The organism is Clostridium gasigenes (assembly GCF_017348895.1).
Taxonomy (GTDB): domain Bacteria; phylum Bacillota; class Clostridia; order Clostridiales; family Clostridiaceae; genus Clostridium; species Clostridium gasigenes.
Genome location: NZ_CP071376.1, coordinates 1 through 115,343 on the forward strand (window position 1 = coordinate 1; position 115,343 = coordinate 115,343).

At 29.3% G+C, this 115,343-nt stretch carries 106 protein-coding genes, 1 other RNA gene, 3 riboswitches and 2 other annotated features (1 of these 112 running past the window's edge); of the genes, 29 read left to right on the forward strand and 78 right to left on the reverse strand.

The genetic code is table 11. The features are described 5' to 3' along the window. The first annotated feature begins 1,136 nt into the window (after positions 1 to 1,136). Positions 1,137 to 1,421 carry a hypothetical protein gene (locus J1C67_RS00010; RefSeq protein ID WP_167866350.1) on the forward strand — a complete coding sequence of 95 codons (285 nt, stop codon included), beginning with the start codon at positions 1,137 to 1,139 and terminating at the stop codon, positions 1,419 to 1,421. A 670-nt stretch (positions 1,422 to 2,091) separates the two neighbouring features. Here J1C67_RS00010 and J1C67_RS00015 read toward each other — a convergent pair. From J1C67_RS00015 to J1C67_RS00045, 7 genes are all read right to left on the reverse strand, one after another. Continuing rightward, entirely contained in the window at positions 2,092 to 2,304 is a 213-nt protein-coding gene (locus J1C67_RS00015; protein WP_167866349.1) for a hypothetical protein, read from the reverse strand. A gap of 333 nt (positions 2,305 to 2,637) precedes the next feature. After that, entirely contained in the window at positions 2,638 to 3,435 is a 798-nt protein-coding gene (locus J1C67_RS00020) for an endonuclease/exonuclease/phosphatase family protein (protein ID WP_167866348.1), read from the reverse strand. Positions 3,436 to 3,692: 257 nt separating this feature from the next. Beyond that, complete coding sequence (locus tag J1C67_RS00025; protein WP_167866347.1) at positions 3,693 to 4,136, reverse strand: DNA gyrase subunit A; 444 nt, start codon at positions 4,134 to 4,136, stop codon at positions 3,693 to 3,695. A gap of 138 nt (positions 4,137 to 4,274) precedes the next feature. Beyond that, entirely contained in the window at positions 4,275 to 4,904 is a 630-nt protein-coding gene (locus J1C67_RS00030) for a DarT1-associated NADAR antitoxin family protein (RefSeq protein WP_167866346.1), read from the reverse strand. After that, on the reverse strand, positions 4,894 to 5,745 hold the full coding sequence (locus J1C67_RS00035) for a hypothetical protein (protein ID WP_167866345.1): 852 nt from the start codon (positions 5,743 to 5,745) through the stop codon (positions 4,894 to 4,896). Before J1C67_RS00035 ends, J1C67_RS00030 begins: the two co-directional genes overlap by 11 nt. Next, a complete protein-coding gene (locus J1C67_RS00040) occupies positions 5,738 to 9,688 on the reverse strand; it encodes a DUF262 domain-containing protein (RefSeq protein WP_167866344.1) in 3,951 nt (1,316 codons plus the stop codon). Before J1C67_RS00040 ends, J1C67_RS00035 begins: the two co-directional genes overlap by 8 nt. Continuing rightward, the gene (locus tag J1C67_RS00045; RefSeq protein WP_167866343.1) at positions 9,685 to 11,733 is read right to left on the reverse strand and encodes a hypothetical protein; all 2,049 of its coding nucleotides are present in this window, start codon (positions 11,731 to 11,733) and stop codon (positions 9,685 to 9,687) included. The genes J1C67_RS00040 and J1C67_RS00045 overlap by 4 nt, the downstream gene beginning before the upstream one ends. A 397-nt stretch (positions 11,734 to 12,130) precedes the next feature. Between J1C67_RS00045 and tnpA the strand changes: the two genes are divergently transcribed. The 4 genes from tnpA to tnpC all read left to right on the forward strand — a co-directional run bounded on the left by tnpA (position 12,131) and on the right by tnpC (position 14,529). Continuing rightward, positions 12,131 to 12,463, forward strand: a complete 333-nt coding sequence (tnpA, locus tag J1C67_RS00050; protein WP_207713885.1) for an IS66 family insertion sequence element accessory protein TnpA — start codon at positions 12,131 to 12,133, stop codon at positions 12,461 to 12,463. Beyond that, positions 12,457 to 12,807 carry an IS66 family insertion sequence element accessory protein TnpB gene (gene tnpB / locus J1C67_RS00055; protein WP_167866342.1) on the forward strand — a complete coding sequence of 117 codons (351 nt, stop codon included), beginning with the start codon at positions 12,457 to 12,459 and terminating at the stop codon, positions 12,805 to 12,807. Before tnpA ends, tnpB begins: the two co-directional genes overlap by 7 nt. A gap of 111 nt (positions 12,808 to 12,918) precedes the next feature. Next, complete coding sequence (locus J1C67_RS00060; protein ID WP_167866341.1) at positions 12,919 to 13,374, forward strand: IS66 family transposase; 456 nt, start codon at positions 12,919 to 12,921, stop codon at positions 13,372 to 13,374. A gap of 6 nt (positions 13,375 to 13,380) precedes the next feature. Further along, on the forward strand, positions 13,381 to 14,529 hold the full coding sequence (gene tnpC / locus J1C67_RS00065) for an IS66 family transposase (RefSeq protein WP_167866364.1): 1,149 nt from the start codon (positions 13,381 to 13,383) through the stop codon (positions 14,527 to 14,529). A gap of 327 nt (positions 14,530 to 14,856) precedes the next feature. Here tnpC and J1C67_RS00070 read toward each other — a convergent pair whose 3' ends face one another. The 11 genes from J1C67_RS00070 to J1C67_RS00120 all read right to left on the reverse strand — a co-directional run bounded on the left by J1C67_RS00070 (position 14,857) and on the right by J1C67_RS00120 (position 30,893). Continuing rightward, positions 14,857 to 15,657 carry an FRG domain-containing protein gene (locus tag J1C67_RS00070; protein ID WP_167866340.1) on the reverse strand — a complete coding sequence of 267 codons (801 nt, stop codon included), beginning with the start codon at positions 15,655 to 15,657 and terminating at the stop codon, positions 14,857 to 14,859. A 352-nt stretch (positions 15,658 to 16,009) separates the two neighbouring features. Next, complete coding sequence (locus tag J1C67_RS00075; RefSeq protein WP_167866339.1) at positions 16,010 to 17,833, reverse strand: ATP-binding protein; 1,824 nt, start codon at positions 17,831 to 17,833, stop codon at positions 16,010 to 16,012. Further along, a complete protein-coding gene (locus tag J1C67_RS00080; RefSeq protein WP_167866338.1) occupies positions 17,833 to 19,092 on the reverse strand; it encodes an SIR2 family protein in 1,260 nt (419 codons plus the stop codon). Before J1C67_RS00080 ends, J1C67_RS00075 begins: the two co-directional genes overlap by 1 nt. Before the next feature lie 436 nt (positions 19,093 to 19,528). Further along, entirely contained in the window at positions 19,529 to 20,776 is a 1,248-nt protein-coding gene (gene purD / locus J1C67_RS00085) for a phosphoribosylamine--glycine ligase (protein WP_167866337.1), read from the reverse strand. Between the two features lie 366 nt (positions 20,777 to 21,142). Further along, positions 21,143 to 22,645, reverse strand: coding sequence for a bifunctional phosphoribosylaminoimidazolecarboxamide formyltransferase/IMP cyclohydrolase (purH, locus tag J1C67_RS00090; protein ID WP_167866336.1), 1,503 nt, complete (start codon positions 22,643 to 22,645; stop codon positions 21,143 to 21,145). A gap of 54 nt (positions 22,646 to 22,699) precedes the next feature. Continuing rightward, positions 22,700 to 23,311 carry a phosphoribosylglycinamide formyltransferase gene (gene purN / locus J1C67_RS00095; RefSeq protein ID WP_167866335.1) on the reverse strand — a complete coding sequence of 204 codons (612 nt, stop codon included), beginning with the start codon at positions 23,309 to 23,311 and terminating at the stop codon, positions 22,700 to 22,702. Next, entirely contained in the window at positions 23,299 to 24,300 is a 1,002-nt protein-coding gene (gene purM / locus J1C67_RS00100; protein ID WP_167866334.1) for a phosphoribosylformylglycinamidine cyclo-ligase, read from the reverse strand. The genes purN and purM overlap by 13 nt, the downstream gene beginning before the upstream one ends. An 11-nt stretch (positions 24,301 to 24,311) precedes the next feature. Continuing rightward, positions 24,312 to 25,742 (reverse strand): amidophosphoribosyltransferase, encoded by a 1,431-nt coding sequence (gene purF / locus J1C67_RS00105; RefSeq protein WP_167866333.1) that lies wholly within the window; start codon positions 25,740 to 25,742, stop codon positions 24,312 to 24,314. Positions 25,743 to 25,855: 113 nt separating this feature from the next. Then, complete coding sequence (purC, locus tag J1C67_RS00110; protein WP_167866332.1) at positions 25,856 to 26,563, reverse strand: phosphoribosylaminoimidazolesuccinocarboxamide synthase; 708 nt, start codon at positions 26,561 to 26,563, stop codon at positions 25,856 to 25,858. Next, complete coding sequence (gene purE / locus J1C67_RS00115; RefSeq protein WP_167866331.1) at positions 26,563 to 27,042, reverse strand: 5-(carboxyamino)imidazole ribonucleotide mutase; 480 nt, start codon at positions 27,040 to 27,042, stop codon at positions 26,563 to 26,565. Before purE ends, purC begins: the two co-directional genes overlap by 1 nt. Positions 27,043 to 27,146: 104 nt before the next feature. After that, positions 27,147 to 30,893: a phosphoribosylformylglycinamidine synthase gene (locus J1C67_RS00120; RefSeq protein WP_167866330.1), complete on the reverse strand. Its 3,747-nt coding sequence runs from the start codon at positions 30,891 to 30,893 to the stop codon at positions 27,147 to 27,149. Between the two features lie 624 nt (positions 30,894 to 31,517). On the opposite strand from J1C67_RS00120, the gene J1C67_RS00125 reads away from it, so the two are divergent. After that, positions 31,518 to 31,832 carry a PadR family transcriptional regulator gene (locus tag J1C67_RS00125; protein WP_167866329.1) on the forward strand — a complete coding sequence of 105 codons (315 nt, stop codon included), beginning with the start codon at positions 31,518 to 31,520 and terminating at the stop codon, positions 31,830 to 31,832. Next, positions 31,825 to 32,340 (forward strand): DUF2812 domain-containing protein, encoded by a 516-nt coding sequence (locus tag J1C67_RS00130; RefSeq protein WP_167866328.1) that lies wholly within the window; start codon positions 31,825 to 31,827, stop codon positions 32,338 to 32,340. The genes J1C67_RS00125 and J1C67_RS00130 overlap by 8 nt, the downstream gene beginning before the upstream one ends. A 93-nt stretch (positions 32,341 to 32,433) precedes the next feature. On the opposite strand, the gene J1C67_RS00135 is transcribed toward J1C67_RS00130, so the two are convergent. From J1C67_RS00135 to J1C67_RS00165, 7 genes are all read right to left on the reverse strand, one after another. Next, entirely contained in the window at positions 32,434 to 32,799 is a 366-nt protein-coding gene (locus J1C67_RS00135; protein WP_243176734.1) for a PadR family transcriptional regulator, read from the reverse strand. A 52-nt stretch (positions 32,800 to 32,851) separates the two neighbouring features. After that, positions 32,852 to 33,007 (reverse strand): zinc-ribbon domain-containing protein, encoded by a 156-nt coding sequence (locus J1C67_RS00140; protein ID WP_167866327.1) that lies wholly within the window; start codon positions 33,005 to 33,007, stop codon positions 32,852 to 32,854. A 214-nt stretch (positions 33,008 to 33,221) separates the two neighbouring features. Next, a complete protein-coding gene (locus J1C67_RS00145) occupies positions 33,222 to 33,791 on the reverse strand; it encodes a Uma2 family endonuclease (protein WP_167866326.1) in 570 nt (189 codons plus the stop codon). A gap of 137 nt (positions 33,792 to 33,928) precedes the next feature. Next, a complete protein-coding gene (locus J1C67_RS00150; protein WP_089972580.1) occupies positions 33,929 to 34,084 on the reverse strand; it encodes a zinc-ribbon domain-containing protein in 156 nt (51 codons plus the stop codon). A 348-nt stretch (positions 34,085 to 34,432) separates the two neighbouring features. Further along, positions 34,433 to 34,588: a zinc-ribbon domain-containing protein gene (locus J1C67_RS00155; protein WP_089972580.1), complete on the reverse strand. Its 156-nt coding sequence runs from the start codon at positions 34,586 to 34,588 to the stop codon at positions 34,433 to 34,435. Between the two features lie 292 nt (positions 34,589 to 34,880). Further along, positions 34,881 to 35,201 carry a rhodanese-like domain-containing protein gene (locus J1C67_RS00160; protein WP_167866325.1) on the reverse strand — a complete coding sequence of 107 codons (321 nt, stop codon included), beginning with the start codon at positions 35,199 to 35,201 and terminating at the stop codon, positions 34,881 to 34,883. 72 nt (positions 35,202 to 35,273) lie between these two features. Beyond that, the gene (locus J1C67_RS00165; protein WP_167866324.1) at positions 35,274 to 35,975 is read right to left on the reverse strand and encodes a Crp/Fnr family transcriptional regulator; all 702 of its coding nucleotides are present in this window, start codon (positions 35,973 to 35,975) and stop codon (positions 35,274 to 35,276) included. A 232-nt stretch (positions 35,976 to 36,207) separates the two neighbouring features. On the opposite strand from J1C67_RS00165, the gene J1C67_RS00170 reads away from it, so the two are divergent. Then, positions 36,208 to 36,408 (forward strand): 4Fe-4S binding protein, encoded by a 201-nt coding sequence (locus J1C67_RS00170; protein WP_167866323.1) that lies wholly within the window; start codon positions 36,208 to 36,210, stop codon positions 36,406 to 36,408. Positions 36,409 to 36,433: 25 nt separating this feature from the next. Then, positions 36,434 to 37,015 (forward strand): 4Fe-4S binding protein, encoded by a 582-nt coding sequence (locus J1C67_RS00175; protein ID WP_089972565.1) that lies wholly within the window; start codon positions 36,434 to 36,436, stop codon positions 37,013 to 37,015. Between the two features lie 134 nt (positions 37,016 to 37,149). On the opposite strand, the gene J1C67_RS00180 is transcribed toward J1C67_RS00175, so the two are convergent. Together J1C67_RS00180 and J1C67_RS00185 are read right to left on the reverse strand one after the other, a co-directional pair. Next, positions 37,150 to 38,091: an SPFH domain-containing protein gene (locus tag J1C67_RS00180; protein WP_089972561.1), complete on the reverse strand. Its 942-nt coding sequence runs from the start codon at positions 38,089 to 38,091 to the stop codon at positions 37,150 to 37,152. Between the two features lie 3 nt (positions 38,092 to 38,094). Further along, a complete protein-coding gene (locus J1C67_RS00185; protein ID WP_089972557.1) occupies positions 38,095 to 38,523 on the reverse strand; it encodes an NfeD family protein in 429 nt (142 codons plus the stop codon). Positions 38,524 to 38,815: 292 nt separating this feature from the next. Here J1C67_RS00185 and J1C67_RS00190 point away from each other — a divergent pair, with 292 nt between their 5' ends. After that, entirely contained in the window at positions 38,816 to 40,720 is a 1,905-nt protein-coding gene (locus J1C67_RS00190; RefSeq protein ID WP_167866322.1) for an NAD(+) synthase, read from the forward strand. Positions 40,721 to 40,908: 188 nt separating this feature from the next. Here the strand turns inward: J1C67_RS00190 and J1C67_RS00195 are convergent, their stop codons facing one another. The 5 genes from J1C67_RS00195 to J1C67_RS00215 all read right to left on the reverse strand — a co-directional run bounded on the left by J1C67_RS00195 (position 40,909) and on the right by J1C67_RS00215 (position 45,680). Continuing rightward, positions 40,909 to 41,838 carry an alpha/beta hydrolase gene (locus J1C67_RS00195; protein ID WP_167866321.1) on the reverse strand — a complete coding sequence of 310 codons (930 nt, stop codon included), beginning with the start codon at positions 41,836 to 41,838 and terminating at the stop codon, positions 40,909 to 40,911. A gap of 178 nt (positions 41,839 to 42,016) precedes the next feature. Continuing rightward, positions 42,017 to 42,877 carry an NAD(P)/FAD-dependent oxidoreductase gene (locus J1C67_RS00200; RefSeq protein WP_167866320.1) on the reverse strand — a complete coding sequence of 287 codons (861 nt, stop codon included), beginning with the start codon at positions 42,875 to 42,877 and terminating at the stop codon, positions 42,017 to 42,019. An 18-nt stretch (positions 42,878 to 42,895) separates the two neighbouring features. Then, positions 42,896 to 43,210, reverse strand: coding sequence for a thioredoxin (trxA, locus tag J1C67_RS00205; RefSeq protein WP_167866319.1), 315 nt, complete (start codon positions 43,208 to 43,210; stop codon positions 42,896 to 42,898). A 179-nt stretch (positions 43,211 to 43,389) separates the two neighbouring features. Next, the gene (locus J1C67_RS00210; RefSeq protein WP_167866318.1) at positions 43,390 to 45,117 is read right to left on the reverse strand and encodes an ABC transporter ATP-binding protein; all 1,728 of its coding nucleotides are present in this window, start codon (positions 45,115 to 45,117) and stop codon (positions 43,390 to 43,392) included. Between the two features lie 140 nt (positions 45,118 to 45,257). Further along, complete coding sequence (locus J1C67_RS00215; protein ID WP_089972526.1) at positions 45,258 to 45,680, reverse strand: YaaR family protein; 423 nt, start codon at positions 45,678 to 45,680, stop codon at positions 45,258 to 45,260. Between the two features lie 283 nt (positions 45,681 to 45,963). Here J1C67_RS00215 and J1C67_RS00220 point away from each other — a divergent pair, with 283 nt between their 5' ends. Continuing rightward, a complete protein-coding gene (locus J1C67_RS00220) occupies positions 45,964 to 48,582 on the forward strand; it encodes a calcium-translocating P-type ATPase, PMCA-type (RefSeq protein ID WP_167866317.1) in 2,619 nt (872 codons plus the stop codon). Positions 48,583 to 48,756: 174 nt separating this feature from the next. On the opposite strand, the gene brnQ is transcribed toward J1C67_RS00220, so the two are convergent. The 7 genes from brnQ to J1C67_RS00255 form a co-directional block, all read right to left on the reverse strand. Then, positions 48,757 to 50,031, reverse strand: a complete 1,275-nt coding sequence (gene brnQ, locus J1C67_RS00225) for a branched-chain amino acid transport system II carrier protein (RefSeq protein ID WP_280526564.1) — start codon at positions 50,029 to 50,031, stop codon at positions 48,757 to 48,759. Positions 50,032 to 50,199: 168 nt separating this feature from the next. Then, positions 50,200 to 50,889: an amino acid ABC transporter ATP-binding protein gene (locus tag J1C67_RS00230; RefSeq protein ID WP_167866315.1), complete on the reverse strand. Its 690-nt coding sequence runs from the start codon at positions 50,887 to 50,889 to the stop codon at positions 50,200 to 50,202. Between the two features lie 12 nt (positions 50,890 to 50,901). Beyond that, on the reverse strand, positions 50,902 to 51,543 hold the full coding sequence (locus J1C67_RS00235; protein WP_089972516.1) for an amino acid ABC transporter permease: 642 nt from the start codon (positions 51,541 to 51,543) through the stop codon (positions 50,902 to 50,904). 13 nt (positions 51,544 to 51,556) lie between these two features. Then, positions 51,557 to 52,342, reverse strand: a complete 786-nt coding sequence (locus J1C67_RS00240; RefSeq protein WP_167866314.1) for an amino acid ABC transporter substrate-binding protein — start codon at positions 52,340 to 52,342, stop codon at positions 51,557 to 51,559. A gap of 291 nt (positions 52,343 to 52,633) precedes the next feature. Further along, entirely contained in the window at positions 52,634 to 53,248 is a 615-nt protein-coding gene (locus J1C67_RS00245) for a PH domain-containing protein (protein ID WP_167866313.1), read from the reverse strand. 185 nt (positions 53,249 to 53,433) lie between these two features. Further along, positions 53,434 to 54,282 carry a CvfB family protein gene (locus tag J1C67_RS00250; protein ID WP_089972505.1) on the reverse strand — a complete coding sequence of 283 codons (849 nt, stop codon included), beginning with the start codon at positions 54,280 to 54,282 and terminating at the stop codon, positions 53,434 to 53,436. 48 nt (positions 54,283 to 54,330) lie between these two features. Then, a complete protein-coding gene (locus tag J1C67_RS00255) occupies positions 54,331 to 54,831 on the reverse strand; it encodes a gamma carbonic anhydrase family protein (RefSeq protein ID WP_167866312.1) in 501 nt (166 codons plus the stop codon). Between the two features lie 145 nt (positions 54,832 to 54,976). Between J1C67_RS00255 and J1C67_RS00260 the strand changes: the two genes are divergently transcribed. Beyond that, positions 54,977 to 55,996: a CehA/McbA family metallohydrolase gene (locus J1C67_RS00260; protein ID WP_167866311.1), complete on the forward strand. Its 1,020-nt coding sequence runs from the start codon at positions 54,977 to 54,979 to the stop codon at positions 55,994 to 55,996. Between the two features lie 104 nt (positions 55,997 to 56,100). Here the strand turns inward: J1C67_RS00260 and J1C67_RS00265 are convergent, their stop codons facing one another. Beyond that, positions 56,101 to 56,415, reverse strand: a complete 315-nt coding sequence (locus tag J1C67_RS00265; RefSeq protein ID WP_167866310.1) for a hypothetical protein — start codon at positions 56,413 to 56,415, stop codon at positions 56,101 to 56,103. A 240-nt stretch (positions 56,416 to 56,655) separates the two neighbouring features. On the opposite strand from J1C67_RS00265, the gene J1C67_RS00270 reads away from it, so the two are divergent. Beyond that, positions 56,656 to 57,123 (forward strand): Lrp/AsnC ligand binding domain-containing protein, encoded by a 468-nt coding sequence (locus J1C67_RS00270; RefSeq protein WP_089972493.1) that lies wholly within the window; start codon positions 56,656 to 56,658, stop codon positions 57,121 to 57,123. Between the two features lie 74 nt (positions 57,124 to 57,197). Continuing rightward, complete coding sequence (locus tag J1C67_RS00275; RefSeq protein ID WP_089972491.1) at positions 57,198 to 57,404, forward strand: DUF378 domain-containing protein; 207 nt, start codon at positions 57,198 to 57,200, stop codon at positions 57,402 to 57,404. Positions 57,405 to 57,440: 36 nt separating this feature from the next. On the opposite strand, the gene J1C67_RS00280 is transcribed toward J1C67_RS00275, so the two are convergent. After that, positions 57,441 to 59,186 (reverse strand): phosphoenolpyruvate carboxykinase (ATP), encoded by a 1,746-nt coding sequence (locus tag J1C67_RS00280; protein ID WP_089972487.1) that lies wholly within the window; start codon positions 59,184 to 59,186, stop codon positions 57,441 to 57,443. Between the two features lie 261 nt (positions 59,187 to 59,447). Beyond that, positions 59,448 to 60,167 (reverse strand): lysophospholipid acyltransferase family protein, encoded by a 720-nt coding sequence (locus tag J1C67_RS00285; protein ID WP_089972484.1) that lies wholly within the window; start codon positions 60,165 to 60,167, stop codon positions 59,448 to 59,450. A gap of 176 nt (positions 60,168 to 60,343) precedes the next feature. Between J1C67_RS00285 and J1C67_RS00290 the strand changes: the two genes are divergently transcribed. Further along, positions 60,344 to 61,210 (forward strand): ComEC/Rec2 family competence protein, encoded by an 867-nt coding sequence (locus J1C67_RS00290; protein WP_167866309.1) that lies wholly within the window; start codon positions 60,344 to 60,346, stop codon positions 61,208 to 61,210. Between the two features lie 141 nt (positions 61,211 to 61,351). On the opposite strand, the gene J1C67_RS00295 is transcribed toward J1C67_RS00290, so the two are convergent. Continuing rightward, the gene (locus J1C67_RS00295; RefSeq protein WP_167866308.1) at positions 61,352 to 62,164 is read right to left on the reverse strand and encodes a ribonuclease H-like domain-containing protein; all 813 of its coding nucleotides are present in this window, start codon (positions 62,162 to 62,164) and stop codon (positions 61,352 to 61,354) included. 322 nt (positions 62,165 to 62,486) lie between these two features. Between J1C67_RS00295 and J1C67_RS00300 the strand changes: the two genes are divergently transcribed. The 3 genes from J1C67_RS00300 to J1C67_RS00310 all read left to right on the forward strand — a co-directional run bounded on the left by J1C67_RS00300 (position 62,487) and on the right by J1C67_RS00310 (position 64,699). Beyond that, positions 62,487 to 62,708 carry a FeoA family protein gene (locus J1C67_RS00300; RefSeq protein WP_089972473.1) on the forward strand — a complete coding sequence of 74 codons (222 nt, stop codon included), beginning with the start codon at positions 62,487 to 62,489 and terminating at the stop codon, positions 62,706 to 62,708. A 12-nt stretch (positions 62,709 to 62,720) separates the two neighbouring features. Beyond that, positions 62,721 to 64,481, forward strand: a complete 1,761-nt coding sequence (gene feoB, locus J1C67_RS00305; RefSeq protein ID WP_167866307.1) for a ferrous iron transport protein B — start codon at positions 62,721 to 62,723, stop codon at positions 64,479 to 64,481. A gap of 71 nt (positions 64,482 to 64,552) precedes the next feature. Next, positions 64,553 to 64,699 (forward strand): FeoB-associated Cys-rich membrane protein, encoded by a 147-nt coding sequence (locus J1C67_RS00310; RefSeq protein WP_089972467.1) that lies wholly within the window; start codon positions 64,553 to 64,555, stop codon positions 64,697 to 64,699. A 58-nt stretch (positions 64,700 to 64,757) separates the two neighbouring features. Here the strand turns inward: J1C67_RS00310 and argS are convergent, their stop codons facing one another. Further along, a complete protein-coding gene (gene argS / locus J1C67_RS00315) occupies positions 64,758 to 66,449 on the reverse strand; it encodes an arginine--tRNA ligase (RefSeq protein ID WP_167866306.1) in 1,692 nt (563 codons plus the stop codon). Between the two features lie 72 nt (positions 66,450 to 66,521). Then, positions 66,522 to 66,728, reverse strand: a binding site (T-box leader). Between the two features lie 207 nt (positions 66,729 to 66,935). Here argS and J1C67_RS00320 point away from each other — a divergent pair. Then, a complete protein-coding gene (locus tag J1C67_RS00320) occupies positions 66,936 to 68,447 on the forward strand; it encodes a Ppx/GppA phosphatase family protein (protein WP_089972460.1) in 1,512 nt (503 codons plus the stop codon). A 114-nt stretch (positions 68,448 to 68,561) separates the two neighbouring features. Here the strand turns inward: J1C67_RS00320 and trmB are convergent, their stop codons facing one another. The 3 genes from trmB to J1C67_RS00335 all read right to left on the reverse strand — a co-directional run bounded on the left by trmB (position 68,562) and on the right by J1C67_RS00335 (position 71,485). Further along, a complete protein-coding gene (gene trmB / locus J1C67_RS00325; protein ID WP_089970831.1) occupies positions 68,562 to 69,197 on the reverse strand; it encodes a tRNA (guanosine(46)-N7)-methyltransferase TrmB in 636 nt (211 codons plus the stop codon). Positions 69,198 to 69,315: 118 nt separating this feature from the next. Further along, a complete protein-coding gene (locus J1C67_RS00330) occupies positions 69,316 to 69,960 on the reverse strand; it encodes a site-2 protease family protein (protein ID WP_089970829.1) in 645 nt (214 codons plus the stop codon). 163 nt (positions 69,961 to 70,123) lie between these two features. Further along, positions 70,124 to 71,485 (reverse strand): LCP family protein, encoded by a 1,362-nt coding sequence (locus J1C67_RS00335; RefSeq protein WP_207253541.1) that lies wholly within the window; start codon positions 71,483 to 71,485, stop codon positions 70,124 to 70,126. 355 nt (positions 71,486 to 71,840) lie between these two features. On the opposite strand from J1C67_RS00335, the gene J1C67_RS00340 reads away from it, so the two are divergent. After that, positions 71,841 to 72,812, forward strand: a complete 972-nt coding sequence (locus tag J1C67_RS00340) for a biotin--[acetyl-CoA-carboxylase] ligase (RefSeq protein ID WP_167866305.1) — start codon at positions 71,841 to 71,843, stop codon at positions 72,810 to 72,812. A 42-nt stretch (positions 72,813 to 72,854) separates the two neighbouring features. On the opposite strand, the gene asnA is transcribed toward J1C67_RS00340, so the two are convergent. Further along, positions 72,855 to 73,868, reverse strand: a complete 1,014-nt coding sequence (gene asnA / locus J1C67_RS00345) for an aspartate--ammonia ligase (RefSeq protein ID WP_167866304.1) — start codon at positions 73,866 to 73,868, stop codon at positions 72,855 to 72,857. Positions 73,869 to 74,181: 313 nt separating this feature from the next. Between asnA and rocF the strand changes: the two genes are divergently transcribed. After that, complete coding sequence (rocF, locus tag J1C67_RS00350; RefSeq protein ID WP_167866303.1) at positions 74,182 to 75,090, forward strand: arginase; 909 nt, start codon at positions 74,182 to 74,184, stop codon at positions 75,088 to 75,090. Positions 75,091 to 75,155: 65 nt separating this feature from the next. Then, positions 75,156 to 75,794: a 3'-5' exonuclease gene (locus J1C67_RS00355; protein WP_089970816.1), complete on the forward strand. Its 639-nt coding sequence runs from the start codon at positions 75,156 to 75,158 to the stop codon at positions 75,792 to 75,794. Positions 75,795 to 75,864: 70 nt separating this feature from the next. Here J1C67_RS00355 and J1C67_RS00360 read toward each other — a convergent pair whose 3' ends face one another. The 4 genes from J1C67_RS00360 to J1C67_RS00375 form a co-directional block, all read right to left on the reverse strand. Continuing rightward, positions 75,865 to 76,416 carry a hypothetical protein gene (locus tag J1C67_RS00360; protein WP_167866302.1) on the reverse strand — a complete coding sequence of 184 codons (552 nt, stop codon included), beginning with the start codon at positions 76,414 to 76,416 and terminating at the stop codon, positions 75,865 to 75,867. 160 nt (positions 76,417 to 76,576) lie between these two features. Further along, on the reverse strand, positions 76,577 to 77,281 hold the full coding sequence (gene pflA, locus J1C67_RS00365) for a pyruvate formate-lyase-activating protein (protein WP_167866301.1): 705 nt from the start codon (positions 77,279 to 77,281) through the stop codon (positions 76,577 to 76,579). Positions 77,282 to 77,410: 129 nt separating this feature from the next. Continuing rightward, positions 77,411 to 79,639: a formate C-acetyltransferase gene (gene pflB, locus J1C67_RS00370; RefSeq protein WP_167866300.1), complete on the reverse strand. Its 2,229-nt coding sequence runs from the start codon at positions 79,637 to 79,639 to the stop codon at positions 77,411 to 77,413. Between the two features lie 180 nt (positions 79,640 to 79,819). Then, a complete protein-coding gene (locus J1C67_RS00375) occupies positions 79,820 to 80,920 on the reverse strand; it encodes a GNAT family N-acetyltransferase (protein WP_167866299.1) in 1,101 nt (366 codons plus the stop codon). A 475-nt stretch (positions 80,921 to 81,395) separates the two neighbouring features. Between J1C67_RS00375 and J1C67_RS00380 the strand changes: the two genes are divergently transcribed. The 5 genes from J1C67_RS00380 to J1C67_RS00400 all read left to right on the forward strand — a co-directional run bounded on the left by J1C67_RS00380 (position 81,396) and on the right by J1C67_RS00400 (position 85,788). Continuing rightward, a complete protein-coding gene (locus J1C67_RS00380; protein WP_089970801.1) occupies positions 81,396 to 81,935 on the forward strand; it encodes a helix-turn-helix domain-containing protein in 540 nt (179 codons plus the stop codon). A gap of 31 nt (positions 81,936 to 81,966) precedes the next feature. Continuing rightward, positions 81,967 to 83,016, forward strand: a complete 1,050-nt coding sequence (gene potA / locus J1C67_RS00385; protein WP_167866298.1) for a spermidine/putrescine ABC transporter ATP-binding protein — start codon at positions 81,967 to 81,969, stop codon at positions 83,014 to 83,016. Further along, a complete protein-coding gene (locus J1C67_RS00390) occupies positions 83,009 to 83,860 on the forward strand; it encodes an ABC transporter permease (RefSeq protein WP_167866297.1) in 852 nt (283 codons plus the stop codon). Before potA ends, J1C67_RS00390 begins: the two co-directional genes overlap by 8 nt. After that, positions 83,854 to 84,657, forward strand: coding sequence for an ABC transporter permease (locus J1C67_RS00395; RefSeq protein WP_167866296.1), 804 nt, complete (start codon positions 83,854 to 83,856; stop codon positions 84,655 to 84,657). Before J1C67_RS00390 ends, J1C67_RS00395 begins: the two co-directional genes overlap by 7 nt. Before the next feature lie 63 nt (positions 84,658 to 84,720). Further along, on the forward strand, positions 84,721 to 85,788 hold the full coding sequence (locus J1C67_RS00400; protein WP_167866295.1) for an ABC transporter substrate-binding protein: 1,068 nt from the start codon (positions 84,721 to 84,723) through the stop codon (positions 85,786 to 85,788). Between the two features lie 68 nt (positions 85,789 to 85,856). Here J1C67_RS00400 and ndk read toward each other — a convergent pair whose 3' ends face one another. The 4 genes from ndk to J1C67_RS00420 all read right to left on the reverse strand — a co-directional run bounded on the left by ndk (position 85,857) and on the right by J1C67_RS00420 (position 91,288). Beyond that, on the reverse strand, positions 85,857 to 86,264 hold the full coding sequence (gene ndk, locus J1C67_RS00405; RefSeq protein WP_207713882.1) for a nucleoside-diphosphate kinase: 408 nt from the start codon (positions 86,262 to 86,264) through the stop codon (positions 85,857 to 85,859). Between the two features lie 152 nt (positions 86,265 to 86,416). Beyond that, positions 86,417 to 87,400: a glycoside hydrolase family 73 protein gene (locus J1C67_RS00410; RefSeq protein WP_167866294.1), complete on the reverse strand. Its 984-nt coding sequence runs from the start codon at positions 87,398 to 87,400 to the stop codon at positions 86,417 to 86,419. 306 nt (positions 87,401 to 87,706) lie between these two features. Beyond that, positions 87,707 to 89,089: an alanine/glycine:cation symporter family protein gene (locus J1C67_RS00415; protein WP_423231036.1), complete on the reverse strand. Its 1,383-nt coding sequence runs from the start codon at positions 89,087 to 89,089 to the stop codon at positions 87,707 to 87,709. Between the two features lie 107 nt (positions 89,090 to 89,196). Continuing rightward, positions 89,197 to 89,300, reverse strand: a riboswitch (glycine riboswitch). A gap of 2 nt (positions 89,301 to 89,302) precedes the next feature. Next, positions 89,303 to 89,379, reverse strand: a riboswitch (glycine riboswitch). A gap of 409 nt (positions 89,380 to 89,788) precedes the next feature. Continuing rightward, positions 89,789 to 91,288: a 2-isopropylmalate synthase gene (locus J1C67_RS00420; RefSeq protein ID WP_167866293.1), complete on the reverse strand. Its 1,500-nt coding sequence runs from the start codon at positions 91,286 to 91,288 to the stop codon at positions 89,789 to 89,791. A gap of 170 nt (positions 91,289 to 91,458) precedes the next feature. After that, positions 91,459 to 91,659 (reverse strand) — a binding site (T-box leader). Between the two features lie 117 nt (positions 91,660 to 91,776). Here J1C67_RS00420 and J1C67_RS00425 point away from each other — a divergent pair. Beyond that, positions 91,777 to 92,577, forward strand: a complete 801-nt coding sequence (locus J1C67_RS00425; protein ID WP_167866292.1) for an HAD family hydrolase — start codon at positions 91,777 to 91,779, stop codon at positions 92,575 to 92,577. A gap of 168 nt (positions 92,578 to 92,745) precedes the next feature. Here the strand turns inward: J1C67_RS00425 and J1C67_RS00430 are convergent, their stop codons facing one another. The 13 genes from J1C67_RS00430 to J1C67_RS00490 form a co-directional block, all read right to left on the reverse strand. Then, complete coding sequence (locus J1C67_RS00430) at positions 92,746 to 93,327, reverse strand: GNAT family N-acetyltransferase (RefSeq protein ID WP_167866291.1); 582 nt, start codon at positions 93,325 to 93,327, stop codon at positions 92,746 to 92,748. Positions 93,328 to 93,420: 93 nt separating this feature from the next. Continuing rightward, positions 93,421 to 94,380, reverse strand: a complete 960-nt coding sequence (locus J1C67_RS00435; protein ID WP_167866290.1) for a D-2-hydroxyacid dehydrogenase — start codon at positions 94,378 to 94,380, stop codon at positions 93,421 to 93,423. A gap of 108 nt (positions 94,381 to 94,488) precedes the next feature. Then, positions 94,489 to 95,256, reverse strand: coding sequence for a potassium channel family protein (locus J1C67_RS00440; protein ID WP_167866289.1), 768 nt, complete (start codon positions 95,254 to 95,256; stop codon positions 94,489 to 94,491). A 173-nt stretch (positions 95,257 to 95,429) separates the two neighbouring features. Further along, positions 95,430 to 95,774: RNase P RNA component class A (gene rnpB / locus J1C67_RS00445), an RNA gene on the reverse strand. Between the two features lie 54 nt (positions 95,775 to 95,828). Next, the gene (locus J1C67_RS00450) at positions 95,829 to 96,074 is read right to left on the reverse strand and encodes a hypothetical protein (protein WP_089970763.1); all 246 of its coding nucleotides are present in this window, start codon (positions 96,072 to 96,074) and stop codon (positions 95,829 to 95,831) included. 104 nt (positions 96,075 to 96,178) lie between these two features. After that, entirely contained in the window at positions 96,179 to 96,868 is a 690-nt protein-coding gene (locus tag J1C67_RS00455; RefSeq protein WP_167866288.1) for a radical SAM protein, read from the reverse strand. Continuing rightward, complete coding sequence (locus J1C67_RS00460) at positions 96,855 to 97,442, reverse strand: ECF transporter S component (protein ID WP_167866287.1); 588 nt, start codon at positions 97,440 to 97,442, stop codon at positions 96,855 to 96,857. Before J1C67_RS00460 ends, J1C67_RS00455 begins: the two co-directional genes overlap by 14 nt. A gap of 56 nt (positions 97,443 to 97,498) precedes the next feature. Then, positions 97,499 to 98,470: a nucleoside hydrolase gene (locus J1C67_RS00465; RefSeq protein ID WP_167866286.1), complete on the reverse strand. Its 972-nt coding sequence runs from the start codon at positions 98,468 to 98,470 to the stop codon at positions 97,499 to 97,501. Positions 98,471 to 98,723: 253 nt separating this feature from the next. Then, a riboswitch (PreQ1 riboswitch) is annotated at positions 98,724 to 98,768 on the reverse strand. A 108-nt stretch (positions 98,769 to 98,876) separates the two neighbouring features. Beyond that, positions 98,877 to 99,668, reverse strand: a complete 792-nt coding sequence (locus J1C67_RS00470) for a Nif3-like dinuclear metal center hexameric protein (protein ID WP_089970751.1) — start codon at positions 99,666 to 99,668, stop codon at positions 98,877 to 98,879. Positions 99,669 to 99,678: 10 nt separating this feature from the next. After that, on the reverse strand, positions 99,679 to 100,377 hold the full coding sequence (locus J1C67_RS00475) for a tRNA (adenine(22)-N(1))-methyltransferase (protein WP_167866285.1): 699 nt from the start codon (positions 100,375 to 100,377) through the stop codon (positions 99,679 to 99,681). Between the two features lie 296 nt (positions 100,378 to 100,673). After that, entirely contained in the window at positions 100,674 to 101,813 is a 1,140-nt protein-coding gene (gene rpoD, locus J1C67_RS00480) for an RNA polymerase sigma factor RpoD (protein ID WP_089970854.1), read from the reverse strand. Between the two features lie 26 nt (positions 101,814 to 101,839). After that, positions 101,840 to 103,621: a DNA primase gene (dnaG, locus tag J1C67_RS00485; protein ID WP_089970745.1), complete on the reverse strand. Its 1,782-nt coding sequence runs from the start codon at positions 103,619 to 103,621 to the stop codon at positions 101,840 to 101,842. Positions 103,622 to 103,803: 182 nt separating this feature from the next. Continuing rightward, positions 103,804 to 104,832: a deoxyguanosinetriphosphate triphosphohydrolase gene (locus J1C67_RS00490; RefSeq protein ID WP_089970743.1), complete on the reverse strand. Its 1,029-nt coding sequence runs from the start codon at positions 104,830 to 104,832 to the stop codon at positions 103,804 to 103,806. A 148-nt stretch (positions 104,833 to 104,980) separates the two neighbouring features. Between J1C67_RS00490 and J1C67_RS00495 the strand changes: the two genes are divergently transcribed. Beyond that, on the forward strand, positions 104,981 to 106,045 hold the full coding sequence (locus tag J1C67_RS00495; protein WP_167866284.1) for a CotS family spore coat protein: 1,065 nt from the start codon (positions 104,981 to 104,983) through the stop codon (positions 106,043 to 106,045). A 33-nt stretch (positions 106,046 to 106,078) separates the two neighbouring features. Here the strand turns inward: J1C67_RS00495 and ppdK are convergent, their stop codons facing one another. From ppdK to J1C67_RS00540, 9 genes are all read right to left on the reverse strand, one after another. Then, positions 106,079 to 108,709 carry a pyruvate, phosphate dikinase gene (ppdK, locus tag J1C67_RS00500; RefSeq protein ID WP_167866283.1) on the reverse strand — a complete coding sequence of 877 codons (2,631 nt, stop codon included), beginning with the start codon at positions 108,707 to 108,709 and terminating at the stop codon, positions 106,079 to 106,081. Between the two features lie 205 nt (positions 108,710 to 108,914). Next, a complete protein-coding gene (gene ccpN, locus J1C67_RS00505) occupies positions 108,915 to 109,553 on the reverse strand; it encodes a transcriptional regulator CcpN (protein WP_089970737.1) in 639 nt (212 codons plus the stop codon). 192 nt (positions 109,554 to 109,745) lie between these two features. Further along, positions 109,746 to 110,375, reverse strand: coding sequence for a DUF4342 domain-containing protein (locus tag J1C67_RS00510; protein WP_089970734.1), 630 nt, complete (start codon positions 110,373 to 110,375; stop codon positions 109,746 to 109,748). Positions 110,376 to 110,381: 6 nt separating this feature from the next. After that, positions 110,382 to 111,131 carry a DNA repair protein RecO gene (gene recO, locus J1C67_RS00515; RefSeq protein ID WP_089970732.1) on the reverse strand — a complete coding sequence of 250 codons (750 nt, stop codon included), beginning with the start codon at positions 111,129 to 111,131 and terminating at the stop codon, positions 110,382 to 110,384. Positions 111,132 to 111,134: 3 nt separating this feature from the next. After that, the gene (gene era, locus J1C67_RS00520) at positions 111,135 to 112,025 is read right to left on the reverse strand and encodes a GTPase Era (RefSeq protein ID WP_167866282.1); all 891 of its coding nucleotides are present in this window, start codon (positions 112,023 to 112,025) and stop codon (positions 111,135 to 111,137) included. Positions 112,026 to 112,033: 8 nt separating this feature from the next. Then, complete coding sequence (locus tag J1C67_RS00525; protein ID WP_089970728.1) at positions 112,034 to 112,435, reverse strand: cytidine deaminase; 402 nt, start codon at positions 112,433 to 112,435, stop codon at positions 112,034 to 112,036. A gap of 93 nt (positions 112,436 to 112,528) precedes the next feature. Further along, entirely contained in the window at positions 112,529 to 113,230 is a 702-nt protein-coding gene (locus J1C67_RS00530; protein ID WP_089970725.1) for a diacylglycerol kinase, read from the reverse strand. A 67-nt stretch (positions 113,231 to 113,297) separates the two neighbouring features. Continuing rightward, the gene (gene ybeY, locus J1C67_RS00535) at positions 113,298 to 113,798 is read right to left on the reverse strand and encodes an rRNA maturation RNase YbeY (RefSeq protein WP_089970724.1); all 501 of its coding nucleotides are present in this window, start codon (positions 113,796 to 113,798) and stop codon (positions 113,298 to 113,300) included. A 120-nt stretch (positions 113,799 to 113,918) separates the two neighbouring features. Beyond that, positions 113,919 to 115,343, reverse strand: partial view of an HD family phosphohydrolase gene (locus J1C67_RS00540; RefSeq protein ID WP_167866281.1) — the 3' portion only. Its footprint extends 633 nt past the window's final position; the window shows 1,425 of its 2,058 coding nt (coding positions 634-2,058); its start codon lies off the right edge, out of view; it ends in the stop codon at positions 113,919 to 113,921.

Consider the following 115,343-nt stretch of genomic DNA (forward strand, 5'->3'; position numbering starts at 1 on the left):
ATTTTTTTATTCAAATCCTATTTTAACTCCTAGACAGGAATCTCTGAGGTGTTTGATGTGAATGAAATGAACATCTTGCTACTGATAAAAATGGTACAATTGTTTTTCTATCTGTTATTGATAATATGGATGCTTCCTCACCTTCTAAAAATTCTTCAATAACAACTTTAGCTTAAACAAAAAACTACAATAAAGTTTTTATCTCTATTGCAGTTAAATTTATTGATTTTTCACTAGTGCATGTACCTGGAAATAGTCCCCTCCCCCGCGGGTCATATCCCTGTGAAGCTTGTCTGAAACAGGGTTTGCTATTAACAAAAAAGAAACTGTAATAAAGTTTTATATCTATTACAGATTCATAGCTCAAATTATCTTATTTTAAACACTACTTGTCCCTGGAAAATCTTGATTCCCCCATGGGAACTTTTGAGTCGTCAGCTTGTCTGACTCTAAATTCCTACCCTATTAGGTTTAGTCATTGTTTCACCTCACTATATAAATAACTTTCTCTTAATTATTTCCTTAATCTTATTTTATTTCCTTAATCTTATTTTATTTCCTTAATCTTATTTTTATAAACAAAAAACTGTAATAAAGTTTTAGCTCTATTACAGTTTCATAATTCAAATCCTCTTATTTTATTCACTACTTGTACCTGTAAAATCCTGTTTCCCCCGGGAGTGCTTCCAAAAGAGGCTTGCCGACTGAGGTTTCTAAATAATGCTATAGTTTTGTTTTAAAAGTTTTAATTCGAATTCAAATACAATCACTACCTCCCCCTAGGGAACTTTTGAGTCATCAGCTTATCTGACACTAAATCGCTACCCTCTTAGGTGTAGTCATTGTTTCACCTCACTATATAAATAACTTTCTCTTAATTATTTCCTTAATCTTATTTTTATAAACAAAAAACTGTAATAAAGTTTTAGCTCTATTACAGTTTCATAATTCAAATCCTCTTATTTTATTCACTACTTGTACCTGTCAAATCCTGTTTCCCCCGGGGGTATTTTTGAGTCGTCAGCTTGTCTGACACGAAATTGCTAAGAATACTCTAGCAAATCAAAGATTATTAAACTTATACGAGAGAGGTGCTTATTCTGGAAACTCTGTTTTTAGAATAAGCTAATCTATGGATGATGCCAATTAATTTTCCGTTTGGGCAAAAATCTACAGATGAAATATATGCAAATGAGAAGGCAAAGTATACAAAGAGTCTAGAAAAAATCTTTTGTTATAACTATTATCAAGATGAATCTTATGATGTATTAATGTTTAAAATAAAGTATCTAAAACATAAAAACAGTATGTTTTTACCATCAAAATTATTTTTTAGTGAGAAACCTGAATATATCGAATATGAAATAAAATCTAAGCATTATCCTGATATTATAAAAGATAAATACGAAATGAAAAAATAAAACATTACACATAATAGGACAATCTGTTAATTTACTGAATAGATTAATGAATGGCTGTTATTTTTATAGTATGGTAATAAGTTTATGAAATACAACTTTATTTCCGTATAGAAAGGTGAAGTAGTGGAGTCGAGTAAAGCAATATGGTTAATTCTATATTGCTTTTATTTTTTACTACACTGTAGATATTACATAAAATCAGAAATTTAGCAAGTACTTGCCCCTGGCAATCACTACCTCCCCCGGGGGTATTTTTGAGTCGTCAGCTTGTCTGACACGAAATTGCTAACAGTTCACTTAATCAATTTTTTTATTCTCAACACTACTTGTACTTGGTAAAAATTGGACCTCAGAGGTCCTTATTCTGGAAACTCTGTTTTCAGAATTTGCTACCAATAAAGAGTTTGTCTTAGCAATAGCTTGCTAGATATTTTGCGCCCTTACTTTGTATGCCCTCAGTTAGTTTCACAACCTTAGTATCCTTTGCTAGATACATAGATATACTAGGGTATATCGTTTTGGTATCCCCTTAAAAACTGCACATATTCCAAGTGTAATCTACGTATTTATAATATAGGTGAGATAATACTTACCCACTCGATTTTTTGCACATATTCCTAAACAAAAAACTGCAATAAAGTTTTTAGCTCTATTCAGTTCACTTACTTCACTATTTTAAATAATACTTGTACCTGGTAAAAAACTGTTCCTCTGAGGTCCTTATTCTGGAAACTCTGTTTTCAGAATTTGCTAATAACTTTTGTAGTATTTCAGTTAAACCTACAGGAGTATAATTGTCATTATCTAAGCTTACATTAACCATTCCTTCAATTTGGCATTCTGTTATTGGAGATATTGCTATTAAGGGTGATTGTACCAACATCCGGTATAATAAGGATGTCATTGTAGTAAAAATAATCAAAGCCGCCTTTTGAAATGCAATCATCTAACTTCCTAAAAATATTCGATTCAGTTTATAATTCAATGCTTAAAAATCTTTTTTCACCGTTCTTATTCAAGAGTAGTCCTGCGTGAAGGGGATGATTAAATACGATGTTAGACATTTTTTATCTCCTCTATATAAAAACTCATTGTTACAGCATATACCAAGCTTTCCACTGTCGGAAATTCTTTATAAATTGAGATTAATTTTTCACTACTAATACCATGTTTATATATTTCCGTTGACAGGTATGTTTCAAGTTTAAACTGACAGTTAATTAAACTCTTTAATCTCAGCAATTACTATGCCATGATCTGGATACGAATTTGGTATATTTTTAGTATATTCTCTTTCATAATAAATATTTTTATCTCGCTCAACAAAATTCCAATAGTAAGGAACCATTGTGACTTCCATAGAGTTTGAAGCAAATAAGTGGTCTGGGCATCCTGCAAATACACCCTTATCCAATTGATGGCTGCATCCGTCAGGAGTATATAATTTAATATCCAACGGAACTAATTCTGCTTCTAATACGCCCATAGACCAATCTTCATTTGAATTTTCTCTACGTGCAGTATTAAAATCTCCCGCGCCTATAATTAGATTGCCTTTTTCCTGGAGATTCTTTATCCTATCCAATATTTTCTTGTTCTGCTCATTTCGATGCTTCATTTCTTTTGTTACTTCCCGAGGGTTATATTTATATTTATCTACTAGAATCCTTGCTCCAACTATGGTTATGATTTTTTGCTTATATTTTATACTTACGTCGAGGTAATCGGGCATATTGTTGTCGTAATTTGAACCCCACGAATATTCGCTGTCTTCAACAATTGTATACTCCTTTTTGATTGCAATTAGCACCTCATTATTACTATTTTTTGTAACAAATATATTGTATGAAGCCAAATCGATCACAAACTCTTCCCAATCACTTACTTTATAAAATTCTGTTATTATGACTATATCAGCTTTTAATTCATTTATTTGTTGTGCTACCCAAGGCGGAATATTATCAACTCCCCCATGATTAGACCTTTGGTTAATGTTCCATTCAATAATCTTCAATTTATTCAGCTCCTAATCGATATTAAAATCACTTTTTTTCTATTTTCAACACAGGAATACAATTAGAAATATTAACATCTCCATCTATACAATATTAATTTATCTTTTCCATCCATCATTGGTCGCAAATTGCCTGACTGATTAAATCACTTATATATTTCTCTGTAAAAACCATGAATATCGCTCATTGCATATATAAAAGACATTCTTGTACACTCCTAATTACGCTCTTTTAATAACATAATATTCGTTGTCCTCTAATTATCTTCTTCCTGTGCCTGCTTATTTTTAGTGACATGTTCTATATACTCATCTCTTCTGTCTTTAAGCTTGTTTACATCATTTTTCGTAAACATAGCTAGTCTAAGTCTCATAATCTTATTCACCTTATGAGCTGGCAGTTCATATTTTTGCATAAGGGCTTCTCGTGCATCATCCACATTATTGCTGTCTTTAATTACTGTAAGAATATCCACAGCATTCTCTGCATAGAAAATAATATCTTCCAAATCCTTTATAGCTTCTTTAAAATAATTACTTAATTTATTTCTCTTACCTAACATCCTACTATAGAATGAACCATCCGCATTTGTAGAACCATCACAGCGACCAAAATGATCAGGTTCATATTCCAAAAGCAGATTAATTATTTCTGCATAGCCTTTACTTAAAGCCTCATAGCAAGTGCTTGCCCCTGGCAATCACTACCTCCCCCGGGGGTGTTTTTGAGTTGTCAGCTTGTCTGACACGAAATTGCTACCTAGTGAGGATACGCTTTGCTGGACTCACTTTCTACCCTTAATCAAAACAGGAAACACCTAAGGCATTTCCTGCAAAGTTCAACCTACTACATATTGTTTGTGAAACTCAATCCACTTATCCTTACTTTCCAACAAGTAAAACTTATCTAACTGCTTCAACAACTTATATATCACAACTGACCTAGCCTGACAATTAATTGATTTTTTCGGATTAAACTCAATATCCGTAAACCACTGAAATGGTGCTAAGTCAATTTCCTTGCCATGAGCTTCAACTAAGGTTCTTATATAAATGAAATCATAAAACGCCGTTTTAGGTTCTAATAACCACTCCTCCTCTTTATAAATAAAACTAAATAAATCACCTGATGTCCCATGTCTTTCATCACGCTTTGCATCACGTGGCAACACATTTAGCAAATCTATAAACGGACCACCATTTTCGTATTTTTTAGCTGCTTGGAAGATATTCTCCAAATAGTAATCCCCTGATTTTAAATTAAATGCACCAATGTTTTCTCCTAACTCGTTCTCACTCTTTGACGAGACCTCTAATACTTCCGAATTGTGTTTCTCTTTAATTGATTCATGTAAAGCGACTATGTTTTTTTGCTTTTGAACTACTGAAAAGCCACCATTCCATTTAAAGTCAAAATGATCTATAACAATTTTATTATCTCGTATTGTCCATGCTGGTCTAGATGCCATTTTTTCCTCCTACTTCAATACTCTTGTTTTGTTTTGGTTCGATTTCATTCATATCAAAATAATATCGTTTTTCTTCGTAGTGCTCCTGGTTATTTTCAAAATAATCCTTAGAAAAACAACTTCTTAACAATAATAGTTCTTCTGCGTACTTCTCTTCTTTCTTGGAAGCAAACTTAATATATTTTTGGAAACAATTGTTTGACACCTGATGATCGGTCTTTTGCTCCAAATAACACCTCACTAATCTGTGGATTTTCTTTGCATCTTCACGCCTATCCTCTTCACTTGTTACCCAGGTAATAAATACATAAGACAACATTTTTAAATATTTCTCGCATAATACAGGGGCTAATATTTCAAACCTTTCTAATAGATAGTCTGCTGAGATCTTTGTATTATAGTCATTCCAGTTAATCTGTGTAGTACTTATTTTAGATACCTGATTAATCAATCCGTTAACTTCTAGCTCCCCTATAAGTTCATCGCTTTCCTTTTCTTCTAAACCTAATTCACTCGGTATTTCTTGGTTAAATCCTTTTTTCAAATAAAGATAAAAACTATCTCCAACAGCTAATTCCCTCTCCTCCAAACTTATTAGCTCATAAGCATTATCTTGGAAATAAACAAAACCCTTTTTTATGCCTAAATGAATAGCCGCCTTAAGCATATCCGAAGAAATAGCACTTGTTTCTCCCAAAAGACTTTCTTTATTGATCTGCCCTTTAACGAATACCTGATTGGACTCACCCTTTAATATCTTCTCGATTTTATCGATTGGCGCTACTGATAGCCCTTCCCTTATTAATTCCTCAATTTTAGTTTCTGTATTTAACTCACCCAAAGCAATACTCCTCCCCATCTATTTGCCATACTAATTGCTCATTCCTAACCTTATACATTAATCTAGAATCTCCATAGAGTTTTGTGAAACTACCGTCTGATATCTTATCTCTATAATAGTTTATAAAGCCCTGCGAAATCGTCTGATTGCTGTCCATATATATACAATATTTCATCCTCAGTAGTTTTCCAACTTCATTGTCTACACACCCAAGCAATCTTTTTACTAACACTGCGTCGGCACTATCTAATTGACTTATCTTAGCATTTTTAATTTTTAACTTTTCCTGAATCTCATTTAATAATAGGGCGTCAATCTTAATTTGCACATTATTAATATTAATTTCCCCACCGTCCTCTAAATACACTTGTTTTAAAGCACCTTGTTCAGTTTTAATATAGATAATCGTCTCGTCAACAGATTGATCATCATATCGCCCAAAAAAATAAACATCTTTCATTCTTGTTATTATAAAGGACTCTATCAGTATATCAATAACTTTCCCTATAAATTCCGTGCTCATATACGCCTTGAAATCCTCCCTACTTAACTCAACCTGAAAAGAGCGTTCCTCATCTTTGTACCAAATACTATCTAGTACATCCCATCCTTGTGACAACACTTCTTTGTATACTAGCTCCGAATCACCTTGCTTTATATGCACAGTTTTCCCTTGGCTTACGTTCTTACCGCACTCTCTATATTCACTCTTAAAAATAGCACGATCATAAAAATCTTTTATACAAAGCCTCTGTACCATCGCCATAGAAAAATTCTCTGTAGTCTCTGTTTCCTTAGCAACATATGCACAAGAATACATTGCTTTATCTTCACTATCTTCCTTTGGGCTGATTGTAACATGTCCGTCTCGGTAATAAGAATAAGCTACTTGTAATTTAAGGATAGGATCTGTGATTTTACCTGTATTTAAAGGATTATCCAAACCATCTTCTGTAAAGTAAAGATGGTATTTAACTCCATCTTGTTCGATTTTCATCACTTGTTTCTTTTCACACTCATTAACTCTTCTTACTTTTTCGTAGTTTATCCAATTCTCAGCTACAGGAATTAGCTCTTGGTAGTTTCTCCACTCATCCGCTAAGCCAATTATCACTTCATGTTTCATGACGCTTATAACTGTATCTACAAAATCTTCATTCTGACATGCCTTTTCCAACCAAGCTAAACCAGAAAATTTTTGTCCCTTCCAATCCATATGTCGTTCCATATAGGCAAATTCAAATACCCTTTTAAGATAGCACATTTCAATTTTTTCTGGATCCGTCTCACCATGAAATCTATCCAGCCAACTATTATCGATATTATGCCTCATTAGATCAAATTTATTCCTTAAACTTTCTCCAAATTCACCCGTATTATCTCTCATTTTATGAAGCTTGGCACTTAATTCCGCCTTATATATTTCACTCTCATTTAACTTCATACCAGAGTTCAAATCCATAAAAAGCTGCTCTGCATCCCCAGTTTCTTCAATAGACACAAACTCAAACTTTATAAAATTATACATATAACTTGGTGATAACAATACAGGGTATTGTCTCTTAACACATATTTCATTGACTTTTTCTAATAGATTAATGATAGCTTGCGTGGTTTGGTCGCACCTTTTCTTCTTAATACGCCTTAATAACTCCTCAATTTCCGAACTTCCATCATAAGACAATAATAATCTTAAGCAATCATTTGCATTGTCCCTTGCAAGAAAAGAAAATTTACCAAGGTTCTCTTTCATCCTTTCTATTTCAATCTTTCTCATAGGATCAACATGAACTTTTCTTAGTTCTACATTAAATAAAAATAACATAGTACAGACAAATGTCGTAAATCTCTGCTGACCATCATAAACCCATAATACGCCGCGATCATCAATATATCCTACGACACTGCTTGAAACAAACCCTTGCTCACTAGACTCGCTCCCCTCTATTTCCTTCAATTCCTTTTGTGAAAAAAACAATGGATTTAATTTTACCCGTTCAACTCTTTTTTGTGCCTCTTCAAGAATAAAATTAATCCCTTCATAATCAGCCTGCCTCTGACCACTTCTATAATCTCTGCCATATTTATTTCTTGTTTCAGCATCAAAAATATTATTGATCAGTTTACCATGACTAACCCTACTTAAATTATTAAAAGCAGCTTTAATACTCTCGGTATGAGGACTGATCTCAACATCTACTTTTTGAACTAAACGAATAGCTTTTTGAACCAAGTCCTCAACTGCCACATGACTTTCTACTCCTAATCTTGCCTGTAAATAAGTCAAAAAGGATCCATTGATCACATCTTTATCTTCCTGTATTTTTTCCAGTGGAAACTCAGTGATATTCCGCTCTGCAATGACTCTCAGAAAATCCTCTGCTTTACTACCTTGTATATAATCTCTTTGTATTCTCGGTATCTTTATCTCTTTAATATAGTCACTTTCAAATAAGTCCTTCAAGGAAATGACACCGTCTATACTAAATTCCGGGGTTTGCTTCCCTTTATTAATGATCTCAACATAGTCTTTAAAATAAATATCAAATAAGTCTTGTCCAGCATTAAAGCCCTTATCATCTTTTTTCACAAAAATAACAGGCTTTTTTTCTTTTTTAATATCAACCTTCATAAGTGATTCAAAAAACTGATTTATTATATGATTGGACTGATCTTCTGTATCATTATTATCACGTATTTGACGGTAGGATTCTGCTGTTAAATTAAACTCATCACGCAATACATTTGTAACATTATCTCTGTTTTTAACATTTTCATATGAAAATATTTCAAAAAAACGAACGCCTTTTTTAATTTCTTTTAATGTCTCAAAGGAATTAAACACGTTTGCGTTTGGGTGCATCTGTCCGTTATCATCCATAACTGCTAACTCTTCTTTTATACTGCTTAAAACATCTCTATAATACCTTAAATATTCAATCTCCCTTACTAAAGGCGATTCCTGTGTATCTGTCGCATATTTCGACTCAATGTAGCTTGCATCTGGTTTGATTGGTTTTTCTGTATATCTATCTGCAAATAGTAAGTCTAGCCTACTCCGGTCCAGTTCTTTAAAAACTTCATCGTACCCATCTTTTATCAAAGAAAACATTGCATTTTCTTCAATATTCATCTCATCTTTGACCTGCTCATAAGAATATAATAATTCAGATACTCTATTCCATAACTCTAATAATTCATCTTTAATGATTATTCCATCTTCCCTTTGACCATCAATATCACGCATTAGGAATATTTTCATGTAGTCTGCTACAGAAAAAGAAGTTTTATTCGCATTAATGTTTAAAAACTCATCTAAAGGCTTTGTCTTTGTCTCATGTAAAATTATTTTCACATTATTTAGCAGATAATTTTTCACCTTTTCTTTATCACATTCTCTAAGTACACCCTCTATTGCCGCATAGTTTTTTGCCATTCTTCCAACGTCTACAAATGGACTTGTCCCACTGTAATCTTTAGCTGACTCTATAAACAAATAGTTATCCCTTAGCTCTAAGTCACCATCTCTCTCAAATGAAAACTCAAACCAATCATTTGGATTTATCTCCTTCCCCCCTGATAAATACTTCATAATAAGCGTTAACGTAATCATTCTTTGCTGGCCATCTAGTAGCTGGTATTCCTTGCCATCTTTCGTATAAATAACAACCATACCTAAAATGAGATCTTTCTTTTCCTCTGCTTCTGCCTTATTTTTAATGTCCCAAGCAAGGTTATGAGCTGTATTTCTCTTTCCTTTCTCCTGGGCACCTTCTTCACGCGCTTCTGCTTCCCCTAACCCTCGGCCTCGCGCCGCTGTTTCTTTTCTTACGCGTTCTTCCTCGCCACTTTCCCATTTATAATTCCTCTGAATCATTGGGATTATTACATCTTTTTCATTTAATTTAGTGATAAAATCAGTCATACTTAATAAATTACTCATGATCTATTCCCCTTTAGCAAAATTGTTTTCCATATATTAAATTCTTTATTTGGGTTCTTCATTTTATACATTTCACCCGGGCCAACTAAATCACTGGCTTCACGTGCCTTGGTATATGTTTTAATAAATGATACAACATGGTTAATTTTCTGAGAGTTTTTACAATCAGGATCACCGATGATACTATCTAAAATTAGCTTTGCTATCTGCCCCGAAATTTCATCTGCATTCTTCTTCGTATCAATCTCATCTTCAAAAATCTTCCCACGTGCATCTTCCCTTATTTTAATTGTTATTCCTTCGCATTCTAACACGAGACCTTCGTATTTATCTGGGTCATTATCACTTGAACTTGCCACCATATTACCGCGGTAAGCCTCGACTTTCTCCTTAATCTTAAATGCCTCTTTCATGCTCTTTATAACACTTTGCTCTAAGAGGTTTTTCTCATCTAGAAATATGTAATACATCAAATAGACAAATTCTTTTTTTGCAAAGTCAAATATATATTCTTTTCCATCTTCCTGCTTAATTTCATCATCTTGATTCGATACATTAACCTCTTCAAAATAATTATAAGATGTTATAATTTCATCATCATTTTCCGAAACTTTGCTATAGATAACTTTCTTCTCAAGCTCCTTCCACGAATTCAAATATTCACAAAACTGCTCTGCTCTTCGCCCTTTTTTCGTTGAAGTCGCCGAATTAATAAGAAAGGGTTCTATTGAATATTTTGGGTTCCCATCTCCGAGTGCTTCCTCCCCAATAACAAAATTATAGAAAGATTCCTCCTTATTATTTGTTTTAATCGAGTTTGTCGTGGCATTACATACAATACCAAATCTACACTTAGGTTGTTCCATGCTATTCCCATCTTCAATACATTTTAGCTTAGTATTATCTATACTAATAACATAAGTGCTCATATTTCCATCAGCTATTTGAACATACTTATAAATATCCCGAATTGGATTTTTCGAATAAGAACAGTTATTTACCGAAGCACCATTTAAATGACTGATGATTTCAGAAAACATCGTCTGCATAAAAGAAACCCTATTCTTACTTTCCTGCTGACTTCCTTCAGATTTCTCACTAACATTTCGAAACAAGGTTACATTCTCATGTTGCTCCCATAACCAACTAAATTCAGATTCTACTCCGTACCAGGAAACCTCATGCATTCCGTTATCAAATAAAAAGTACTTGGCATACCCTTTTTTATTTCTATCTTTACTTTCTTCTAACCCTTCCTTTACTTTATAGTCCATAATACCCTCTAGAATCCCAGGAATCTTATCTGAAAAGCCTTTTATTTTATCACCTTTATATTGCATTGCAGACTTGCCAAAAAAATCCTCAATCTCAACAATCTCTACCTCATACGCTTTAATATTATCCGAACCCTTTTCTTTTATATTCTGCAGCTTTTCTATAAGCTCTTTTATTTCCTCAGAACAAACATCTAGATAAGCACCTGGTTCTTCCGCTTCCCCATCATGTTTTCGAAAGCTATATTTCCCATTGTCTTCTTCATATACATAGGATTTATACCGTGAGCTATCATCTGCAAAAATCTGCTGATATAAATCCATATTGATCATTTGCTTTAGCTCACTGACTGGCTTAGAAGCATCCTCTGGCTCGTTACCAGATAAATACTTCTGGATAAAACGATATGCCCTAAGCAAAAATATAAATGCTTTCATTTTTAAATCCCCAACAAAAAAATAATAACTTTTATTCGTCTGATCAAAGTTATAAGTTTCTTTTTTCTCACCAATTAAACCAAATAAGTCTTTCATATCACGATTATGAGAGTCCCGCGCATCAATAAAATCTTGGATCCTAGAAATCGCCTCATCCACTTTATCCTTTTCATCTTTAATAGTATCATTATGGACTTCCGCAATAAACCTTAGATCTTCAATAAATCTTATGTATCCTTCATTCCCGTCTGGGTCTTCTTCTTCCCTTAACATTTTTATAATCGCACCACATATTATCTCAAGTGATAAATCATCCATATTTTCAGTCATCATCTTATTCTCCCCCATCATAATAATTTCTAATTCTAACTGACCTAGCTTTATTCTAACTCTTTTAATATCGGAAAATTCTTCTTACTAAACCTTTCTTCGAGCACCTCAACCTCCCAAACTTCCCCTAGGCCAATCTCATACCATTTCTCATCATCCAAATTATATATTTTTAGTGATAAGTCATCATAACCAATAAAAATCTGATATGGCTCTACTTTAATTACATTTAATACCCCTGCACTTTTAACTTTATAATTTAATTATTCCCAATATTTATAGTGTACAACAAAAATATTATGTAATCAAATAATCGTAAGCGTCAAAAAATTAACGCCTAGATAGCCTTTCTTGAACTTGTTAAAATTATAGATAACAAGTAACAAGGAGGGCTATTTTAATGCCAAAAGAAAATAGTAAAATAAACTGGGAAGAAATCATGAATAAATTTTCTTATTACAATGGTAATATCAACGAGTTTTGCAAAGAAAATAATATTAAACAACATCAGTTATATCATCGTAGAAAGAAGTTAGTTGATAAAGCTAATCTAGCATTTCATGCGATAGCGTTAAACAAAGAGGAATCTACCGTGACTACTAAATCAAACAATTCTGAGGTTAGCATTACTAAAGATATTAGGATAGAGATAGGTAAAATTAATATTTATATACCGGCTAATGAAATAGCTATGATTTCAGATATAATTAAGGAGTTAGCTGTATCATGTTAAATATAAATAAAGTAAATACTGTATACTTAGCCTGCGGCTTAACAGACTTAAGGAAAAGTATAGACGGTTTGGCAATGATTGTAGAGACAGAATTAAAATTAGATCCATTTGAAAAGGCATTATTCGTATTTTGCAATAAGCAAATGAATAAACTGAAAATCCTTCATTTTGATGAAGGGTTTTGGTTATATTATCATAGATTAGAAAGTAATAGATTTAAATGGCCTATGACTAAAGACGAAGCATTAAAGGTAACTAAGGATGAATTAAGTTGGTTGCTAAAAGGTTATGAGATGAGAACAACATCTAAATATAAGCCAATAAAAGAAAAGAATTACTATTAAAAAACTTGCAAAAAAATTAAGAATTTTAGCTATTAAAAGTTCCTCAACCCTTTGAAAACAAAGGGTTTTGCGGTATAATACACCTATAGAAAACAATGGTGAGGTGAGAAAATGGATAGCTTAAATATGGAAAACCAGCTTGATGAAAATACAAAATTATTGATTTCGAAAATGGGAAAAGAAATTGAATCAAAGGATAAGGAAATTAATAATTTGAAAACTGAATTGGCATATTTAAAAGGTCAGATTCTTAATAAAAACAAAAAGATATTTGGACAATCTAGCGAACAGGTAGATTCTAGCCAAATATCTATTTTTGATGAAGCTGAAAATAATAGTGATCCACAGGCTATCGAACCTACAATAGAAGAAATAACTTATAAAAGAAGTAAGTCAACTAAAAATATAGGTAAAAAAGATAACTTAGCTCATTTAGAAAGAAAAATTATAGAACATAAGCTTGAAGAAACGGACGCAGTATGCAATAAATGCGATAGTCATCTGGTAGCTATAGGAAGCAAGTCAAAGGAAATATTAAAATACATACCAGCAAAACTTTATATATAAGAACATATTACATATAGCTACGCTTGCAAACCTTGCGAAGCAGCAGATGGAATAGCTAATATAGTTACGACTAAAGCTCCTAGAACTTTACTTTATAAAGGAATGGCATCAAATGAGTTATTAGCGCATATACTAAATTTAAAATATCACCATGCATTGCCTTTATATAGGCAAGAAAGTTATTTTAAAATGCTGGGGGCTAACCTTTCTAGACAAAATTTATCTAATTGGACCATTGCTGCCGCAAGTGAATTTGGAGTTGTATATGACCTAATGCAAGAAGAATTGCTAAAAACACACTATGTACAAGCGGATGAGACCAGTTTGAAGGTTATAGATGCTAAGTGCAAGGAGTCAAAGTCTAAAAAATATATGTGGTTATATAAATCAGCTGGTTCTAAATCACCAATTATTTTATATGACTACCAAAAGACTAGAGCGGGTTCCTGTCCTAAAAATTTTCTAAAAGGTTTTTCAGGATATTTACAAACTGATGGGTATACTGGTTATAACAGCGTAGAAAATATTAAAAGATTCTACTGTTTAGCTCACATTAGAAGAAAATATCATGAAATAATAGTTCATTTAGATAAAGAAGCCCTAAAAAAATCACGTGCAATAATAGGGTTTAATTATTGTGAAAAACTTTATAAAATAGAAAAAGATCTCCGCGAAAAATATAGTGATAAAGAAGATTATTATGAAAAGCGATATGAAATAAGGATTAAGGAATCAGCCCCAATACTTGAAGAATTTATAGACTATGTAGAAAGAGAAATTAAAGATGCACTACCTAGAAATCCTTTAGGACAAGCATTGGAATATAGTAAAAAACTTTTACCCAATATGAAAACATTCCTAGAGAATGGGTCATTAGAAATAGATAATAACGGTGCAGAAAGAGCCATAAAGCCATTTGTTATCGGTCGAAAAAACTGGTTATTCTCCAGTTCTTCAAGAGGAGCAAAAGCAAGTGCTTCAATTTATAGTATAATAGAAACTGCAAAATCTAACGGATTAATAGTTGAAAAATATTTAGTGTATTTGATTGATGTTTTATCAAATACAGAAATTAAAAATAGAGATACTTTAATAAATGCAATGCCTTGGTCGAATGAACTTCCAAATTGGATAAGGTTACAAACTCGCAAATAAAAAATTACTGCTTAATCAAATATTAAGTTTTAAGACCCAGTAGGAGCAACAATTGCTTACTACTGGGTTTATTATATCATTTGATATTTAGCAATTCTATACGTAGAATCTTTGACGCTTACAATTTTATAGCTTAAATTTAGAAATTGTCAATTATTTTAAGTTTAACTTGTTGACATTGCCCCCGCGGGTCTTAACCCTGTGAAGCTTGTCCGAGACAGGGTTTGCTAATAAATTTATCTAACATGTAAAAGCTGTAATAAATCTTTACCTATATTATAGTTGACTTGCTTCAACTGAGAATTCTATAATTTTATTTACTAAATATTATTTCACATAATAATGTCGCTTTAACCACGAAGATAGCCCATCTAATCCTGGATAAACTATTCGTTCATTTATATTCATTTGATCTAACATATCTCTTATTCTCCAACGTAAATCTTTATCTATAATATACTTTACTGTATTTTTTGTCTTAATGTCTAAAAATTCTTCTATATCTTTCATATCAATAGGTATAATAGAAAAATATGAATACTGATTTATGATTCTTTGATCTATTGAAGGAGGTTCTATCAAAACCATTGAATCAGCTTTCATTTTATTATCATATTTTTTTATATCTGTTTCCAATTTTGCAAGCATGTCTATAGTAAACAAATATGCTCCATTTTCATTCAGGTTATCTTGATATTCTTTCGGAAGTAATTTGTTAATTTCTTCTATATCTATTTCCCATAATACACTGTCATGCTTCTTCATATTATCCAAATCTTCTCCACTTGTGGCAAAATGTAATCCTATTAAAGGTGAGTATGTCCAATCAAGTAATCTAGTCGGTAAACCATGATGTTGCCCTATTATCATTTGTCTCCATATAGACTTTTTAAGTTGCGGATCTTCAATCTCTGCATATTTACTAAAATTTCTCAAGATACTTTTTTCTAATTCTATTTCTTTACACTTACAATTTCTTTGCAGACTTGTTTGTAATTTATATTCCACATTAGGAATACCTCTATATAATAAAGATGATCTATTACGTTGAACTCTTTCATCATACTTTTGATTAGTAATTAACTCTGCAATATCATCTATAGATTTTATATATTTTTCATTTATCATTTTATCTACCCCTCATTTTTTAAATAATATTAACTACACTAATTTGTCATCAAGAATTTTACCTTCCAATTTAAATTTAAATCTGTTTTTTTATTAATATAACCCTCTCCTCTGACTTAAAATATTCATTTATCTTTCTGCTTGTCTAAAATGAAACTACTAACTATAATCTATAATCTATTATCTATAAAATTATAACTGGCATTTGATTTAAGTAAATCAAGATAAATCTTTGGATAACTCATTTTCGCTTATACCAATTCTTTTGTTTTAAATTTAAAAATAATGTATATACTAACTTAATCTTTCAACATTAGCTTGTCTTATAAAAAAATTACTACTCTATACAAAGTTATGTCCATACACTTTCCAAATCAATAGTTTGACTACAAGGTTGTATCTCTTTATCTAATATATCTATTTGTACTAAAACAGGAAAATTACTCGCAATTCCAGTAAAAATACAAGCTCCTTGTGGTAAAATTGGTATCATTTCAAATGAAGCATTATCTAAAAATGATACTGTTTTTCCTATAGCTCTTATATCTTCATTATTAACTAATCTATGAAGAAAATAGTTATGAAGCTGAGATATTAATGTATCTGATATATCTGATGGTCTCTGACTTGAAATTGTTAGAAAAACGCCAAACTTCCTACCTTCTTTTATAATTTCTTCAAATACTTCTAATCTATAATCTTTCCATGTAACACTTTCTCTCTCCGAATTTTTAGATAATATATTATGTGCTTCATCAACAATTATATGCAATACTTTGTTTTTTCCAATTAATTTATGTGAATCATATTCTTTTTTACAAATAATCATTGGTATAATTTTTTTCATATAAGTATTTACATCTAACAGTGATATTATTTTCAAGTTTTCAATATCTTCATCTGCACATGATAGCTCAAATACTTTTTCTATATCATTTATTCTGACATCTAGCCTCTTAATTAAGGGTGCTATGTGTTCCTCAAGTATGTATCCATTAGAAAGGCTTTTTATGTAATTTAATTTTATTATTAACTCAAATAGCTTCCAATAATTTATTTCTTCTTTAAACTTACAATTTCCTGAGTTTATCTTATCCAACAATTCTTTAACAATAGTATTTCCTGAAAATTGTTCCTCGCTATTTAAATAACAATTATAATGTGTAAAATATAATGTAAATGTCGTGCTGTTATAGGCAAGTTTTTTGAATAAATTATTACTTTCTATTCCTATATTGCTAAAAGTTAACTCCAATATCTCTTCATAATATTTTTTCATTATAGGATACTTTTCTTTATAATTAAATATTCCCCTTATCACCCAGTTAACTTCTTTTACAATATTAGTTACTATAGTAGATTCATCTTTAATAATATTTTTATACATATTTATTGATTTTTTTAAAAATGGTTGTTGAGTTTTTTCTGTAGCTTCTGAAATTATAGCCCAAAACTCCAAGTCAAGTATATATTCTTTACTCAATGGGTATTTATCATCCGGATCTCTTGTAGAAAGATTATATACTTTTTTATTATCATTAGATATTGTTTGAGAATATTCGCCATTAAAATCTATTAATATAAATCTACTATTTTTTATAAATTTTTCATTTTTACCATACTTTAAAAATATCTCTGTAAATATTTTAGCTAAAGTATTCGATTTTCCGCTTCCTGTATTCCCAAATATTCCAATATGACTACCAAATAACTGCTGAACTCCTAATTCTAATTTATATTTTTCATAAGCTATTATATTCCCTATGGCAATTTTTTCTGATTTTTCTTTAGCAAATGCAAATACCTTTTGTACTTCCTCTTCCTTTAGTATATAAATACAATTAGATACTAATGGTAATTCAGCTAATCCTCTTTTAAAGTTTCCTAATTTATCAATAGTACCTATTATAGTAATTTCTATTATTCTTTCTATAATTTCTTTATTCTCTATATACTTAGTATTATATTTTTTCTCTTGTATATATTCTCCTTCTATTTTTCCAATAATATCATTAAAACCTTTTTTTACTTTAACAAATCCTCCTACACATATATTTTTTATTATGAGTCCATTATAATTTAAATTTGATGTGTTTTTATCGGTATATACTCTTGCTCTAATTTTTTGTCCTCTTACCTCAATTATTTCCCCAATTTTCAAAATATTTTTACTCACTATAAAACCTCTCTACTTACACTCATTAAAAATTTATTTATTACTTCTAATCCTATTTTTGCATCACTATTATTTACTTTAGATTCACTCTCATCAATCTCAACTGCTACCTCTGTGACTATTTCTATTTTCTCAAAAGCATCTATTTTACATTCCCATTCCTTTAATCCAACAATCCATACATTACTATTAATCTCAAATTTTTTACTAAACCTTTCTTTATCACTTTTGCTATAACAAATTATTATTAAAATTAAAGATGGGTTATTTAAAGCTCTTTTCGTTATATCTTCAATATGCTCATCATAAAATGAGAATCCAAAAACTAACAACATCGCATTTTCACGTTCCAATTCGTTACAATAAATTCTTAACAATTCATAATAATTTTTATCTACTAATGTATCACTAAATTTTTCTTTAGTAGGACTAACTATTTTAAAGCTTTTCTTATACACTTCTTTAAATGGTATATATATATTCTTTAATTGATTATCATCTACCTCCAGTTCTTCTAAAATATTATCAATAAATTCTTTTTTAATATTTTCCCATTTACATGTTGTTATTTTCTCATATAGTTTTTCTATACTCTCATTAACTATCATTTCTTCATTATAAATAATCTTATTATTCTCATTGTAGAAATTATTTAACTCTGTAATATATGATCCATAAATAAACTTATCATCATATATATCATTTTCCTTCCAATTGATAGAACCATGTATCTTATAAACATTAAATATTGCTATCTCGGATCTTCTATTTGTAAATAACGCTTGCTTATAGTAAATTTTATTATAATTTGCTGTTGAATAATATGGATTAATTGATCCTTGAAATCCATCATTATATTCTATAAATTTACTTTCCAGTGCATATTCTAATATTACATCATAATTTGTAGTAAATATATTAACTTGTTTTTGCAGTATTGTATTCTCTCTTTCGCTTAAAATATTTTTCAATATTTCTAGAAACTTGCTATGTTCTGATAAATTTTCATTATTTATTTTATCCGCCATCGGATAAATTGTATCCTCAAAAAATTTCCAATATAACAATGCCTCTAGTGCTAGATATTTTTTATCGTGAGGTTCTTTTTTTATAATCTCCATTATTAATTCTAAGTTTCCTAAAGTATTTAATATATTTGCTGAAAAACCAGCTCCAATCAAAATATTTAAATTATTAGAATCTATAACTTTAATAATTTCATCCTTAAATTCATCTTCCAGGTACTTATTTATTGCCATAATATAATTTACTCCTTTTTTCCTAAATGCTATTTATTGTTATCTATTAATATTTTCCCACCTAATATACTTCTTATAATTCTCTAAATTCTTCTATCCAATCTTTCACTAATAAATATTGACTTATAAACTCCGTATTATAGAACTACTTACATATACTTTTAAAATATTCCAATATTGTATTTCATTATACATTATATCATGTTTATATTTTTCATATTGTATATTTCAAGTGAAATATTTGTATAATTTTAGTGATTAAATTATATATTAGTATTTTACCTCCAAAAATCCGAGTGAATCTCTTGGATTACGCCTAAAGGAATTGGATGCGTTCGATTCCTTTTTTATTTTCTCTAAATAATTTTACACAAACAAATAAAAGCCTAAACAATACTTATCTAATATTGTTTAGGCTTTAACTAATATTCACAAACTATATCAATCCTATATCACTTCTAAAATACATTCCCTCAAACTCAACGCCATCAATATTCTTATAGGCATCAAGTCTAGCTTCATCAACATTAGCTCCTACTCCTAACACAGAAAGAACTCTGCCCCCACTAGTCCTAAGCAAACCATCTTCAACCCTAGCCCCCGCTAAAAACACCTTATCCCTAACTTCATCCTTAATCTTTATCTCAAACCCCTTAATAAACTCTCCCGGATATCCCCCCGAAGCCAACACCACATTCACACAAGTCCCCTTACTCCATTTAATTTCAACATCAGCCAACTCCTCATCCATTGCCGCTTCAATAACTTCAAGCAAATCACTTTCCATCAAATAAAGCACTGATTGAGTCTCCGGATCTCCCATTCTCACATTATATTCTAATAAATAAGTACCTTTCTTAGTTATCATTAACCCAAAGAATATTATTCCCTTAAAGTCATATCCTTCTGCTTGAATTCCTGCTAATGTTTTTGCCATTATGTTTTCTTCGAATTCTTTTTGAACCTCATCTGTTACATATGGATTTGGTGCAAGCACTCCCATTCCACCTGTATTTGGTCCTTTTCCACCATCAAATATTTGTTTATGATCTTTTGCTGATAAAAATGGTACAATTGTTTTTCCATCTGTTATTGATAATATTGATGCTTCAACACCGTCTAAAAATTCTTCAATAACAACTTTAGCTCCTGCCCCTTTAAATATATCATCTATCATAAAGGATTTTATTGAATCATTTGCTTCTTCTCTAGTTTCACAAATAGCAACACCTTTTCCAGCTGCAAGCCCATCTGCTTTAATAACTATTGGATAAGCACAGTTTTCTAAATAACCTAAAGCTTTATCTGCATCATAAAAAACTTCATACTCCGCAGTTTTAACACCATACTTCTTCATAAAGTCTTTAGAATAACTTTTACTACCCTCAAGCTCTGCTCCTGCTTTATCAGGTCCAAATATCTTAAGTCCATCTGCTTTAAACAAATCAACTATTCCCTTAGTTAAAGGATCTTCAGGGCCAACAATAGTTAAATCAATATTGTTTTCCTTAGCAAAAGCCAATAATTCATTTATATCCGTAATATCTACATTTTCACATTTATCCGCAAATGCAGTTCCACCATTACCAGGTGCTACAAAAATCTTCTCAACTCTCTCACTTTTAGCCAATTTCCAAGCTAAAGAATGCTCTCTTCCACCAGCCCCAATTAATAACAAATTCATATTAAAACTCTCCCTTATCACCTTTATTATAATTAGTAATAGATATGGAATCTCATATCACTATTCCACATTCATTACTAATCATTCACCTAATTCCGCCAAAACTTCAAGTTAATACTGATCCATAACGCCATAGCTCTAATCCATAGTGTTAAGAGGTAACAGAGAAACTTTTACGGATGGTATATGGTAATGAGTAGTAGTATTTCACTGTTGTTCGAATCACAATTGCGTTAAGAAGTTCAGTTGTTTGAGCGCATGCGAGTTACTGAACTTTAGCAATTGTGGTGAGAACGACAGTAGAAATACTCTACGAAATTACCTAATACCTGGAGTAATAGTTTCTCTGTTACCCTCCCCTATGCATTAGTGTTTAAAATGTCTAATTCCTGTCATAACCATAGCAATTCCATGTTCATCACAAGCATCTATTGATTCTTGATCTCTCATAGATCCACCTGGTTGTATAATAGCTTTAATCCCAGCTTTAGCACATTCGTCTACTATATCCCTAAATGGGAAGAATGCATCTGACGCTAATACTGTAGCTCCTACCCCTCTTCTTAAGGCATCCATAGTTGGCCAAATTCTATTTACTTGACCTCCGCCAATTCCTACTGCTACTCCATCTTTTACTGTTACTATAGCATTTGATTTAACGTATTTAACTACTTTCATTCCAAATATTAAGTCTTCCATTTCTTTTTCTGTAGGTGCTTTCTTTGTTACTACTTTGAAGTCTTCTGCTAAAATTTTATCTTCTTCTTGTATTAACATTCCACCATCTACTGATACAATATATTTTTTATCCTTAGCTTTTACACCGCATTTTAATACTCTTAAGTTCTTTTTAGTTTTAAATACTTCTAAAGCTTCAGAGCTGTAATCTGGTGCAATAACTACTTCTAGGAATGTTTTCACCATTTCTTCTGCTGTTTCTTTATCAATAGTTCTGTTTATTGCTACTATTCCTCCAAATATTGAAGTTGGATCTACATCATATGTTTTTTTATAAACTTCAAATGGTGTTTTTCCAATAGCTGCTCCACATGGTGTGTTGTGCTTAAGTCCACAGCAAGCTGTTTCTTCAAATTCACAAACTGTTTTCCATGCAATATCTACATCTTTAATATTGTTGTATGATAATTCTTTACCATTTAATATTTCAAAAGAATTCATAGCTCCATTAAATTCTGTAGCTCCATAGTAAGCTGCTTTTTGATGTGGGTTTTCTCCATATCTTAAATCTTGCATTTTCTTATATGATACTGAAAGATATTCTGGGTATTCTTCATCTCCAAGTAGAAAGTTTGAAATTGCAGCATCATAAGCACTCATTAAGTTAAATACTTTTCCTGCTAGTTTTTTTCTAAGTGAGTAGCTAACATCTCCTGTAGCTTTCATTTCTTCCATAACTGTGATGTAATCTTCTTTATCAGAAATAACTACAACATCTTGGAAGTTTTTAGCTGCTGCTCTTAGCATTGTTGGTCCACCGATATCTATAAATTCAACTTTTTCATCAAAGTCTAAATCTTCTTTTACTTTTTCAAAGAAAGGATAAAGATTAACTATTACCATATCAATAGTTTCTATATTTCTTTCTTTTATAGTTTTCATATGCTCTGCATTATTTCTTATTGCCAGGATTCCTGCATGTAATATTGGATGTAATGTTTTTACTCTTCCATCTAACATTTCCGGAAAATTAGTTACTTCGTTAACTTCTATAACTTTTACACCATTTTCCTTTAGGTGCTTGTAAGTTCCTCCAGTTGATATAACTTCTACTCCATTATCTGATAGAAACTTAGAAAAATCTAAAACCCCTTCTTTATCAAAAACACTTATTAAAGCTCTTTTAATCATATTAAAACTCCTCACAACTTTACTATATTTATATCGAACTAGTTAAACATCTAACTACTTTATTATATTTACTCTTTTATCTACAACTTGTATTTTATCAGTTATTAATAATTCAATTGCTTTTGGAAGCAGTTTATGTTCCTCAGCTAAAACTCTTTTTTGCACATCTTCTGCATTATCTTCAAAGTTAACTGGTACAACTTCTTGAAGGATAATTGCCCCTCCATCTACTTCTTCATTTACAAAATGTACGCTACATCCTGTAAATTTAACTCCGGATTTAATTACTGCATTATGAACATTCATTCCATACATTTTATCTCCACAAAAAGCAGGTATTAATGATGGATGAATATTAATTATTTTATTTTTAAACTTTTTTAAAATATCTCCTTCTAATATTGAAAGGTACCCTGCTAGTACTATTAAATCAACACGTCCTTTAGTTAGTTCTAATATTTTATCTGAAGTTTTATTTCCATATTCTTTTCTTGAAACAACATGAGTTTCTACTTTTTTTGCTTTAGCTCTATCTAATGCAAATATACCTTCTTTGCTTCCAATAACCATTTCTACTTTGCAATTAAGGTTTCCATTATCTATTGAATCAAAAATGGATTGGAGGTTTGACCCTCCACCTGATGCTAACACTGCTATTTTAAACAAATGCCATCACCACCAGCTATTATATGACCTATTTCATAAGCCTTTTCTCCACTTTCAACTAAAGATCTTATTACAGCTTCAACATCTTTTTCATTAACACAAAGCATAAATCCTATTCCCATGTTAAATGTGTTGTACATATGATCTTTATCTACACCTTTTTCTATTATTCTTTCGAATACTTTTGGAAGTGGATAACTATCTTTATTAATTACTGCTGTAAAATCTAAGCCATTAAACATTCTTGGTGCATTTTCTATAAATCCGCCACCTGTAATATGTGCCATTCCTTTAATTTCAAACTTTTCAAGTAAGGCTAAAACTGGTTTAACATATATTTTAGTTGGAGTAATTAATGTTTTCCAAGCTTCTTCTCCATTTAAATCTTCATTAATATCTTCAAAAACTTTTCTTACTAATGAATATCCATTTGAATGAAGTCCTGAAGATGCTATACCTATTAGTCTATCTCCAGCTTTAATGTTTTTTCCATTAATTATTTTATCTTTATCAACTATACCAACAGCGAAACCTGCCATGTCATATTCGCCTTCTTTATAAAAGCCAGGCATTTCTGCTGTTTCTCCACCAACTAATGCGCAAGCTGATTGAACACAACCATCTGCTACACCTTTAACTAAATCTGCTGCAACTTCAGCTTCAAGCTTTCCACAAGCTATATAATCAAGGAAAAATAACGGCTTTGCTCCATGACATAAAATATCATTTACACACATAGCAACACAATCAATTCCTACAGTATCATATTTTTTAGTTTTAAAAGCTATTTCAAGTTTAGTTCCAACTCCATCTGTTCCTGAAACTAAAACTGGTTTTTTATATCCTTCTGGAAGTTCAACCATACCTGCAAAACCTCCAAGACCATTTAAAACATATTCTGTCATTGTACGGCTTGCATATTCTTTTATAAGTTTTACAGATTTATATCCTTCTTCTATATTAACTCCAGCTTCTTTGTAAGTTATCATATTATTACTACCTACCTTTCAAGATGATCTTTTGCAGTTTCTATTGGTGTTGCAAGTGGGTAAATTCCGTTGAAACATCCAACGCAATATCCTTTTTCTTGTGTAAAACATTTATACATGCTTTCCATAGATAAATATTCTAAGCTATCACAGCCTATTTGTTCTCTAATTTCTTCATTATTTTTACCAGAACCTATTAATTCACTTCTATATGGAGTATCTATTCCAAAATAGCAAGGATATTTAACTACTGGTGATGCAACTAAGAAATGAACTTCTTTTGCTCCAGCTCTTCTTAGTGAATCCACTAAATGTTTAGATGTAGTTCCTCTAACTATTGAATCATCAACTAAAACTACTTTTTTACCAGCTATATTTGATTTTAAAGGATTTAACTTTATAGCTACAGCTCTTTCTCTCACTTCTTGAGAAGGTGTAATAAAAGTTCTTCCTACATATCTATTTTTAATAAATCCTGTATCATAAGGAATTCCTGATGCTTTTGCATAACCCATAGCTGCTGGAATTCCAGAGTCTGGAACTGCAACTACTATATCTGCATCTACTGGGTGTTGCTTAAATAGTTGCTTTCCAGCTTCCACTCTTGATGCATGAACATCAAGTCCATCAATTATTGAATCTGGTCTTGCAAAGTATATATATTCAAAAGCACAGGTTCTGCATTGAGTATTTTCTGAGTATCTATAAGATTTAATTCCAGTTTCATCTATAACTACTATTTCACCAGGCTCAACATCACGTACAAGCTCTGCTCCAATTGCATCTAATGCGCAGCTTTCTGAAGATAAAACATATCCTTCTTCCATTTTTCCAATGCATAAAGGTCTTATTCCGTGAGGATCTCTAACTCCTATTAGCTTTCCTTCTGTTAAAATTACTATTGCAAAGGACCCTCTAACAGCTTGAATAGCATCTAAAACTGCATTTTCAATACCTTTTTTTGCACCTCTTGCAATAAGGTTTGCTATAACTTCTGAATCTATTGAAGTGTGAAAAACGTGTCCTCCATCTTCTAATAGTTCACGAATAACACCAGCGTTTACTAAAGTTCCATTATGAGCCATAGCTATTTGTCCAAGCTTTGTTTGAGTTAATAATGGTTGTGCATTTATAATATTTGTATCCCCTGAAGTTGAATATCTTACATGACCAATTGCTCCATGACCCTTTAACTCTTTTAAATCATCTTGGGAGAAGGCTTCTGTTATAAGCCCCATTCCCTTGTGCATTTTTATTCCTTCTTCATTAGCTACTGCAATTCCCGCACTTTCTTGACCTCTATGTTGAAGAGCATATAATCCATAGTAACTCATAGAAGCTACATCCATAGGTTTGTTTACATATACTCCAAATACTCCACATTCTTCTTTAAACTTATCATTGCTTGGGTCCATAATTAATTCTAATGTTTCATTACCCATAATACTCACACACCTCACTTTACCTATTTGCCTATACTTATTTTCATACTTATCTATTTATCTATTTATCTATTTATCTATTTATCTATTTCTAAATTTTCTTCTTTTTATTCTTACTTGTTTTTGATTCTGTTTAATATTTCAACATAAGCGTCACGTACATTTCCTAAGTCTCTTCTAAATCTATCTTTATCTAACTTTTCTCCTGTAGTTGCATCCCAGAATCTACATGTATCTGGTGATATTTCATCTGCTAAAATTATCTCTCCATTATATCTACCAAATTCTATTTTAAAATCTATTAATCTAATGTTTTGTTTTATAAAGAATTCTTTTAATAAATCATTTATTTTTGCTGTTATTGCATAAATTGTTTCAAGTTCTTCAAAAGTTGCTGCTCCAATTGCTACTGCATGGAAATCATTTATTAGTGGATCTCCTAAACTATCATCTTTATATGATAATTCAAATACTGTAGTTTTTAATGCAAATCCTTCTTCAAGACCTAATCTTTTAGCCATTGAACCTGCTGCTACATTTCTAACAATAACTTCAAGAGGTACTATTTGAACCTTTTTACATAATTGTTCTCTATCATTTAGCTTTTCAATAAAGTGAGTTTTAATTCCATTCTCATTTAACATTTCAAATATCATTGCTGTTATAGCATTGTTTAATTCACCTTTATCGTTAATTGAACCTTTCTTTTCTCCGTTAAAAGCTGTTGCATCATCTTTGTAATAAACTATTACTTCGTCCTCTTTATCTGTTCTGAATACTTGTTTTGCTTTTCCCTCATACATCATTTCTAATTTAGCCATTATAAATCTACCCCTTCCCCATTTTCTTCTATAAATTTAATTTTCATATTTTCTCTAAAAGCTTTTAGTTTTTCTTTTATTTTTTCATCTTTAATTGCTAGCATTTGTACTGCAAGCATCCCAGCATTATAACTATTGTTTATTCCAACTGTTGCAACTGGTATTGATTTTGGCATTTGAACTATTGAGAACAATGCATCTAACCCTTGTATTGCTCCATTTATTGGGACACCAATTACTGGCATTGTTGTTTGTGATGCTATAACCCCTGGTAAATGTGCCGCAAGCCCTGCTCCTGCAATAACTACTTCGCAACCATTTGCTTCTGCTTCTATTAAAACTTCTGTTAACTTTTCAGGAACTCTATGTGCTGATAAAACATAAGCTTTATATTCAACACCAAACTCTTTTAAACAGTTTGCAGCTCCTCTCATTATTTCAGTATCAGATTTACTTCCAAAAAATATTGCTACCTTCATAAAGATTCCTCCATTTTTATAAATATTTATTGTTTTGAGCTAAATTATTAAACATAATTTATAAAGCTCATTTAATTTTTTCAATTATTTAATTTTATACTTTACTATTGAAAGTACTTAACTCCAGCTCTAAATATCTTCTGATCAAAATCTCCTGGAATGTTTTTGTAAAGATTGTCTCCAACTCTTTCTGAGTGAGCCATTTTACCAAGGATTCTTCCATCTAAACTTGTTATTCCTTCAATTCCTAGCATTGATCCATTAGGATTATGCGGCATGTTCATTGAAACATTTCCTTCTAAATCCACATATTGGGTAGCTATTTGACCATTTTCTTTTAATTTGTTAATTAAACTATCTGGTGCAACAAATCTTCCTTCACCATGTGAAATTGGTACTGTATGAATATCTCCTACATTTACTTCACTAAACCAAGGTGATTTAGTTGAAGAAATTCTAGTTTTTATCATTGAACTCATATGTCTGTTAATGTTGTTATAAGTAAGTGTTGCCATATCCTCTTCAATATCTAAAATTTCACCATAAGGCAGAAGTCCCAGTTTTATTAAAGCTTGGAAGCCGTTACAAATACCAATTATTAAACCATCTCTATTTTTCAGTAAGTCATTTACAGCATTTTTTATTTTTTCATTTCTAAATATTGTTGCTATAAATTTACCTGAACCATCTGGCTCATCTCCTGCTGAGAAACCACCTGGTAACATTATTATCTGAGTTTCTTTTATTAATTTTTCTAATTCATCCATTGATTCTAGCAGTGCTTCTTTAGTCATATTTCTAAATACTAATTCAGTTACTTCTGCCCCCTCATTTCTAAATGCTCTTGCGCAATCATATTCACAGTTTGTTCCTGGGAACACTGGAATTAATACTTTAGGTTTTGCAATTTTAACTTTTGCCCCTGTGCAAACTTTCTTTGTATAGCTAATTGCTTCAATTTTTTCATTTTTATCTTCAGTTTTTATTTTAAATACCTTAGATAATTTTTCTTCAAATGTTTTTTCAAGTTCTGTAACTTTAAGGTTTAAGTCATATTCCTTTGAGATTATAGCCTCATTCTTTATTGTCTTACCTATTGCTTTATAAACGCAACCGCCTAACTCTTCTTCTATATTTGTAGAGTTACTAATTTCCAAAATTACTGATCCATAATTTAATCCAAATAATTCTTCTTTGCTTAAGTTTTCAAATTCTACCCCAATTCTATTTCCAAGAGCCATTTTAGTTAAAGCTTCAGCAATTCCTCCGATTTTAACTGATGATGCTGAAATAACTTTTTCTGCTCCAATTAACTTATATAATTTTTCTAAGTTCTTTTTATATCCATCCATGTTTAAAGTCATATCTTCTAGAGTTTCTGCTTTTAAAAGAACAACTGTTGATCCCACTTCTTTAAATTCTGGTGAAATTATCTTACTAGCTTTTTCAACCCCAACTGCAAATGCAACTAATGAAGGTGGAACATCTAACTCTCCAAAACTTCCTGACATTGAATCCTTACCACCAATAGCTGGTATTCCAAGATCCATTTGTGCTTGATATGCTCCAAGTAATGCTGCAAATGGTTTTCCCCATCTTTCTGGATCACATCCAAGCTTTTCAAAATACTCTTGAAGTGTTAATCTAGCTTTTCTATAATCTCCACCCATAGATGCAAGTTTTGTTACTGCTTCTATTACTGAGTAGTATGCCATATGGTATGGACTCCATAATCCCATATTTGGATTAAACCCATAGCTCATTAATGTTGCATCTTTAGATACTCCATCTAAAACTGGTATTTTAGCTGCCATTCCTTCTGCAGGAGTTTGTGCATATTTCCCACCGAAAGGCATAAGCACTGTTCCTCCCCCTATAGTTGAATCGAATCTTTCTACTAGCCCTTTTTGTGATGCTACGTTTAAGCTTTTTAAATTTTTTATCCACTCTTCCTTAACATCAATATCCCCTACCATAAATGGATAATCCTTTGGTGCATTAACTACTACATCAGTAGTTTGTCTTGATCCATTTGTATCTAAGAAACTTCTTTTTAAATCAACTATTTTATTTCCTCTCCAGAACATTCTAAGTCTTTTTGTATCAGTAACTTCTGCAACTACTACTGCTTCTAAGTTTTCTTTAGCTGCAAGTTCTATAATTTTTTCTGCATCTTCTTTTGCAACAACTACAGCCATTCTTTCTTGTGATTCTGAAATAGCAAGTTCTGTTCCATCAAGCCCATCATATTTTTTAGGAACATTGTCTAAGTTTATATCGAGTCCTACTGTTAATTCTCCAATTGCAACTGAAACTCCACCAGCCCCAAAGTCATTACATCTTTTAATTAATTTAGTAACTTCACTATTTCTAAATAATCTTTGGATTTTTCTTTCTGTAGGTGCATTTCCTTTTTGAACTTCAGCTCCGCATTCATTTATTGATTCTTCTGTATGTTCTTTAGATGATCCTGTTGCTCCCCCAAGTCCATCTCTACCTGTTCTTCCACCTAATAAAACTATTAAATCTGAAGATTTAGGTTCTATCCGAACTACATTTGACCTTGGTGCTGCAGCTATAACTGCTCCAACTTCCATTCTTTTAGCTCTGTAATTTTCATGATACACTTCTGCAACTTGCCCAGTAGCTAGCCCAATTTGATTACCATATGAGCTGTATCCATGAGCTGCTCCTAAAGTTATCTTTCTTTGTGGAATCTTACCTTTAAGTGTTTTTTCTATTTCAACTGTAGGATCTCCACTTCCTGTAACTCTCATTGCTTGATACACATAAGTTCTTCCAGATAGGGGATCGCGTATTGCGCCACCTAAACATGTAGCTGCTCCACCAAAAGGTTCAATTTCTGTTGGATGATTATGTGTTTCATTTTTAAACATTACTAAATATTCTTCATTTCCTTTGTCTGTCTCTATGTTAACCTTTATTGAACATGCATTAATTTCATCTGAAAGATCTAAATCATCTAAGTTTCCACGTTTTTTCATTTCTTTCATAGTAATTACTGCAATATCCATAAGTGTTTCGTCTCTATTTGTTTCACCATATACAAAATCTCTTGATTTTATATATGCTTCATATGATTTCATTACTGGCTCTGCGTAAATTCCTTCTTCTATATCAACTTCTTCTATTGATGTAGAGAAAGTAGTATGTCTACAATGATCTGACCAGTATGTATCTATAACCTTTATTTCAGTTATACTTGGATCTCTATTTTCATCTTTAAAATAATCTTTTATAAGTTTTAAATCTTCTATACTCATTGCAAGCCCTAGTTCTTTATGGAAGGCTGCAATTTCTTCATCACTTTTATTTATAAATCCATTTAAAATTTCTACATCCTTTGGCACTGGAAGCTCTACTTTAAGTTCTAAATTATCAATAGCTACTTCTCTTGAATCTACTGGATTAATATAATATTTCTTTATTTTATTAACATCTTCTTCATTTAAATCACCACTTAAAATAACTATTTTAGCTGATTTAACATCTATTTTTTCTTCTGATGTTAATAACTGATAACATTCTCCAGCTGAATCTGCTCTTTGGTCATATTGGCCTGGTAAATATTCTACTGCAAAAGCAAATTCTCCAGCCTCTAACGGTAAATTCTTTTCATATAATGTATCCACTGTTCTTTCTGAGAAAATAGTGTATAAAGCTTTTTGATAATAAGCTTCATCAATTTCTCCTAAAGTATATTTATTAACTAACCTAACCTCTTTTAAACCTTCAAGTCTTAAGTTACTTTTAAAATCATGAAGCAAGCTTTTTCCTTCTACATCAAAGCCCTTCTTTTTTTCAACAAATATGCACCTTGTATTTACCATTAACCATACCTCCAAATTTCAATTGTCTATTTATTAATATTCCCTATAAGCCATCCTCGTATCCTTCTAACAAATAATTGTATTAGCCTTCTTAAAATACGAACATTAATTATTATTTTTCTTATATTCTTCGTCATTTCTTTTTTAGTTTAACATTCTCATCCATTATAGTCAACTTTATTCTATATATTTTATTTTATAATTCGTATATAAACGAATTATCATTTTATTTTATTTGATTATAATTCGTATGTTAAAAATTTTATTTTTATACTTCTTTACCCAATACTATTGTTCTCAATATAAATTAACTAAAAAAATAAATAACAAGCCAAAGTGCAAATGTACTTGCATATTGGCTTGTTATTTATTTTTTGAATTCATATGCGCAAGGACAACAGCGAGAGTAGTTCCAAACGCAACCCAAGGAAATGTTGATATGATCGTGGAATGGATAAAAGATACTTGGAATTAGTCTAGTTCATGTAATTTAAAATCGTCTATAAAATATTTATATGTAATGAAAATATACTTAAAACCAAACACATCTAAAGTATTGACAATATAGCAGGTGATGATATAATTATATATATCAGACAACGATATATCGAGAGGAGATATAAAATGGCTATAGCTATAACAGAATCTACTTACTATATTATGTTAGCAGTATTAAGACCAAATCATGGATATGGAATTATACAAAAAGTAGACGAGTTAACAAAAGGTAGAGTTAAGTTAGGACCAGGAACATTATATGGAGCTATAAATACATTAGTGTCAAAACGCTGGATTAAGCTTTATAGCGAAGAAACTGATTCACGAAAAAAGAAAGAATATTTAATCACTGATTTAGGTAGACAAATTTTAAGTAATGAAATACGTAGATTGAAAGAACTTGTTAAAAATGGAGAAAAGGAGAGCTGCGAAGATGATTAAATTTAGATGGTATTATGACAAAGATAAAGAGGAAATATTTTTAAATGATATGGTAGCAAAAGGATACGCAATGACACGTTTTTTTCTAGGAGTATACTGGTTTGAAAAGTGCGAGCCAGGAGAATATACGTATAAAGTTGATTTAATTAAAGATAAAAATACAAAACAAAAAAATGAATTTTATGATTTAATTAGAGAAATTGATGCAGAGATTGTACAAACATGGGGAATATGGGCATTCTTCAGAAAAAAAGGAGAATTTGAATTATATACAGATAATGAAAGTAAAATAGAACAATATAGTAGGATACAAAAGACTTTTCTTATATTAGCATTATGTGAAACTTTAATTATTCCATCACAATTGCATAGTTATTTAAATTTTAGGATGGTATTTTCATTAATTAGCACAATTTTATTAAGTGTTATATGTATTATATTTTTCTATCAAGCATATAAGTGCAAAAGAAAAATTATGGATTTAAAAAAGGAAAATGAACAATATTAGGAAATCACAATCTAAAAAATCCAACAATATTAATTGTTGGATTTTTTATTATGATTCCCTTCATAATAAACAGACTCAAAGGTTTAATCCATTTTATAAAGTTCCCTTACCCCAAACACTATTTATCTTTACACTAATTTGATCCCAAGCTTCTTTAAATTCTACTATTTCCTGTAATCCAATCTCTGTTAATTTATAATATTTTCTATCTGGTCCATAAGGCGATTGCTTCTTTACTGATTTTATCATATTATTTCTTTCTAGCCTTAATAGTAATGGATATAAGGACCCTTCAGCAAATTCATCAAAACCTAACAATTGTAAATTTCGATATATCTCATAACCATAGGTCTCCTCTTTTTCTATTACCTTTAATATAACACCTTCCATGATCCCCTTTAATAACTGTGTTGTCTTAGCCATTTTTTCACTTCTTTCTCTTATGATGCCTAATTGCATAAAAAAAGAAACTGTAAGAGTAAACTCTTACAGTCTCTTTTAAACAATAGAATTATCTTCTGTTGTTTTGTTGTTTTCTTGCTCTTCTGCAATCAATGCATCTGATTGGTTCATTGTCGAACCCTTTTTCTTTGTAAAATTCTTGTTCTCCAGTTGTGAATATGAACTCATTTCCACAATCTTTACACATTATTTTCTTATCTTCCATCTTAAATCCTCCATTTCCAAAGATTAATATATTAGTACCAAACTCTATAATGGAGAATGCTAACTTCTATTAAATCTTCAAAAAAAATTTTAGTCATTACTGACTTCCTCTTTATAATATCATATTATTTATAAAAAAACCATACTTTTTTAATAAAATTTATATTATTTTTTAATATTTCTGATTATTAGAAATATTCTAACTTTATGATGCTTTATCCAAATATTTCTTTTATATCTATTTCTAAAGCATCAAAAATAGATGGTCTTATAATTGTGGTATAGGCTTCTCTTTCTGATTCTGTCAATCGTTTTTCATAGTCAAAGTCACTTACTATAGCCAATATATTTAAAAGTTGATAAGATTCATTAACAATAGTATATTGCTCTATACTTTTGCCTTGGTAATCTACTAGCCAATATTCTTTCACTCCAAATTTTTCATATAACTTGAACTTCTCAAATCTATCTCGTTTTAAGCTAGTTGGAGATATAACCTCTACAATGAGACTAGGTACACCGTGATACCCATTATCTTTAAACTTATTTTTATCACATAGTACTGACATATCAGGGATAACATAGTTATTTTCTTCCTCATCTAAATATATATCTAAATTATCTATATATACTTCACAGGTCTTTCCGTTTAGATAATTACCAAATGCTAACGCAAGTTTAAAGATTACTCTGCTGTGCTTAGGATTAGCAGATGGTGAGATATAATAAATCTTACCATCCATTTTTTCTTCTTTCCAATTTGTATAATCTATTGCATTACCCATTTCAATCACACTCCTATTATATTACACATCGGTATTCATAGGTTAAATCATACACTCAGTTATCCATAGTTCTAAAATATATAAATCAAAAAAACCGTAAGAGTAAACTCTTACAGTTTTTTATTTAAACAATAGAATTATCTTCTGTTGCTTTGTTGCTTTCTAGCTCTTCTACATTCAACACATCTTACTGGTTCGTTATCGAATCCTTTTTCTTTGTAGAATTCTTGCTCTCCAGCTGTGAATATGAAATCTGCTGAACAATCTTTACATACTAATTTCTTATCTTCCATCTTAAATCCTCCATCTCTAAAGATTAAGTTCTTAAAACAAGTCTCTATAATGGAGAATGCTAATTACTATTAAATCTTTAAAATATATTTAGTCGTTTCCGACTTCTTATTTATAATAACATATTTTGTTCATTAATGCTATATCTTTTTTAAGTTTTTTTATCTTTTTTATATAAAAAATATTCAAATAAATAACAAGTGCTATTCTTGTTTATTTTCTTTAAACGCCTAGTATTTCTTCAAAAAATACCTTATTAGTATTTAAAAATACATTTTTAATTTCATTTAATTTTATATAACAAAAAGCTGTAAGAGTAAACTCTTACAGCTTCTATTTAAACAATAGAATTATCTTCTGTTGCTTTGTTGCTTTCTAGCTCTTCTACATTCAACACATCTTACTGGTTCGTTGTCGAATCCTTTTTCTTTGTAAAATTCTTGCTCTCCAGCTGTGAATATGAAATCTGCTGAACAATCTTTACATACTAATTTCTTATCTTCCATCTTAAATCCTCCATCTCTAAAGACTAATTTCTTAAAACAAATCCCTATAATGGAGAATGCTAATTACTATTAAATCTTTAAAATATATTTAGTCGTTTCCGACTTCTTATTTATAATAACATATTTTGTTTATTAACGCTACCTTTTTTTAAAATTATTTTTATTTAAGTTATATTTTAAAAAAATACCGACAACATAACATTGCCGGCAAACCCTACGTAACCTTTTCAGGTTATTATTAGTTTGTTCAAAACTTCTATTTTATATTCTAATTTTACTATACCTAAAAACATTATTTTATTTTTGAACCTACATAGGAACCTACTCCACCAGCTACATTAGTTATATCAAACCCTAACTCTGATAATTGTTTGCAAGCTCTTGAACTTCTCCCCCCTGATTGGCACATTATATAATATTCTTTATCTTTTTTTAAGTATTTATCCGGTTTAGCTAAAATTTCACCCATTGGTATGTTTTTAGCTGTTTTTATAGTTCCACTTTTATATTCATAGGTTTCTCTAATATCAATTAACTCTATATTTCCTATTAAATTGTCAATATCATTTACATTTATAACTTTCCCATTACTTTTTTTTAAAAAATCAAACATTTCTATTTCCTCCTAAGATATTATTTTTAATATGTACCTAATATACACTAAAACTTTAAACTTTTATGTGACCTAATCACTCAAGTTTGATATTTTTTGAAGATCCTTTAATTCTTTAATAATTACAATTTTACCTCGCGTTATTTTTATATATCCCATTTTCTCTATATTTTTAAGCTTTCTACTTACACTTTCTCTAGTTGAATCAATATCAAAGGCTAATTCACTATGTTTCGCATAAATTACATTACTATTTTTACTTATTAATAATTTTATAAGTCTCATTTCAAGAGGTTCATGAATTATTTTTTCTTTATTATTTAGTACATTATTAAATTTTGAATATATATCTTTATACATATGCTCAAGAAAAGTTGTATCTTTTAATAAAATATTTTTAGTTATATCTATGTTCATTATAAATATTTTTGAATCTTCTAATGCTTTTGCTACAATATTTAAAGATTCACATTTTATTATACAACTTAATGCTTCATGACATAGATCTCCCTTTTTTATATTATAAAGATTAGTTTCTTCTCCATCCTCATTTATTTTCTGTATTTTTATAACTCCACTAATAACAAATAAAAGCCCTGTGCATTCACTTTCAATAGAAGATAAATATTGACCAGCTTCTATTTTTTCAAATATAGTTTTTCCTTGTATTAACTCATTATTTTTCTTATTTATTTCTTTTAGTATAGGATATATTTCAAATAATTTTTCTATATTATTTGAATTATTATCTACTAATTCTTTATTTCTATTCATGCATACTCACCTCTTCTATTATACATCTTCAAAGTAGATCAAAATCTTATTTTTTATTTTTTTGAAGATTCTTAATTTTATTATAACTAATATTTTACCCAATTAGTCATTTGATAAAAGTAATAGTTTAAATACCTTATGTGATACTGTCACATAATATTTTTATATATTTAATTATACTATAGCTATAATAAGCTTCTCTGATTATACATCAGCGAGAAAGGGGTTAAAAATGATAAAAAAAGATTTAGTAAGAAAAAAAGCTTATATAGATACTAAATATTGCGTCGCTTGTGGTATCTGTTCAAAAAATTGCCCTGTTAACGCCATTAAAATAAACAAAGGAATTTATGCTGAGGTAAATTTTGAAAAATGTGTTGGATGTAGTAAATGTTCAAAGATTTGTCCTGCATCTGTAATAGAAATAAAATAATAATTTTAAGGAGTTGAAAGAAAATATGAAAAAGAAAAAAAACTGGTATGAATATCTATGGATTGCCTCGTCTGCTTATTTAGTTCTTGGTGCTTTTAACATTCTATTTGCTTGGCTTGGATTAATATGCTTTCTTATACCTTTAATAATTTCCTTAACTGGTGGAGGGAAAGCCTATTGCAATAGTTATTGTGGACGTGGTCAATTGTTATCCTTACTTGGAAATAAATTTAATCTTTCAAGAAATAAACCAATTCCTAAATGGATTAAAACTAAATATTTTAGATATGGTTTTTTAATATTTTTCTTAACTATGTTTATAAATATGATTTTTAATACCTATTTAGTTTTTCAAGGTACTAACTCTTTAAAGGAAGTAATAACTATTCTATGGACATTCAAGCTTCCTTGGAACTTTAATGAATTAACTACTATCACTCCATGGATTTCCCAGTTTGCTTTTGGATTTTATAGTGTAATGCTTACTTCTACAATACTAGGTCTTATTACTATGGTACTTTTCAAACCAAACTCTTGGTGTGTATATTGCCCAATGGGAACTATGACACAAGGTATTTGTATAATAAAAAACAAAATATCTAAATAATAAGATATTTTCAAATAAATAACCAATAAAAAGAGGATGTTGACAAATGATTTTTAAAATCATTATAATCAACTTCCTCTTTTAAATTATTCATTTTTTTCAAGTAATTTTAGTTATCTCCAAACAAATAATTTTTATTTGTTTTTACTTAACATTTCTCCAATAGCTGCTATGCTACCAAGTGATGATAAAGTTTCATTTGGTAATATAAGCTTATTAGCTGGGCAATTTGCCATTTCTTTAAGGGCTTCAACTTGTTTTAAAGCTATAACAACTTCATTTGTTCCTGATTCTATAATAGCTGTATTTACTTTTCTTATAGCTTCTGCTTCTGCAATAGAAATTTGTTTTATTGCTGATGCTTTACCTTCTGCTTCTAATAATTGTGATTCTTTTAAACCTTCTGCTCTTCTAATATTAGCTTCTTTATCTGCTTCTGCTGCTAATATTTTAGCTCTCTTTTCACCTTCAGCCTTTTCGATTTGAGATTGTCTTTGACCTTCAGCCACAAGAATTGTAGCTCTCTTATCTCTTTCAGCTTTCATTTGCTTTTCCATAGCTTCTTGAATTTCGTTAGGTGGAACTATATTTTTTATTTCAACTGAAAGAATTTTGATACCATAAGCATCTGTTACATCATCCATAATATTTAAAAGATCTGAATTTATTCTATCTCTTCCTGATAACACTTCATCTAAAGTCATGTTACCTATAATGTTTCTCATATTTGTTGTTCCTGAATATACAATACCTGATCTGTAATCTTCAATATTATAAACTGCATCTTTTGCACTTAATAATTTATAAAATATTACATTATCTACTGAAATTCTAACATTATCCTTTGTAATAACTGATTGTGGTGGTACGTCTAAAATTTGTTGTTTTGTTGATATTCTTCTTCTTACAAAATCTACGAACGGAATTATAAAGTGCCATCCTGGTTCTAATATCTTTTGAAATTGTCCAAACCTTTCAACTACACATACTGACCCTGTGTTTACAATTCTAATTGATGATAAAATTAATATTAATACTATTAATAAAATCACACTTCCTACTATAATACCTGCCATTTTTTATTCCTCCTCTTTCTCTATTCTTAATTTATTACCTTCAAATTCAACTATTCTAAAGCTTTCACCTTTTTTAATAGTTTCGCCTTTGTTAAGTACTGCCCAATAAACGCCTCCGAGTTTTGCTTTTCCTCTTTCTTCAATATCTTCTTCTGCTTTTAAAACTTTACCAATGTAATGTTCTTCCATTAGTGGTAAACGCTGTACTGAAGATTTGAATTTTTTTCTTGCCCAAGGATATCCAATAGATATTGTTATTATACTTATAGCTAAGAAAAGAATTATTTGCACTCCTATTGATGCGCCCATTAATGAAGCTATCATAGCTACAAAGGCTCCTATAGAAAACCAAATAAATAAAAAGCTACTTGTAGCTATATCTAAAATAAATACCACTATTCCAAGAATAATCCAAAATATTGTTGATCCCATTTATACTCCCCCCTTCTCTTTTCTTTTTATTATAACATAATTTGTTAATTAATTTATTATATTAACCTTATAAATTTATTATACATTCTTTTCTACATCTTTACAATATTATTTTAAACTTTTTATAAGTTTATTTTAAACTTTTAATAGGTTTATTTATATTTATATTTTATTCTCATTGATTTTCTAAGGTTTTCCTTTTATTATTTAATTAGGATGTATTTTGTTTTGTAATTTTATGAATACTAATATATAAGACATCTTCAAAAAAATAAAAATTGGAGTTGATAATATGGATTTTATTAAAGTCAGCGCAGCTTGTCCCGTTACCCGTGTAGCTGATATAGATTTTAACTTAGAAAATATTAATATATGTATAGATAATGCCTATAAAGCTGGGGCTAAATCTATAGTTTTTCCTGAACTTTGTATAACTTCTTATACTTGTGGGGATTTATTTATGCAATCTTCTTTATTAAACAAAAGTATGGAAGCTATAGAAAAGCTTGTTTATAAAAGTAAAGATACCGACATGTTAATTACTGTAGGTGCCCCTCTTAATTATAATAATAATCTTTATAACTGTGGTTATGTTATTTTTAACGGTAAAATCCTTGGAATTATACCAAAATCATTTATTCCAAACTATAGTGAATTTTATGAAAAACGTTGGTTTAGTGAAGGACTTGGAATTATTAATAAAAAGGTAGATTTTAAATTCCAAAAAGATATTCCTTTTGGAACTAATTTAATCTTTTCTTCAGATAATTTTAATTTTGGTTTTGAAATTTGTGAGGATCTTTGGGTTGCTATCCCACCTAGTTCCTACTTAGCTTTAATGGGTGCTAATATAATTAGCAACCTTTCAGCTTCAAATGAGCTTGTATCTAAAGCTGATTATAGAAGAAGTTTAATTACAAACCAAAGCGCTCGTTTAATGTCTTCATACATATATGCTTCTGCTGGTGTTCACGAATCAACAACAGATCTTTTATTTAGTGGACATTTATTAATCTCTGAAAATGGAAGTTTGCTAAAAGAAAATGATAGGTTCCAAAGAGATAACGAAGTTATTTACTCTTGCGTAGATATATTTAGACTTAATGCAGAACGTCTTAAAAATATAAGTTTTAGAAATTCATCAACAACTCTTCCTTTTGAACCTAATTATATAAAGTTCCAATTTAATAGTACTTCTATTAAGAACTTTGATAGATTTGTTGATAAGCATCCTTTTGTTCCTTCAAACCCAACGGAACGTGCAGAAAGATGCAAAGAAATATTTAATATCCAAGCTTCTGCACTTGCAAAAAGAATGGAACATACAGGGATAAAAAAAGCTGTAATAGGCATATCTGGAGGTTTAGACTCAACTCTTGCTTTATTAGTTGTAGTTAAAACCTTTAAACTATTAGGTATTGACCATAAAAATATAGTGGCAATTACTATGCCAGGATTCGGAACTACAGATAGAACTTATAACAATGCCTTAACTCTTTGCAAAGAGCTTAATTGTGATTTAAGAGAAATAAATATAGTAAAAGCCGCACTTCAACATTTTGAAGATATTGGTCATGATAAAAATATTCACGATGTTACTTATGAAAATGTTCAGGCAAGAGAAAGAACTCAAATACTTATGGATTTAGCAAACAAAGAAGGCGGACTTCTAATTGGAACAGGAGATTTATCAGAACTCGCTCTTGGATGGTGCACTTATAACGGTGATCATATGAGCATGTACTCTGTTAACCCATCTATACCTAAAAGTCTTGTTAGATATTTAGTAAGATATGTAGCAGAACAAGAATACACTGGCAATGTGGCAGAAACATTATTAGATGTTTTAGATACTCCAGTTAGCCCTGAACTATTACCAAAGGGAGCTACTGATGAAATGGTACAAAAAACAGAAGATATAGTTGGACCATATGAATTACATGACTTCTTCTTATATCATTTTATAAAACATGGTTCTTCCAAAGAAAGAATTCTGTTATTATCAACCCAAGCCTTTAAAGATGATTATAGCTTCGATGAAATTGAGAAATGGCTTAATAAATTTATTTATAGATTCTTTACTCAACAATTTAAAAGAAGTGCTCTCCCTGATGGACCAAAGGTAGGAAGTATATCTTTAAGTCCTAGAGGAGATTGGAGAATGCCTTCAGATGCTTCTTTCAATAGCTTTAAATAATTAAAATGCCCCTAATTTTAGTGTAACACTATAAAAAAGAAAGTGTCTATAAATGATTAGAAAAATCATTTATAGACACTCTTTTTTAAGTAAAGATAATTTTATACTATTTGTTTATTAATTATTTGTATTTATCAATAAACAATATCATATAAACAAATAGTTTTACTTCCTATTACTATTTTTTCTTAGTTCCTTAATTCATTTATAAATTCTCTAATAGCTTTTACATAAGTATCTTTGTCTTTTGCATAAGCTCCCACATGTACCGCATCTGGAATTATAACTAATTTATTTTTATTTCCTATTTTAACACTAAACATTTCTTCACTCATAGTTACGGGCACTACATTATCTCCAGTCCCATGAACAAATAATACAGGTATCTCATTATCTTTTATACAATCAATAGGTGATATATTATTCATATCAAACCCACATTTACTTTTACATTGTCTATTAACCATATTATATATTGGAAAAAACGGAACATCAGCTTGTTTAAACTGATATCTTAAAATTTCTTTTCCATTTGAATATGCACAATCAGCTATAACAAAATCTATTTTTTCACTATAATTTCCACCATACATAAGAACTGTTGCTCCACCCATGGATTGTCCGTGAAGCCCTATCATTCCATCTTCACCGATTTTATTTCTAATTAAATTCACCCAAATATCTAAATCTTTTTGTTCTTTATATCCGTAAGTAATATATTCGCCTTCACTTTCTCCATGACTTCTCATATCTACTAGTAATACATTAAACCCCTCTTCAAAAAATATATCTAAAAATTGAATACATACATAATGATTTGCTGTATATCCATGGTGAATAATCATAACTTTATTTGAGTCCGGATATTTGTTGTAATAATAACCCTTTAGCTTAAATCCATCTGAACTTAGGATTTCTAATTCTTCATATTCTAAGTCTTCATAATTTTTATAATCACAAAAGAATCGTTCTTTTAAAACTTTTATCATTTTACCTTTATCTTTCCGATCATCAAGTATTATATGTTTAAATGCATCTTTTTTTATTTCACCTATAAAATTGATACTAAGTAATATAATTATTACTATAAATACTGATATTATTAACAAACCTTTCATTTTTCTCTCCTCTTTAGGCATATTTAACTTTAGTAATCTTGTCTCATATTATTACATTATTTTACCACACTATATATTTTTTATACTTAGACTACTAAAAAAATATTATTATCTATTATATTAAGCCTTATAACAACAAAAAAAGAAAAGCATTTTAGCGCTTTTCTTTAAGTACAATTTATTTCTTTTGATCTAAATATTTAGCTGCACTTAAGGCTGCAATATTACCTTCCCCTGCGGATTTAATATATTGATACGGAATACCAACACAATCTCCCGCTGCAAAACAACCTTTAATATTTGTTTTCATAAGTCTATCAACTTCAATATGATTATCAGTAATTTTTAAACCTGGAACTAATTGTCCTGGAGAAATAGAGTCTTTTAATACAAAAACACCGTCTGTTTCTAACTCTCTGTTTTTTAATACTATTTTATCAACTTTAATTTCACCTTTAATTTGCTCTGGTTTGTCTTCTACTAATTCAATATTAGTTTTCAACTCATATGGGCCTTTATACATTGGTATATAATATACAAGACCTGCAAGTTCGGAAACAAAGTTTGCTTCTTCTTCTGCTTCTTTATTATGACCTATTATCGTTACTACTTTGCCTCTATATAATGGAGCATCACAGGTTGCACAATATCCAACACCTTTTCCAAGGTATTCTTCTTCACCCTTTAAAGGTCTTGAATATTCCATCCCTGTAGCTAATATAACAGTTGTTGCTTCATAGGTTTCATTATTTACCATTAATGCGAAATAATCACCCATTGCATATATAGCGTTAATTCTCTCTTCAGTTATTTTAATATCCATAGAATTTAAATGAGCCTCGAATTGATTTTTTATATCTTCTCCTGTCATACCAAAAAAACCTAAATAATTATTTATTTTTGGAGCCTTAACTAATTTATTAGTTAAATTTTTATTCCCAAAGATAATAAATTTCTTATTTCTAATTTTTGCATTTAATGCAGCTGATAATCCCGCTGGTCCACTACCAACTATTGCAATATCATACCGTTCACTCATTTTTTCACCCTCTTAAATTTATAAGTGTTTAGCTATTTTAGCTTTTAAAGCATCCTTTGGCATAAATCCTACTAAAGTATCTACAGGAGCACCATTTTTAAATATCATTAAAGTTGGTATGCTTGATACTTGATATTTACTTGCAAGCGCTTGATTTGCATCTACATCAACCTTTGTAAATTTAGCATTTGTAACTTCTGCCGCCACTTCTTCTAATATTGGAGCTATCATTTTGCAAGGACCACACCAAGTTGCCCAAAAATCTACTAAAACCACACCTTTATTATTTATAACCTCTTCATTAAAATTTGATACTGTAACATGTTGAACCATATTTATTCCTCCTTATATACCCCTTAGGGGTACATTATATATTTTAATTTTACTCATTTTGCTCTTATTAGTCAATAGCTAATCTAACTAATTCCTTTTTATTTTCCCCCTTTAACAGAAAATTATCAATTTACTTACGCAACTCTAAAATTTTATATTTAGCTAGGGAAGTTTCTTTTTCAGTTTTGCACCTTTTTCAAATTTAAAAATTGAGCTTCATATAGTTCTTTGTATGAACCCTCTTTATTTAATAATTCTTCATGAGTTCCTTGTTCTTCTATACCTTTATCTGTTAAAACAATAATTTCATCCGCATTCTTTATTGTTGATAATCTATGAGCAACAACTATAGTTGTTCTACCTGAGCATAATTCTTCTAAAGATTTTTGTATCATATATTCGGTAGTATTATCTAATGCTGAAGTTGCTTCATCTAATATTAGTATAGGTGGATTTTTTAAAAATACCCTTGCTATTGATATTCTTTGTTTTTGTCCTCCAGATAATTTAACTCCTCTTTCTCCTATATTAGTGTTATACCCCTGTGGAAGTTCCATGATAAAATCATGTATATTAGCTCTTTTAGATGCTTCTATTACCATTTCATCACTAGCTTTCTGATCTCCAAATAAAATATTTTCTTTTATTGTCCCTGTAAATAAGAAAACTTCTTGTTGTACCACCCCTATATTTTTTCTTAAAGAATTTAACTTACTACAATATATGCTTTTACCATCAATTGTGATATCACCATCTGTAACATCATAAAATCTTGGTATTAAGTTGCAAAAAGTTGTTTTCCCTCCACCAGATGGTCCAACTATAGCTAACATTTTACCTTTTTCTATTGTTAAAGTTATTCCAGCTAATATGTTTTTATCTTCATAGCTAAAATGTACATCTTTAAATTTGATTTCACCTTGTACATTTGTTATATCTGTAGCCTTCGGGTCTTCTTTCTCTTTTTCTTCTTCAATTATTTCTACAAATCTCTTAAAGCCAGTCATACCATTTTGATATTGTTCCATAAATGCAACTAACTTTTTAATTGGTTGGGTGAATAACTTAATATATAGTAGATATGCTAAAAAATCTCCAATATTTATTGCTCCACTAAATGTGAATAGTCCTCCAGCAATTAAAGCTATATAATCTAATATATCTATGTTAAAATTTACCACTGAGGAATATTCAGCCATTACTTTATAGGCTGCTTCTCTAGCCTTTTTAAATTTTATATTTCCTTTTTCAAATTTAGCCTCTTCATTTTCATGAGAAACAAATGCTTTTGTTATTCTTATTCCTGATAAAGAATTTTCCAGTGTTGAATTAACAACTGAAGTTTGTACTCTTGTTTCCATAAATGCATTTAACATTTTATTTTTCTTTTTCCAAGTAAAAATTACAATTACCGGTATAAAGGCAAATATTATAAGTGTTAAAGGTATATTTATAGTACATAAGATTCCAAATGAACCTATTAACATAACCATTGAAATAAATAAATCTTCCGGACCATGATGAGCAAGTTCTGAAATTTCCATAAGGTCATTTATCATTCTACTCATTAAGTCACCAGTTTTATTATTATCAAAATACTTATTAGGTAACTTTTGAAGATGCAGGAACATTTCCCGTCTCATATCCGCTTGCATTCTAACGCCCATTACATGTCCATAATATTGCATAAAGTAAGTACAAGCTCCCTTAACTATATATATTGCTAAAAGAGTTCCACCAAATACTATAAGCATTCTTAAATTTTTATTTGGTATGCTCTCATTAACCAAATTTCTTGTCATCATAGGAAATACTAAATCACAAATCGCTGCAATAAATGCAACAATCATATCTAAGAAAAATAGTTTTTTGTAAGGTCTATAATAACTAATAAATCTTTTTATCATATTTTTTTCCTCCGTTTTTATATTGTTTATTATATTTAATACTACAACAGTTGATAACTATTTTCAATTATTATTCTTAAAAATTAAAAACATCACTATAAAACTAGTTTATAGTGATGCTCTATTTCTTTGAATATACATTACTTATATATATCAACTATAAGTCCCTGTATTTCATCTATAGTAGCTGCTACGTTTAAATTTTCTCTTTCCTCAGCCATTAATTCCTTTGTAAGTTCTTCAAGTCTTTCATCTATAGTTTCAACTGTTACAAAGTACTGTGTTTGCCAAAAACTAACATCCTTTTTAGTATCATACATAAACTTTAAAATTGATGCTAAATATTCTTTAATCATTTTTTTATAGGCTATTACATCCCCATAAGTTTTTGTAGTTACTAATCTATTTCCTCTTTTATTAATTTCTTCAATCATTTTATTTAATTGTTCTTCTGATTTTCTATCTCTAGCTTGATTAAAGCTTTGAGAAAAATCTTTTTTCTCTGACACTATTTTTCTTTCATTTCTAATTGTATCTTTTGAATTTACTCTTCCAATTTCCATACTAATCAATCCTTTCACATGCCTTATTAATATTATAGCAGAGTAACGTTTTTTCAACTAGAGGTTTTATTTTTTCGAAAGTGTATTAGAGGTTTAAAACAAACTAATAATTCAATATTCCCAGGCTATTTTCCACTATATTTTTTTTACATTAATAAGAACTTTACATATTACTTTTTTTACCAGGTATTAATATTAACAACTTTATTTATGCTATACTTATAGTAAAATAATTTTTATAGATTATTAAGGGGTCTTCAAAAAAGTAAGGAGGGTTTTTCATATGTGGTTTAATAAAACATCAGAAGAAGCATTAAAAGAGCTTAACTCTAATGCTCTTAATGGGCTTTCTTCTACAGACGCAAAAGAACGATTAGCAACTAATGGTGAAAATAAACTAGCAGGAAAAAAGAAAAAATCAATTGCAATGCTTTTCTTTATTCAAATTAACGATGTAATGATTTATATTTTACTTGGCGCTGCTTTAATTTCTGGTATTGTAGGTGAAATTAGCGATGCTGTAATCATATTAATTGTTATTTTAGTTAATGCTCTTATTGGCTTAGTGCAAGAATCTAAAGCTGAAAAGGCACTTGATGCACTTAAAAAGCTTTCTACTCCAAAAGCTCTTGTTAAAAGAGATGGACAATTAAAAGAAATTCCATCTGAAGAAGTAGTTGTTGGAGATATAGTTATTATTGATGCAGGAAGATATATACCTGCTGATTTAAGAATTTTAGAATCTGCTAACTTGAAAATCGAAGAATCTGCCTTTACGGGAGAATCTGTTCCTGCTGATAAAAATTCAGAAACTATAGTATCTGAAGGAGATGTCCCTATTGGAGATCAGCATAATATGTTGTTTATGTCTACGCTTGCTACTTATGGTAGAGGAACTGGTATAGTTACAAGTACTGGTATGGATACTCAAATTGGTAAAATTGCAAAAATGCTTGATGCTGAGGGTGATGATACAACACCTCTTCAAAAGAAACTTGCACAGCTTGGTAAAACTCTTGGATTTGCCGCTGTTTCTATTTCAATACTTATGCTTATTATTTCAATGTTCCAAGGAAGAAACTTTATGGATATGTTTATGACTTCCATAAGTTTAGCTGTAGCTGCTATTCCCGAAGGATTACCTGCCATTGTTGCTATTGTTTTAGCTCTTGGCGTTCAAAGAATGATTAAGGAAAATGCTATTATTAGAAAATTACCTGCTGTTGAAACTTTAGGTTCTGTTAATATTATTTGTTCTGATAAAACAGGAACTTTAACAATTAATAAAATGACTGTCAAAAAATATTTTGTTAATAATGAACTTAAATCTTTAGAGGATGCAAATATTACAGATGAAACAACTAAATTATTAATAGATGGTATGATTTTATGTAATGATGCAACTTCAACAGAATCTTCTAAAACTGGTGACCCAACCGAAATTGCTTTATTAGATGTAGGAAATAAATTTAATATATTTAAAGATGATTTAAATACAAATCATAAAAGAGTTAATGAAATTCCTTTTGATTCTGATAGGAAACTTATGACAACTTTAAATAAGTACAATGAAAATTATTATACTTTTACTAAGGGTGCTATTGATAGCATTTTAAAAATATCAACAAAAATATTAATTGGTGGCGAAGTTAAGGACTTTACTGATGAACTAAAGGCTAATGTTCTAACATCTTCTAACGGCATGTCTGATGATGCTTTAAGAGTCTTAGCTCTTGGATATAAAATTTTAGAAAATGAACATGTAGCAATTGATAATTTAGAAGATAACTTAATCTTTATTGGTTTAATGGGTATGATTGATCCTCCAAGGGAAGAGGTTAAGGGTTCAATTGAACTTAGTAAAAAAGCTGGTATAAGAACTATTATGATTACTGGTGATCATAAAAACACTGCTGTTGCCATTGCCAAAGAACTTGGAATTGCAGAAAATATTGCCCAGGCAATGTCCGGAAGTGAAATTGATACTTACTCCGATGAAGAATTTATAAAAATAGTTAATAACTATAGAATTTTTGCTAGAGTTTCTCCAGAGCATAAAGTTAAAATAGTTAAAGCCTTTAAATCTTATGGTAATATAGTTTCAATGACTGGTGACGGAGTAAATGATGCTCCTTCATTAAAAGCAGCCGACATTGGTGTTGCCATGGGAATTACAGGTACAGATGTTGCTAAAGGTGCCGCTGACATGGTTTTAACTGATGATAACTTTACAACTATAGTTAAAGCTGTTGAAGAAGGACGAAATATCTTTAACAATATAAAAAAGTCAATTTTATTCTTATTAAGTTGTAACCTTGGAGAAGTTATAGCATTATTCTTTGCTATATTATTTAACTGGTCTACACCGCTATTACCTATTCATATATTATGGGTTAATTTAATTACAGATAGTTTCCCAGCTCTTGCACTTGGAGTTGATCCAGGCGACCACGATGTTATGTCTAAACAACCACGTAGCCCAAAGGAAAGTCTTTTTGCTGGTAGAATGGGTAGATTACTAATTATTAATGGAATATTAATTGGTGTTACCACATTAATTGCATTTAAATTAGGAGAAAGACTTTACCCTGGTTCATTAATGCATGCTCAAACTATGGCATTTGTAGTATTAAGTGTTTCTCAATTGTTTTATTCATTAACTATGAGAAACGAAACAAAATCCTTATTCCAAGTTGGAGTATTAAAAAATAAATGGTTAATTGGTTCTATTGCATTTGGAATAAGTTTGCAATTTATTATAATTACAGTTCCAGTTTTAGCATCAATATTTAAAGTTTATTCTTTAACAGTATCAGATTGGGGACTTGTAGTTGGATTATCATTAGTACCATTTATAATAAATGAGTTTATTAAAATATTCTTTAGAATGAAGGATAAATAAATATTTTTTAAAATAAAAGAGGCATTTAGCTAACTAATTTAATATAATGAAAACGCCGTATAAATAGCATATTTCTATGCTATTTATACGGCGTTTAACACGTTACTTAACTAACTATGCCCTTCATTTCTTCTAATCCAAATTAACATCTAGTTTGACGTCTGTGGGTAGTTTTTATAACTTATTTGCTTTCGCTAAATTGTTGGAAATTACAAAAGCAAATACAGCTGGTATAATCCATGCAAATCCTACATTGGATAGAGGCACATATTTAAAAAATCCAATGCTATTTGCTGTTAAATCATTTATAGTATTTAAAACACTTACTATTAAAACTGTGTAGGTAGTTATAGCAACTACCTTATTGTTTTTCACTATATTACCAAGCAAAGTAGTAACTATTAGAACAATTACAATTGGATATATAATTTGTAAAACTGGACCTGCCAATTTAATTAAACTATCAACATCCCTTGTAGCCATTACTCCACTTACTAAAGCCATACTAATAGCAATACTTTCGTAAGATAATTTACCTTTAGAAAGTTTAGCAAAGAATTTTGATCCAGCTGAAAGTATTCCTATAGCAGTGGTTAAGCATGCAACAGTAACACATAAACTAAGTATAATACTACCAATGCTACCTAAGTCTAATCTAACAATTTCTGTAACCAGACTAGTTCTAGATATCTTTTCTGAGAACAAAGTAGTTGTTTGAGTTCCAAGGTACATAAGTCCAGCATATACAAAGGATAAACCGATTAAAGACACTACAGCTGATTTCATAGTTATCATCATTATATCTTTTGAGCTTTCATAACCTTTTGCTCTAATAGATGCAAGAATTATTGATGAAAATATAACGCCCGTCATAGCATCCATTGTTTGATATCCTTCTATTAAGGCTTTTGAGAATGCACCTTGGTAAGATGTAGCTACAACTGGTCCAATAGGATATATTATTCCTTTAACTATAATTATACTTAACATTAATAAAAGTGCCGGTGTAAGTATTTTACCTATATTATCAATTATTGAAGAAGGTTTAAGCGCAAATGCAAGCACTATTACAAAAAAAACTATAATCGATATATTTTGTCCAATTTCAGGAAACAAAGGCTGTATTCCTAGTTCAAAAGTTGTTGAGGCTGTTCTTGGAATTGCAAATAAAGGTCCTATTACAAGAACTAAAGCTATAGAGACTATCACAGAAAATATTGGGCCTACTCTATCTGCCATTTTTTCGAAAGTACCGTTAATTTTAGCACAGGCAATTATTGCACATAGAGGAAGACAAACTCCTGTAATAAGAAAGCCTATAATTGATAATAAAACTGAGTCCCCTGCTGCTTTTCCTAATGCGGGTGGAAAAATTAGGTTTCCTGCACCGAAGAACATTGCAAATAATGCAAACCCTATAACTATTGAATGTTTTGTTGAATTTTTGATTTATGTAACCTCCCTATTAATTAACCTTTATAGTTTTTATAATAAATAAATCAGTGCTTCTTTTTAAAAAAGCACTGTCAAAAAAAATAATAGACCAATTTCAGATAAATGTAAAGGTAATTATTGCATATTATTCACCCTATCAAGCAATATTCTATTTTTCATAAATTAAACTATATTTCCAAATATTAATCCTTCTGTAAGTAGACCCTTATCCATAGAAAATATTCTATCTGCAACTTTCTTTGCAAATTCCATATCATGAGTAATTATCATCATACTCATACCTTCTTTTCCAAGACTTCTAATTAATTTTGCAACCTCATCTGTAAGACCTGGATCTAATGCCGATGTCGGCTCATCAAAGCACATTAACTTTGGATCTAATACTAATGCTCTTCCAATTGCAACTCTTTGCTTTTGGCCTCCTGATAGCTCGCAGGGGTAGTTGTCTCTTTTATCATTTAGCCCAAGGAAACTTAAAGTTTCTTCTGCTCTTTTTATTGCTTCTTCCTTTGAAACACCAAAAACCTTTTGTGGTGCTTCTATTAAATTTTCTAAAACACTCATATGAGGAAATAAGTTAAAATTTTGAAAAACTAAGCCTATATCTTTTCTTATATTTTTCATTTCTATTTTATCTATATATTTCCCATTTTCACATAAAGTATTTCCATTGATTTCAATTAAGCCATCATCGCAGGTTTCTAAAGCATTAACACATCTAAGTAGAGTTGTTTTTCCTCCACCTGAAGGACCAACGATTACTAGTATTTCACCAGATTTTATTTCTAAATCAACGCCTTTTAATACCTCTGTTTTTCCAAAGCTTTTTTTCAATCCACTTATTTTTAACATGCACGTCCCCTCCTACTGATAATAGTTATATTTTTTCTCAATTTTTTCTAATACTTTTGCAATTATCCCATTAAGAATTAAATATACTATAGCTACAACTACAAATGGCATTATTGATGTTAATCTATTTGATGCTATTTTAGCAACTTTAAGAAGTTCGTCTAATCCCACAACATAAACTAGTGCTGTATCTTTTACAAGTGTAACAACTTCATTTGATACTGGTGGAAACACTGTTTTTAATGCTTGAGGCAGAATTATTCTAACAAAGATATCCTTTTTAGACATTCCAAGTACCTCAGCAGCTTCAATTTGTCCTTTATCAATAGAAATTATTCCCGCTCTAAATATTTCTCCAAAGTATGCACCATAGTTTAATACCATTGCAAGTATAGCTGCTGGCATTCTAGGAATTGATAATCCAAGTGATGGTAGCCCAAAAAATATAAATAGTATTTGTAATAATAAAGGAGTTCCTCTAAATATATAGATATAAATACCTGTTATGCTATTTAATATTTTCATTTTAGATATTCTTCCAAGAGCTATAATTACTCCTAAGGGAATTGATAATATTAATGTTAATATAAACACCATCAATGTTGTTGTTAAACCCTGAAGCACTTGTGGAATAAGGCTTATTATATCTTGCATAATTTTCCCTCCTTTATTTAGCTATTATATCTTCACCAAACCATTTTTTTGATATTTCTGCTGCTGTTCCATCATCTACAACTTCATCAAAAGCTTTATTAAATTTCTCAACAAATGCTGCGTCATCTTTTCTCATACCTACTGCATAATCTTCTATTCCAAAATCTTCTGAAATAACATTATATTTTTCAATACCTCTTCCATTCATATAATATTTTGCTAATATTTCATCAGCAACAATAGCATCAACTCTTCCTGCTTCTAAATCCATTAGCGCTTCATTATTAGTGTCAAAAGTTATAATTTTCCCATTTTTAAATGTAGAAATTATATCTCCATCAGCTTCTATTGCCTCAACTGCACTTGATGCATTTTGTGCTGCAACTTTAGCATCTTTTAAATCTGCTTTTGTTTTAATTTTTGAATCTGCAAGTGTAATTATTATTTGTCTATTATTTAAATAAGTCTTTGAAAATTCAACCTTTTCACGTCTTTCATCAGTAACTGAATATCCATTCCAAATAAAATCTATATTTCCATTATTAAGTTCTGTTTCTTTCATGCTCCAATCTATTGGTTGAAACTCTATTTCTTTACCTAGCTTTTCTCCAACTGCCTTTGCAAGTTCAATATCAAAACCTGTAACCTCGCCATTTTCATCTTTAAATCCCATTGGTACAAAAGTATCATCAAACCCCAAAACTAGTTTTTCAGTGTTACCACAACCTACAAATCCTATAGCCATTGCCCCTACTATAGTTGTCATTAAAACCTTTTTTATTAATTTTCTTATACTCATTATTAATTGCCCCCTTTTGTTTTCTTTATCACATCATTACTTTATCACAGTAAAGTAACAAAGTCAATATTCTTATTTAATTTTTTCATAAATCAATACTTTTATTTATTATAATTAGGATATATATATTTTTTTATACAAATTTAATTTTAATAATGTGAGGTGTTTTATTTACCTATTAAAGGTTGGCGAAAATAAATATGTTATTCTAGCTGACTATACTGGATAATAACACCAAAGAAACAGCTCCTAGATAATTTTTTATCTAGGAGCTGCGCTAATACTTTATCTTTAATTATTTATATAATTCTTAAATGTATCTGTAAAATCTTTTTTAATATATTCTTCTCTACTTTGCTTTATCCATTGGAAAGAATATTCATTAATATTCTTAAATATTTCTGCTAAATCTCCATTTTCTATTTTTTGAGAACCACAGGCTTTAGATGCTATTTCTAAAACTTCTCCTGATTTTATTAACATTGTTTCATTACTTTCTGTAATTTGTTCTATTCTTATTAAAGCTTTATAAAGATCTTTTAATTGCTCAATGGCTCTTTTGTCAACATCAATTAAAAACATCTCTTGATTTATTGCAAACTTAATTTCACAATCTAAATCTATTGTTCCTGCTGTTTCAATAGTTATGTTACTTAATTTATTTTTATAATAGTCATATCTTTTTACTGCTCTCTTCTTACTAATAGCTGATTCACCATCTACATGTATTAAAGCTAAATTAGTGAAGCAATATTCATCTGTCCTTGACTTAATTAAGAAAAATATTTTTTCTCCATCTTCATGCATTATATAATCATCTGCATCTACTTTGTCATAATCCTTAGAACTAATTATTTTTCCTATATCACTTAATCCTAAAGCGTCTGCTGCGAAATTTTTAAACATACTAATTCCCCCTTTATTTTCAATATAATTATACCATATGCTAAAGATTTAATGCCCTAGTTTTTTCAAACTTTATTTATTTTCCCCATTTTAAAATACAAAAAAAAACAAACTTATATCATATAAAGTTATATGATATAAGTTTGCTTAGTATTAATTGAATTCTATCCTAAATATAAGTTACTCTACTTTACTATTCTTGTTCCTTCTAAGTCTTGAGCTATTTTTCCTTCCTTCATTAAGCCACCAAGTGCCATTTTGAAGTAGTTTTTACTTGTATTAAATGTTGCTTTTATATCTTCTGGTGCTGATTTATCGTTAAACGCCATAAAACCACCATTAATATCCATATGTTTTAATATAGATTCTTGAAGACTTGATCTTTCTATTAATCTTTTTTGTCTTGAAGAAAATCCAATTACTCCATCTTCATACAATCTTTTAACTCTTAATTTTAATTCTATTCCTGGATAAACACTTTGGAAGTATTCATTTGGTAATACTAATCCTTTATATTTACAATCTATTGCAACATTTAAAGTACCAGCTGGAGTAGCTGAATAAACTACAGCTTCCATTTCATCTCCTACTTTATAAGTTATGTTATCCGCTTCTTCTAAAGGTCTTAGGTAAGGTTCTACATCTGTAGTTCCTGCAAGCCTTCCCGTTTTATCTACATATATATAGAATAAATATTTTTCATTTTCTTTAATTTCAAATCTTTGTTCTTTAATTGGAACAAAAATATCTCTGTCTAATCCAATACTAATGAAAGCTCCAAATTCTGTTTTCATTACAACTTTTAAATAACCAACTTCTCCTGCAGTTACAAATGGTTTAGCAAGTGATGCAACTGGTCTATCTAATGAATCTTTATAAACAAATACATTTAAAACGTCATCAATTCTAACTCTTTCCTTACCAATACATGATGTTGGTAATAAAACTGAGTCACCTTCTTCATTTTGTAGAAAGTATCCATAATCCTTTTTTCTTACTGCTTTTAAAACGTGATATTCACCTATATTTAACATATTTCCTCCTGATTTAGGCACTATTAAACTAATTGTTTAACCTGCCTCCTATATATATTTTTTACTTAAGTTTACATAATTATTTGCTGAAGTCTTAATTCCTATTATTTCTTCTTCAGTTAAATTTCTAATTACTTTAGCTGGGCTACCAAGACAAAGAACACCTTCTGGTATTTCTTTTCCTTGTGGTATTAATGATCCTGCTCCTATAATTGTATTTTTCCCAATTATAGCTTCATTTAATACAATAGAACCCATTCCTATTAAAACATTATTATGTATAGTGCATCCATGAATTATAGCTCCATGCCCTATTGTTACATCATCACCTATATATGTTCCACAATGGCTATCTACATGAACTACAGAGTTTTCTTGAATATTTGTATTTTCGCCTATAACAATACTATTCATATCGCCTTTAATCCTTGTACCAAACCAAATATTAGCGTTATCTTTAATAACAACATTTCCTATTATATCAACACTTTCTGAAATATAGCAAGTTTTATGTACTATAGGTTTAACCCCTTGAAACTCTTTTATCATTTCTATAACTCCTTTTCATTAAAACATCTTTTGAAAAATAAATATATAATCTTATAAACTTATTTTATCATTCCCTTATATTATTGTCATTATTTATACCTATGTAATACTATATATAATTAAACAATATTTTGAGAGGCATAATTTGGGAAGAAAAAAGCATAAAGACATAAAAGAATTCGATCAAAGCAATTTAAAATTTTATTATGGAATACCTCATTGTCATACATCTTATTCTACCGGCAGAGGAAATCCTTATGATGATTATGAATATGGAAGAAAAACAGGTATAAACTTTATGTGCATAACAGACCATAATTCTTATCTTTCTAATAAAGTTATTATTAAAGATGAGGTTTTAACAAGATGGCAAGGAACTCATCACTATGCAATTAAGATGAGGAAGAAATACGATGATTTTTTACCCTTAGTAGGCTTTGAATGTAAAACTAACTCTTTTGGTGATTTTAATATAATAAATTCTAATACATTTTTTAATGGTACAATAATAGACTTAAAGCTTTTAGCTTTATGGATGTTAAATAATACAAATGCTTTTATTTCAATTAATCATCCCCACAAAAATGTTAATAGCCTTGATCACCATCCAATATTTAACAAGCTTATTACCTCTGTGGAAGTTGGTAACGGAAACCCTTCGTCGAAATATACTCGCCATGATAAATATTATTATAACCTTCTAGATATAGGTTGGAAACTTGGCGCCATAAATAGTCAGGATAACCACAAAGTAAATTTTGGTGATTCAGAAAACCTTACAGTTTATATAGGTAATGAACTTTCAACTACTGCACTAGTATCTGCTTTTAGAAATAGAAGAACCTATTCAACTGAATCCCGTTTTTTGAAACTTTATTTTACTATTAATAATATTTTTATGGGTGAGGAAATTGTTATAACTTCTGATAAACTTAAATTTATGATTTATGCTGATGATATTAGGTATCCAATTAAAGAAATTCATATAATTTCTAATAAAGGTACTTTGGTCAAAAACATAATTGACATTAACTTAAATAACATTAAATATCTTTATGAGCATGTACATGAAAAAGATGAAAGCTGGTATGTAATTAAAGTTATTCAGAAAACTGGTAAAATCGCTTTTAGTTCACCTATTTTTGTAACTAAAAATCCAGACTAAAATGCAAATATTCCTTAAAGGTTTTTTATATGTTTAAGGCATCTTGAAAAAATAACTAGTTTAACTACTAGTATTTTTTGAAGATGCCTAAATTATTTATTTTCTTATTTTTTTAAATGCTTAACTCTGTTTGGTTTAGCTTTAGGCTTAATTACTATTTTCTTTTCTGCAACCTTAGGGCCTCCAGTACTATGAATTTCCATAAACCATAAGAAAAACATAACTGTTAATAATGTTGAGACCGCATTAATCCACTTATTTTGGTTTCCTATAAAAAATTGGCTTGCTAAAATTACTATTGAAATTCCTAAAGGAATCCATTTGTTTATTTTCACTTTAGAAAATATAAATTTTCTTCCGCCCCAAAAAATTAAAATTGTTGCTACTATCATTATTACTATATATAATATGTTGCTCATAAGTATCCCTCCTATTTTACTGTGTAACCTATATATTAAAATAAATAAGCTTTATTTTCAAGTGTTATAAATTTAATTTTTTTTTTTTTTTGAAAGCATCTTGCTTTATTTGGGATTTTTTATCAATTCATTAATTTTTTTAATTTATTTTATAATATTATCATTTTTAGCTTCTATTTTCACAATAAATTTGATAAAATAGAAAAAGAAATTATAAAATCGTTAAATAGGGGTGATAATATGGGTTTAAACCAAACCTATCAATTAGATGAACTTGACCTTCAAATATTAGATTTATTAATTAAGGACTCTAGAACTCCTTATTTAGAAATAGCTAGAATATGTCATGTTAGTGGTGGTACTATACATGTAAGAATGAAAAAGATGGAAGAACTTGGAGTTGTAAAAGGAACTAGAATTCTTTTAAACCTACCAATATTGGGCTATGATGTATGCTGCTTTGTTGGCATATATGTAGATAAAACATCTTCTTTCTCATCAGTTGTAGATCAACTTTCTTTAATAAGCGAGGTTGTAGAATTACATCTAACTACAGGGAATTATTCTATTTTTACAAAAGTAATATGCAAAAACATTTCTGATTTACAATCTATATTACTTAATAAAATAAATGTAATTCCTGGAGTTCAAAGAACAGATACATTTATTTCACTTGAACAACCAGTAGATAGGAATATTACAATTTAATTTTATGTTTTACACATAAAAAATATTTCTTTGGGAAACATAATTATGTATCCAAAAATAAAGGAGTGTTTTTTATGAAAGTATTAGATTCAACCGCTCTTATATTAGTTATTATAGGAGCGATAAACTGGGGTTTAATTGGATTTTTCCAATTTAACTTAGTCTCTACACTATTCGGAGATATGACAGCATTTAGTAGAATTGTGTATGCTCTAGTAGGAATAGCTGGATTATACTCACTGTCATTCTTTGCAAAAGATAAATTAATGAGTTCAGACTAAAATAAAAAGCCTCTCAAATTTGAGAGGCTTTTTATTTTATAAATTCTTTATTATTTCAAATAATTCTAAAGCTGCAAGTCTTGGTCCTTCTTTTTCTTGTCCGTTAACTGCTAAACAAGTTTTAATTTGCCCAACTTTAACATTACCTTTATACATTGCATCAAAATAATTATCAATTAATATATCACATTGTTCTGGCTTTTGAGCTGGTCCAAATGGATTTGCAAAATATGATTCTACAAGTCCTATTTCAGTTGTAGTTCCCTTAGCCATTCTTGCTCCTGATTTAAATACATTAATAGCTTCCTTAGCTGTTTTAAAGTATTCTATGGAAGTTTCGCCTTCTCCTACCTTAGTATAATTATTTGCATAAAGGAATAAATCAACTTTATATCCTTTAATTATTTCTTTATAAGGAGCGACTGGCATAACTAACCTTGCATTTGTTTTATCTGGATTCATAAATATACTTCTATCCATTTCCTTAAATGCATAACCTTGATCTAAATCATCTAGTCTTACAAAAGCACCAATTTCTGTACCATATCCTATAATATCTCCATCTTTTTCTTTAAAAGTACCCATATCATCGAATATTATTGTCATATTACTAATATGATCTTCACTTAAAGTTCTAAAAGCTTCTAAACTTTCAGATTTACCAGCACCACTATCTCCCATTATAACAACATTAGCATTCTTACCTTCCTTAAGCACAATGTTTACCATAGCTCCATGAATAGGTAAGCAACCTCTTTTTATCATAATTAAATTATGAAGTGTTAATGTCATTTTTTTCATATATCCAAAATAATCTATTTCTTCTGAATGATTAATGTATCCAACCATTATATCATTTTTAACATCATCATAAAATACTGTTTTTAAATTACCATCATCATCATTAGCTCCAAACACAAAAATAATATCAGGTTTTCTACCTCTATATTCTTCTGTTCTTGCCATTTCAAATAAATTACATAAAGTTATTCCATGAGCCATATAATCTCTATGGAAATATATGTATGCTAGTAATTCTCCAACCTTTGCAGTGTAGCAGAACCAATGATCTGCATTTAATGAAGCTCTTTTAACTGGATTTTCAAAAACTTCATTAAACATACCATTTCTAGTATTTTTTTTAGGATATGTTATAAATGGAGTTTCAAGTAATATAGTATCTATAAATTGTATTTTTTCTAAAGCTTCATAACCATCTGGTATAGGCCATAATACTTTATTTATCATTACACATGAATTCCCACCTGCTGGTAATTGTCTAAATACCTTTGGTTTTAATCCAGAAACATTTTTTTCTATTTTTCTATATAACTTTTTAATAAGAGTTGAAAAAGCTGTATTTGCTTGTGTAAGGTTCATAGCTTCTAATCCCTCTTGTACTTTATCTCCATGAATTACTGTATATCTTTCAAGTCTTCTCCAGAATAAATAAAAATCTTCTATGAAATATATGAAGCTATCTTTGTCTGAAAATAAGTTTTTATAATTTTCATCAAATGTAACTATTTCATTCACATCCATAACTGTTAAATATTTAATTACTCTTATTACATCTTTTCTTAATTCACATAGATCATTCGTATTTAAAGATTTTGATAAGTATTTATAGCTTAAAGAAAGCTTTGTTTCTGAGGTTTTTAAATAAACCTCAAGAACCCTTCTAAACCCCTCACTTTCTGTTAGTGTTTGAAAGTTATTACAGTACTTAGCTGTAAAGTTTATTAATATTTTATCATTGCTTATTGAAAACTCTTTACGCACACAATTGCCCCCTTTTTGCATTTTATCTTAGTTAAATATTCATTTTTATATCTTTTAGTGATTTATTATTAAATTATATCATATATTATGCAATTTAAGAAAGAAGTTTTTTCATTTTTCACAAACTATTATTAAATTGAAAACATATTGTATTTGAAAACATATACACGAACGTTTTTTTAATAATTAAATTTATTTATCGCATTTCCTTAAAATAAAAAAAATAATTCGTTACTTATTTCATCAAATTTTTAACATTTATTATTCTTTATTTTTCTCTAAAGAATTTGCTATAACACTTCTAACTTTTTCTGCTAATTCTTTTTCTTCTTCTTTTGTTAAATTTTCTGTATAAATTGGTTCACCAAATGTAACTATAATATCTATTTGTTTAATTTTTCTATCTATTTCAAATGCTCTGTCTGCTCTATCCATTGCTACTGGAATTATGGGCACTTTTGCTTTTGTAGCAAGTTTCATACTACCTCTTTTAAATTCTCCAAGTTTTCCATCTTTACTCCTAGTTCCTTCTGGAAATACTGCCATGCTATGACCCTCTTTAAGATTTTGTACACCTTCATTTATTACTTTAACTGCTTCTCGTACATTTTCTCTATCAATTGGCACACACTTAGCTTGTTTTATCCAATATCCTATAATAGGCACCTTTATTAATTCTTTCTTTGCTATAAACCCAATACTTCTTTTTGCTGTAAATATTAATAAAGGACAATCTAAAACACTTGTATGATTTCCTATAAAGACGCAGGGTTCCTCTGGTATATTTTCCTCTCCTATTACTGTAACATTCATTTTGACAGCTTTATTTATAGTGTAATCCGCCCAAGCACATTCAACTTTCGCTACATATTTATCCGCTTCTACTTCGCCTTTAAATCTTCTAATAAAAAATAATTTAATAGCCTTTAATCTTAAGATTATCATATATAATCCATAATTTATTTTCTTAAACAAATCCATTATTTTTCTCCTAATTATGTTTTTAAAGGAATCTGAAGAATTTCTAATATATTTTTTTAGATTCCTTACTTGTATTATACAAGGATAAATATTATAGTACAATGAGAAGTTTAGCCTTTATTTAAATTGCAAATACAAAAAAATAACTTTAACTAAGAATTTAGGAGGTCTTAAAATTGAAAAAGAAATTTTCAATTCTATCCTTATTAATATTAATATTTGCTTTTATTTTTTCATTCTACAACCTTTTATTTACACCTAAAAAAAACCTAAATCCCACTAATAAAATGATTGTTCACTATATAGATGTTGGCCAAGGCGACTCTATTTTAATACAAGTAAACAATAAAAATTTACTTATTGATGCAGGACCAAAAGATGCTAAAGAAAATTTATTAACTTATTTAGATTCTATCGGCTTATCTAAACTAGATTATATAATTGCAACACATCCTCATGAAGACCACATAGGTAGTATGTCCTCTGTCATTAATAAGTATGAAGTCGGAAAATTTTATGCTCCAAAAGTTGAACATACAACTAGCACATTTGAAAAAATGGTGGAATCTTTAATAACTAAAGATTTAAAAATTAATATTATTAAAGCTGGCATAGATACTATCGATTTAGGCAAAGGCACAAATGTAACAGTATTTTCTCCAAGCAAAGAAGAATATTCTAATCTTAATGACTATTCCCCTATAATAAAAATTGAATATGGAAATAATTCTTTTCTATTTACTGGTGATGCAGAAGTTGAAGTTGAAAAAGAAGTTTTATCTAAAAATCCTAATATAAAATCTGACGTTTTAAAACTTGGCCATCATGGATCTTCAACTTCAACTAGCAAAACTTTTTTAAATGCTGTTAATCCATCTATTGGTGTAATATCTGCAGGTATAGATAATAAATATGGACATCCCACTAATAAAACACTAACTTTATTAAATACTAATAATATAAAATCTTATAGAACTGATTTAGATGGAACTATAGTATTATCCTCTAACGGAACAGAAATAAATAGGATTCCAAACAAATAAAATTCTTCAAATCAAGGGATATTTATCTTATTATTTTGTTTACGATTACTAAATTAAACAATAGATGCCTCCAAATAAAAATTTGGAGGCATCTATTGTTTAAGGATTTCTCCTAAAACAATTAAGATTAGATATTTGTTTTTAAATTACATTATTAACTTCTAATTTAATTTCACTTTCTTCTATCATATCTATCTTTTTAGTTTCATCTATTATTTCTATGTCTTCATTATATTCTGCTTTTTCAGTATCTTCTTCATTTTCTTTCTCAGTATCTTTTTCATTATATTCTTCATTCTCTTTTTCAATATTAATAATGTATTGATTCCATTTCTTAAAGATAACACAAAGATTTGTTACATCTTGCTCATTATATAAAAGTATAGTTTCTATTTTTTCTTTTGGCATTCTCATTATATATTCTCTATCTTTTAACACTTTATGAAATGTCTTTGCTAGGTTAGACCCACTAATTAAATCTCCTTCTCTATGAATATCAAATAATTTTTCTAAATTTTTAAGACCTATTGATGTTTTTCTTTCTCTTTCATACTCTTTTTGAATGTCTATGGATTCATATTCTATAGAAAAATCATATTCTATGTTGTACTTTTTAAAGAGATAATTAATTACTGTAAAATCATTATTCCCTGAAAATGTAACAATAGCTTTTTTACCAGCTTCTTTCATGTTAATAAAATATTTTTTTGCTAGTATAAGTAAATCTACTACTTCATTTTTATTTTCAATCATATATTGAGTTACATATATTTTTTTATCCTTATTATTATATATACAAGCTCCGAAAACACCAATACATTTAGGCTTCTTATATACATAATGCTCCAAATCAAAAAATATAACATCCTCTGGAGTTCTATTAATTTCATTAGTGTGTAGCATAAATTCTTTTGAGACTTCTTCTACCTCTACAATATTTTCACGTATTATCATAGTACCCACTCTTTCTTCCAGTATTTAAGTATAAAAATAATTATTAACTATAACAATTAACTATTTTTAGATACCTTTATCTATATATATTTTTTCTCATTAATATACTTTTTAATTATACCATTTTTGTGGTAATTAAAAAACTTTTAATTAATATATCTTAATCCTATTTTGATATATTATTATTAAATTAATATATCAATAACTTTATAGTTTTTCTGTTTTTTTCAAAATTATTCACTTAATTTAAAAAAACATTGACTTTTTTTTAATTTTTAGCTATTATATAGTATGATAATGATTTTCATTGGAGGTAGAGATAATGTGTATTTGTGATTTAGAACTAGGCCAAAAAGGAATAATTAAATCAATTTCCGGAAATGTAGATTTAGCTAAAAGATTATCTGCTTTAGGTTGCATTGAAGGTACAGAGGTAGAACTTAAAAGAATAGCTCCTTTAGGCGATCCTATGATACTACAGCTAAGAGGATTCGATTTAGCCATAAGAAAAAAAGATGCTAAGAATATTTTTCTAGCTAACTAAGGAGGATAATAAATGAAAACAGTAGCACTACTGGGTAACCCCAATGTAGGAAAGACAACTTTATTTAATAGCTTAACCGGTTCTACTCAAAGAGTTGGAAATTGGGCAGGAGTTACAGTAGATAAGAAGGAAGGCTTCTTTGGAGATATAAAAGTAGTTGATCTACCAGGAATATATGCTCTTGATACTTATTCTAACGAAGAAAAAATTTCCAAAAAATTTTTAGAGGATGATGAGGTTGATGTTATCTTAAATATTATAGATGCATCAAATATAAATAGAAACCTTTATTTAACTACTCAATTAAAACAATTTAAAAAACCTATTATTTTAGCCGTTAATATGATTGACGTAGCTGAAAAAAAAGGATTTAATTTAGATTATAATAAGCTATCAGAACTTTTGCAAGTTAAAGTAATTCCAATTGTAGCTTCAAAGGAAGAGGGAATTAATGAACTAAAAGACGCACTAGTATCTGATGTTTTTTTCAGTTCTCAAGCTGATAATGATTTTCATTTTGAAGATGAAAAAACGACTTATTCTTTTATTGATTCTGTTTTAGAAAAATGTAGTACCACTTCTATAAAAAAAGGTAAACCAACTAAAGACAAATTAGATAATATTTTGTTGAACCCATGGCTTGCTTATCCAATTTTTTTAGCTTTTATGGCTTTAATGTTCCAAGTAACATTTGCATGGGTTGGTCAACCATTATCTGATATGCTAGATGCATTACTTAACGATTCCCTTTTACCATTTGTTACTAGCCTTTTATCTGATAGTAGCCCTTGGTTCCAATCATTAATTGTTGATGGTATTATTGCTGGAGTTGGGGGAATAGTTGTTTTATTACCTATAATACTTGCTCTCTTCGCTTGTATTTCAGTATTAGAAGATAGTGGTTATATGGCTCGAATAGCTTTTATAATGGACAAGGTTATGAGAAAAATGGGTCTTTCAGGTAAGGCATTTATTCCTATGATCGTTGGTTTCGGTTGTACAGTACCAGCTATTATGTCAGCTAGAACTTTAGAAAGTGAAAAAGATAGAAAACTTACAGCATTATTAGTACCACTAATGAGTTGTAATGCAAAATTACCTGTTTACGCAGTGTTTGCTGCTGTATTCTTTCCTAAATATGTTGGATTAATTGTTGCTGGCCTTTATTTATTAGGTGTAATATTAGCCTTTATTTTCGGAGTAATTTTTAAGAATACTATTTTTAAAAAAGATGAGGAGCCCTTTATTATAGAATTACCAGAATATAAAACTCCATCTATTAAAAATATAGGAAAACAAGTATGGGAAAAAGCAAGAGGATTCTTAATTAGAGCTGGAACATTAATATTTGCTATGAGTGTTCTTATATGGTTCCTATCAAACTTTAACTTTACTGGAATGGTAGATGTTAATGATAGTCTATTGTCTTCAATTGGTAGCGTTATAGCTCCAATATTTAAGCCGCTAGGTTTTGGTGATTGGCAAAGTTCAGTATCATTATTAACAGGGTTACTTGCTAAAGAAAGTGTTATAGCTTCAATGGGGATAATTTTCTCAGGTGACTTAACATTAATGTTACCAGTATATTTCACATCAGCTTCTGCACTTTCATTTTTAGTGTTTGTATTACTATACACTCCCTGTATATCAGTTATAGGTGCTATGTACAAAGAGTATGGAACTAAATTCACTCTTTTTTCAATAGCTTACCAATTGATTTTAGCATGGGTAGTATCATTCATAGTCTTTAATATTGCAACTTTATTTTTATAGATGAGGAATCTTCAAGAAAATAGACCAGCATCTGACGAGTTCTTTTCTTGAAGACACCTAAGGAGGATGTTATGGAGATTATTATAACAATTGGAATTTTAGGATTCTCAGCCTTTATACTTTTTAGAAGTTTTAGAAAATCATCTAAAGGCAATTGTAATTGTGGCAGTTGTTCAAACCACTGTCCTATTTATAAAGACAAAGATAAAAATAAATAGCCTAATAAAAAAAGCAACGTTTAAATTAAACGTTGCTTTTTTGAATATTCCTTAGTAATTACATTTTTTCTACTACATCTATTCCTAATAAGTATAATCCATTTTTTATAACTTGACAGCTAGCTTTAACTAATTCTAATCTAGCTTGCTTTAATCCTTCATCTTCTAAATTTAATACTGAATGTGCATTGTAGAACTTATTAAATGCCTTAGCAACTTCTATTACATATCTAGTTAGTATTGAAGGCTCTAGTTTTTCAACTGCTACATGTATTTGATTATTGAAGTTTTCTAAGTGTTTCACTAATTCAAACTCTTCTTTTGAGTTAAGTTTTGAGAAATCAGCTTCTATATTTGATTCTTCTGCTCTTCTTAATATGCTCTTAGCTCTTGCATAGGAATATTGAACATAAGGACCTGTTTCTCCTTCAAATGAAAGCATTTCCTTCCAATCAAATATTATATCTTTTTCTCTTGAATTCTTAAGGTAAGTAAATACTAGTGCACCTACTCCAATTTTCTTTGCAACATCTTCTTTATTTTCTAATTCTGGATTTTTTTCATTTATAACTTCTAAAGTCTTATCTACTGATTCTCTTACTAAATCATCTAAAAGTATTATTTCACCCTTTCTAGTTGAAAGCTTTCTATCTGCAAACTTAACTAATCCAAATCCAACATGAACACAATCCTTAGCCCATTCGTGTCCTGCAAGCTCTAACACTTTAAACACTTGCTTAAAGTGAAGTGCTTGAGGTGAACCAACTACATACACACATTTATAGAAATCATATTTTTTCTTTCTATACATAGCTGCTGCTAAATCTCTTGTTGCATATATAGATGCTCCATCTCCTTTTAACACTATGCATGGTGGCATGTTATATTCATCAAGCATAACTACTTGTGCTCCATTACTTTCAACTAAAAGTTTCTTTTCTTTTAGCTCATTAACTACAACACCCATTTTATCATTGTAGAAGGCTTCTCCTGCATAGGAATCAAATTCTACGTTAAATATGCTATATACCCTATCAAATTCTTTTAGGCTTAAGTTTCTGAATCTTTCCCATAATGCTTCTGCTTCTTTATCTCCATCTTCTAAAGCTTTAAAGTATGCTCTTCCTTCATCAACTAATGATGGATCATTCTCAGCTTCATCATGGAACTTAACATATATTCTAAGTAACTCATCTATTGCATTTTCTTCTAGAGCTTTTTCATTACCCCATCTTTTATATGCTGATATTAACTTACCAAATTGTGTTCCCCAATCTCCTAAGTGATTAATTCCTTCTACAGTATACCCTTCTTTTTTAAATAATCTGTATAATGAATTTCCAACTGAAGTTGAGAAAAGATGACCAACATGGAAAGGCTTTGCAATGTTTGGTGATGAATGTTCAACACAAACAGTTTTTCCTTCTCCTACATTTGATGATCCATAATTATCTCCTTCTTCTAGGATTTTTTCTATAGCATTTTTTGTAAATATAGCTTTATCTGCAAAAAAGTTTACATATGGTCCTAAATTATCTATTTTTTCAAACCCTTCTGCATTTAATTTATCTTTTAACTCTGCTGCTATCATATTTGGTGCTTTTCTAAGTGTTTTTGAGAATTGGAAACATGGGAATGCGAAATCCCCCATTTCTGGTCTTGGTGGTATTTCTATTAAATTTTCAATAAGCTTAACATCCATATCCATATGTTCTTTTATAAGCTCTGCAATTTTCATTTTATAATCCATAATTATTCCTCCCTATATTTTAGGCATTTCATTATATTTACTTGAAAATAAAAAAAGCCATCTCTTTTAAAAATAAGAGACGGAAGTAACCGCGGTACCACTCTAGTTGCATTTATGAATGCCACTCATTGCTTTAACGCAGCTTATACGATCTATCCTACTTAATTTCAGTAGATGTCTCCAAGTCTCTTTTCCTTTTAATTTATCTTGTAGGGCTCACACCATCTCCCTATTCGCTAAAAGATTAAATTAAAGTACTTTCCTCTTCTTTGACTTTATTTTAAATTTATTAATATACCTATTATACATAACTCTAAGTTTTTTTGTCAACTCATAAAAATAATTTCATTTATAAACTTTAATTTTAGTTAAGGCATATCCAAATAAATAACTAGTCAGTAAATTTTATCTATTCTTTATTTTTAAAAGTGATATAATATTGAATTAGAAACTAAATTATAATACTAAAGTAAATAAGGAGTTCTTATGAATAAAATAGGTGTTATTGATATTGGTCCTAATACTCTTCGATTAATGTTAACTGAGGTTGAAGATGATGGTTATTTTAAAGTTATAGATGAACTTAAATCTTCTATAAGATTATGTTCTGACTTAGTTAACGGATGTGAAATATGCAATGATAAAATCAGTTTAATTCTTTCTACACTTAGAGCTTTTAAATCATTATGCATTGTATCTGGCGCTTCTAAAATAATTGCAGTTGCTACTGAATCCTTTAGAACTGCACAAAATAAAGATTTGTTAATATCAACAATTAAATCTGAATTAGATGTTGATATTAGAGTGTTATCTTGTGAAGAAGAAATCCACTATAACTTTATAGGTGTAACTAGAAGTATATATGTAGAAAATTCTTTAATGGTAGAAGTTGAAGGAAATAGCACTCACTTAGCTTGGATTCAAAATGGATGCATTATCAAAAGTGCAACACTTCCTTTTGGCTGTGTAAATTTATCATACAATTATAACTTAACTGATAGAATATCTAGAGATGATTTAGATGTAACTATAAACCTTATAAACTCTCATTTACGTGACTTGCAATGGGTAACTGAAAACACATATGATTCTATAATTGGAGTTGGTGGCACGGTTCGTACAATCGGGAAACTTGATAGGATTAAAAAGAGATATCCACTTGATATATCTCATAACTACGAACTTACTGATTTAGATGTTCATGATATATATAATCTTTTAAAATCTAAGGATTATAAGCAAAGATGCAAAATTGAAGGTTTTGATCCTGATTCTTCTGATGTAATTGTCGGTGGACTTGCTATTTTCCACAATATTGTTAAACTAGTTTGCAACAGTAAAATCATTATTTCTGACCGTGGTTTAAAAGAAGGGGTTTTATATGAATACATTAATTCTAAACATCCACTTAACAAAGATATTTTAGATTATAGCATTAACGGTATTTTAGATACTTTAAATAGTAATAAATCTCATGCTAAACATGTATTTTGGATTACTACTAAACTCTTTGATGCACTAAAACCTCTTCACCATTTAGATAGTAGTTATGATCGCATTCTTAAAACTGCTACTATGCTTCATGATTGTGGAACTAGTATAGATTACTATGAGCATCATAAACATTCTTTCTATATAATTTTACATTCTTATATTAATGGAATAACTCATAAAGAATTACTAATGAGTGCATGTATTGCAGCCTCACATAGGTTTAATAAATACCAGGTTCCTCAGCCTCCATTCGCCTCCATTATCAATAGCCTTGATGTAAAGGCTACAAAGTTAATAGGAGTTCTTTTAAAGCTTGCTGAAGGGCTAGATAGAAGCCTTGTAGGTGCTGTTAGTGATTTAGATGTAGACTTTGACGAAAATACAGTTACAATCACTGTAACTTCGGATATAGATTTAGAACTTGAAATTCACCAAGCATATAGAGCTACTGGTAAATTTAAAGAGATTTACAATAGAAATCTTATTATAAAAAAAGCTATCTAAATTTATAAAACCCTAGGATTTTTTAAATCCTAGGGTTTTATTTGCTAGTTACGCTTTTTTTGTGTAAAGTAGCTTCTTTGATTTGTTATTTTCTTTCATCTCTATAAATGTTTTTTATTTCAACCTTGCTGTTAAACACATTGTTTTCATTCCAAGACCTGTAAACTTAGTTTCATATTCAGTCATTATGTTTCCTTCAAAATTTGATTTGTGAAGGTCATATGTTAAGAATTCAATTTCAAAGCCTGACTCTTTAAAGTATTCTTGTGATGCATTAAATAAATCAGTATCATCTGTTTTAAACCAAACTTCTGATCCAGCCTTTAAGAATGCCTTATACTTTGATAAAAATCTTGTATGGGTTAATCTTCTTTTATTGTGTCTATCCTTTGGCCAAGGGTTACAAAAATTAATATATATTTTACTTACTTCATCTTTTTCAAATACGTCTTCTATAAAATCGATGTTCATAGCAGTAAGTCTTGCATTCTCTAAATTATTTTCTTGAAGTTTATGAAGCCCATAAATTAATACTTCATCTTTTAAATCTACCGCTACATAGTTAATCTCTGGATTATTTATAGAGTGCTTAAGTAAAAATTCACCTCTACCACATCCAAGTTCTAAATATATAGGATTTGAATTACCAAATACCTCATTCCATTTTCCTTTATTAACTGAAGCTCTTGGAAGAAATAAATTACTTTCTTCTAGTTCTGGTCTTACCCACTGTTTTTTCCTTAGTCTCATTTGTTTTCCTCCTAAATCTTAGGGATGTTCAAATAAATAGCAAGTCAGTATGCTAGTCTATTTATTTTTATGTCCCTTAAACTACATAAAATAAATTTATTATATTATTTAGTATGTATTAAATAAATATCCCTACTACCGCCTTAGCTATTGTGATAAATAACGTATAGATAATACCTACTGGAATTCCTAAAATTTTTCCACCTATTAATAAAACACCTATTAATATAAACATTTGATATTGATATATAGTATCAGCTACTTTATAATATGTTTTTGGCCAAAGATTTTTCATTATTTCAAAACCTGCAAGTCCTGGTAATGGTAATAAATTAAATACAAATAAACTTATATTTATTAAAACTATACTCCTTAACATATTAGATGCTACCATGTACATACTCTCTGGCATCATATTTCCTAAAATATAAATGAAAAAAATAAATATAAATGACCCTACAAATCCAACTAAAAGATTTGCAAGTGGTCCTGCAACTGTAACCTTTATAGCATCTTTTTGTCCTCTTTTATAAGCATTTGGATTTGTATCTAAAGGCTTTGTCCATCCAAATCCACATATAATAATCATTAAAAATCCCATTGGATCAATGTGATCTATAGGGTTTAAAGATAATCTTCCTTGAAACCTTGGAGTTTTATCTCCTAATTTATCTGCCATTTTTGCTTTTGCATAACCTTGAACTGTAAAGGCTATTAATATAGCTGGTATTGTAAATATTATATCTAATAATTTATCTGCCATAATTCAACTCTCCTTAACTTTTTTCTTCTATGTATTATACCATATATTAAGTCTTAACACATATACTAATAAATTAAAAAAGAACTCAGCTCATAAATTATAAGCTGAGTTCTTTTTACTTTAACTATTACCTTATAAAATTAAAAACCATCTTCCCTATAGCTTATTGTGGTTTTGGTTTTGCTGCTTCTTCTGCCGCTTTTTTTGCAGCTGCATCTTCTGCTGCCTTTCTTGCAGCTGCATCTTCTGCTGCCTTTTTTGCAGCTGCATCTTCTGCCGCTTTTCTTGTTGCTGCTTCTTCTGCCCTTCTCGCTTCTTCTTTTCTAGCCGCTTCCGCTTCTGCTATTTTTCTCGCTTCTTCTTTTTTCGCCGTTTCCGCTTCTGCTACTTTATCTACAGTATTAGTTCTTTGAATATCTTTATCATTAAGTTTCTTTCCAGTATCTAGATATTCTTCTGGTTTAATTCCATATAAAGAATTATATCTCTTTTCATCTGATCTGTATTTTGCAAAAACATTTTCTCTTGCAATAAGGTCATAATCTTCTGCATTAGGTAATTTATTTTCAAATATAAAGTCATTTAGTACCTTAGCATTTTGTTTTTTATCTATTAATATTACCCAGCCCTTATCTTTATATCCATTTTCCTCACTTGATAACTCTACTTGTGGAATTTGAAGTTGTTCAAATTTAAGTTCTGGAAATTTATAAATTGTATATCCATAATTTAAAGCCATAAGTGGTTCTATATTTGTTTTAACATGTTCTGATAATTTATCTGCTATACCTGGGTATTTTAAAGGATTTATTTTCACTAAATTTTCAGCTACTTCATTTAAAACTCTGCTTTGTCTTTCACTTCTCTCATAAGAACCATTTCCAACACTTCTTATTCTTGAATATGAAAGAGCTTGAGCTCCATTAAGTTTTTGTAATCCTGGTTTTGTTATTGGCTCTGATTTAGTTTCTGTGGAATCACCTATGTATTCATTAACATTTTCAATTTCATAATCTTTAATATCAATTTCAATGCCCCCTATTGCATCAATAATTGATTCAAAACCCCAAAAATTAACTATTACATATTTATCTAATTTAATTTCAAAAGCATCACTTATAGTTTCCATTAATAATTCTGCTCCACCTAATGCAAATGCTGCATTTATCTTTTGCTCACCATATTCTGGAACATCAACTAATGTATCTCTTTGAATTGAAGTTAACTTAACTTCTTTATTATTATTATCTAATGTTGCAATCATAATAGAATCTGATCTTGATAACTCATCTAATGTTCTACCATCACTTCCTATTAATAAAACATTTGTTATACCTTCAACTTCTTTATATTTATTTTCTTCTGTACTTATGCTATTTGTATCACTTGGTGGTACGTATATTTTACTTTTAAAATATTGATAACCAAATAAAACAGTTGCTATAATTATAGCTAATACACTTAAAGAAATTATGATAGCCATTTTCTTTTTACTAATACTTTTTTTATCTTTTTTTCCATTCATACATAATATCCTCCCTTTACCTTCCTATTATATAACCATTTAACATAGTTTTACAAGGACATGCTTTAATTATACGGATTTTTTTTTCATTTGTATTACAAAATTATTAATTTTTTAAAATATTGCACTAATTATAGTATGACATACTATAATCCATATTATGATATTAAATTATGTCATATTTAGTATGTATACCTATTTAGCTATGATATAATTTTGCTCTAAAGAATTTTTTAAATACTAACCTATAGGGCTCTTTGGATTTTTATTTTATTTCAGCTCCCTAAGGTGCAAAATAGACTATCATAGTGACTATTGGTTTTTCCATGGTACCTAATGTAATCGAGGTGAATAAATGAAGGAAAAAATTTTAAATTTACTAAAATCTAACAAGAATTATATTTCTGGTGAAGAAATAAGTAAACTTATTGGAATAACTAGAAGTTCTGTATGGAAGTATATCAATATGCTAAAAAAAGATGGCTATATAATAGATGGTGTTTCAAATAAAGGATATAAATTAATTTGCGAAGCTGATCTAATTTCTTTAAATGAAATAAAATCAAATTTAACTACAACCTTTATGGGTAAAGAACTTCATTATTTTAAAGAAGTGACCTCTACCAATTCCACCGCTAAAGATTTAGCCATAAAAGATGCCCCCAATGGCACTTTAGTTATAAGTGAGATTCAAACTTCAGGCAAAGGAAGGCTGGGGCGTGTTTGGACCTCTCCAAAAGGAGGTATTTGGGCTTCTCTAATTTTAAGACCTGATATTGAACCTATAAATTGTCCAAAGATTACCCTTATTGCTGCTGCTGCTGAAGCTATAACCTTAGAATCTTATAATTTAAAGCCAGAAATTAAATGGCCAAACGATTTACTTTTAAAAAACAAAAAGTTTTCTGGTATTTTAACAGAGATGAGCTGTGATATGGATAGAGTAAACTACATAATTTTAGGTTTTGGAATAAATGTCAACTTATCAAAAGAGGATATTCCCAATGATTTATTAGATAAGGCAACTTCTCTTTCTATTGAATATGGATGTAATCTTAATAGAACAGAATTATTATGTAACTATCTACAAAATTTCGAAACTTTGTATAATGAATTTATCTTTAATAATTCAATTGATAAAACTATTGATATTTGCAGAAAAAATTCAATGCTTATAGGAAAAAAAATTGTTATTACAAGTAGAGATATGGATGAAAATGTATTCTGTATAGATATAGCCCCTTCAGGCGAATTATTGGTAAGAGATTCCCTTGGGAAAGAAAGACTTATTTTCTCTGGCGAAGCTTCTTTATCAAAAAATTATTAATTCTTAAAGTAAAAAGCATGGCTAACGCCATGCTTTATTATTTTATAAAAGTCTTATATTATTTTCTTTACATGCACTTAAGTTTTTTTCATCCCATATAGAAGCTTGAACTTCACCAATATGAGCTTTATTCAAAAATAACATGCAAATTCTTGATTGACCAATTCCCCCACCTATTGTATATGGTAATTTACCTTCTAACAATAGTTTGTGGAATTCAAATTTTCTTCTATCATCACTACCAGACAATGTTAATTGATGATCTAATGATTTTTCATCAACTCTTATTCCCATTGATGATAATTCAACAGCCTTATTAAATAATGGATACCAGAATAAAATATCTCCATTTAAATTCCAATCATCATAATCTGGACTTCTTCCATCATGTTTTTCTCCAGATTTTAACACTCCACCTATTTGCATTAAGAATACTGCCCCATGTTCCTTGCAAATAGCATCTTCTCTTTCTTTAGATGACAATTGTGGATATTTATCCTCAAGGTCTTGAGTAGTTATGAAATATATATCTTCCGGAAGGTTTAATTCAGTTTTCGATAAATTTTCATTAACATAAGCTTCTGTATCTTTAAATACTTTGTATATAGTATTTACAACTTCTTTTAAAGTCTTTTGATTTCTATCTTCTTTTTTAATTATTTTCTCCCAATCCCATTGATCTACGTAAATTGAGTGTAAATTATCCATTTCTTCATCTCTTCTAATGGCATTCATATCAGTATATAGCCCCTCACCAATATTAAACCCATATCTATGAAGACTCATTCTCTTCCACTTAGATAGTGAATGTATTATTTCTACTTCTTCTCCTGTAGCTAAAACATCAAACTTTACAGGTCTCTCAACACCATTCAAATTATCGTTTATTCCTTTACCAGATTCTACAAATAAAGGTGCAGAAACTCTTGTTAAATTTAGATTATTTGATAGTTTCCCCTCAAAAAAATCTTTAATTTTTTTTATGTGTATTTCTGTTTCTATTAATGTACTAGTCCCTTTGTATCCTGTTGGAATAATTATACCTTCTACATTCATGTATTTTGCCCCTTTTGTCTATATTTTAGCTTTTACTAACCTTTAATAACGCTTTAAAGCCACTTCTTTGTTAGCTATTATAGTTAATTTAAAATATATTGTCAATTTTTTATTATATTGTTAATTCTTTTAGGTTAATTGTGCTATACATGTTTAATTATATTTTCTAATTTTATTGATATAATGAATCTTCAATATATCTAAACTTTAATATTTATAAATAAAATTAAAATTTATATTTACTTATTTATTAACGCATATTAATATAGATTAGTATTATGTCGAAAAAATTTGATTTGGAGGTTTATTTTATATGAATATAAGCATAATTAGTATGCCTCTTTTCTATGGTTGTGATAATCCTGGTGTAGAAAATGGGCCAAAAGTTTTAAGAGACAACAACCTTATAAATATTTTCAAAAAAAATCATAACGTCACTGATATGGGTGATGTATATGTGGAGCATGCAGATGCTATAAATAAATATGTAGCAAATAAAAAAATGAAGTATTTAGATGAAGTTATAAATGCAAATATTGAACTAGCTAATAAAGTTTATTCAGCACTTGAAAATAATACACTTCCAATAACTATTGGAGGGGATCATTCTTTAGCTTTAGGTTCTGTTGCTGGCACTTCCAAATATCATGGTAATGATAATATTGCAGTAGTATGGGTTGATGCTCATGGTGATATAAACACTGATGAAACAACACCCTCTGGAAACATTCATGGTATGCCTCTAGCTGCTTCAATGGGAATCGGACATTCAGATCTTACTAATTTATATTTTAATGGCCAAAAAGTTAAGCCAGAAAATATTTTTTTACTTGGTGTACGAGATTTAGATATAGGAGAACTAGAATTGATATCTAAAAACAATTTAAATCTTTGGAAAATACAAGATATTCAATACAGGGGTATAAATACTGTATTAGATGAATTTAAAGCAAGTCTTAAAGATAAGAACATTAATAATATCCATTTAAGCTTTGATATAGATGGTTTAGACCCATCCTACGTTCCTGGCACCGGTACTCCGGTAGAAAACGGATTAACTTTTCTTGAAGGGCAAAATATTTTAGAAACTATTTTAGATACAAATCTAGTTAGATCTATTGATTTTGTTGAATTTAATCCAGTACTTGATAAAAATAACAGAACTATCGAAACTTGCACGGAATTACTAAAAATAATATCTAATTCTTTAAAAAATAACTAATAGTTTTTCTATTCGTTATTTTTTTATGATATTATATAATAACTATGTTACTTTAGGAGGACAAAATGAAATTATTATTTTTTGATACAGAAACCACAAGCATAAGACCAGGCAACATCTGTCAACTTAGCTATATTCTTGTAGATACATCCACTAAACCTCAAACAACTACAGGAAAAAACTTCTTCTTTAATGTTGATGAAATGGATCCAGGCGCTCAAGCAGTTCATGGTTTTTCTTTAGAAAAACTTTATGAACTTTCTGACGGACAAGAGATTTTAGATTTTGTTGCAGAATTTATGCCTGACTTCTTTGCTGCTGATTTTATTATAGGACATAATGTCCAATTTGACATAAAGTTCTTAACTCATGAAATTAACCAATTATATGATGAAAGTCTTGTTGATAGCAAATGGATACCAAACAATAAATTTTGTACAATGGGCTACTATAAAGATATATGCAAAATTCCAAATGCTAATGGCAGTATAAAAAATCCTAAACTTTCAGAAGTAATTGAATTTTTAGGAATTACCGAAAAAGAAATTTCCTCTAAGTCTACTGAGTTATTTGAAGGTAGCGGAAACTATCACGATGCTAGGTTTGATACAGCTGCAACATACTTACTAGTTATAAATGGAATGAAAAAGAAGCTTATTCCAGCTGGATATTTTAGCAAGCTTTTAGAGCTTTCAAACAAATAATTGTTTACTATAATATAAAAAGGGTATCATTTTAAAATTCATTAAAATGATACCCGCTTTATTTATATTATTATTTCTTTACTTCCGTAACTCCACTTATTTCTCCACCGTCTAATTTGAATGAGTTTTTATATTCTTCGTTAGCAAAGTAAACATTTCCTTTAACCTTAGTATTCTTTAATAAGAATCCATTTGCTTCTACATATATATCTCCAACAAAAGTTCCTTCTTGAATTTTACCATTTTCACTCTTAACAGTCATCTTAGGTGCTGTTAAAGTATGTGATGCTGTTACTTTCTTATCTGCATCTTGATCATAGAGCGCTAGCTTACGTGCTAAACCATTTGCCTTATCATCTTTACTATAAAAAACACCATCCATAACTAATTCTTTTGTTGTTTGTAAATCTCCTGTTATAGCAATTATCCACGTTCCATCTGCTGATAATGCTTTTATTAATCCATCATCACTCTTTACAATTGATGATGATGTTACAGCATCAACTGATTCCTCTTTTGTTGTTTCTGGAACCTTAGTCTCTTCTACAACTTTCTTTGATCCGCATCCAACGAATAAAGCAGTTACTAATAATAAACCTATTACTAATGATTTTGATTTCATATTACATCCCCCTATATCTTATTTTTCGACTAATTATAACATATTTCTTAATATTTACCCATAGCATTTATATTTTTTTCAAAAAAAATTAGACATCTCCAAATAAACAACAAAAATACTCTCTTGTTATTTATTTGAACATGCCTTAATAACATTATTGCTATTTTAGTAATTCATATAATTCCTTGCATCTATCTTTATCCATACTAGGAACACCATCTAGCCTATATTTAATACCTAAGGTTTCATATTTATTTATCCCTAATAAATGATATGGTAAAAGTTCTACTTTTTCTACATTATGTAAGGTTTCTATAAATTCTTTTAGTTTCAAAATATACTCTTCGCTATCTGTTTTTCCAGGTACAACTACCTGTCTTATCCAAAGTTTTGTTCCTGCTCTTTCACAAGCCTCTAAGAATATTTTACTTTCATTGATAGACATACCTGTTATATCCTTATATCCTTCTTCTGAGAGATGCTTAACATCATATAATACTAAATCTGTGTATTTTAATATCTCATCATAATTTCCACGCCCTACTCCTGAAGTATCTAGACAGGTATTAATACCTTCTTCTTTACATAATTTAAGAGCTTCTAATAAAAATTCTGGTTGTCTTAGCGGATCTCCACCTGAAAAAGTTACTCCACCACCAGATGATTTAAAATAATTTTTAAATCTTGCAATTTTTTTAACTAATTCTTGTGGTGTATATTCTGTTCCCTCATTATCATTCCAGGTATCTGGGTTATGGCAATAAAGACATCTAAGCGCACAACCTTGCATGAATACAACTACCCTTATTCCTGGTCCATCTACAAGTCCCATTGTTTCTATTGAATGTATTTTTCCTATAGTCATTTTAAAAGCCTCCTTATGAATAAGACATTTTTTTAAAAATAACAAGCTACTATTCTACTCTATTTTTTTTAATGCCTAAATTTAATCCCCCACCTATTAATAGGCAGGGGAAATTTTTTATTTTGCTAACTACATTGATTTATGGAATGTTCTGCTTACAACTTCCATTTGTTGTTTTCTAGTTAATCTGTTGAAGTTAACAGCGTATCCTGAAACTCTAATAGTTAATGTAGGATACTTTTCTGGGTTTTCCATTGCATCTAGTAATGTTTCTCTGTTAAACACGTTAACATTTAAGTGATGAGCGCCTTGAGTAAAGTATCCATCAATAATTGATACTAATGTCATAGCTCTTTCATCTTCTTTTTTACCTAAAGCATCTGGTACGATTGAGAATGTATTTGAAACTCCATCTTCACACACTCTGTCGTAAGGAATTTTTGCAACTGAGTTTAGTGAAGCTAATGCTCCATTTTCATCTCTTCCGTGCATTGGGTTAGCTCCTGGTGCAAATGGTTCTCCTGCTTGTCTTCCGTCTGGAGTAGTTCCAGTCTTCTTACCATATACTACGTTTGATGTAATAGTTAATACAGATAATGTATGTTTAGCATCTCTGTATAATGGATGTTTCTTTAATTCAGCAGAGAACTTCTCTGTTAAGTTTACAGCTAAATCATCAACTCTATCATCATCATTTCCGTATTTAGGGAATTCTCCTTCAATTTTGAAATCAACAGCTATTCCTGCTTCATTTCTTATTGGAGTAACTTTTGCATACTTAATAGCACTTAATGAATCTGCAACAACTGATAAACCTGCTACTCCAAATGCCATTAATCTTCCTACTTGTGTATCATGTAATGCCATTTGTCCAGCTTCATATGCATATTTATCATGCATACAGTGGATTATGTTCATAGTATCAACATATAATTTTGCAATATATTCTAATACTGAATCATAACTCTTCATAACAGTGTTGAAATCTAAGACTTCATCTGTCATTGGTTTAACTCCCTTAATTACAGTTTTACCTGTCTTTTCGTCAACTCCACCATTCATGCAATATAATAATGCTTTAGCTAAGTTAGTTCTAGCTCCGAAGAATTGCATTTGTTTACCAACTTGCATAGCTGATACACAACAAGCAATAGCATAATCATCACCATATTTAGGTTGCATAACTCCATCATTTTCATATTGTATTGCATCTGTTATTATTGACATTTCAGCACAATATTTCTTGAATCCAACTGGTAAGCTTGGTGACCATAATACTGTCATATTTGGTTCTGGTGCTGGATCTAAGTTAGTTAATGTATGTAAATATCTAAATGAATTCTTAGTTACAAGAGATTTTCCATTAACTCCCATACCACCAATTGATTCAGTTACCCAAGTTGGATCTCCTGCAAATAAATCATTATATTCTGGAGCTCTTAAATGTCTAACTAATCTTAATTTGATTATAAATTGATCTATTATTTCTTGAGCTCCATCTTCTGAAATAACTCCAGCTTGTATGTCTCTTTCTATGTATATATCTAAGAAAGTTGAAGTTCTTCCAAGTGACATTGCAGCTCCATTATTTTCTTTTACAGCTGCTAAGTATCCAAAGTAAACTGCTTGAACAGCTTCTTTTGCAGTTTGAGATGGCTTAGAAAGATCTACACCATATTTTGAAGCCATAGATTTAATTTGAGCTAAAGCTCTAATTTGCATATTAACTTCTTCTCTTTTTCTTACTAATTCATCTAACATATCGCCTTGAAGCTCATTTAGATCCTTTTTCTTTTCTTCCATTAGGAAATCTATACCATAAAGAGCTACTCTTCTGTAATCACCTATGATTCTACCTCTACCGTAAGCATCTGGCAAACCAGTTAATAATCCAGCACTTCTTGCTGCTCTTATTTCATTTGTATATGCATCAAATACACCTTCGTTATGTGTTTTTCTATAAGATGAGAAATGTGATTGAATTTCTTCATTAAGCTTATATCCATAAGCCTCACATGAGCTAGTTGCAACTCTCATTCCTCCGAATGGATTTACAATTCTTTTTAATGGAGCATCTGTTTGCAATCCAACAATTACTTCGTTTTCTCTATCAATATAACCAGCTTCATAATTATCTATACCTGATACTCTTTCAGTATCTATGTCGATAATTCCTTTTTTGATTTCTTCAATAATTAAAGTTCTACACTCAGCCCAAACTTTTTCTGTTTTTGCTGATATTGGTGCTAAAAAGCTAGAATCACCTTCATATACCTTATAATTTTTTTGAATGAAGTTTCTTACATCTATCTTTTCTTGCCAATTTCCGATTTTAAATCCGTCCCATTGTGGAAACATTTAAATTCCTCCCCGTGTGTTTTTTATTTAACAATTTCATTATACACCTTAAATTTTAATTTGTTAATAGGCTAAAATTTAGTAAACGGTTTTACTTTTATTTTTCTAATATTTAGAGTTTTTATCATGTTTTTTTGCATTTTCCACATAATTTTCACACTTTAATTATCTATTTTTTATCTACTCAATTCCTAATACATTTATTAATTCTAATACCACTTCTTCTCCTGCAACTTTTTTAATAAGGTTTAAGCAACCTTCCATAACTCCAACTATATTTGAACTTATAATTATTTTGCCGTTATCAGCAAAACTTTTTGATGTAAATCTAATTTCTGGTAATATAGCTTTTAAAGTTTCTTCGGTTCCTACTATTGGAGGAACTAAAATACCATCAAGCATTTCACAGCTACTTAAGAAATAAATACCTGTATTAATTGATAATAAATAGTCACACTTACTATATTTGGATAATAAATATCTAATAATATATTTATCTCTTGCAGCTTCCTTAGCTCCATATCCCCCAGGAATAATAATTATATCTGGTTGCTTTCCACATTCAAAATTATGTTCTAATGCTATATTAATATTACTTGTAATTACATTCTCTTCATATCCAACACCATAAATGTTAAACAAATCTTCCCCTAATATTTTATTAGCTTCATTAAATATTTCAAAAACAATTGAATATTGAACTATATTCATATTATTATAAGCAATTACTGCTATATTTTTTCTTGTTTCTCTTTTTCTTTTAACTTCTAATCTAAAGAACTCTTCTTTAGTTAGCTTGTACGTTATTTGATTTCTAAATTCTCCTATAGATTCAAAGCCTATCTTATTAAAGAATTTTTTACCACTTTCTGTTTTAATTGTATCAATTAAAGTTTGACCTTTAAACTCTAAAAAATAATATTCAAGCAATAACCTAACTGCTTCTTCTCCATATCCTTTTTTTCTATATCCATAGTGTATTTTCACATTTATTCTAGCAGCCTTAGTTGCAGAATCATATCCATGAAAACTTACCTCACCTATAGCTTCATCGCTAACTGTATATATTAAGCAATAGAAATTTTTCCCATCTGTTGGTTGAACCATTTTTTTATAAAACATTTCCCATTTTTCTTTTAAAAATATATACGGTCCACCTACTTCTACCATAGTCTTTTCATCACTCCATAGCTTTGATACAAAAGATAATTCTTCAAAACTAGGTTGTTTTATATAAACATTTTTCCCATTTCTTCTATATAAATTCACTGTTTTTCTCATTTAATCACCTGCAATTTAATTATTACCTCTTAATTTTTCTATCATTAATTCAAATATCTCATATACTTATGCTTTTATCAAGTTAATATGGTAATTATATCTATATTAACTTAATATTTAGCATTTTTTTATTAATACTAATTTTTATAACTAAACTACTTCTACATAAATATAGATTTTTTCTATGTTAAGGAGCTTTTTTAATTTTATGCCATTTTTATTCAGTCTTCGCCTTTTCTTACTTATACTAAACTTTAAATACTGTTCTTTTAAACTCTTCATCTACATACACTATCTCAAAGCTCATTTCTTCAAGGCTTAAAGCTTTTTAAATAATTTTATTTTTATTAGAAAAATATTGATTTTTTCCTTAATTATTTATATAATATAACTTGTTTGTTTAGTAACTTTAAACAAATAGTTTAGTAATAGTTAATATCTACCAAACATAATTTTTATGGTTAGAGGTGTATTTATGCAAATTGGAGAAAAAATAAAAGGACTTAGAATTGAAAAACAATTAACACAAGAGGAACTTGCTAATAGATGTGAGCTTTCTAAAGGATTTATATCCCAATTAGAAAACAACTTAACATCACCATCTATTGCAACTTTAATAGATATTCTTGAAATACTCGGAACAAATTTAAAAGAGTTCTTTAGTGATGATAATCAAGAAAAAGTTACATATAAAGATGAAGATATGTTCGAAACTGATAATGAAGATTTAAAATACAAACTTATGTGGCTAGTTCCAAACTCTCAAAAAAACCAAATGGAACCTATTATGATTACTTTAGAACCAAATGGTCAATATATTGAGGAAGAGCCCCATGAAGGTGAAGAATTTGGTTATGTATTGCTTGGAACTATAACTCTTCATCTTGGAGATAAAAAATATAAAGTAAAAAAAGGTGAAAGCTTCTATTATAAACCCCGAGTTAATCACTATATTTCAAACCCTGGTAAACTTCAAGCTAAAGTAATATGGATTAGTACTCCACCATCATTTTAGGGAGATAAAAGAATAGAAAGAGGTGTTTAATTTGGAACAAAATATTATTGAAATAAAAGGAATATATAAGTCTTACGGAAGTAATGATGTTTTAGATAATCTTAGTTTAAATATTAGAAAAAACGAATTCCTTACATTACTTGGACCTAGTGGGTGCGGTAAAACTACAACACTAAAAATAATCGCTGGTTTTGAAAATGCAGATAAGGGAACTGTAATTTGTAATGAAAAAGATATTACAAATTTACCTCCTTATAAAAGACAGGTAAATACTGTATTCCAAAAATACGCTTTATTTCCTCATATGAATATATACGAGAATATTGCTTTTGGATTGAAAATTAAAAAATTATCAAAAAAAGAAATAGAAAAAAAAGTAACTAGTATGCTTAAGATAGTTTCACTTTCAGGTTTTGAAAAAAGATCTATCGATTCTCTAAGTGGCGGTCAACAACAAAGAGTTGCTATAGCTCGTGCTCTTGTAAATGAACCTGAAATTCTTTTACTTGATGAACCTCTTGGTGCTCTAGATTTAAAGCTTAGAAAAGAAATGCAACTTGAACTAAAAAAAATTCAGAAGGAACTTGGAATTACTTTTGTATTTGTAACTCATGATCAAGAAGAAGCCTTAACAATGTCAGATACAATTGTTGTTATGAATAAAGGTGTTATTCAACAAATGGGAACTCCTGAAGATATCTATAACGAACCTGCTAACTCTTTTGTTGCTGATTTTATTGGTGAAAGTAATATTTTAGATGGAGTTATGCTTGACGATTATAAGGTTGAATTCTCAAATAGAGTCTTTGAGTGTGTTGATAAAGGATTTAATAAAAATGAAAAAATTGAAGTTGTTGTTAGACCTGAGGATATAAAAATAGTTAACGAAAATCAGGGAATGATTAATTGCACTGTTAATTCTGTAATTTTTAAAGGGGTACATTACGAAATGGAAGCTTCAGAAGAAAATAAAAAGTGGATAATTCATAATACTAAATATGCGGAAGTTGGCTCTATTATAGGCCTTGATATTTATCCTGAGGATATTCATATTATGAAAAAGGTATTAATTAATGAATAATGGTAAAATAAAAAACAGATCCCTAGCCTCCTACCCCTATATCTTTTGGAGCGGATTATTTATTGTTATCCCACTATTAATAGTAATATTCTTCGGCTTTACAATTAAAACTACTGATGGTTACATATTTTCATTAAAAAACTTTATAAAATTAATGCAACCCCAATACTTCACAGTATTTTATAGAAGTCTATCACTTGCACTATTTTCAACAATCGGATGTCTTATACTTGGATACCCTGTTGCTTATATTATTGCAAAGATGTCTCCTGGGAAAAGAAATATACTACTTATGTTATTTATAGTTCCTATGTGGATGAACTTCTTACTTAGAACTTATGCTTGGCTACCTATCCTTGGAAAAAAAGGTCTGTTAAATAATATATTAGTAAACTTCGGATTTGAACGTTTTAGTTTTTTATATACAGACGGAGCTGTTTTACTTGGTATGATATATAACTTCTTACCATTTATGGTACTTCCTATTTATACAGTACTAGTAAAAATGGATAAAGATTTAATAAACGCAGCTTCAGACCTTGGAGCCTCAAGAAAACAAATTTTTTCTAAAATAGTATTACCTCTTAGTATGCCAGGCGTTGTTTCCGGGATAACTATGGTATTTATGCCTGCAGTTTCTACCTTTGTAATTTCAAGATTACTTGGTGGAGGTCAATATATGCTACTTGGTAATCTAATAGAACAACAATTTACTACAATGGGGGATTGGAACTTTGGTTCTGCTATTTCAATATTTATGATGATTATTATTTTAATTTCTATGGCAGCTATGAGTAAATTTGAAGGTTCAGATAAAAAAGAAGGTGGAGGACAACTATGGTAAAAAGATTAGAAAAATTTATAAAAAGGTTTTACTTATTTTTTATATTCTTATTTCTATATACTCCAATCTTCACATTAATAGTTTTCTCATTTAACGATTCTAAATCAATGGGAAAATGGTCTGGTTTCACATTAAAGTGGTATGGAGAATTATTTAAAAACGAGAGAATTATTAAAGCTCTTTACTTTACTGTTTTAATTGCAGTACTTTCTTCAATTATAGCTACTATAATTGGAACATTTGCCGCAATTGGCATTAATAAAATGAAAGGTTTCAAAAAGACAATTCTTTTAAATATAAATTATTTACCTATATTAAATCCTGATATAGTAACAGGGATTGCATTAATGAGTTTATTTATTTTTGCTAGAGGTTTTATGAAATTAGAATTTGGTTTTACAACACTACTTATTTCACATATAACTTTTAATATTCCTTATGTAATACTAGCTGTTCTACCAAAACTCAAGCAACTTCCTGAAAATATAACTGAAGCTGCACTTGATTTAGGAGCAACACCTATTTATACATTACGAAAAATTATACTTCCACAAATAAAGCCTGGTATATTTGCAGGAATGTTAATTGCATTTACTATGTCTATTGATGACTTTGTAATAAGTTTCTTTACAGCAGGACCTGGGGTTACTAACCTTTCTATCGAAATATTTTCTATGGCAAGGAGAGGTATTAAACCAGAGATTAATGCACTGTCAACTCTAATGTTTTTAACAGTACTTATACTTTTACTTATAGTTAATAGAAAAGAGTTTAGGCATCGCAAAATAGATAACTAGTCAAAGATAATAATACTGACTAATTATTTATTTGGAGATGACTCACATCAAGAGGTGATAACAATGAAAAAGCTTAAAACATTAGGTGCTATTCTCTTAGCTACAGCAATTTCCACTTCCCTATTTGTTGGTTGTGGGAATAATTCTGGAATTGGTGAAAATGGGACAATTCACGTATTCAATGTTGGTGATTATATTAACCTAGATTTAATAGAAAAATTTGAACTAGAAACTAAAATAGATATAGTTTATGATGTTTATGATACTAACGAAACTATGTATCAAAGGGTATCCACAAACCCCGGTCAATATGACATAGTAGTGCCTTCTGATTATATGGTAGAGAGAATGATTAAAAATAATATGTTGGACGTGCTAGATTATTCTAACATTCCAAATATTAAACATATTGATGATAAATTCAGAAATTTAGCTTATGATCCTGAAAATAAATATACAGTTCCTTATATGTGGGGAACTGTAGGTATTATTTATGATGCAGATATAGTAACTGAACCTGTAACTAGCTGGGATATTTTATGGGATGAAAAATATGATAAAAAAAATATTTTAATGTTCGATTCAATGAGAGATACATTGGCAGTTTCTTTAAAAAGATTAGGCTACTCTTTAAACACTGTAAATCCTAATGAAATTAAAGCTGCACAGGAAGATTTAATAAAACAAAAGGACAAGGTTGATCCTTTATATGCAGGTGATGACGTTAAAGATAAAATGATAAATGGTGAGGCATCTATTGCTACAGTTTGGTCTGGTGATGCCCAATATATTATATCCGAATCCTATTTAAATCTTAAGTACGTAGTCCCAAAGGAAGGTTCAAACAAATGGTTTGACTCTATGGTAATTCCAAAAGATGCCCCAAACAAAAGTGGTGCAGAAGCCTTTATAAACTTCCTTTGCAATCCAGAAAATGCTGCAGAAAATGTAAATTATATTGGTTACTCAACTCCAAATAAAGGTGCTTTTGATTTACTTGATGAAGAAGTTAAAAATAATGAATCTGCCTACCCAAGTGATGCTACTTTAGATAACTGTGAAATATTCATTGATTTAGGTGATAACCTAAAACTTTATGATGAATCTTGGACAATTGTAACTTCTAAATAAATAAGAGCTATTTAAATAAATAATATAAAGAAACTCAGCACTTTTATATGCTGAGTTTTTTATATTACTTATATTAATTCTGGAAACCAAAGGTTTATCTCCCTAATTGCACTTTCTGTAGAATCTGATGAATGTACACAGTTTTTACTTTTATCTAATGCATATAATCTTCTTATTGTACCTTCTTCAGCTTTTTCTGGATTTGTTGCTCCATTTATTTTTCTTACTTTTTGTATAGCGCCTTCCCCTTCTACTACTAATGCACATAATGGACTTCTTGTAATAAATTTTATTAATTCCTCATAAAAAGATTTACCTTTATGTTCAGCGTAATGCTTACTTGCAAACCCTTCTGAAACCTTTTGCATTCTTAATTCTACAATTTTCAAACCTTCATTTTCATAAAAACTAATTATTTTACCTATTAAGTTTTTTTCTACAGCATCGGGCTTTATTAATACTAAGCTTCTTTCCATAATATATTCCCCTTTCCAAGAAATTTATACCAAATATATTGTATCATAATATTCTGAATATTAAAATATATTTATCTTTTTACTTAATTAGAAAAAAAATAACAAGCCAAAGCTAGTCCATCTCCAGCATCGGCTTGTTATTTTTTAGATTCCTAACGTTGAACTTCTGTATCATATAACATTAAATTATTATTTTTTATAACATTTGTTAATAAATCTGCATAAACTAATTCTCCATCTTCATTTTTAGCAGTTGCATATCCCGCATCTTCTAAAGCTTGTGTTTGCCCTTCATATGTTTTTTTATCAAAAATGCCCTTATCTCTATATCTATTATTTTCACTTAAAAATTTTCCATGATCTTTTATTGATTCTTCATAGTTTTGATAGGCTCTAAAATAACCTTGAATCACATCTTCATGATTTTCTTTAGTTTCCATATTTACCTTTTTACCATTCCATCTATCATCTGCTTTTATACCAAAAAGATTATTATGTTCTAATGATAAAGCAGATTCTCCCCAACCTGATTCTAAAATTGCTTGAGCTATTGTTACCGATGGTAAAATATTATACTCTTTATAACTTTTTTTAGCTTCTTCTGATACATCCGAAATAAAATTCATTTTATTTTCATCTTTTATTAAGTCCCTATTTAAATAATTATTTTTTATTTTAACTAAATACTCTTCGGCTTTTTTCTTTTCTTTAGACTTTAATCCCAGTTCATTAACTACAGATTTTAAAGTTTTAATACCTAATATCTTTTTATCTTTATCATATTTAAAAAAACTTTCTGATATTTTTTTAATTTCATCTTGATTATTTAATTTCTCTTTTCCATTATTTAAAGCTAAATCTATAGCTGCAACCTCTTGCCAACTTAATTGCAATTTATCCTTACTTAATTTATCTGTTTCATTTATATAATATATAATACTTTCATCTGAAAGGTTTATTGTATCCTTAACAAATATACCGCTCATTACAATAAGAGATATTATTGTAATTAATACCAGTATTGAAAATCCACTTGTAAATTTTATTTTCTTTTTATTGTTCTTCTTTTTTTTCTTATTATATCTATTAGGTTTTTTATAATTTTCTATTCCTTTATAAGTTCCTATTACATTCATTTGGCACCCCTCTATTTTTAGACATCTTAAAAACAATAACTGTATATATTATTTCTAGTCTCCATTTCCTTAACTCTATTCTATATTAAATTTCAACTTTAATATATAGGTATATTATTCATTACACTTTTAAAACCTCTATAAATAGACAATTAGTCCGTATTTTCATCTTTTTACACTATACTGATTAGTTATTTTCTTTCAGATACCTAAACTAAAAAAAGTCATATATTCATTTTTTTGAATATATGACTTTTCCTTATAACTTTATTATTTATTTTACAACGCCTTATTTAAATATATTATTTATGATGCTTTTAACTTAGCTACTTTCATTTCTGCAAAAAATTGTTCTGTTTCCTGAATAACTACATGTCTTAGCCCTATTAACCCAATTAAGTTAGGGAAGGCCATAAGACCATTAACTATATCTGCAATTATAAATATTAATTCTAATGGTAAAAATGAACCTACCGCTACTAAACCTATAAATATTATTTTATATGGTTTAATAGCTTTAATTCCACCTAAATATTCAATACATCTTTCACCATAATAGTTCCATCCAAGTATTGTTGTAAAAGCAAATATCATTAATCCTACATTTACAATGTACTTTCCAATATTCTCAATTGGAAGTCCAGATTCAAAGGCCGCTGTTGTTAATGCTGCTCCTTCAAAGTTTCCTACAGAACTACCCGCTATAACTATTACAAGTCCTGTCATTGTACAAATTATTATTGTATCAAAGAATGTTCCAGTCATTGATATTAATCCTTGTTTTACTGGAAGATTTGTTTTTGCTGCTGCTGCTGCTATTGGTGCACTTCCAAGACCTGCTTCATTTGAAAATATTCCCCTACCAATACCTCTTTGCATTGCCATTGATATTGTTATTCCAACTGCTCCACCTAATGCAGCTCTTGGGTTAAATGCACTTCTTATTATAAGACTTATAGCGCTTGGCACTTCTGCAATATTATATCCAAGTACTATCAGTGCTCCAACCACATAAAAAAGTATCATAATAGGCACTACTTTTTCTGACACTTTTGATATTCTTTTTATCCCACCTAGAGTAACTAAGGTTACCAGTACTGTTACTACTAAAGCTGTTACTACTACTGGTATTTTAAAACTTATAAATGCTGCATCTGAAATAGATTTTACTTGACCAAAAGTTCCTATTCCAAGTAGCGCAACTGCTACTCCAAAAATAGCAAATAAATTTGCAAGCCATTTTAAACCTAGACCATTTTTTATATAATACATTGGCCCTCCGGCCATTTCTCCATTTTTATCTACTTCTCTGTATTTAATTGCTAAAACTCCTTCTGCATATTTTGTAGCCATCCCAAAGAAAGCTGCAATCCACATCCAAAACAAAGCTCCTGGACCTCCAGCTTTTATAGCTGTAGCAACACCTACTATGTTACCTGTCCCAATTGTTGCTGATAAAGCCGTACATAAGGCTCCAAAACTTGAAACATCACCCTTTGCATCTTTATCACCCTCTTCATCATCCTTAGCAAATACATATTTTAAGGCAAGTGGTAATTTAAAGATTTGTAATAATTTTAGTCGATATGTTAGGTATATACCCGTCCCCATTAAAAGAATTAATAGAGGTGGTCCCCATATGACATTGTTAATAGATTGTAGGAAGTCTTGTACCCCCACTGTTGACATTAATAAATCGTTGATTTGCATTAAAAAATCCCCCTTAAATATAAATTTACGGAGGAGAATGGAATCACTTAAAAAACTATATAATTATGCCTTTTAAGTTTACCTATCCCCTGTCCTTTTACCTGAGAGTTTCGGCAAATAACTATACTGTATATAAAAATACCTATAGTTACGCCTTGCGCCTTCGGTGCTCATAGAGTCTCTCCAGAGGTTCGTCCAGTAACGGTCCTTATACCTGAAAGTTTTACTTCTTCGGTGGACTTTAAAAATCGCTCTCCCGCTACCTTCATCCGAACGTTATTAAATTGTATTTCTATTATATACGTATTTATCTTGAAAATCAATATTTTCTGTTAATATTTTATTTTAGGCACTTGAAAATAAATAATAGACCAAAGATGCGACGAATATTTTGTGTAAGACAAGGAAGTAAATTCGCAGATACTGGGGCTATCCAAGGATTTACTGACGCAGTATTACACAAAATAGGCTAGCATACTGGTCTATTATTTATTTGATTGTGCCTTAGATATATACTTAATAATAATTTCTCCGTATGCAGCTTTATAGTATATAAAATTATTCTTATTTATACTATAAAAAAATAATAGCGCTCTTATATATATATAAGAGAGCTATTTACACTTAGGTATATTCAAAAACAACTAAACAGTATGCCAGCCTATTATTTTTCTATGCCTAATTTAATTTATTTAAAGCATTCATATAAGCTAATAAACTAGCTTCTATAACATCAGTGCTTACACCTATCCCTAGTACAGTTTTATCTTGTAATGTTAATTTTACCCTTACTTCACCTAAAGCATCTGTTCCACTAGTTATAGCTTTTATTGAATAATCCTTAAGTTCTGGTTTTATATCTATGGCTCTTTCTAATGCATTGTACAGCGCATTTACTGGTCCATCCCCACAGGCTGCTTCTATTTTTTCGACCTTATTATATTCAATTTTAACTGTAGCTGTAGATTCAATATTATTTCCTGTTGTTACATTAAAGTTTATTAATTTATAAACATCATCTATTGGTACAACCCTTTGATTTACTAACGCTTCTATATCTCTATCTGATATTTCTTTTTTTCTATCTGCTAAATCCTTAAATTTCTTAAAAGCTTCCATAACTCTTTCTTTTTCTAAATTATATCCTAAAGTAATTAATCTATCTTCAAAAGCATGGCTACCTGAATGTTTTCCAAGAACCATATTATTAGTACTAAATCCTACGGATTCTGCTGTCATTATTTCATAGGTTTCTCTATTTTTCAATACTCCATCTTGATGAATTCCAGATTCATGTGAAAAAGCATTTGCTCCAACTATAGCCTTATTTGGTTGAACTGTTATTCCTGTAAAATGAGATACTAATTTAGAAACTCTATAAATTTTTTCGCTACAAATATTTGTTTCATTACTATAACAATCTTTTCTTGTTTTTAAAGCCATAGCAACTTCTTCTAATGATGCATTTCCAGCTCTTTCTCCAAGTCCATTTATTGCACATTCTACTTGCTCTGCTCCATTTTCAATTGCTGCTAGTGAGTTTGCTACTGCAAGACCTAAGTCATTATGACAATGGATACTTATTATAGCTTTATCTATATTTTTAACATTTTCTTTTACACCTTTAATTAATTCACCATATTCTGCTGGTATTGAATACCCTACAGTATCTGGAATATTAACTACTGTAGCCCCTGCATCTATTACAGCTTCTAAAATTTTATATAAAAATTCTTTTCTTGTTCTTGATCCATCTTCTGCTGAAAATTCTACATCTTCAACTAATGTTTTAGCATAGGTTACCATATTTGTAGCTTTTTCTAAAACCTGGTCTTCAGTCATATTTAATTTATATTTCATATGAATATCCGAAGTTGCAAGAAATACATGAATCCTTTTTTTAGGAGCATATTTAATTGCCTCATAAGCTCTATCTATATCTCCTTTATTACATCTTGCAAGTGCAGTTACTACTGATTTTTTTATATTTTGAGAAATTAATTTTACTGCTTCAAAATCACCATTAGATGCTATTGGAAATCCAGCTTCTATTACATCTACACCTAGTGATTCTAACTGTTTTGCCATTTCTAACTTTTCTTGTGGGTTTAAACTAACTCCTGGTGTTTGTTCCCCATCTCTTAATGTAGTATCAAAAATATAAATTTTCTTTGTCATAATAATTTCCCCCTTTTTATTTAGAGATCTTCAAAAAATAACTAATCAGATCCCTTATACCTTTTGCTATTGCTTATTACTTGTTTCAAGTCCCTGCATTGTTACAAATCATTTGTGCCCCATATTTTTAACAATTTTTAGAATAGTAAAAACCGCGTATTTCCACTCCTAATTGGAGCGAAAATACGCGGTACCATCCAAACTTTAACTTGATTTTGTTAACGCAGTATAAATTATATACCCGACAAGGCCTACTTAGGTTCAACCTTACAGCTCCTGAGCTAGTTCAAAAGTTATTGTTTATAGGCTTTCAGCAACCCTACTCTCTGTAAAACTTAATACTTCCTACTACTCTCATTCTCAGCTTTTATTTATTATATTGTTTGTAATCTTACTATATTTTGTATTTATTGTCAATATGTATTTATTCATAATTATTTTATAATTTACACATACTAATTTTATCTATATAAAAGAAAGGTGATAAAATGATAAAATTAATAGCTACAGACTTAGATGGAACTTTATTAGATGAAAATGGTAACTTACCTAAAGATTTCAGAAAAACTTTAAAAATTTTAACTACTAAGCATAATATTAAATTTATAGCAGCATCAGGCAGACCATATAATTCATTAAAAGAAGATTTTGGCGATCTTACGAATTCCATTATCCTAGTTTCAGATAACGGTGCTTTAATAACTGATTGTAATAATATTATTCATACTAACTTTATTGAACCAAGTTTAGTTAAAGCTCTTATATCTCACTATAGAAAAATTAACAAAGAAAATTTAGATATTATTTTATCTTGCAAAGATACTGCCTATATAGAAAGTACTAATGAAAGGTTTATAAAAGAAATGAGCAAGTACTACTATAAAAAAGAAGTAGTTGATAATATCCAAGAAATTACTGATGATGTTTTAAAAATTACTTTTTGTGACTTTGATAACATTAAAGAAACTGCCAAAAATCATTTTAATCCGATATTTGAAAACGAGCTCCAACTTTCCTTCTCAGGAGCTATTTGGCTAGACATAACCGATAAACATACTACTAAAGGAATTGGAGTTAAGAAAATACAAGAAAAATATGTTATTACAAAAGGTGAAACTATGGCATTTGGTGATTACTATAATGATATTACTTTATTTGAAAAAGCTTATTATAGTTATGCTATGGATAATGCTAGCGACTTTATAAAATCAAAGGCTAAATTTGTGGCTCCAAGCAATATAGATCATGGGGTTATTCAAGTATTAAAAAATAAATTTAATATTAAATGATTATAATATTAAATCTGTAACTATTCGCATTCATATTCATATTCATATTCATATTCATATTCATATTCATATTCTTTAATTATAAAATAATCTTTTAAATTAACATACAGTATTAAAAAATATCCTGCACAAAAGAGCATTTAGACACCTATGTCTAAATGCTCTTTCTTATATAATCTTAACCATTTTCATATCACTATTTTCCTCAAGGTTAAATCCAAATTTTTCATATAACTTTACTAATTTTTCATTATTTGCATTTAAAGATATTTTTTTATAACCTTTTTCCCTTGCTATATTATCTCCAGCTTCCATAAGCATATTTCCATAACCTTTGCCTCTATATTCTGGTTTAACTGCAATATTAGAAAGATAGTATTCATCTTTGTTACATTCTTTATAAAATAAATATCCACCTACAATATTAAATACTGCATATTTTACTTTTTCTACTAAATTACATTGCATTGGAAGTAATTTAATATCACTTTTAAAGGTTAAAGGTTTTATTTTTTTACCCTCTGCTGATAATAAAATCCCTATAAAGTTTTCATTCTCTTTGCATACTATAATATTATCTAGAGCAAATCTATTATCTTTTTCTTTTAACATTTCTATTAACCTTTTTCTCATTTCTACTTCTGTACCCTTGCCCCATTCATACTCTGGATGCATTTCTGTTTCATATATTAGATTACTAATATCTTCTATATCTTTATCTAATCCTTGAGCTAACCTTATATTTTTCAAAATTTAATACTCCTTACAGCATAAGGGAGCTTCAAAAAATAACTAGTCGGATTTTATTCTATCTTCTTTTAGCTCCCTTTTTATATAATTATTCTAAAGTTCTACTCTTCCTCTCTTCTCACCTTTATAAAAAGCTTTTATATTTTCTATTACTTCTTTAAATAATCTTTCTCTAGCTTCCACACTTGCCCATGCTATATGAGGTGTTAAAACTAAGTTTTCTTTATTTTTAATAGTTAATAATGGGTTATCCTTTTTCATTGGTTCTACTTCAAATACATCTAAAGCTGCTCCTGCTATTAGTTCTTCTTCAATAGCTCTTGCTAAATCCGCTTCAACAACTATAGGACCTCTTCCCATATTAACTAGTATAGAATTCTTTTTCATATTGCTAATTGCCTCATAATTCATTAATCCATTTGTTTTCTCGGTTAACGGAGCATGAATTGATATTATATCGCAAGTTTTTAATAACTCCTCAAATTCTACTCTTTTATATTCTAAGTTATTATTTTTTCCTGAAGTTGAATAATAAACTATATTAGATCCAAAAGCCTCTGCTATTTTAGCTACTTTCTTTCCTATAGCTCCAAAACCAACTATTCCCCATGTTTTACCTTCTAACTCATAAAATGGTTTAGTCAAATCTGTAAACAACTCCGAAGCTGCATATTCCCCTGATTTTACAAACTCATCATAGTAGGCTAGTTTATCATAAAGATTAAGGACTGTTGCAAAAGTATGTTGAGCTACTGCATTTGTTGAATAACCAGCTACATTAGTTACTGCTACTTTATTCTTTTTTGCATATTTTATATCTATATTGTTAAAACCTGTTGCTGTTTCACAAATTAGTTCTAAATTTTTAGCTTGGGATAAATTTTCTTCATTTAAAACAACCTTATTTGTAAGTATTATATTTGCATCCTTAATTCTTGAAACAACCTCTTCTTGACTTGTTGTTTCATAATATTCAACTTTTCCAAACTCTTCTAATCTTGAAAAATCAAGACCACCTAAAGTTTTTCCATCTAAAAGCACTATTTTCTTCATATTTTCCTCCTCTATTCTATTAAAATTCTATTTTTTCACTTACATTATAAATTTCTTTAATATACTATAAATACATTATACTATAAATAGATTTGATTTTTCTTGCTATTATTTCTTCAATGCTTTTAAAGTCTTATAAATATCATCTATATCCCCTTCTGACAAATCATCAAAATTATCTAATTTATATTTTACCGTTTCTATTAGTTCCCTCTTGAAATTATTTTTAATTTTTCGTCTTCCCCCATTAATTATTTTCATTGCAATTGTGCTGGTTGTAATTCCTATAAACCCTATTCCTACCACCATTAAAATAACAGCTACAACTCTCCCAAGTGAGGTTGTTAATAAAACGTCTCCATATCCTACAGTAGTAAATGTAACAAAGCACCACCACAGTGCATCTCCAAAACTCATTTTCTCTAATAATGATATTACAACCGCACTTATAACAATGACTAAAGTAGTCAAAATTAATACATAGTTAAATCTATTAATTCTGACAGCTTCTTTTATCTTATTTTTAAACTTTAATATTAATACTACTAATCTAAGTATTAATACAATTTTAATAATTTGTGATGAATTTATTAAAATTGCAAAATCTAATAATCTAAAAACTATTAAATATGTTTTCATAGGAATTATTGAAAAGAAATCTATAATATTTTCAAGGACAAATGTTGTTTTATATTTTGATAATAAAAATTTTCCAAAATAATCTATAACAAATATAATCCAAACAATTAAATCTATGTAATAAAATGATAGTAAAACTTCCTTTGGCAATACTATCATTAACTCTAAAACCAACATAATAGATATCATTAAAGCTAATAGACCAATAAATAATTCATATATTACTCTTTTTCTCATTTTGGCCCTCACTTATTAAATGCTTTAATATAATTATATTATTTTCAAGTATTTTTAATGCACTTATATTTTGCTATCTTCAAAAAACAACTATTTAATATGTTAATTTATTTTTCACAAGATTTTTATTTCTACAAAAAGAAAAACACTACGCAATTACGTAGTGTTTTTCATATACAAGATAAGCACATAAGCCGAGTTCTGTATTAAGCAATCATCTATCTAGGCCTATCGTTGCCAATAGGCTCAAGCGACACACCCGGAGACGGGACGGGCAATCCCATAAGTCTCTCTATTCGGTCTTGCTCCAAGTGGGGTTTACATAGCCGCGAAGTCTCCAACGCGCTGGTGAGCTCTTACCTCGCCTTTCCACCCTTACCTAAGTAAACTTAGGCGGTATCTCTCTGTTGCACTTTCCTTCAAGTCACCTTGACTGGACGTTATCCAGCACCCTGCCCTATGGAGCTCGGACTTTCCTCTCCTAGTTCTAGACTAGCAGCGATTGCATGTCTTACTTGCAAAATTTATAATAACACAAATTTTTGTGTAACACAAATGGTTTTTTTGTCATCTTATACAAATTGTAGAATTAAGCACAACATCCCTATAATAATCCACGAATAAAAACCTATTCCGGATAATAATAATGTAAGTACTATAAGTACATATATACAGCATTTTCCTGAATTAAAACCACCTTGATTTTGCCCACAATTTGTTCTACAATAAATATTTTTAACTACTGAATCTGTAATTTCTCTAATTGCTTTTTTTATATCTTTGCCCCAATTTTTTTTATAACAATTATTTTTCCCCATCACTCTTCCTCCGCCTAAACTATCATTATTACTTATTATATTCAAATAATCTAATCTAGTTACAACTAATTAAGAAAGTTTTTAAAAAATAACTATTCATGGTCTTAATCTCCTACTCCAAAATCTGTATTATGAAATAGAACTTCTATTGTTTCATGGTTTTCCAACTCTTTAAACTCTTTGCAGAACCACTTTATAAGTTCTTCATCTCTTTTAACTTTAGTTGTATTTTCAATAAATACATTTATTGTTGCATATTTAAAATTATTTAACACTATTTCTACATCTGTTTTTATTTGTTCCTTTGTTTGACCTTTAATCCCTACCATAATACATACAGATTGGAAAAGTTTTTTCACTTCTTCTGGTGTTTTAAAATTTGCATTTTTATTTAAAACTAAATTTCTAAAATCATTATCAAAGGTTTCTATTCCAATTTTAAATACTATTTCAATATTAAAAAGTTTCCTCATTTCATCTAATCTATGTCTATAGCACCAATGGCTCTCTAAAAATATTTTTTTTATACCCATTCTATCTACAACTTCTTTTATATATTCTAAAGTTTCTATTGGAAGTTCAAAGCAACTTCCAGAGTTTATTACTTCAAGTATCCCAAATTCTCCATCTACCTTGTCTAATATTTCCTTATTCAATTTATTTATTTCTTTTTCATCTAATCCATTATCATCTATATAATCGCAAAATGTACATTTCCCCCATACACAGGGGAATCCCTTTAATAGTACAATTTCTCTATTATTTTTATTAGTTATTTTATTATATCTTTCCATTTTCATCTCCTAAAGCATCTTCAGAAAAATGCTTCCTTTTCAAATTTACTGGTATTATTTTAATTAAATATATTACCAAACTAATTACTACTGCTTTATCAAGTAGATCTGTTAATATTTGAGTTGAAAAAACACTAGTAATTATATTAACTCCTGCTTCTTTTAAATACATCACTATGAAAGAACTTCCCGAAGTCGTTATTCCCCCAAATACATATGCTGCAATTATTGAAGCTACAATAGATGATGTTACAGTAACTATTATCATACCTATTGGTATTAATTTACCTTTAAACAATCCTTTCTTAAACAACATTCCTGCCATGAACCCAGATATAAGCTGTACTGGCATAAAATATAAAGATATTGGATCAAAAGTAATACCATTTATAAGCGAAGATACTCCACCTGTAACCACGCCCGCAATTGGTCCTAATAAAAACGCTGATAAAAATGTTCCTATTGTATCTAAATATACTGGTAATTTAAGTGTAAGTGCTAAAAATGCTCCAATAATATTGAATCCTACACACATAGCCATTAACGTAACATTAAATGTTTTATTTTCATTCATATTTATCTCCTCCTTAGTAATCCATCTAGTTATTTTTTGAATATATATTAGTTTTTTTACATTCCATACTTATTGTTATTTATAACTTCTTCTATATCTTTTATATTATCTTTAAAAATTCTTCCAAGGAAAAATCTAATGAATTTTTTAGAATCTACTTCTGTTAACACTAAGCCATTAGGTGCCTTTCTATAAAAATCACCTACATCCACCAAAGTTTGTCCAATCGCTATTCCATCGGTAACTATATCTAAGTAAGTCATAAAGCCCTTGCAGAAGCTATTATCTATAAAATAAGCTACTGCCAAAGGATCATTAATTACACAACCTAATGTTCTTTCTTGTTCCCAATGAAAATCAACATAGAATCTTGTTATTGATACAATAAATTCTGCTACATCTCCACCTATTTGCTTAATTAACTCAATATAATTTGGTGTTAAAACTATTTCTCTTGTAACATCTAACCCCACCATAGTAAATTTAACATTACTTTTATCAAACACTTCTTTTACAGCATCTGGATCTACCCAATAATTAAATTCAGCTACTTGAGAGCAATTTCCATGAGACTTAAAAGCCCCTCCCATAGAAACTATTTCTTTAATTTTATTAAATGATTCTTCATCTCTATTTAATGCTGTTGCAATATTAGTTAATGGTCCAAGTGCTATAATACTAATTTCTTCACTTTTTGCTTTTTCTAAAATAAAGTCTACTCCTCCATATAATACTTGGCCTCCTACTTTAGGATAATTACTTTCTCCAAGCCCATCTCCTCCATGAGTATCTTCTGCTGTAATCAATTTTCTAACTAAAGGAATTTCTTCGCCTATATAAACACCAATATCCTCTCTACCCATAAGCTTTAAAACCTTTTTTGCATTTTCTTCTCCCTTTTTTCCATTAACATTTCCAGATACTATTGTTATTCCTAAAATATCAAGTTCTGGTGAATTTATTGCTAAAATTAATGCTAATGCATCATCAATTCCTGGATCACAATCAATAATTACTTTTCTTTTCATATTAAATCCTCCAATTCTCTTAAAAGCTTTTTGAAAATAATTTGTCAAATTCTAATTTATTTTCTTTTATGTCTATTAATTATTAAAAAAATAAAAAAGGATAGATTTATCACTAAATCCATCCTCTTATATTTATTATTCATGTTTATAAATATAGCCCCTAAGGATAACTCCCTAAAGGTTCTTCTGTAAAATACTAGCTCTACCTATTAAATTATTAATAAGCAAATTAACTGTATTCAATTATACAGTTTTAATCCTAGTTTTTTATAGAGGGATGGTTACGAACCTCTCCCAGGAATATTCCTGGATTTTATTTAATTTTTAGATTGTTCTTTTTATAGATATTATTTATGGAATCTTTGACTAGTTATTTTTTGAAGATTCCTTATTTCCCTTATGCTCCCTAAATAAATTTATAGGGATCCTCTACTTTTGTAGATGTTATAAATTCTATTTCTTTAAATTCTTCTTTTATTTTTTCCATTGCTTTTAAAAATACTAACCATTCTGATGAAAAATGTCCAGTATCAATTATAGTAACCCCCATTTCTTTATAATCTAGAGCAAAATGATAAGTTGTGTCTCCTGTAATAATACAGTCAGCACCCATCTTCACTGCTTGACTAAAAAAGCTTTGTCCACTTCCATTAATTATTGCAATGTTTTTTATTTTTCTATTTCCATCTACAACTCTTAAAGTATTAATATTAAGTTTACTTTTGACTGTACTTATAAGCTCTGTTAAATCTATTTCTTTATCTAGTCTTATCATTCTTCCAAGACCTGCATTTTTATGGCTAGTTATTTTACTTTTCTCTAATATTTCATTAGATTTAAAACCTAACATCTCCACTATAGTTTGATTTAACCCATTCTCTGCAGAATCTAAATTTGTATGACTAGAATATAAATTAATATTGCTTCTTATTAATTTAATTATTTTTTTACCTTGAAGAGTGTCTGTTGTTATACTTTTAGGCTTATTAAATATCAACGGATGATGGCTAATTATTAAATCTACTTTTAGGTCCTTAGCTTCTTCAATAACTTCCAATGTACAGTCTAAGGCAAAAAGAACTCTTTTTACCTTTTCTGCCTTGTCCCCAACCATTAATCCTACGTTATCAAAATCTTCTTTAAGGTAAACTGGCGCTATTTTTTCCATAGCCTTTATAATCTGTTCTACTTTTATCATTTAAGCTCCCTTATAAAAAGTTTATCATACTTGAAATAACTACTATTTTTTCTTCTATTTCTACTTTTTTAATATTTGCAAGATCAGAATTAACTTCCGCACTTACAGCTTCTAATATTTTATTATAATTTTCTAGTTTTGATTGTAAATATTCTTTCATCAATGGATGTTTACTCATTAATAATTTAGGACTAATTTCATAATATATACTATCTAATTCGGTATTTTCGTCCTTTTTTCTCTTTACTTTAAACAGCTCGTAATATTTACCATCATCTTTGCATAGGTCTTCAGATATTATCTCATAGTCATTTGTATATAAATATTCTCTTAATCCTTCTGGATTTTGAGCTGGTTGTAATATTAAATAATCAAGATTATCAACCTTAGTTATATCCTTTTCTAAAATATCTTTTATTAATTTTCCACCCATTCCAGCAATTATAACTGCTTGAACTTCACCCTCTTTAATTGGCTCTAATCCTCCACCTAATCTGAATTCAAGTTCATCTCCCATACCTTCTAACAAAGCATTCAACCTTGCTTTATCTAATGGATCTTTATTAATGTCTGAAGCTATTGCCTTTTCGCAAAGACCTTTATTTAATGCATATAACGGGATATATCCATGATCTGTTCCTATATCTGACAATGATATTACTTTATCAATATGATCTGCTATAAATTCTAATCTTTTACTTAATCTCATTCTTCTTTACTCCTATGTTTATCATATTTTTTTCTGTTAAGACATTTTTTAAATAATAACTTTCTATGCAAATACACTAACATATTTACTTACTATTTTTTAAGATGCCTAAGATTATTACACTATAATTTTGTTTTATCTATCCTTAGTTTATACAACTTTTCATTAAATATTAATACTAATTTACTTTTACAGATTTAAATAAATTATTCTTCTATATTAAATAACAACTAATCTATTATTTAATAATTCTTCATAATATCTGCCTACAAAGTAAAGATTAGCACCACAGGGTGCTAATCTAAATAATCTTTTAATTTTTTACTTCTTGATGGGTGTCTTAGCTTCCTTAAAGCTTTTGCTTCAATTTGTCTAATTCTTTCTCTTGTAACATTAAACTCTTTACCAACTTCTTCAAGAGTTCTTGCTCTTCCATCATCTAAACCAAATCTTAACCTTAACACCTTCTCTTCTCTTGGTGTTAATGTATCTAGAACATTTATTAACTGTTCTTTTAACATTGTAAATGCCGCAGCTTCTGCTGGAGCCAATGCATCTTCATCTGGTATAAAATCTCCAAGATGTGAATCTTCTTCTTCACCAATAGGCGTTTCAAGAGAAACTGGTTCTTGAGCAATCTTTTGGATTTCTCTAACCTTTTCTACCGGTAATTCCATTACTTTAGAGATTTCCTCTGGTTGTGGATCTCTACCCAATTCTTGTAATAGTTGTCTTTGAACTCTTATAAGCTTATTGATAGTTTCAACCATATGAACAGGAATTCTAATTGTTCTAGCTTGATCGGCTATAGCTCTTGTTATCGCCTGTCTAATCCACCATGTAGCATATGTTGAGAATTTATATCCTTTTCTGTAGTCAAATTTTTCTACAGCTTTTATTAATCCCAAGTTACCTTCTTGAATTAAATCTAGGAATAACATTCCACGACCTACATATCTTTTTGCTATACTTACAACAAGTCTTAAATTTGCTTCCGCTAATTTTTTCTTTGCAATTTGATCTCCATTTTCAATTCTTTGTGCTAAGCTTATTTCATCTTCTGATGATAAAAGTGGCACTTTTCCAATTTCTTTTAAGTACATTCTTACAGGATCATCTATGGCAATACCTTCTGGTACGCTTAGATCAATTTCTTCTTCTTCTTCTTCCTCGTCTTCTTCAACTACCTCTGTAGTAGCCTTTACCTGACCTAAAACTTCAATACCCATTGATTCTAAAACTTCATAAATTTTTTCTATTTGCTCTGTACTTAACTCTATATGTTCTATTTCATCCATTATTTCTTTATATGTTAAAGTTCCACTCTTCTTTCCTTTATCTAATAAGGTTTTAACAATAGTCATTTTATTACTTTTATCGCTCATGTTTTTTCCATCTTTTTTATCTTGCTTAGCTTTTGTTTTTTCATTTATCATTTTATTGCCTCCCTTCATACTTTCCACTATCTTCTTCCACCTCTTTTTAGTTGATTTTCTATTTTTGTTTTCTCAATAACTATTTGAATTGATTCTTCGATATTTCCACTTAACTCTAAAACTTTTTGTTCTCTTTTTAGAGTTTCTAATCTCTGAGTTAATTTATAATTATATAATTCTTTTATACAATCCATAATTTGCTTTTTACTATCAACTGCTTCAAAAACATTATAATCTTTTATTTTTAATACTTCTTTGATAGTTTTTACATCACGGCATTTTGATTCTATAAAAGTTATCATATTATTTAGTTTACCCTTTTGATTTTCTTTGATTATAGAGAATATTTCTTTATGTTCAGAAAGAATCAAATCTTCTTCCTTTAGGTTAGAAACTATATAATCAAAATATTCATCTTTAAGCATTAATTTCAATAAAGAACGTTCTGCTTTTAAAAAACCGGGCTCTACATATAATTTTGTTCCATTTTCTTCCTTATTATTCATGAAATTATTTTCTTTTGTATTCTTTGTTAATTCCCTTGATAAAACATCATATAATGTCTGCTCTCTAATACCTGTATTTTCGGATATTTTTTTAACATAAACATCCTTTTCTACCGGGTCTAAATCAGCTAATATATGCGTAACTCTATTACCGTATTTTACCAGTGAATTGCTTTCCTTAAAATCAATTCCATCTTCTGCTCTCTTTAATCTATAATCAATTAAAGGCTCCGCATCATTTATAAGTTTTTTAAAGGCTTCGCTTCCATTACTTCTTACAAATTCATCAGGATCTTTTCCTTTTGGAATATTTAAAACCCTTACATCAAAGCCTGCTTCTCTTAATATTTCAAGACCTCTAAGTGTTGCTGTTTGACCAGCTACATCCGCATCATAAGAAATAATTACTTTATCTGCATACCTTTTTAAAAGTCTTGCTTGGCTTGTTGTGAGTGCCGTTCCAAGGGATGCTACCACATTAGTAATACCATATTGATGTAATGTAATTAAATCCATATATCCTTCTACTATTATAAAATATCTATCAGGTATTTTATTTTTAATAGCAAAATTCAACCCATACAGATTAGTACCCTTTTGAAAAACTAAGGTTTCTGGTGAATTTAAATACTTAGGTTTAGAATCATCTAAAACTCTTCCTCCAAAGCCAATTACCTTACCCCTATAATCAAAAACAGGGAACATAACTCTATTCCTAAATCGATCGTATTGATTACCCTTTTTTTCACTTGTAGAAACTAATCCGGCTTCTAATAGCAACTCATCCTTAAACCCTTTTTTTCTTAAATGAAAAATTAAGTTGTTCCAACTATCTTTTGCAAACCCGAGCCCAAATTTTTTAATAGTTTCTTCTTGAATACCACGATTTAAAAAATATTCTTTAGAACTTTTTGTATTAATTAAATTTGAAAAGAAAAACCTTGCGGCTTCAACATTTACGTTATAGATTTGTTCTTTTTTTTCTGTAGTTTTATTTCTTTTTCCTGATTCATCTTCAATAACTATATTTACTCTTTCTGCTAAATACTTAACAGCATCTACAAAAGGTAAATTTTTATTTTTCATAACAAATGTTATAACGTTACCTGCTTCTCCACATCCAAAACATTTATATATTTGTTTATCTTGTGACACAGAAAAAGAAGGTGACTTTTCATTATGAAAGGGACATAGCCCTGAAAAATTCCTACCTGATCTTTTTAATTTTACAGTTTCTGATATAACATCTACTATATCACTCTGTTCTTTAATTTTTTCTAAAATTTCTTCAGAAATCTGCAAGGAGATCCCCCTCCTTACTATAAATTTTCTTCAACCTATTTATTATTCGACATAATATAATTAATTCCTTCTTAAAATATGATTTAATTATATTTTAATACATTTTATTTTTTTATATTTCAATTTTTGTTTTTTTATTATAAAAATATTTTCCCCAAAAACAAATTTTATATTTATACTTTTTAGTAAATTACAAACTTTGGTACAAAAATAGAATTAAATTTATTTAAACAATAATCATCACTCATCCCAGCTATATAATCAGCTACTGCTCTTTTCAAGCCTTCTTCTTCCAAAATAATTTTATACATATCTGGAAGTTCTTCTGGATTTTTAAAATAATGATCTATTAATTGTGTTAATATAAATTTAGCTTTACTTCTTTCTACGTTTAAAATATCCCCTAAATACACATTCTTAAACATAAACTGCCTAAGTTCCGTCATAGCTTCCCAAATTTCTAAGCTTAATGTTACATCAGGTATATTTTCATTGATATTTTTTGTAGTATTTTTAATCATATCAAGTACAAGAGTTTCTATTCTTTGTGAATGAGTATTTCCCAGTAATTTTATAACTTCTTTAGGCAATTCTTCTTCTGTTAATAATCCAGCTCTTATAGAATCATCAATATCATGATTTAAATAAGCAATTTTATCGCTATATTTTACAACACAGCCTTCTAACGTCATCGCTTTATTAGATCCCTTAGACAAACCACTATGATTTAAAATCCCATCTATAACTTCTGCCGTTAGATTTAACCCTTTTCCTTCTCTTTCCAATTTTTTAACTACTCTAACACTTTGTTCGTTATGTCTAAATCCTTCATCTAGAAAGTCTTTTAAAACTTCCTCTCCGTTATGAGCAAATGCTACATGACCTAAATCATGACCTAATGAAATTGCTTCTATTAGATTTTCATTTAATCCTATACCAGCACCTATAGTTCTAGCCACTTGAGCTACCTCTAAAGTATGCGTTAATCTTGTTCTATAGTGATCTCCAAAGGTTTTTATATAAACTTGTGTTTTATGTTTTAGCCTTCTGAAGGATTTGCAATGAATTATTCTATCTCTATCAACCATAAAACAAGTTCTTATAGTATCTCCTTCTTCATATCGCTCTCTTCCTAAGCTTTTACTACTAAATGTTGCTTGTGGTATAAATGTCAACTCTTCAAAACCTTCTATTTTCTCTCTTACGTTCACATATCTCACCTCTATATAACATATTCTATATATTTCTCCAAAAACCTTTATTTAATACAAGAATATAAAATATATTTATCATTAAATAGTCTATTTAACATTTAAAAATAATATCCTAATAATAAGTAATTTTATAAGGAGACTATTTATGGAAAATACTATATGTCCCTCCACTAAAGATTTACTATCCATTGAAAGCATGAAATCTTTTGTTTTACCACATTATGACCTTCAATTTGCAAATGTTACAATGGTTAAATTTAAAGATACAGATAAACAAAGAGCCGTTTATCGAGTTGATTTTAAAAATAAAAGTTATTGTTTGAAAAAAGTTTACTATGATGAATCTAATCTTCTATATGTATATTCTGCTATGGAATGGCTATATAGAAACAATTTAAATGTACCAAAATTATTACCTACAAAATCTAACAACAGATATATTAAGTATATGGGTATGTTATTTATATTAACACCTTGGGTAAATGGTTTAAAATGTGATTTTGACAACAAATATCATATGGAACTTTCATCAAAGGATCTAGCAAAGTTACATAAATCTTCCCAAAATTTTGTTCCAATTAGTGGTAGTTGTACTAGAATAGGTTGTGATGATTATCATATTTCTGTAGATAAACATTTAGAACAAATCTTAATTAGTGCAAAGCAAGCAAAACATCATAATGATAGATTTTCTAAAATCTTTTTAAAAAATCTTAATATTAATTTAGAACTTGCTAAACTTTCCTCTAAAATATCATCCAGTATTAACTGCTCCGAACTTTCAAAATCATTATGCCATGGTGATTTTGTAAATAAAAATATTTTAATTGCTGATTCTAATGTTTGGATTATAGATTTTGATAAATGTAAAATGGATTATTCAGCTCATGATATTTCATATTTTTTAAGACGACTTCTTAAAAGAGAAAATACTAATTGGGATACGGATTTAGCATTAAAAATAATTGATGATTATATGAAAGTTAATCCTTTAACTCCCTCAGATTTAAAATATATCCTTGCTTATATTGCTTTCCCACAAAAATATTGGAAAATTTCTAGAGATTATTATAAAAATATTAAACGTTGTAATAAAAATGCCTTTATTTCTTTACTTGAGAGAGGTCTTGATAGAACTGATTCTCAGCTTAAATTTATTAAGGAAATGATGATATTATTAGAAAAAGATTATGAAGTTAACTTTAACTAAAAAAGGAGCGCATATAGCGCTCCTTTTAATTTATTATCTTCTATTTTTCACTTGTGCTTGAGCTGCTGCTAGTCTAGCTAGAGGCACTCTAAACGGTGAACATGAAACATAGTCTAAGCCTATGTTATGACAGAACTCAACTGAAGATGGATCTCCACCATGTTCTCCACATATTCCAAGTTTAATATTTGGTCTTCCTTCTCTTCCCTTTTGAACTGCGAGTTTAATTAATTCTCCAACGCCTTTTTGATCTAATTTAGCAAATGGATCTTGTTCGTAAATTTTATTTTCGTAATAGTCTACTAAGAATTTAGCTGCATCATCTCTTGAGAAACCAAATGCCATTTGTGTTAAGTCATTTGTTCCAAATGAGAAGAATTCCGCTTCTTTAGCTATTTCATCTGCTATTATACAAGCTCTTGGAATTTCTATCATAGTACCCACTTTGTACTCTAACTTAACTCCTTTTTCTTTCATTACAGCTTCAGCAGTTCTAACTACTATATCTTTAACATATTTTAATTCTTTAACATCGCCAACTAATGGTATCATTATTTCTGGAATTATATCATATCCTTTATTTTCTTTAACAGCTATTGCAGCTTCAATTACTGCTCTTGTTTGCATTTCTGCAATTTCTGGATAAGATACAGCTAGTCTACAGCCTCTATGCCCCATCATTGGATTAAATTCATGCAATGATTCAACTGTTGCTTTTAATTCTTCAAATCCAATTCCCATATCCTTAGCTAGTGATGCAATATCTTCATCACTATGAGGCAGGAATTCATGTAATGGTGGATCTAAGAATCTAATTGTAGCTGGCATTCCTTCTAAAGCTTCATAGATACCTATAAAATCTTCTTTTTGCATTGGAAGTATTTTATCTAATGCACGTCTTCTTTCTTCAACATTTTTAGCAACTATCATTTCTCTAACTGCTTTTATTCTGTCTTCAGCGAAGAACATATGCTCAGTTCTACATAACCCAATACCTTCTGCTCCAAATTCAACTGCTTGTTTAGTATCTTTTGGAGTATCTGCATTTGTTCTAACTTTTAACTTTCTTATCTCATCTGCCCAACCCATGAATTTAGCAAAATGTCCTGATATTTCTGGTGTAACAGTTTTAACAGCTACTCCATATATATTTCCAGTTGATCCATCTATTGAGATGAAATCATCTGCTGTATAAACTTTTCCATCTACTTCTAAAGTTCTATTAACTTCACTTACTTTTAATTCTCCACAACCTGCAACACAGCAAGTTCCCATTCCTCTAGCAACTACTGCAGCATGAGATGTCATTCCACCTCTAACAGTTAATATACCTTTAGCTGCAATCATACCTTCTATATCTTCTGGTGAAGTTTCAAGCCTTACAAGAACTACATTTTCACCCTTTTCAGCTCTTTCCTTAGCTTCTTCAGCTGTGAATGCAATTGTGCCGCATGCAGCTCCTGGAGATGCTGGAAGTCCCTTACCAATAACCTTACTATTCTTTAAATCTTCCACATCAAAGGCCGGATGAAGTAATGAATCTAATTGTCTTGGCTCAACTTTTAGTATTGCTTCTTCTTTAGTTAAAGTTCCATCTTCAACTAAATCAACAGCAATTTTTAAAGCTGCTTGAGCTGTTCTCTTACCATTTCTAGTTTGCAAGAAGTATAACTTTCCTTCTTCAATTGTCATTTCCATATCTTGCATATCTTTATAATGTTTTTCTAAAGTATCTATAATATCAGTGAATTCTTTATATATTACTGGGTTTTGCTCTTCTAATTTTGAAATTGGAAGTGGTGTTCTTATACCAGCAACAACATCTTCGCCTTGTGCATTCATTAAGTATTCACCATAAACTATATTTTCACCAGTAGAAGGATCTCTTGAGAACACAACTCCAGTTCCTGATGTTTCTCCTTTATTTCCAAATACCATTTCTTGAACACTTACAGCTGTACCCCATTCTCCTGGAATATCATTTAATCTTCTATATACTATAGCTCTTGGATTATCCCATGATCTAAATACTGCAGTAATTGACTCTATTAATTGCTGCTTTGGATCTGCTAAGAATTCTTCACCCTTTTCTTTTTTATAAAGAGCCTTAAATCTCTTTACTAATTCCTTTAAATCTTCACCTGTTAAGTCGGTATCAACTTTAACACCTTTTTCTTCTTTTAATTCATCTATTATATTTTCGAATAATCTTTTTTCAATTCCCATAACTACATCTGAGAACATTTGTATAAATCTTCTATATGAATCATATGCAAATCTTGGATTGTTAGTTAATTTAGACATAGCTTCTACAGCTTCATCATTTAAACCAAGATTTAAAACAGTATCCATCATACCAGGCATTGACACTCTTGCTCCTGATCTTACTGATACTAATAATGGATTAGTAGTACTCCCGAATTCTTTACCTGTTATTTTTTCTAGTTTCGCAATATTTTCATGGATTTCTTTAATGATTTTTTCTGCGATTACTTTTCCATCCTCATAGTACTTATTACAAACTTCTGTTGTAACAATAAACCCTTGTGGCACTGGAATTCCTAGTATGCTCATTTCTGCTAAATTTGCCCCTTTGCCCCCTAGAAGATTTTTCATTGTTGCGTTGCCTTCACTAAAAAGGTAAACGTACTTCTTATTATCCATCTCAATACTCCTCCGTTCGATACTAATTCGATTATATACTATCGGAACTTGTGCCCCGTAGCTACCCATTTAAATTTACCCATTTTCAAACTTCACTCTTCGAATTACTATTTATACCCCAAGGGTATAACAATTATTAACTTCATAAAAAAAACTAAATTTGAAGTTAAAAATCATTTTACAAACTACCATTTTCGAACTTCTCTTAAGTACTTTCTCCAAGCTTTACAAATAGCTTTGTTATGTTAGTCTTTGAAATCTTACCTACTATTTTAAATTGCTCTTTTCCTTCGCACTTCTCATTAATTTTTTCAACTATAGGAACACTGTCTATTTCATGTTCTATAATTTTTTTAGCAACACTATATGCACTTTCCTCTGCATATGCACAAACTAGGTTTGGCATTCTTGTCATTATTACTCCTACTGGAACTTTATAAATATCGGTGCCTCCAATTGCAATTTTCAAGAAATCTTTTCTAGATACAGCACCTATGAGTATTCCGTTATTTTCAACAAATAATGTACCTACATCGTTTAAAAATAAGAATACGATTGCATCATATACCATAGTATTCTTATTAACAGTGATAGGTTTCGACATTATATCCCCAACCAATACTTTAGATATGTTATCCAAAATAGCAGTATCTGTAGGGTTACCAGCGTAAATATAACCAACCTTTGGTTTAGCATCTAATATTCCTATCATAGTTAGTATTGCAAGATCAGCTCTAAGTGCAGCTCTTGTAACCCCTAACTTTTCAGCTAATGCTTCACTTGTAATGGGCTGTCCTTCTTTTACTAACTTTATAATTTCCTCTTGTCTTCCTGATAACTTCAATTTTATACCTCTCTCCAACAACTTAAGGAATATTCAGATAATTTTGATTTGTTTGATATTTACAGTATAATTATAACATTTTATAAAAATTTGACTATGCTTAATTTTCTGAATAATTAGTCAAATTCGCTGAATATCCTTAATTTGTTCATTTTATTGACTTATATTACCTGTTTTACTTTCATTTACTCCTTATTTATCCGTTTCTTCAAAATTAGCAGTATAAGTATATACAGATTCTTCATTAGAATCGGCTTTATTACTACTTTTAGGACTCTTATATCCTTTAAAATTAACTTCATTAAATTTATTTTTTACTTTTTCAGCAATATCACTTGCTTTTTCTTTTACTTCACTTGTTGCCTTAGAAATATACTTATTTACAACTTCAACACTACCATCTGCCATAGTTAATTCTATAGTAATTTTAGTTACTACTGCTGCTATAACTCCAAACGCTAATACTTGAGGTAATATTATCCCGATCATTCCTGCTGCAATACCTGCATTTACTGGAATATCTATTAATTCTTTTTCATCTTTACTAATTCTTATTCTTGAAACATTTCCTTTATTGATTAAATCCTTTAACCAAACTTTAAATTCTTCAACAGTTTCTCCATTTTTATCATTTTCACCTTTTTCACCTTTTGATGATGTTTCAATAATAGGTAAAACTCCATTTATGCCTTTAATTTCTTCTATATATATTATTGCATCTAAAACTTCTCCATGACTAATTTCTAATGCATACTTTGCCTCAGCATAACTTGATCCTGTTCTTTCTTTTACTTTATCTACCTTTTCTAATGTTATTTCCATATATAATCACTCCTTTATATAATTTAGCATTTCTAAACTTTTAGGTTTTCTAGCGTAATTTGAAGATATAAGTAAAGTATTTACTTTGCTTATATCTTTTTTCACCTCTGAATTAATATTAAGTCTATAAACCTTCTCCATATCAGTGTTATTTAAGAATCTTAGCGCATTATATGCTGGCTTTGAAATATACATTCCATGTTGCCTATTACACATTTCACACACCCCACCAAAATGAGAAATAGATATATAATTAGTTACTGTTATTTTTTTTCTGCAACTAACACATTGATCTAAATTTAGTCCATACCCTGTTGATTTTAAAAGTTTTAATTCAAAAGATCTAATAAGCATTTCATAATTTAACGCATCTGTATTTAATAAATATAAACATTTAATAAAATCTTTATATAACTGTTTATTATTCTCACCATCTTCTAAACATATATCTATTAACTCACAAATATAGGATGAATAAGTAAGCTTCTCTAAGTTACTTAACAAACCTTGAAAAGAATTCTCTATTTTACCCTCTTGTAAATTAAATAGGTTCTTTCCTTTAAAGAGAACATAATCTGCATAACATAAAGGTAAAGTAAGAGCAAATAATCTGCTCTTACTTTTTTTAGTTCCTCTTGCTATAGCTGTTACCTTCCCGAATTCTTCAGTATATAACCATACTAATTTATCATTTTCTTTATAAGCCTGTGCTTTTATAACTACTGCTTTTGTTTTCTCTAATGACAGCAGAACCATCCCCTATTTTGTCTTTTTGTATCCTAATTCTTTCAAGAAATTTTGATTATCTCTCCATTCTTTTCTAACTTTAACCCAAACTTTAAGGTTAACCTTAGCATTTAAGAATCTTTCGATTTCATATCTTGCTGTTTCACCTATCTTCTTTAATCCTTGACCCTCTTTTCCTATTATAATTCCTTTGTGTGAATCTTTCTCACATATCATATCTACTTCAATATGCCAAGTTCCACTATCACTTTTTTTCATTTGAATAATATCTATAGCTATTCCATGAGGAACTTCTTCTCTTAAAGTTCTTAATGCTTTTTCTCTAATTATTTCTGATATAACAAATTTTTCTTGAACATCTGTTATCATATCTTCTGGATAATATTTTGGCCCTTCTGGCATATTTCCAACCATTAACTCTATTAACTTATCAACATTTCTACCTTTTCTTGCTGATATAGGGATTATTTCCTTAAAATCCATTTCTTTTGCAAATAGTTGTAATGTTTTTGCTACTCTTTCTTGTGTACTTTCATCAATCTTATTTAAAACTAGGAAAACAGGAGCTTTTTGATTTTTTAAAGCTTCTAAGATAAAAGCATCTCCTCTTCCTATTTCTTCATCTGGATTTACAAGGAACAACACAAGATCTACTTCTTTCATAGAATCCTTTGCTGAATTTACCATGTATTCACCTAATTTATGTTTAGGCTTATGTATCCCTGGAGTATCTACGAAGACCATTTGATAATCTTCTTTTGTTAAAATTGTTTGTATATTATTTCTTGTTGTTTGAGGTTTATTTGAAACTATTGAAAGTTTTTCACCCATAATTTTATTTAATAATGTTGATTTACCTACATTTGGTCTTCCTACTATTGTTATAAATCCTGATTTAAACATTTGTCCTCCTAATTTTCTAAATCTTTCTTAGTAAATGCTCCTGGCATTATTTCTTCAAAAGTCTTTAGAATATATTCATCTTTATTTTTTATAATTATAATCTTTGTATCTTTGTCTTCTGCAAACTCACCAATTACTTGCCTACATATTCCACAAGGATATGTAAATTCTTTTGTATCTCCAATTAATGCAATTACCTTTAATTTTCTATTTCCTTTTGATACAGCACTAAATATTGCGCTTCTTTCTGCACAGTTAGTAGCCCCATAAGATGCATTTTCTATATTACATCCAGTATATATCTCACCATCCTCAAATAAAACAGCAGCACCAACCTTAAAGTTAGAATAAGGACAATAGGCTAATTCCCTAGCCTCTATAGCTTTTTGTATAATATTATTATAATCCATAATTATGCCTCCTACTTTGTAATTTGTGTGTTATTATTAGGTTTTATTATATCACTATTTAATCTTAAAGTAGAGTATTAAATTTAAACCTATCTATAGTCTAAATATCGTGAATATAAACACTGTTAATAAAGTTCCAAATATTGCTCCAACTATAACCTCTAAAATGGAATGCACTTCTGAATCCACTCTGCTTTGAGCTGTAATAAAAGCCATTAAATAGCTTAAAAGTATGCATACAGGTTCTTCTGTAATAAGAGCTATAGCTGTTGCTACTGAAAATGATAATGCACTATGACCACTTGGCATTCCACCTTTTAATGGAGTTCCCTCTCCAAATATAGCTTTAACTATTACTGTTGCTATTGTTACAAATACTAACACTATAAAAATCATATAAGGCTCAGACTCTCTCACTTTATCTATCATTACATATGAAATATCTGAAAGTTTACCCCAGAAAATTATATATCCAACTATTAAAGCATTAATTGCAGTTACTAAAACCCCTCCAGCTGCAGCATTTTTAGCAACTTTAGCTAAAGGATGATAAAAATTTGTAGTCATATCTACAGCAGCTTCTATAGCTGTATTAATAAGTTCTGCTGTTATTACAAGCGTTATAGTAATTGCCAAAATTAAGAACTCACTTTTAGAAATATCAAAAAAGAAACACGCAAGTAACACACATAGTGTTACAAAGAGATGTATCTTCATATTCCTTTGAGTTCTTACTGTATCTAAAACTCCATCTATAGCATAGTTAAAGCTTTCTAATAGCCTCTTAAATTTCATATAATCATCCTTTTCTTTAGGCATCTAAAAAATTTCTAGTCAATGCTATTATTTTTTCAAAAGCGCCTTATCTTATAATCTCTAATTTATTTAATATTTCCTCTTCTCTTTTTCTCATTATTATTTTTTCAGAATCTTCCATATGGTCATATCCAAGCAAATGTAAAATAGAATGAACTATTAAGTACGAAACTTCTCTTTCATAAGAATGGTTATACTCTAAACTTTGCTCTAAAGCCTTTTCTAAAGAAAGTACCATATCACCTAAAACCAATTCATTTCCATCCATATATGTTTCATCAAATTCATATCCTTTATACATGTTTTTATATACTTTTTTATCTTCATAATCAAGCATAGGGAAGGATAACACATCTGTTTCCTTATTTATTCCTCTTGTTTCTTTGTTAATTTCTTTAATTTTATCATTATCAACAAATAGCAATGAAATTTGATATTCTTTATCTAGCTCTTCTTCTTTTAAAGTAAAGCTACAAACCTCACTTAATTTATCAATAAATTTTTCAGTTACTTTTAATTTATCTTGTCTATTATCTGTATATAACATCTTTCTCCTCCTATGGAGCTTCACAGAAACAACTAGTTTCTATGATTTTTTCAAGTATCTTAAATAATATTTAAATTTTTAAGGGAAAGGCAGATGCCCCTCCCCACTTTTTTTAGCTGTCTAACTTCTAACTTTTTCTGTCGGATATTCTATTCTTTTATGATATATTCCATTTAGAACTTTTAAGAAACATTTTCTTATTTTTTCTAAATCTCTTAAAGTTAAATCACAATTAACTAATTGGTCTGAATGTAACTTATCTTTAATTATATTATTTACCATTTCCTCTATTTTACCCTTAGTTGGCTCATTTATAGACCTTACCGCAGCTTCCACGCTATCTGCCAGCATTAATATACCAGCTTCCTTACTACAAGGCGTAGGTCCTGGATACCTGAAATCTTCTTCTTTAATATCTTCAGGTTTCTCTGCTGAATTTTTCATTGTATAATAAAAATATTTAACTAATGTAGTTCCATGATGTTGCTCTATTATATCTTGAATAACCTTTGGAACTTTATATTCCTTAGCCAGTTCTATTCCATCTTTAACATGAGATATTATTATAAGGGTACTTAAATTTGGAGTAATCTTATTATGTGGATTTTCTTTCCCCATTTGATTTTCTCCAAAGAAATATGGCCTTTTAATTTTACCAATATCATGATAATATGCTCCTATTCTAGCAATTACAGGATTCCCTCCGACTTCTTCAGTTGCAACTTCAGCTAAGTTAGCTACCATTACACTATGATGATAAGTTCCCGGTGCCTCCATTAGTAACCTCTTCATTAGAGGATGGTTTGGATTCGACATTTCTAAAAGCTTAATATTAGTAACTATATCAAATGTTGATTCTAAGAAAGGTAAAAACCCAACTGCCAGCACTCCTGACATAATTGATCCTAAAATAACAAATCCGGTATCTATAAAAATACCTGTTAAGTTATTAGATAACAACATACCAGTTGATAATGTAACTAATGCCGAAACCCCTGCAATATATATAGTTGAATATAATATATCATTTCTTTGTTGTAACTTCCTAAGCGTTGTTGATCCAATTATCACATTAACTATAGAAAGTATTATAATATGGGGACTAAACCCTACAACCACACTTACAAGTAAAATATTTAATGAATTTATAACTAATGAAGTTTTATAATCTAAAAGTAGTGTTAATAAAATTGGACCACAGGCTAAGGGTATTAAGAATGGTGATATTATATTTAATCCTCTTGCAAGTAAAAGAGATATTAAGTTAATAACACTTATCATAATAATCATCTTTATATTATTATAAATTTCTTTTTTATCCTTTGATAAATAAGAATATTGCATACCTAATACCATTGCTACAAATACTGCCAAAATCAAATAAGTATACATATAAGTTTTTCCAAGACCTTTATCTAATAATCCAAGTTCTCTTAATATTTCTATTTGACTTGATGTTATAGGTTCTCCTTCTTTAACTATGGTTTGATTTTTCTTTATTATTTCTTTTTGCAAATTTTTCTGTGCTTCCTTTACTTTTTCATC

Excerpts from the sequence above, each read along its gene's own strand:
- J1C67_RS00010 (WP_167866350.1), top strand. The coding sequence starts at position 1,137 with ATGATGCCAATTAATTTTCCGTTTGGGCAAAAATCTACAGATGAAATA.
- J1C67_RS00015 (WP_167866349.1), bottom strand. The coding sequence starts at position 2,304 with ATGTTGGTACAATCACCCTTAATAGCAATATCTCCAATAACAGAATGC.
- J1C67_RS00030 (WP_167866346.1), bottom strand. The coding sequence starts at position 4,904 with ATGGCATCTAGACCAGCATGGACAATACGAGATAATAAAATTGTTATA.
- J1C67_RS00040 (WP_167866344.1), bottom strand. The coding sequence starts at position 9,688 with ATGAGTAATTTATTAAGTATGACTGATTTTATCACTAAATTAAATGAA.
- J1C67_RS00045 (WP_167866343.1), bottom strand. The coding sequence starts at position 11,733 with ATGATGACTGAAAATATGGATGATTTATCACTTGAGATAATATGTGGT.
- tnpA (WP_207713885.1), top strand. The coding sequence starts at position 12,131 with ATGCCAAAAGAAAATAGTAAAATAAACTGGGAAGAAATCATGAATAAA.
- tnpB (WP_167866342.1), top strand. The coding sequence starts at position 12,457 with ATGTTAAATATAAATAAAGTAAATACTGTATACTTAGCCTGCGGCTTA.
- J1C67_RS00060 (WP_167866341.1), top strand. The coding sequence starts at position 12,919 with ATGGATAGCTTAAATATGGAAAACCAGCTTGATGAAAATACAAAATTA.
- J1C67_RS00070 (WP_167866340.1), bottom strand. The coding sequence starts at position 15,657 with ATGATAAATGAAAAATATATAAAATCTATAGATGATATTGCAGAGTTA.
- J1C67_RS00080 (WP_167866338.1), bottom strand. The coding sequence starts at position 19,092 with ATGGCAATAAATAAGTACCTGGAAGATGAATTTAAGGATGAAATTATT.
- purD (WP_167866337.1), bottom strand. The coding sequence starts at position 20,776 with ATGAATTTGTTATTAATTGGGGCTGGTGGAAGAGAGCATTCTTTAGCT.
- purH (WP_167866336.1), bottom strand. The coding sequence starts at position 22,645 with ATGATTAAAAGAGCTTTAATAAGTGTTTTTGATAAAGAAGGGGTTTTA.
- purM (WP_167866334.1), bottom strand. The coding sequence starts at position 24,300 with ATGATAACTTACAAAGAAGCTGGAGTTAATATAGAAGAAGGATATAAA.
- purF (WP_167866333.1), bottom strand. The coding sequence starts at position 25,742 with ATGGGTAATGAAACATTAGAATTAATTATGGACCCAAGCAATGATAAG.
- purC (WP_167866332.1), bottom strand. The coding sequence starts at position 26,563 with ATGGCTAAATTAGAAATGATGTATGAGGGAAAAGCAAAACAAGTATTC.
- purE (WP_167866331.1), bottom strand. The coding sequence starts at position 27,042 with ATGAAGGTAGCAATATTTTTTGGAAGTAAATCTGATACTGAAATAATG.
- J1C67_RS00120 (WP_167866330.1), bottom strand. The coding sequence starts at position 30,893 with ATGGTAAATACAAGGTGCATATTTGTTGAAAAAAAGAAGGGCTTTGAT.
- J1C67_RS00125 (WP_167866329.1), top strand. The coding sequence starts at position 31,518 with ATGGCTATAGCTATAACAGAATCTACTTACTATATTATGTTAGCAGTA.
- J1C67_RS00130 (WP_167866328.1), top strand. The coding sequence starts at position 31,825 with ATGATTAAATTTAGATGGTATTATGACAAAGATAAAGAGGAAATATTT.
- J1C67_RS00135 (WP_243176734.1), bottom strand. The coding sequence starts at position 32,799 with ATGCAATTAGGCATCATAAGAGAAAGAAGTGAAAAAATGGCTAAGACA.
- J1C67_RS00140 (WP_167866327.1), bottom strand. The coding sequence starts at position 33,007 with ATGGAAGATAAGAAAATAATGTGTAAAGATTGTGGAAATGAGTTCATA.
- J1C67_RS00145 (WP_167866326.1), bottom strand. The coding sequence starts at position 33,791 with ATGGGTAATGCAATAGATTATACAAATTGGAAAGAAGAAAAAATGGAT.
- J1C67_RS00150 (WP_089972580.1), bottom strand. The coding sequence starts at position 34,084 with ATGGAAGATAAGAAATTAGTATGTAAAGATTGTTCAGCAGATTTCATA.
- J1C67_RS00155 (WP_089972580.1), bottom strand. The coding sequence starts at position 34,588 with ATGGAAGATAAGAAATTAGTATGTAAAGATTGTTCAGCAGATTTCATA.
- J1C67_RS00160 (WP_167866325.1), bottom strand. The coding sequence starts at position 35,201 with ATGTTTGATTTTTTAAAAAAAAGTAATGGGAAAGTTATAAATGTAAAT.
- J1C67_RS00165 (WP_167866324.1), bottom strand. The coding sequence starts at position 35,975 with ATGAATAGAAATAAAGAATTAGTAGATAATAATTCAAATAATATAGAA.
- J1C67_RS00170 (WP_167866323.1), top strand. The coding sequence starts at position 36,208 with ATGATAAAAAAAGATTTAGTAAGAAAAAAAGCTTATATAGATACTAAA.
- J1C67_RS00175 (WP_089972565.1), top strand. The coding sequence starts at position 36,434 with ATGAAAAAGAAAAAAAACTGGTATGAATATCTATGGATTGCCTCGTCT.
- J1C67_RS00180 (WP_089972561.1), bottom strand. The coding sequence starts at position 38,091 with ATGGCAGGTATTATAGTAGGAAGTGTGATTTTATTAATAGTATTAATA.
- J1C67_RS00185 (WP_089972557.1), bottom strand. The coding sequence starts at position 38,523 with ATGGGATCAACAATATTTTGGATTATTCTTGGAATAGTGGTATTTATT.
- J1C67_RS00190 (WP_167866322.1), top strand. The coding sequence starts at position 38,816 with ATGGATTTTATTAAAGTCAGCGCAGCTTGTCCCGTTACCCGTGTAGCT.
- J1C67_RS00195 (WP_167866321.1), bottom strand. The coding sequence starts at position 41,838 with ATGAAAGGTTTGTTAATAATATCAGTATTTATAGTAATAATTATATTA.
- J1C67_RS00200 (WP_167866320.1), bottom strand. The coding sequence starts at position 42,877 with ATGAGTGAACGGTATGATATTGCAATAGTTGGTAGTGGACCAGCGGGA.
- trxA (WP_167866319.1), bottom strand. The coding sequence starts at position 43,210 with ATGGTTCAACATGTTACAGTATCAAATTTTAATGAAGAGGTTATAAAT.
- J1C67_RS00210 (WP_167866318.1), bottom strand. The coding sequence starts at position 45,117 with ATGATAAAAAGATTTATTAGTTATTATAGACCTTACAAAAAACTATTT.
- J1C67_RS00215 (WP_089972526.1), bottom strand. The coding sequence starts at position 45,680 with ATGGAAATTGGAAGAGTAAATTCAAAAGATACAATTAGAAATGAAAGA.
- J1C67_RS00220 (WP_167866317.1), top strand. The coding sequence starts at position 45,964 with ATGTGGTTTAATAAAACATCAGAAGAAGCATTAAAAGAGCTTAACTCT.
- J1C67_RS00230 (WP_167866315.1), bottom strand. The coding sequence starts at position 50,889 with ATGTTAAAAATAAGTGGATTGAAAAAAAGCTTTGGAAAAACAGAGGTA.
- J1C67_RS00235 (WP_089972516.1), bottom strand. The coding sequence starts at position 51,543 with ATGCAAGATATAATAAGCCTTATTCCACAAGTGCTTCAGGGTTTAACA.
- J1C67_RS00240 (WP_167866314.1), bottom strand. The coding sequence starts at position 52,342 with ATGAGTATAAGAAAATTAATAAAAAAGGTTTTAATGACAACTATAGTA.
- J1C67_RS00245 (WP_167866313.1), bottom strand. The coding sequence starts at position 53,248 with ATGTTTAAAAATTTCGCAGCAGACGCTTTAGGATTAAGTGATATAGGA.
- J1C67_RS00250 (WP_089972505.1), bottom strand. The coding sequence starts at position 54,282 with ATGTTAAATATAGGTGAATATCACGTTTTAAAAGCAGTAAGAAAAAAG.
- J1C67_RS00255 (WP_167866312.1), bottom strand. The coding sequence starts at position 54,831 with ATGATAAAAGAGTTTCAAGGGGTTAAACCTATAGTACATAAAACTTGC.
- J1C67_RS00265 (WP_167866310.1), bottom strand. The coding sequence starts at position 56,415 with ATGAGCAACATATTATATATAGTAATAATGATAGTAGCAACAATTTTA.
- J1C67_RS00270 (WP_089972493.1), top strand. The coding sequence starts at position 56,656 with ATGGGTTTAAACCAAACCTATCAATTAGATGAACTTGACCTTCAAATA.
- J1C67_RS00275 (WP_089972491.1), top strand. The coding sequence starts at position 57,198 with ATGAAAGTATTAGATTCAACCGCTCTTATATTAGTTATTATAGGAGCG.
- J1C67_RS00285 (WP_089972484.1), bottom strand. The coding sequence starts at position 60,167 with ATGGATTTGTTTAAGAAAATAAATTATGGATTATATATGATAATCTTA.
- J1C67_RS00295 (WP_167866308.1), bottom strand. The coding sequence starts at position 62,164 with ATGATAATACGTGAAAATATTGTAGAGGTAGAAGAAGTCTCAAAAGAA.
- J1C67_RS00300 (WP_089972473.1), top strand. The coding sequence starts at position 62,487 with ATGTGTATTTGTGATTTAGAACTAGGCCAAAAAGGAATAATTAAATCA.
- feoB (WP_167866307.1), top strand. The coding sequence starts at position 62,721 with ATGAAAACAGTAGCACTACTGGGTAACCCCAATGTAGGAAAGACAACT.
- J1C67_RS00310 (WP_089972467.1), top strand. The coding sequence starts at position 64,553 with ATGGAGATTATTATAACAATTGGAATTTTAGGATTCTCAGCCTTTATA.
- argS (WP_167866306.1), bottom strand. The coding sequence starts at position 66,449 with ATGGATTATAAAATGAAAATTGCAGAGCTTATAAAAGAACATATGGAT.
- J1C67_RS00320 (WP_089972460.1), top strand. The coding sequence starts at position 66,936 with ATGAATAAAATAGGTGTTATTGATATTGGTCCTAATACTCTTCGATTA.
- trmB (WP_089970831.1), bottom strand. The coding sequence starts at position 69,197 with ATGAGACTAAGGAAAAAACAGTGGGTAAGACCAGAACTAGAAGAAAGT.
- J1C67_RS00330 (WP_089970829.1), bottom strand. The coding sequence starts at position 69,960 with ATGGCAGATAAATTATTAGATATAATATTTACAATACCAGCTATATTA.
- J1C67_RS00335 (WP_207253541.1), bottom strand. The coding sequence starts at position 71,485 with ATGAATGGAAAAAAAGATAAAAAAAGTATTAGTAAAAAGAAAATGGCT.
- J1C67_RS00340 (WP_167866305.1), top strand. The coding sequence starts at position 71,841 with ATGAAGGAAAAAATTTTAAATTTACTAAAATCTAACAAGAATTATATT.
- asnA (WP_167866304.1), bottom strand. The coding sequence starts at position 73,868 with ATGAATGTAGAAGGTATAATTATTCCAACAGGATACAAAGGGACTAGT.
- rocF (WP_167866303.1), top strand. The coding sequence starts at position 74,182 with ATGAATATAAGCATAATTAGTATGCCTCTTTTCTATGGTTGTGATAAT.
- J1C67_RS00355 (WP_089970816.1), top strand. The coding sequence starts at position 75,156 with ATGAAATTATTATTTTTTGATACAGAAACCACAAGCATAAGACCAGGC.
- J1C67_RS00360 (WP_167866302.1), bottom strand. The coding sequence starts at position 76,416 with ATGAAATCAAAATCATTAGTAATAGGTTTATTATTAGTAACTGCTTTA.
- pflA (WP_167866301.1), bottom strand. The coding sequence starts at position 77,281 with ATGACTATAGGAAAAATACATTCAATAGAAACAATGGGACTTGTAGAT.
- pflB (WP_167866300.1), bottom strand. The coding sequence starts at position 79,639 with ATGTTTCCACAATGGGACGGATTTAAAATCGGAAATTGGCAAGAAAAG.
- J1C67_RS00375 (WP_167866299.1), bottom strand. The coding sequence starts at position 80,920 with ATGAGAAAAACAGTGAATTTATATAGAAGAAATGGGAAAAATGTTTAT.
- J1C67_RS00380 (WP_089970801.1), top strand. The coding sequence starts at position 81,396 with ATGCAAATTGGAGAAAAAATAAAAGGACTTAGAATTGAAAAACAATTA.
- J1C67_RS00390 (WP_167866297.1), top strand. The coding sequence starts at position 83,009 with ATGAATAATGGTAAAATAAAAAACAGATCCCTAGCCTCCTACCCCTAT.
- J1C67_RS00395 (WP_167866296.1), top strand. The coding sequence starts at position 83,854 with ATGGTAAAAAGATTAGAAAAATTTATAAAAAGGTTTTACTTATTTTTT.
- J1C67_RS00400 (WP_167866295.1), top strand. The coding sequence starts at position 84,721 with ATGAAAAAGCTTAAAACATTAGGTGCTATTCTCTTAGCTACAGCAATT.
- ndk (WP_207713882.1), bottom strand. The coding sequence starts at position 86,264 with ATGGAAAGAAGCTTAGTATTAATAAAGCCCGATGCTGTAGAAAAAAAC.
- J1C67_RS00410 (WP_167866294.1), bottom strand. The coding sequence starts at position 87,400 with ATGAATGTAATAGGAACTTATAAAGGAATAGAAAATTATAAAAAACCT.
- J1C67_RS00415 (WP_423231036.1), bottom strand. The coding sequence starts at position 89,089 with ATGTCAACAGTGGGGGTACAAGACTTCCTACAATCTATTAACAATGTC.
- J1C67_RS00420 (WP_167866293.1), bottom strand. The coding sequence starts at position 91,288 with ATGACAAAGAAAATTTATATTTTTGATACTACATTAAGAGATGGGGAA.
- J1C67_RS00425 (WP_167866292.1), top strand. The coding sequence starts at position 91,777 with ATGATAAAATTAATAGCTACAGACTTAGATGGAACTTTATTAGATGAA.
- J1C67_RS00435 (WP_167866290.1), bottom strand. The coding sequence starts at position 94,380 with ATGAAGAAAATAGTGCTTTTAGATGGAAAAACTTTAGGTGGTCTTGAT.
- J1C67_RS00440 (WP_167866289.1), bottom strand. The coding sequence starts at position 95,256 with ATGAGAAAAAGAGTAATATATGAATTATTTATTGGTCTATTAGCTTTA.
- J1C67_RS00450 (WP_089970763.1), bottom strand. The coding sequence starts at position 96,074 with ATGGGGAAAAATAATTGTTATAAAAAAAATTGGGGCAAAGATATAAAA.
- J1C67_RS00455 (WP_167866288.1), bottom strand. The coding sequence starts at position 96,868 with ATGGAAAGATATAATAAAATAACTAATAAAAATAATAGAGAAATTGTA.
- J1C67_RS00460 (WP_167866287.1), bottom strand. The coding sequence starts at position 97,442 with ATGAATGAAAATAAAACATTTAATGTTACGTTAATGGCTATGTGTGTA.
- J1C67_RS00465 (WP_167866286.1), bottom strand. The coding sequence starts at position 98,470 with ATGAAAAGAAAAGTAATTATTGATTGTGATCCAGGAATTGATGATGCA.
- J1C67_RS00470 (WP_089970751.1), bottom strand. The coding sequence starts at position 99,668 with ATGATAAAAGTAGAACAGATTATAAAGGCTATGGAAAAAATAGCGCCA.
- J1C67_RS00475 (WP_167866285.1), bottom strand. The coding sequence starts at position 100,377 with ATGAGATTAAGTAAAAGATTAGAATTTATAGCAGATCATATTGATAAA.
- rpoD (WP_089970854.1), bottom strand. The coding sequence starts at position 101,813 with ATGATAAATGAAAAAACAAAAGCTAAGCAAGATAAAAAAGATGGAAAA.
- J1C67_RS00495 (WP_167866284.1), top strand. The coding sequence starts at position 104,981 with ATGGAAAATACTATATGTCCCTCCACTAAAGATTTACTATCCATTGAA.
- ppdK (WP_167866283.1), bottom strand. The coding sequence starts at position 108,709 with ATGGATAATAAGAAGTACGTTTACCTTTTTAGTGAAGGCAACGCAACA.
- J1C67_RS00510 (WP_089970734.1), bottom strand. The coding sequence starts at position 110,375 with ATGGAAATAACATTAGAAAAGGTAGATAAAGTAAAAGAAAGAACAGGA.
- recO (WP_089970732.1), bottom strand. The coding sequence starts at position 111,131 with ATGGTTCTGCTGTCATTAGAGAAAACAAAAGCAGTAGTTATAAAAGCA.
- era (WP_167866282.1), bottom strand. The coding sequence starts at position 112,025 with ATGTTTAAATCAGGATTTATAACAATAGTAGGAAGACCAAATGTAGGT.
- J1C67_RS00525 (WP_089970728.1), bottom strand. The coding sequence starts at position 112,435 with ATGGATTATAATAATATTATACAAAAAGCTATAGAGGCTAGGGAATTA.
- J1C67_RS00530 (WP_089970725.1), bottom strand. The coding sequence starts at position 113,230 with ATGAAATTTAAGAGGCTATTAGAAAGCTTTAACTATGCTATAGATGGA.
- ybeY (WP_089970724.1), bottom strand. The coding sequence starts at position 113,798 with ATGTTATATACAGATAATAGACAAGATAAATTAAAAGTAACTGAAAAA.